The organism is Kaistella treverensis, from assembly GCF_900114045.1.
Taxonomy (GTDB): domain Bacteria; phylum Bacteroidota; class Bacteroidia; order Flavobacteriales; family Weeksellaceae; genus Kaistella; species Kaistella treverensis.
The window spans coordinates 573,728-689,070 of sequence record NZ_FORQ01000001.1 but is presented as its reverse complement, the minus strand read 5'-3'; the positions used below and the strand labels follow the sequence as shown (position 1 = coordinate 689,070).

Here is a 115,343-nt window from a genome sequence, read left to right as displayed (position 1 = left end):
GAATTTTTGCCGGTGTGAAAATCAAGTTTAAGCTTTAAGCTTCTTTGAACTTTAAATTTTAATTGAATTTTTTTCGGGTATTTTGGCAAAAAATGCCTTTTTATCTCGATATTTTTCAACGGTGGCAAAAATACAAAAAATAATGTGCTGATTTTCTGGCAACCGATTAAGCTAAATCCCGATTCTCAAGCTGCATTGAAGATTGCAGTTGCCGGACAAATTCCTGCAGAAAAGGAAAAGTCTGGATATCGTCGTCGATTACAAATCCGTTGTAAGTTGTGACATCAAGGTCGATCGTGCGTGGCGCGTTTTTATTTTCGGTACGGACTCTGCCCAAAAGTGCTTCAATCTGTTTTAAATGCATTTTTAGCGCAGAAAGACTTTTTTTAGTCCGTAGTAGAATGGCGCCATTTAGAAATTCTGGCTGAGATTCAAATTTGAGTGGTTTTGTTTTTAAGAATTCGGTGCGCTGCATGATAAAACCGCAATCCTGAAGCAATTTTAGTGCCTCGGAAAAATTTTGCTCAGCGTTTATATTTGAACCTAAAGCAATTATTGCGGTGTTATAGCGGTCTTTTCCGTCGATTTTTACCATTACAGAATCGGCGAAACGCAAAGCATTTGGTTTTTCAATTTTCACTGAAATATCTTCCAAACCAGCTGCGGAACTTTGAATATGAGTGTAAATTTTTTCGGCTAATGTTTCGAGCAAAAAGTAACTTTTATTTTCGACAAGTTCGATGATTTCTTTTGTAATCGATTTATAATCAACCGCATACTGAATGTCATCAGAGTCAGAAGCTGCGCAGGTGTCATATTTAAATGAAAAAGAAATCACCAAATCCTGCAATTTTTCGGTTTCCCAATCCATGAAGCCGATAAATGCGCGCAGACGCAGATTTTCAACTTTTATGGTAGACAACTTAGTGTTAGAAGTCGCGCTCATATTTTCTAAGTTTAATGGTTTCTGAATTAAATATATTTTGAAAAAATTACCTGTTTAAACGGCAAATTTTTCTAAACCAAATGTTCGCCACCGTCGATGAACAAAGTCTGGCCGGTAAAAAATTCGCTGTCTAATATAAATTGAATCGCCTTGGTTATTTCGCCCAAATTCCCGATTTTTTTCAAAGGAATATTTTGCGCAAGATTTAGCAGATAATTTTCGTCTTTACCTTCGGGCGGTAAAATCAAGCCGGGCGCAATGCCATTTACACGGAAATTCGGCGCTAATTCTACGGCGGAAATTTTGGTGAATTCCTGCAACAATTTCTTGCTTAAAATATAATCGAGGTGTACGGTTTGGTTTTTAGAAACTTTGGTATCTATAAAATTAATAATATTTCCGCTTTCGTAAACCCGCGCAAAAGCTTTAGTCAAAAGGTAGGCATTTTTGAAATTGATATTGAATTCCTTTTCTAAAAGCTGACTTCCAGTCAAGCTAAAATTCGATGGAACGAAGTCTGACGCGCAGTTTACGAGAATATCCAAAATGATATTTTTGTGCTTTAGAGAGCGGAAAATTTCATCAAAATCATTATCCGCTAAAAAGTTAAATTGAAGAAGTTCGGCTTTAACGCCGTTCTGCATTTCTTCGATTTCTTTCTTCAGTTTTTCGGCTTTTTCCGCGGAGGAATTGTAGTGCAAAAGCAGGTTGTAACCTTGCGCTGCGAGGTGGAGCGCAACGGCTTTACCAATACGGTCTGCACTGCCGGTAACTAAAGCATAATTTTTCATTTGGTTTTTTAGAAATATAAATGTACGACATAAATCGAAGCGGAAATATTGGCGCGGTTATTTAAAATCTATGAGGGTGAAAGTTTTGGTGAATTAGAGCTTTAGTATTTTAATGGGAATGTTGCTCGGTTTTGATGTCTAAAAAAAAGTGCCCTTTTAACCCCGAATTTTATCAATTGCTTCTGCTAGCTGATGATCTTTTTCGGTAATTCTATTTCCTGCGTCGTGGGTGACTAAACTGATTTTTACCTGGTTATAAGAATTTGACCAATCCGGATGATGCTGCATACTTTCCGCAACCAAGGCAACTCTGGTCATAAATGCGAATGCTTCTGAAAAATCTTTAAACTTAAAAATTTGCTCCAATTTGCCGTCTTTTTCTGTCCACATGATTTTAGTTTTTTAAATTTCTACATTAAGTTTTTCAATCTTTTTCCGGTTTCCGACTACCCACACAATATCATCAAGTTGTAGAACTTCGGAAGATTCGGGGTTTAAGATGCGCTGTTCTCCGCGTCGAATAGCGATTACTAGACCATCGGTTTTATCACGGATACCGGATTCCTGAATGGTAAGGCCTTTTTTGGCTGAATGATGGTTGATGAGAATTTTCCCGAGTTTGATATGATCGATATTTTCTTCCTCGACAATTTGCTGACTGTCAAATACAGGTTTGAAAACCTGAAACTGATCGTCAGTCGCAATTAAACCAACTTTATCATAAGGCATCAAAACCTGGTGGCGATCAGGTGTATGAATGAGTTTTCCGCCGCGGCGGATGTAGCCAATGTTTATACCATATTTTTCGCGCCATTGAAGTTCTACCAAAGGTTTCCCGATATAATCCGCAAGCGGTTTCACTTCCAGTTCAATAATATGAACGTCCCAAGCACCCAAACTTTCTTTGATATTGGAATTTCCGGCAATAGAGGTTGAAACGCTTGTTTCCACACTTTCACGGTCATTCAGGTTGGTGATAAATCGTTTTTCCAGGCGGTTGTAAAATCTGTTCAGCCTTTTGGAGAAAATTACCATTAAAATAATAGCGAGCGGAATGGTGATAAAAAACGAAAGTGAAGTCGAAGCAAAACGGTTCAGGAAAAAACCAAGAATACCAATTCCGATTGCAAAACGTACAATTTCTATGATTAAAAGCGGACCGCGATTGTATTTTGTTTTCGTCCAAAGTTCACGATACGCTGACGAACTCGGTCGTTTCACCATTAAAGCCCATAAAAAAGGTAAGATAAAAAGTATTGGAAGAGAATTTCCGATGATATTTTTCAGGTTGTTGCTATCCAAATTTTCATTAATAGCCGGGATAATGAACCTTGCAAAAAGCAAAAATATAGCGACGATTACAATTCCATTAATCACGATAATTCGCGCGTAATTCTTCAGAATTGTTTTCCAGCTGTTTTCAGCTTGAATATTTTGAGTGTTCGAAGAATATTGGTTAATTCTGTCTATATATTTCGGCGGCACCACTTTTACAATCCAGTTGTACAAAGGTTCCGAAAACTTAATTAAATATGGTGTGGTGAAAGTCGTGATAGCGGAAACTCCCACAGCAACAGGAAAAAGAAAATCTGATATAACGCCGAGCGAAAGTCCTAATGTTGCCACAATGAAGGCAAATTCACCGATTTGCGCCATACTCATTCCGACCTGTATCGACTGTTTTAACGGCTGTCCTGAAAGCAGCGCGCCCAGTGACGAACTGAAGAGTTTGCCGAACAACGTCAGCAGCGTCACCACGAAAATTGGCCACGCGTACAAAATCATTGCTTCGTAATCGATCATCATTCCGACGGACACGAAAAATACCGCGGCAAACAGGTCTTTTACAGACTTTAAAGTGTGTTCTACTTTTTCTGCTACAGTGGTTTCAGCGATTATTGAACCCATTACAAACGCACCGAGTTCGGCAGAAAAACCAACTTTTACAGCGATTAAAACCATTCCAAGGCATAAACCAATTGATAAAATCAGAAGGATTTCGTCATCAACCAGCGGTTTTATTTTTTTTAATAAAGTCGGAACGAGAAATATCCCAAGTAGAAACCATAAAATAAGGAAAAACAGCAGTTTTACCACGGTAAAAAGAATTTGAGAACCTTCAAATTCCTTCGTAACGGCGATGGTTGAAAGCAAAACCATGAGGAGAATGACCACAATATCTTCAACCACCAAAACGCCAAAAACCGTTCGCGCAAAATTCTTCGTTTTTACACCAAGTTCGTCGAAGGCCCTGATAATAATGGTTGTGGACGAACTGGCGAGCATGCCGCCCAAAAACATACTGTCCATAATGCTCCAGCCGAGCCAGCGCCCGGTAAAATATCCGGCGACGGTGATGAAGAAAATTTCCACAAAAGCCGTGATAGAGGCGGAGCCACCAACGTTCATCAGTTTTTTAAAGCTGAATTCGAGGCCGAGGCTGAAGAGGAGAAAAATCACCCCTATTTCTGCCAAAGTTTTAATGTTTGCGCCATCTACAACTGAAGGGAAAATGTTGAGGTTTGGACTTACAAGAAAACCTGCGATAATGTAACCTAGAACCAGCGGCTGCTTGATTTTCCGGAAAATAATCACGACAAATGCCGCAACAATCAGTATCAATGCTAAGTCTTCAATCAACTTCGGTAAATGTCCCATCTTTCGTAAAAATCTGTATTTTCCCAAAAATACTGAAATGGATCAGCTTTTCAAAGTGTTTTTAATATTTAAAAACAGAAATTCGGTTTGCGAAACTTTCTACCAGCAATTTTTGAATTTAAACTTCGAAAAGCATTAAGCAAAAATTTGGAAAAAAAACGCCTTTTAGCGGCGAATTTTTCAAAAAACGATTTGTGAAGTTTAGTAGAAGCAGAAATTAAAATTCGAAAAAAATGCCATTAGAGCGGCGAATTTTTTTCTTATTCAAATCAGCAAGATTTAATAAAAATCAGCAATTAAAATTTGAAAAAAACATGCCTTTTAGCGGTGAATTTTTTCTTCATTTAAATTAAATAAAAAAAACGCCCCGAAATTCGGGGCGCCTCACCACATGTCAAACTATTTCTAGTAAGATCCTTTTTCAACGAAATGCGCTGCAATTTTTTCGGTAAGTGCAACCACATTTGGGATATTGGTATATTTTGTAAATCTGCGCAGTCCGGAAAGCATCATGCGCTGTTCGTCGCCTTCCGCGAAAGAAACAATTCCTTCTTTTGCCGCAGCGGTAATAGCTTCGACAGCTTTGTAAAGATTTAAGCGCGCCATTGAAGCCTCAACAGAATCGGTGTCGAAATGTTTTTCGGCACGTAAAACTGCTGATTCTGCCATGTAAATCTGGTTCAAAATTTCGGAAGCATTCAACAAAAGATGCTGCTGTTTTTCGATTTCCATCATATATTTCTGAAGAGCGGCACCGGCAACCATCAAAAATACTTTTTTCAGATTGTGGATAATTGCTTTTTCTTCGGACAAATAAGCGGAATAATCCGGAACTTCGAAAGACGGAATCCCCATCAGTTCTTTACCGATTGCCATTGCAGGTTTCAGTAAATCAAGCTCGCCTTTCATGGTTTTTTTGATCAACATTCCTACAGCAAGAAGTCGGTTGATTTCATTAGTTCCTTCGTAAATTCTGCTGATTCTGGAATCTCTCCAAGCTGCTTCCATCGGAGCATCTTCTGAAAAGCCCATTCCACCATAAATCTGAATTCCTTCGTCTGCGATATGTTGTGTCAAATCCGAAACATAAACTTTCAAAATTGAACATTCTACCGCATATTCTGCCAAAGCGCTCAATTCCGCTTCTGCGTGGGACATTCCGCTGGAAATGAATTCTTCAATTTTATCTTCTACATTTTTAGCGGCTCTGTAAGCTCCTGCTTCAGAAACGAAAATTCCTGTGGACATTTCGGCAATCTTCTTACGTATCGCGCCAAATGTGGATATAGAAACGCCGAATTGTTTTCTTTCATTCGCATAGTTGATTGCCAATGATGTGATTCTTCTCTGCCCGTCAATATTTGCTGCTGCTAATTTGATACGGCCTGCGTTCAAGGCATTGATTGCGATTTTGAAACCATTGTTTCTTTCGCCCAATAAATTTCCTACCGGAACTTTCATATCATTAAAGAAAACCTGGCGGGTAGAAGAGGAGCGAATTCCTAACTTATGTTCTTCTTCACCCATTGTCATGCTGTTTGGATCTTCCAGTTCCGAACGGTTAATGACAAATCCGGTAATATTTTTGTCGTCATCAATTTTCGCGAAGAAGGTAAATGTGTCTGCAAAACCTGCATTTGAAATCCACATTTTTTGTCCGTTGATGATGTAATGTTTTCCGTCTTCAGAAAGTTTTGCTCTCGTTTTACCTGAATTGGCATCAGATCCGGCATCGGGTTCTGTTAAACAATACGCGCCAAATTTTTCACCTGTTGCTAAGGCGGGCAGATATTTTTGTTTCAACTCTTCTGTTCCATATAAAAGGATAGGCAGCGTTCCAATTCCGGTGTGCGCGCCATAAGCTGTCGCCAGAGAACCGTTTGCGCCGGAAACCGCATCGCAAACCAACATTGTACTTACGAAACCCATTCCCAGACCGCCATACTCTTCGGGAACTGCAATCCCTAAAGTTCCCATTTCGCCTAATTTGCTCATGGTTTCTTCGGTTAAAGCGTAATCTTTTTTCTCGAAACGCTCTCGATGTGGGATGACGTCTCTTTCTATAAATTCAGTTACCGATTCACGAAGCATTTTTTGCTCTTCGGACAGTTCTTCTAAACTGAATACTTCTTGTGCAGGAATATCTTTGATGATAAATTCACCGCCTTTTAATGTATCGCTCATTATTTGTAATTTTAAATTTTAGATTATAGATTTTAAATTAGATTCGCTGTTATAATTTTTCAGATGTAGTTTTAAAGATTCAGATTGTCTTCTTTATTGCTCATTTCATCTAAAATTTATAATTTAAAATCTAGACTTTTTACAGAAGTTCAAAAATACTCGCTGCTCCCTGGCCTGTACCTACGCACATCGTCACCATTCCGTATTTCATGTTGCCGCGTTTCCTCATCTCGTCTAGAAGCTGAACGGTCAGTTTCGTTCCGGTGCAGCCGAGCGGATGACCCAGAGCGATGGCGCCACCGTTGACATTTAAAATATCCGGATTTAAACCAAGTTCCTTTTTAAGTGCGACAGATTGTGAAGCAAACGCTTCGTTTAGCTCAATCAAGTCGATGTCTTTTAAGTCTAAACCTGCCTGTTTTAATGCCTTTGGAACGGCATATAGAGGTCCCATTCCCATGATGCGTGGTTCTAAACCAGCGGCAGCGTATGCGACTAATCTTGCTTCCGGTTCCAAACCTAGCTCTTTCACCATCTCTTCTGACATCACGATTACGAAAGCCGCACCGTCACTCATTTGCGAAGAATTTCCCGCAGTCACACTTCCGCCGTTTGCGAAAACAGGACGCAGTTTTGCCAATCCTTCTAAACTTGTATCTTTTCTCGGGCCTTCATCAACCGAAAAATCGAATTTCTTGGTCTGCATTTTCTGGTTTTCATCCAGAAAATTGTATTCAACCGGAATTGGGACGATTTGATCTTTAAATCTTCCTGTTTCGTTTGCTTTTAAAGCTTTCTGATGCGACTCAAAAGAAAACTGATCCTGCTCTTCTCTGGTAATTTTATATTGGTTTGCAACTTCTTCGGCAGTGTAACCCATTCCCCAATAATAATCGGGATTGGATTTTGCCATATCGCTTTCCGGAACCGGCTTGTAACCACCCATTGGGATATATGACATGGATTCTGTTCCACCGGCGATAATACAGTCCGCCATTCCGGCCTGGATTTTAGCGGACGCAATTGCAATGGCTTCGGAACCCGAAGCGCAATATCTGTTCACGGTAACGCCGGGAACCTGATCCGTATTTAACCCCATTAAGGAAATTAATCGCGCCACGTTCAGACCTTGTTCGGCTTCCGGCATCGCATTTCCGACGATTAAATCATCAATTCTGTTTTTATCGAGTTGCGGCACGGCAGCCATTAGTTTTTCGATGACCGTTGCCGCCATGACGTCGGGACGTGTGAATCTCAAACTTCCTTTTGGTGCTTTACCAACGGCCGTTCTAAAACCCTTTATTATATATGCTTGTCTTGACATTTCTAAAATTTTTAAAATTAATTTCTCAATGGTTTTCCTTTCGTCAACATAAACTGAATTCTTTCTAAAGTTTTTCTTTCGCCGCAAAGCTGTAAGAAAGTTTCTCGTTCAAGATTCAATAAATATTGTTCGGTGACAACGGTTGGTTCCGAAAGGTTTCCACCTACAAGAACGTTGGCTAATTTATCCGCGATTAGTTTATCGTGTTCCGAAATATATTTTCCGGTTAACATTTGGTCTGTTCCAACCAGGAACATTCCCAGCGCGTCGCGACCTAAAACTTTTACCTTTTGCTCAATCGGTTGCGTGTAGCCATGTTCCGCTAAACTTAAAGCGAGCATTTTTGCCGTTTTTATCTGTCGGTTTTTATTGACTACCACAATATCTTTATGGTCTTCCAAAATTCCCATGTCGTAAGCTTCGTAGGCTGAAGTTGCTACTTTTCCCATCGCGATGTTCATGAACATATCGCGAAGTCTGTTGTTTTTAACATCATCAGAGTGGAATTCTCTTGAAACTCTCAGCGCCATTTCTTTGGTGCCACCGCCGCCGGGAATTACACCAACTCCGGTTTCCACCAAGCCGATATAGGTTTCAGCTGCTGCAACAACGCGATCTGCGTGCATCGTCATTTCGCAACCACCACCAAGCGTCATTCCGTGTGGTGCAACGATGACAGGAACTGAGGAATAACGAACGCGCATCATTGATTTTTGGAAATAAGCAATTGCCATATTCAAATCATCCCAATCCTGATCGATAGCCATCATTAAAATCATGGCTAAATTGGCTCCAACAGAGAAATTTGCGCCTTGATTTCCGATTACCAAACCGTCATAATCTTTTTCGGCGAGGTCGATTGCGCGGTTCAAACCGTCCAAAACTTCACCGCCAAGCGAATTCATTTTCGAGCGGATTTCAAAATTGATAATTCCGTCGCCTAAATCCTGAATTGCAGAACCTGAGTTGCTCCAAAGTGTTTTATTTTTTCTGATATTATCTAAAATGATAAAATCTTCCTGTCCAGGAATATTGCTATAATTTCCGGAATTTTTATCGAAGTAAATGCTCTGTCCTTCTTCATTAATTTTATAGAAAGATTCTACATTTCTTACCCAGTCCGAAACTTCATAACCGGCTTCCTTGGCAAGTTCAATTCCTTTTTGAACGCCAACAGCATCCCAAATTTCGAAAGGACCATTTTCCCAGCCAAAACCCGCGCGCATCGCATCATCGATTTTGTAAACTTCATCAGAAATTTCCGGAACTTTATGCGAAACATACGCGAACAAAGCACCAAGTGATTTTCGGTATAATTCTGCAGCCTTATCTTTTCCGCCGATGAGAACTTTAAATCGGTCGATCGGTTTATCGATATTTTTTGTCAGCTCCAGCGTTGGAAATTCAGACTTTCCCTGAAGTTCGTATTCCATGGTGTCTAAATTCAGCCCATGAATTTCCGATTTACCTTCCGCGTTTTTAATTTTTTTGTAGAAACCTTGTTGAGATTTAGAACCCAGCCATTTGTTTTCTACCATTTGCTGTACGTAATCCGGAAGTTTGAAAACGTCGTAATATTCGGTCGCTTCCATATTGCTTTCACGAACGCCGTTCGCAACCATGACCAAAGTATCCAGTCCAACTACATCTGCAGTTCGGAAAGTTGCAGATTTTGGTCGGCCAATAATTGGTCCGGTAAGTTTATCAATATCAGAAACGCTTAAGCCTAAACCTTTAATTTCATGAAGCAAATTCATCATCGAAAAAACACCGATTCTGTTCGCAATAAATGCCGGCGTGTCTTTCGCTAAAACCGTGGTTTTTCCCAGAAATTTTGCCCCATATTCCATGTAAAATTTAATAATTTCAGGATCAGTTTCGGGCGTTGGAATAACTTCTAAAAGTGGCAAATAACGAACTGGATTAAAGAAATGCGTTCCCGCAAAATATTTTTTGAAATCTTCGCTGCGTCCTTCAATTAAAAAATGAATCGGAATTCCGGAAGTGTTTGAAGAAACCAAAGTTCCCGGTTTTCTGTGCTGTTCAATTTTCTCATAAACCGATTTTTTGATGTCGAGTCTTTCCACCACAACTTCAATAATCCAATCGGTTTTTTTAATTTTTTCCAAATCATCATCGAAATTCCCGACCGTAATTCTCTCCGCAAATTTCGGTGAATACAAAAGCGCCGGACTGGATTTCTGTAATTTCACAAAATTCTCTGTCGCAATTCTGTTTCTTACAATTTTATCATCTTTGGTCAGACCTTTTTTCTGCTCTGCTTCCGTCAGTTCAAAAGGAACGATATCAAGCAAAAGCACTTGAACACCGATGTTGGCGAAGTGCGCTGCGATACCGGAACCCATAATTCCTGAACCGAGAACTGTTACGTGTTTAATTCGTCGTTTCATTGATTTTTATTTTTTGTTATTTAATTCGTTTGCAATTTTCAAGATGTCGTTCATTACGTTTTTAAAAATTTCCAGCTTTTCAGCCGGTATTTTTTCTGCAACTTTTTTATTAAAGGTTACCACCGCGTCTTTTGAAAGATTTCGTGAATTCAAACCTTTTTCAGTGAGTTTTATAATAACTTCACGTTTATCGGTGGTGGTTTTCTCTTTGTAGATGTAGCCGTTGTCTTCCAAAAGCTTAATGATGCGTGTGAGCGAAGTAGGCTCAATCGCCATTTTCGGTCCGAGATTCGTGCTTCTCGTGCCATCTTTCGGATCGATTTTTAAAAGGGTAAGCGCCTGTACGGCGGTCGCGTCGTGATCTTGCGCCAATTCCGAATACATTTTCGAAACGGCAAGCCAAGTAGATTTCAAAATAAGATCTACATTTTCAACTTTATCAGCAGTAGGTTTGTTCATAATATCTTAATACCTGGTTTAATCCAAAGATAGAAAATATTATGCATGCATAGTATATCGCTGAAGTTAATAATTTGTTAAATGTTGATGCTCAGCGTTTTAATCGATATGAATTGCATAGTACTATGCATGCATAATACTTTAAAAATGCTGAAAAAATCAAGTATTAATAACGTTTTGAAAGAAACTGTCCGATTTCGGTAAAAGATGCACAGTTTATTTGTAAATCATCGGTGGAAATTACCCAAATCCTGTTCTGAAATGTAAATTCAAGTTCAGAAAGGTTTTTTGGGAAGTTTTTTTGCAGAAAAGAGTACAGCATTTCTTTGTGTAAATCCGGCGCTGCGATTTTCGGTGGAATGAAACTTTCTGTAAAATCGAAAAGTCCGGGATTTAGCAATTCATCATTTTTAAGCAAAATTTCTTCCGCAATTCCGGCTTCAATTTTTTGGTCGTTTAAAAGCCATATTTTATCCGCAAACTCTTTTGCTAGACGCCAGTCGTGGGAGGAAAAAAGAATCAGCTTATTTTGAACTTTTGCAAGATTGCGAAGCAGTTTTAAAATAATGACTTTGTTTTCTTCATCCAAATGAGTCGTCGGTTCATCAAGAATGACAAAAGGTGAATTTTGTGCCAAAGCACGGCCAATAAATGCTTTTTGAAGATTTCCATCGGAAAGTTGCTGCAAAGGAAAATCGGCGTAGCTGCTTAAATTTAAACTTTTAATAATTTCTTCAACTTCCTGTTTGTCAGTTTGATTTAGTTCAAAGTAATAAGGATAATGAATGTATTTCCCGAATGAAACCAAATCGCGCAGCGTATAGTTCAGCGGGATATCCGATTTCGAGAAAACAACCGCCACACTTTCAGCAATTTCCTGGTTGGAGCTTTCCTTAATATTTTTGCTTTTTATAAAAATTTGCCCTTTTAGCAGCGAATTTTGGTGCAGAATACTTTTAATTAAAGTCGTTTTTCCCACACCGTTATTACCGATTAGCAAACAGATTTCTCCCAAGTCCAGAGAAGTATTCACCTCTTTTATCAAAGGCGTCCGGTAACCGATCGTGGCATTTTTTATTTCTAAAAACATCTTTAATTTTTTCGGCGCTATTTGGCTAAATTTTTCTGCTTTTCAACATCATCATTAAAATGACCGGGATCCCGAAAAGGGACGTAATTACATTCAAAGGAAATTGCGTCGATTCAGAAATGATGGAGAAAAATTCCATAATTAAAATTCCCAAAAGCATATTTAAAATCCACTGTTGCCAAAGTTTTGCCGGGTTGTAAATCATACGCGAAAAGTGCGGAACCACAATCCCTATGAATAAAATTGGACCTAAAAACGCCGTCACCGAAGCTGATAATAGCGACGATGAAATGATAATCAAAAATTTCAGCCTGCTTAAATTCACACCCAAACTTTGTGCATACGCCGAACCTAAAGAATTTCCAATTAATGGTTTAATGCTTTTAAAACTCAGCATCAATCCGAAGAGTACAATCGCAGATAAAATATAGATTTGGCTTGTGGAAACCTGGTTATTCGCGCCAAAACTCCAAAGAATATAATTTTTTAAACTTTGGTTTTCGGCGTAAAACTGCAAAATCGAAACTACCGCGCCCGCCAGAGCAGAAACCAAAAATCCGAAAATGATGAGGAAAGATTTATCCTGAAATTTGCCCGAAAATGCCAGTAAAATTAACATCAAAACCAAACTTCCGGCTATTGCGGAAATGCTGAGAAAACTGTTTTGAAGGAATTCCGGCAGCAGAAAATCATTTGAAAAAAAGATGTAAAACGCTACGCTCAAACTCGCCACCGACGTAATTCCCAAAACCGACGGTCCTGCCAGCGGATTTTGAAAATATTCCTGCAGCAAAAAACCGGAAGTTGGTATTGCCACGCCCGCTAAAAGCATTACGATAACCCGGTTTACGCGCAACAGCGCAATTTGCGAATTTTCAGAACTTGACGAGTAAAAATCAGAAAAATTTAAATTGAGAAATCCGATATTCAAATTCACCAAAAGTGAAATGATAATTCCAATAACCAATAATAAAGTCAGGATTTTAAAATCTTTCGTCATTGCTGAAGATTTCTCAATTTAAAAAATTTGGAGCAAAAACGGTCTTTTTTTTCAAAATGGCTTTACTGTTTTTGGGAAATTAATTAAAAGAATTTAATTTTTCGGTAAGCATTTCTTCGCTCATGGAACCTAAGGTTTCATCGGTTTTATCGCCTTTTCTCATCAGCGTAAACGGGATTGCGCCGCCGTCCCATTGCTTGAAATTTTTTGGAAAAAAATCCGGGGTAATTTTAGAACCGTCCAAAAGCACCACGTTCGGTGAAAGTTGAAATTTTTCTACGAATTTAGGTACCACTTCATCCCAATCCGAACGCTCATCAAGACTTACAAAAGTGAATTTTACTTTTTGGTCTTTCATCTCCGCCATTTTCGCTTTAAAATGCGGAATTTCCTTTACGCAAGGTCCACACCAGGTCGCGAAAAAATTAGTCACATACAAGGTGTCATTATTTTGCTTGCCCAGCATTTTCGAAGCTTCTTCGGGTGTCCATTCCACTTTATTGAAAGGTACTGCGGCTTCTACAACTTCGTTTGCCGGCGCTGTGGTTGAATATCCGGTAGCTGTATCGGTAGTTTCAGCAACTTTCGTTTCTTTGTTACACGACACAATTATGGTGAGAAGCAGTAAGCTGGAAATTAAATTTTTCATTTTATTTTTGTTATTTTTGAGTCATTAAAATCATGGAAAATCTCTCATCTAAGGCCCGACAAATAGAATTTCACAGGCTAAAATTAACGAAAAAGGAACAACTGACCAAAAGCATCTTTTCGCTGGAATTTGAAATTCCTTCGGACTTGAAAGCAAAATACACTTTTGAAGCCGGCCAGTATGTTTCATTAAAATTTTTGTGGAATGGTGAATCGATTCAGAAAGATTTTTCAATGACTTCAGCGCCTTTTGAAAAAAAAATCGCTTTAGGAATAAAAGTCAACAGCGACGAAAGTCCTGTTAATACATTGATTGAAAATATTAAGGTTGGGCGAGACGTTGAAGTTTCAGTGCCGCGCGGGCGTTTTACTTTGGTTTCAAAACCACACGAATTCCGGACAATTGTTGGTTTTGCCGGCGGAATTGGCATCACACCTATTTTAAGCCATTTTAAAAATATCTTGCACAACGAACCACGCACGCGACTTTTTCTGTTTTATGGAAACAAAACCGCGGCAGATGTTGCTTTTGGTGAAGAACTGGAACAATTAAAATTAAAATATCCCGAGCGTTTTGAAGTTTATCATTTCTTCTCCCGTGAAAAAGTCGGCAACGGGATTTATGAAGGCAGACTGGATGAAAAAAAAGTTGCGCTTATCATTAACCAATTTCTTTTGCTGGATGATACCGACGAAGAAAGCACGATTTGGGACGCCGTGGACGAAGTGCTGATTTGTGGTAAAGGTGAAATGATAAAATCTTTGGCAAACGCGTGTTACAAACACGGAATTCCGAAAAAAAATATTCATTTTGAGCTTTTTGAAGAATTTAACGAAGATATTTTTCCGGTTGAAAAAGAATTTCCTTTGCTTGAAAACATCGAAGTTGGATTTAAACTTCTGGGAATTCAGCACGAAACCACTTTAGCAAATAATAAAATGCGGCTTTTGCAGCAGCTTTTAATTCAGGGTTTTCCGGTGCCATATTCCTGTAAATCCGGAATTTGCGGCAGTTGCGAATGTATTTTGGAAGAAGGCGATGTTGAGTTGCTGGAAAATGAATATTTGACAAAAAAGGAGGAATCAGCCGGTAAAATTTTAGCGTGCATGTCGGTGGTTTTAAGTAAAAAAATTAAAGTAAATTTCGATTTGGTTTAAAGTGGTTTGAAGAAAATTTTAGACATAATAAAATCATTTTTCAGTTTGGTAGAAATTGGAATTTTGTTGATGATTCTCGCAAACATTTGGGTTTACGCGGTTACCAACGGACGAACTTATACCAAGATTTCTAAAATTCCGCCTCGCGAGACGGCTTTGGTTTTGGGAACTTCACCAAAAATGCGCTCCGGACTTTCCAATCCGTATTTTACTTCGAGGATGAACGCTACGGCGCTTTTATACCATCACGGAAAAATCCGGAAAGTCATTGTTAGCGGCGAAAAAAGCCGTGGTTACGACGAGCCTGCTGCGATGAAAAATTACCTTGTTTATCAGGAGGGCGTCCCGCCAAATATAATTATTGAAGATCCAAAAGGTTTTAAAACCCAGGCAAGCATAAAAAACTGCATGGAAGTGTATCACGAAAAAAATGTCATCATCGTATCGCAGGGTTTTCACAATTTGCGCGCTTTGTTTTACGCCAGAAATAACGGCATGAATGCGCTGAGCTTTGATGCGCAGGACGTTTTGGCAAATCAAAGTTATTACAGAAATCAGTCACGGGAATTTTTGGCTCGCGTTGTGGCGGTGATTTATTACATTTTCAACATCGAAAAAGATCCGATAAATCAGCTGTAAATTGTGGTGATTTCCGCGGAGATTTGGCGCAAAATCCTATATTTGTAAAAACAAATTTATGCTCGTTATAGGAATTGCTGGCGGAACCGGCTCCGGAAAAACCACTGTAGTCAACAAAATTTTACAGCAACTCAACACCGAAGGTGTAAACGTGCTTTCCCAGGATAATTATTACCATGACAACCAGCATCTTACCTTATCCGAAAGGGAAATGCTGAACTACGATCATCCGAAATCCATAGATTTCGAATTGCTCATAAAACACGTAAAAGCTCTGAAAATGGGCAAAAGTATCGACCAGCCTTTGTATTCTTTTGTAACGCATTCGCGAACCGGTGATCATGTTTCCATTGAACCGAGAAATGTGTTGATTGTCGAAGGAATTTTGGTTTTAACGAATCCTGATCTTTTAAAAGAATATGACTTAAAAGTTTTCGTTCATGCAGATTCTGATGAACGACTTATTCGCAGGATTCGTCGGGATACGCAGGAAAGAGGTCGCGATTTGCAGGAAGTTCTGCACCGTTATCAGACGACTTTGAAACCGATGCATCAGGAATTTATTGAACCATCGAAAAATGAAGCTGACCTTATTGTGCCGAATATGAAGCAAAACACGGTAGCTATTGATTTTCTTTCCACCGTCATCAACAATACGCTGAAAAAAACACATTAAAAAATGGAAGATTTAATTAAAGAAATCAAGCCGAAATCAGCCGGTATGAAATTCTTTCAAAAGTTTGTCATCAATAAATATTTTGTGACCATTTTTTTGTTCTTGGTTTGGATGGTGTTTTTTGACAGCACGTCTTTTTTGGTTATCAATGAACTGAATGGCGAGGTTAATAAATATGAAGAGCAGCTCACTTATTACCAGTCGGAGTACAAAAAAAACGACGATTTTTACAAAAAGCTGATGAATAATAAGGAAGAGAAGGAAAAATTTGCGCGCGAAAATTATTTCATGAAAAAGCCGAACGAAGAAATTTTTATTTTGGTTGTCGACAGCGCGAATGCCGTAAAAAAATAAATTAGAACAATTTTTTGGCTGCAAAATGAAGGTTTTTTTGTGAATTTATAAAGTAAAATATGTTTGAAAAAGTAGCGCTGCAGGATTGGGAAAATCTGGTTAAAAAGCAGCTAAAAACCGACGATATTTACAAGGTTTTGTCCAAAGACAATCTAGAAAATATTACCGTAAAACCATATTACGACACGGTTGAAAATCCGTTACCGAATTTACCAAAAGTTGAAGAATCGACCCATCTAGTTTCGAAATATCATGAAAGTGCGGAAGAAAATGTTTTCGCTTTTCTGCTCGACGAAAACGTGGAAGATTTAACCGAAAAAGTAATTTTCGTAAATAATGCCGATTTAGCTGAACATATTTCGCTGGAAGACAGCAACCGTTATTTTTCGCTGATCGATATTTTTTCCGGTGAAAGTGGTGAAATTAACGAGCAATTGGGCAGAGAACTTTTAGCGAAAAATTTCGAAAGAAATATTGCAATTGATATTTCGCTGCACCAAAATGCTGGCGCTTCAATAGTCCAGCAACTTTCAATTGCTTTGGGAAAAGCTAAAGATGTGGTAGAAATTTTTGGTGCAGAAATTCTATCAAAATTAGTTTTCAAAGTAGCTGTCGGCAGCCATTACTTTTTCGAAATTGCAAAAATTCGGGCTTTAAAGCTGCTTTTTTTTCAGTTTAGCAAAGCGTATAATTTAGAAGAAATTCCGTTTATTTTTGTCGAAACTTCCCTTCGAAATAAATCGAAAGCTGATCCGGAAAATAATTTAATACGTTCGACTTTAGAACTTTCCGCTGCGATGATCGGTGGTGCTGACGCAGTTTTCAGCAACGATTATCAGCTTGAAAAGTCCGATTCGGTTTCCGAGGAAATTTCGTTTAAACAGCAAATCGTTTTGGCGTATGAAAGCATAATTAATGTTTTCGACGACGCGGCAAACAGCAGTTATTTTGTGGAAGATGTCACGCAGCAACTCGCAACAAAATCGTGGCAAGCATTTCTGGAAATGGAAGAAAATGGCGGTTATTGCGCACTTTTGAAAAGCGGAACGCTTCAAAACGCAATTTACGAACACGCGGTAAAAGAACAAAATTGGGTGGAAGAGGGTAGAATAAAAATCGTCGGTGTGAATATGTATCCGAAACTGGAAAAGAAAAAATCTGCGGAAGAAATGTATTCAAACACCGAAATTAAGGCGGTTCGTTTAGCGGAAATGTTTGAATAATTTCTAGCAGAATGTCGCCACGAATGCACGAATATTTTTTGCTACAATGCACGATTCTTTTTGAATAGTCTAAAATTAATGCTTTGAAAGCATATTTTTCTTGGATTAGGTAAAATTTATATGTTGAAAATCTAAAACTTTTTCGATGGGGATTTTTTACAAGGAAGAATCTTACAAAATAATTGGAATCTGCATGGAAATCCATAATTATTTAGGTTTTGGATTTTCTGAAATAGTTTATAAAGATGCAATGCAGATCGAATTTCTTCGTTCAGAGGTTCCGTTTGAAAGAGAAGTGAAATATGAAATTGAGTACAAAGGAATTATTTTGCCGCACGTATTTTATGCCGACTTTGTGGCATATGACAAAATAATTCTGGAAATCAAAGGCAAAAAAGAAATTGCAGATACTGACATTGCGCAAGCTATCAACTATTTGAAGGTTTCTGAAAATAAATTAGCATTAATTATAAATTTTGGCGAAGAAAAACTGAATTATAAAAGGATTGTCTTATAATTTTTACGACCATTATTTTCAACTAAGTAAAATTCGTGCATTCGTGGCAATATGAAAAATATTCTTAAAAAAGAAATACAGGATTATATCAATGCAAATCTCACCAGCGATTTGCATTCTTTATTGCTGAAAAAATCGCCGTTTCCCGAGGTTTCGATGCAGGAAATTGTGCAGCAGATTAAAGGTAAAAAAGTTGCGCAGAAAAAATTTAATTTTTTGCTCAAAGAAGGTGTTATTTTTCCACCGAACTTAAATTTGGAACAGGCGTCTTCACAAGCAACGGCGGAATTTAAAGCTAAAAATCTTTCCGGGAAAAGCTTTGTTGATTTAACTTCAGGTTTTGGAATTGACGCTTACTTTCTTTCCCAACATTTCGATGAAATTATTTTGGTGGAACAAAATTCGGGACTGCTTGAAATCGTGAAGCATAATTGGAAAATTCTGGGCAAAAAGGCCGTTTTTTTTAATAATTCTTTAGAACAGTTTATAGCGGAAAATCAGCGGAAATTCGATTTGATTTATCTGGACCCAGCACGTCGCGATGCGCAGAAAAACAAAAAATTTCTGCTCGAAGATCTTTCGCCGAACCTTTTAGAAATTCAGGAAAATCTGCTCAAAATAGCACCGAAAATTTTGGTGAAACTTTCCCCGTTGATCGATATTTCCTATCTGATTTCAGTGCTTAAAAATATTTCGGAAATTCAGATTATCGCAGTTAGAAATGAAGTGAAGGAACTTTTGGTTGTTTTGGAGCCGGAAAAAAATTTGGTTTCACCGGAAATAATTTGTACTAATTTAGAAAGCGAAGACGCAAATTTTTCATTTAATTATGACGAAGAAAAATCGGCAGTTTCAGCTTTTTCAGAACCATCAAAATATATATACATCCCGAATAACGCGGTTTTAAAATCGGGTGGATTTAATATTTTTTCCGAAAAATTAAATGTGCTGAAACTCGCGCCAAACACGCATTTTTACACATCAGATAATTTGATCGAAAATTTTCCGGGAAGAGTTTTAGAAGTGGAAATCATTGATTCAAAGCAAATAAAAAAAGGTGAAAGTTTCAATATAATTTCTAAAAATCACCCGCTTTCGCCGGAAGAAATTAAAAAGAAATACAAAATTAAAGATGGCGGCAGCCGCTATTTAATTTTCACCCAAACGCAAAAAAATAAAATTATTTTAAAGTCTATTTAGAAAATACTGAAATTTCTTGGGAAAAATGGTAATATTTCATACTTTTGGAGCAGTAAATTTTTAAAGATACATCTTAATCAATTAGATATGAAAAAAGTTATTTTAGGCGTTGCGATTGCGGGTTTGGTGATGAGTTGCCAGAAAATTCAGCCAGGCGGCAACAAGGCAATTTTGCAGATGGAGGAAGGTACGGAGCATTACGGTTACGATATGGTGACCAATACGCCATCTACCGCGGTGAAAAGCACCAAAACCACAGCAGAACTTCCGGCAGGTGATTCTTTGCGAACTGCGACTATCGGCGCAGTGGAAATCTCAAAAGACAGCACACAGCAGACAACGCCCGCAGAACCTGCTGCTACAGAAACGAAATAACCATTATTGGAATATATTAAGGAAATGTCTTGCTTCTGCAGGACATTTTTTTTATTTTTACAAGATTCGTGAAACATTAAAAATTTAATAAAAATATAATGCAGGAAACATTAAATTACATTCAGGAAAATAAGCAGCGTTATGTAGATGAACTTTTCGAGTTATTGCGAATTGCTTCCATCAGCGCCGATCCGGCTTATAAAGATGAAGTGCTGAAATGTGCTGAGGAAGTTGCCACTTTCTTGAAAGAAGCCGGTGCCGATGCCGTGGAAGTTTGTCCTACAATAGGTTACCCGATTGTTTACGGCGCAAAAATCACCGATAAATCTTTGCCTACGGTTCTTGTTTACGGCCATTACGATGTGCAGCCGCCGGATCCGCTGGAACTTTGGAAAAAACCACCTTTCGAGCCTTACATTGAAAAAACCGAACTTCACCCTGAAGGCGCTATTTTTGCACGCGGTTCTGCGGATGACAAAGGCCAGTTTTTCATGCACATTAAAGCTTTTGAAGCGATGATGAAAACCGATACTTTGCCGTGTAACGTGAAATTTGTTTTCGAAGGTGAAGAGGAAGTTGGCTCCAAAAATCTTGAAGGTTTTGTTAAAGAAAATAAAGAGAAATTATCATGTGATGTTATTTTAATTTCCGATACGCACATTTATTCTAATGAGCAACCGACGGTTACCACAGGTTTGCGCGGTTTAAGCTATGTTGAAGTTGAAGTTGAAGGTCCGAACCGCGATCTGCATTCCGGGCTTTATGGTGGTGCGGTTCCGAACCCAATTCATGTGTTGTCTAGAATGATTGCAAATTTAATCGACGAAAACGGTCATATTAAAATCGATGGTTTTTACGATAATGTGGAAGAGGTTTCTACGGACGAGCGCGCGGAAATGAACAAACTAAAAGACAATCCGGAAAGCTTTAAAAAATCAATTGGTTTAAGTGGAGTAGAAGGCGAGACAGGTTTTACCACTTTAGAAAGAACCTCGATTCGTCCCACGTTAGACTGTAACGGAATATGGGGCGGTTATATTGGTGAAGGCGCCAAAACTGTAATTCCGTCCAAAGCATTTGCGAAAATTTCAATGCGTTTGGTTCCTTATCAAACTCCGGACGAAATCACCGAAAAATTCACTGCTTATTTCAACAAAATTGCGCCAGACAACGTGAAAGTAAAAGTTACACCGCATCACGGTGGAATGCCATACGTTTTGCCAAGCGACACTAAAGAATTTGCAGCCGCGAAAAAAGCCATGGAAACTGCTTTTGGTAAAGAAGTTTTACCCTACCGTAGCGGTGGTAGTATTCCGATTACCGCCATGTTCGAACAAGTTTTAGGTTCAAAATCGGTATTGATGGGCTTTGGTTTAGATTCCGACGCGATACATTCGCCAAATGAACATTACGGACTTTACAACTTCTATAAAGGAATTGAAAGCATTCCGCTGTTCTTCGAAAATTATGCGAAAGGATAATTATAAAAAAAACGCCTGAAATGGGCGTTTTTTTTCAATTTAACTTTAAACTAAAATGAAAAAATATGCCGTTAAAAGGGCAAATTTTCAAACTTTAAAAAAAATATTATGGAAAATAAAGTCGCTTATATAACAGGTGGAACAAAAGGAATCGGTTTGGGAATTGCGCAGGTACTGCACGATCACGGAATAACTGTTGCAATTTCAGCACGAAATAATGAAGACGCGCTGAATGTTGCTGCAGAATTGTCATCAGCTGATGCTCCGGTTTTTGGTTTGAGTTCCAACGTTCGAAATTTTGAAGATGAAGAAAAAGCAGTTGCGGAGATCGTCAATAAATTTGGGAGAATCGATTATGTGATCGCCAACGCGGGCGTAGGAATTTTCAAACCGGTTGATGAACTTTCGCTGGACGATTGGTCTGCGATGATAGACACCAACCTGAACGGAATTTTCCACACGCTGAAAGCTTCGGTGGAAGAACTGAAAAAATCTGAAGGATATTTCATTACAATTTCCAGCCTTGCAGGCACAAATTTTTTCGAAAAAGGTGCCGGTTATAACGCTTCGAAATTTGGTGCGGTCGGTTTTACACAAGCTGCGATGATAGATCTTCGAAAATATAATATCAAGGTTTCTACGATTATGCCGGGTTCGGTTGCAACGTATTTTAATGGGCATACCCCATCCGATGCCGACAGCTGGAAAATTCAGCCTGAAGACATCGGTCAGCTGGTTTTAGATATTTTAAAAATGAATCCGCGCACCTTACCGAGCAAGATTGAAATTAGACCTTCAAAACCAAACAGTTAATTATGTAATCAATATTAAATATTAAATGTACTATGCATGCATAATATATTTTTTATTTATCTTAGCAAAACTTAAAACAAAATAATTCGCACATGAAAATATTAGTTTGTATCAGTAGTGTTCCAGATACTACGTCTAAAATTAATTTTACAGCAGATAAAACTGCTTTCGACAAAAACGGCATACAGTGGGTGATTAATCCGTTGGATGAATTTGCGCTTACAAAAGCCATTAAATTACAGGCAAATGGCGCTACAGTAACGGTTTTAAATGTTGGTGAAGCTTCTACCGAAGCAGTTATCAGAAAGGCTTTGGCAATTGGTGCGAATGATGCAATCCGCATAAATACCGAGCCAAAAGACAGTTTTTCTGTAGCTAAAGAAATTGCACGTGTTGCTAAAGACGGCAATTATGACCTTATTCTTTGTGGTAAAGAATCCATCGATTACAACGGCGGTTCAGTTCCGGGAATGGTTGCGCAGTTATTGGATCAGCCTTTTGTTAATGCATGTGTTGGTTTAGAAGTTAACGGTGCTGAAGCAACTGCAATCCGTGAGATTGAGGGTGGTAAAGAAACCATTTCGGTAAAACTTCCGGCGGTTATCGCGGGGCAGAAAGGTATGGTGGATGAAAAAGACCTGATTATTCCTAACATGCGCGGAATTATGTCGGCAAGAACCAAACCTTTGCAGGTTTTGGAGCCCGTAAGCACTGAAGTTCGTGTTGAAGCGGTTTCGTACGATTCAGTTCCGGCAAGAGCTGCGGTGAAAATGATTTCTGCGGACAACCTGGACGAACTGGTAAGATTACTTCACGAAGAAGCGAAAGTAATTTAATTTTAAATTTTTAAAAACACCTAAAATGGCAATATTCGTATACGCTGAAAATATAAACGGTATTTATAAAAAAGCAGCTTTTGAAGCAGTTTCTTACGCAAAATCAATCGCTGAGAAAAACGGCGAGTCTGTAACTGCGGTTTCAATAAACCCAACTGACTCTTCCGAGCTTTTATATAAATATGGCGCGGAAAAAGTTCTTAATATCAAAGATGAAGGTCTGAAAAACTTCAGCGCAAAAGCTTACGCACAGGCGATGAATGAAGTGGCAGAGGGAAACATTATCGTTTTCCCTCATACAACAGACGCCTCTTCGGTAGCACCAATGCTGGCGGTGATGAAAGATTTTTCATTAATCACCAACGCATTGGAAACTCCGGAAAGTCTTTCACCTTTTCAGGTAAAAAGACGTGCGTTTTCCGGTAAAGGCGTGATGCACGCAAAAGCTGATGCTTCCGGTGTAATCGTAACGGTTTCTCAAAACGCTTTCGGCGTGAAAGAAAATCCGGTTGCAGGTTCCGAAGAAGTTAAAGATTTAGCAGTAACTAATGAAGACACCAAAGTCTTGTCGCATGAACAAAGCTCCGGAAAACTGGACTTGAAAGAAGCGGAAGTCGTAGTTTCTGCCGGTCGTGGAATGAAAGGTCCGGAAAACTGGGGAATGATTGAAGATTTAGCAGCAACTTTAGGCGCAGCTACGGCTTGTTCAAAACCTGTTTCGGATATCGGATGGCGTCCTCACTCTGAGCACGTGGGCCAGACCGGAAAAGCAATTTCACCAAATCTTTATATCGCCGTTGGTATTTCAGGTGCAATCCAGCATTTAGCTGGGGTGAACTCTTCAAAAACCATCGTGGTGATAAATAATGATGCGGAAGCACCGTTCTTCAAATCTGCGGATTATGGAGTAGTTGGGGATGCTTTCCAGATTATACCGGAATTAAATGCAAAAATTAAGGCTTTAAAAGGCTAAAATTTTCTATTTTTAATAATGAATAAAACGCTGGAATTGCTCCGGCGTTTTTTGTGCTTAAAAATATCCGGTTAAAAATAGGTTTTTTTTACTATTGCTAAAAAAATAGTACATTTACTAAAGAAGCAAATATATTAACTGATTAAATATAAACAATGGGAATGTTCGTTTGGAATATGGCAATTTCATTCCAGATATTGTTTATTATTTTAAGCAGTGTAATTTTCGCCTATCTGCGCGACAAAACTTTCAGATATTACATGCTTTACAACAGTTTTCTGCTGTTGTATCTGTTAACGCGCGACGATTATACGTACTTCACTTTTGAATATTGGGTGGCAGATTTTCTTGGTTTTAGAAATGCCGAGGTATTTACGCATATTCTGAACTTTTTTATTCAGATTATCTTTTACCATTTTTACTCGCTTTTTGCCCTTCATTTTCTGGATTTAAACCGACTAACGAGGAAATATTTTTTCACGGTGGTGAAAATTTTACGGGCTTTATTGCTGTTTTTTTTCGTTTTCGGCATTATCACGTATTACTTAACAGACTCCGATCTGTATATTTCGCTGTACACTTTCCTGTATTTGCCCGTTATGCTGACGATATTTGTGATTACGGTGATAAAAGCGTCAAAATATTCCGACAAACACAAGCATTTTTTTCTCATTGGGGTTTGCGCGTACGTAACTTTTGCGCTGACTTCTTTCATCGGAAGTTTTGTTCCGTCGCTTAATATTCCTCTTCCGATGGCGTTTTTTTACACCGGAATTGCGATTGAAACCATATTTTTTAGCCTCGGGCTCGCTTATAAAGTGAAACTCATTAATGATGAAAGAAACCGCGTACGGAATCTGGTGACGCGCCATAAACATCAGCAGCATATTACAAAACTACAGGGCTTGCTTGAAGGTGAAGAAACCGAAAGAAAACGTTTGGCACAGGAACTTCACGATGGAATTGCTGGCGATCTGTCGGCAATAAAATATAATTTGAACAATTTGAAAGTCGAAAATAGAATTTCGGAAAAAACCGAACTTTTAGACGATATTTTAGTCACCATCGATAAATCCTGCCGGCAGATCCGCGAAATTTCTCACAATCTTTCGCCGTCTTCAATTGCTAATTTTGGTCTTTTTGGCGCCACAGAAATCCTCTGTAAAAACATTGAACAGCTGTATCACATTAAAATAAATTTTACCTTCCCCGAAGAGAAACTGGAACTTGCTAAAAAGACCGAAATTCATGTTTACCGGATCATTCAGGAATTGCTGAATAACGTTGTAAAACATTCCGAAGCAAAAACCGCCAGCGTCGAAATTTTATATAACGAGCCATACTTGCTGATTACGGTAAAAGACGACGGAAAAGGCTTTGACGTCCATGCCGTTTCCAACGGAATTGGAATCAGCAATATTCTTTCGCGCGTGCGATTTTTAAATGCGAGGCTGAAAAGAGAAAGCAGTCCAGCGGGCACGCAGTTTATGATTACCGTTAATTTAAACCAGTTTCCGGAAGACTCAGAAGCGGAAAATTCCGCCAAAAATGCATTAAAAACCGCGAAAAAAAATTCTTAATCTAAAAAATCAATTATATTTGTACTTATGGATTATAAAAAACTAACCATTCGCGGAATTTCGTACAGCCAGACGCAATCCGGTGCTTATGCACTGCTTCTGGAACACGAAGAAAGCAATGTAAAACTTCCTGTAGTCATAGGTAATTTTGAAGCGCAGGCGATCTCGCTCGGTTTAGAAAAAGATATTCACCCGCCGCGCCCGCTAACGCACGATTTGTTCTCGAAATTTATTTCTTCAGCTAATTACGAAATCACTTCGGTGATCATTTATCAGATTATCGACGGTGTTTTTTTCTCCAACATCAATTTTAAAAATAAAGAATCCAACGAAGAATTAATTATGGATGCGCGCACTTCCGACGCCGTAGCGATGGCGGTCCGTTTTGAAGCACCAATCTACACAACTCAGCAGGTTTTAAGCGAAGCCGGTATTTTGCTGGAACTTGAAGATGTTTCAAAACAGGATACACCTTATGAAGAGGTTTCGGAAGGAAATTTATCGAGTTTAACGCTCGAAGATTTACATAAACTTCTGGAAGATGCCGTAAAAGATGAAGATTTCGATGCTGCACTGGAAATCCAGGAGGAAATTAAGCGTCGCAAAAAGAAAATAGACTAATATCACAACGATTATATGAATTTAAAATTACGTCTTACCGTTCTGTCTTTTCTGCAATTTTTTGTTTGGGGCGCGTGGCTTATCACCATTGGAGTTTATTGGTTCGGTACAAAACAGTGGGGTGGAGAAGAATTTGGGAAGGTTTTTGCTACTTTAGGAATCGCTTCGCTTATTATGCCCGCTATTACCGGAATCATCGCCGACCGTTGGATCAATGCAGAAAAACTCTTCGGAATACTCCATATTTTGTACGGAATCACCTTGTGTTTTTTACCGTCGGTTACTTCACCGGACAATTTCTTTTGGGTGATGCTATTGGCAATGATGTTTTACATGCCGACCATTTCACTTTCGAATTCCATTGCATATTACATTCTGAAAAATAACAATTATGATGTGGTGAAAGTTTTCCCGCCGATTCGGGTTTGGGGAACTATTGGTTTCATCGCCGCGATGTGGATTACCAATTTAACAGGTAATAAAGATTCCGGCTCTCAATTTTATATTGCCGCTGTTGTCGCGATTTTTTTAGGAATTTACGCATTTACTTTACCGAAATGTCCACCGCAAAATTTAATTCCGGAAGATGCACCATTATCTGAAAAGTTAGGCTTAAATGCTTTTTCGCTGTTCAAAGATTACAAAATGGCGCTTTTCTTTTTGTTCTCAATGTTTTTAGGTGCGGCGCTTCAGCTTACCAATATGTACGGCGATACCTATCTGTCGGATTTCGGAAAAATACCGGAATATGCTGACAGTTTTGTGGTAAAAAGATCAACTTTAATCATGTCCATCTCGCAGATTTCAGAAACACTGTTTATTTTGGCAATTCCATTTGCTTTAAAAAGATATGGTATTAAAAACGTAATGTTGATTTCAATGTTTGCCTGGGTTTTACGTTTCGGTTTCTTCGCCTATGGTGGACCGGAAGGTTTTGGTTTAGGTTTGATAATTCTTTCATGCATCGTTTACGGAATGGCGTTCGATTTCTTCAATATTTCAGGTTCACTTTTTGTTGAAACCACTACTGATTATAAAATTCGATCTTCAGCGCAAGGCCTTTTCATGATGATGACCAACGGTTTTGGTGCTATTATGGGAAGTTTGCTTAGCGGCTGGCTTATTCAGGAATTTTTCACCCACGAAAACGGTGATAAAATGTGGCATGAAATCTGGCTGGTTTTTGCGGCGTACGCGTTGGTTATTGCGCTGCTATTTAGTGTAATGTTTAAGCATAAACACGATCCGAAAGCTGTTGCAGATTTAACACATTAATTTATTTCCCCTTATAACACACTTTTTTCAAAGTGTGTTTTTTTTTGTAATTTGGCGAAATCTAAAATTTAAAAATAAATCAAATGAAAGAAGTATTCATCGTATCTGCAGTGCGGACTCCAATGGGAAGTTTCCTTGGAAGTTTAGCTGATGTTCCTGCAACAAAACTAGGTTCAACTGCGATTAAAGGTGCTTTAGATAAAATTAATCTTGATCCGCAACAGGTTCAGGAGGTTTATATGGGAAATGTTTTACAGGCTGGCGAAGGTCAGGCTCCTGCAAGGCAGGCTGCGATGGGCGCAGGTTTGTCTAATGAAACACCAACAACCACTATCAACAAAGTTTGTGCTTCCGGAATGAAAGCGGTAATGATGGCTGCTCAGTCCATTAAAGCTGGTGATCAGGATGTAATCGTAGCCGGCGGAATGGAAAATATGTCTTCAGTTCCGCATTATTTTAACGCGAGAAAATCGACCAAGTTAGGTGATGTAAAAATGGTGGACGGAATGGTCCATGATGGTTTAACAGATGTTTACGGAAAAGTTCACATGGGAGTTTGCGCTGAAAAATGTGCCGCAGAACATGGTTTTTCGCGAGAAGATCAGGATAATTTTGCAATTGAATCTTACAAAAGATCTGCAAAAGCCTGGAGCGAAGGTAAATTTTCTGATGAAGTGGTGCCGGTAGAAATTCCGCAAAGAAAAGGTGATCCGAAAATTTTCAGCGCAGACGAGGAATTTAAAGCTGTTAATTTCGAAAAAATTGGCACTTTAGCAACCGTTTTTCAAAAAGAAAACGGAACTATAACTGCTGCAAACGCTTCAACATTAAACGACGGCGCCTCTGCGTTGGTTTTGATGTCAAAAGAAAAGATGGAGGAGTTAGGTCTAAAACCTCTTGCCAAAATTATCTCTTACGCTGACGCTGCGCACGAACCGGAATGGTTTACCACCGCACCGTCGAAAGCGTTGCCAATTGCTTTAAAGAAAGTAAATATGAAACTTTCCGACATCGATTATTTCGAGTTCAATGAAGCTTTTTCGGTTGTAGGTTTAGCTAATAACAAAATTTTAGGTCTTGATGCTGCGAAAGTAAACGTAAACGGCGGCGCGGTTTCTTTAGGTCACCCGCTTGGAAGTTCTGGTTCCAGAATTATTGTGACTTTAATTAATGTTTTAAAACAAAATAACGGTAAATACGGTGCTGCTGCAATTTGCAACGGTGGAGGCGGCGCTTCAGCTATTGTAATTGAGAATTTATAAACAATAAGCACCTAATAATCAAACCATTAAGAATTACTGTGGATTTTTTCCGCAGAATCTTAATGGTTTTGTTATTTTTGTTACAATAATTTTAAAATAATGCCGGAAAAAGAAGATTTACCTCCTCAAAATATCAAGAACAATCCGAAAATCATGAAAGCCTGGGCACTGTACGACTGGGCAAATTCGGTGTATTCTTTGGTTATTACGTCAACCATTTTTCCAATCTATTATTCCATTCTCACCACCGCTTCTGAAAAAAGCGAGTATGTGGCGGAAACAGGTCAATGGATAAAGGTTCCGGTGCGGCACATGATATCAATTTTTGGTAAAGAATATCAACCCGACGCGATTTATGGTTATTCACTCACCATTTCATTTTTAATCGTGGTTTTACTTTCGCCGTTTCTATCGTCGTTAGCGGATACCATCGGTAATAAAAAATCATTCCTTCAGTTTTTCTGTTATCTCGGTTCAACTTCATGTATGGGACTGGCGATGTTTACCGGCATGGAAAACGTCTTTTTAGGTTTGCTTTTCAGCATTACCGCAAGTGTAGGTTTCTGGGGAAGTTTGGTGTTTTATAATTCCTTTTTACCGGATATTGCAACGCCCGACAAGCAGGATGCGCTGTCGGCCAAAGGTTACGTTTATGGCTATCTGGGGTCCGTGGTGCTTGTAATTATTTGCCTTGTGCTTATTCAGGTTTTTGCGAAAAATGCCGAAGAAGCCAAAACTTATACCCGAATTTCTTTCCTTTTAACCGGCGCGTGGTGGTTTGTTTTTGCACAATATACCTTTAAACATTTACCGCAATTCGGCAATATTAAAGAACAGCTGCCGAAAGATTTGGTTTTGCTGAACTACAAAAACATTTTTAAAAAGCATGAAGAGCAGGGCGGATTTTGGGAGGTTTTAAAGGATAATTTTCATTTTTATCTGGACATTGGCCGTCAGAGTTTCCGCGAACTTTTCAAGGTTGGAAAAACATTATTTGAAGACCGAAATCTAAAGTTTTTCCTGTCCAGCTTTTTCTTTTACAGTGTCGGCATGCAAACCATTTTCCTTATGGCAACGCTTTTCGGTAAAAGCGAAATCAATCTGGAGCAGGACCGGCTTATTATGGTTTTGTTGCTTATTCAAATTGAAGCCATCATTGGAGCGCTTTTTTTCTCCTGGTTATCGCGAAAAATCGGCAACAAAAATGTAATTTCCATCGCAATTGCTTTGTGGATTGTCGCTTGTCTTTCTGCATTTTATCTGAACAAAGAAAACCCGAATGTTGAATATCAGTTTTACGGAATTGCCGCTATTATTGGTTTGGTGATGGGCGGTCTGCAGGCAATGTCACGCTCTACATACTCGAAACTTCTGCCGGAAAACAGCATGGATAACACTACGTATTTCAGTTTCTATGATGTTTTGGAAAAAATCGCAATCATTATCGGAACATTTATTTTTGCCACGATGATTGAGCAATATCACAATATGCGCTTCGCGGCACTGTCAATGACGTTGTTTTTTGCGATCGGACTTATTCTAATTCGCTTTTTAAAATTAAAATCGAATAATAAAGCTGCGGTTTAATAACTGACATTCAACATCTTTGGCTTAAGTATTGTTAGTTGAATAGCAATTTCTAATCAAATTTTTTGTAATTTTGCATCAACACAATTGAGCAGTTTAAATTAATGGCAAATTCTTTATTTTACGCGAAAGTCCTCCTTTTTGGAGAGTACGGTATCATCGAAAATTCTCACGGATTGACGGTGCCTTACAGCTTTTATAAAGGAACACTGAAGTTTTCCCATTTAAGCAGCGATTTCGAAAAAAAATCGAACCTTTCCCTTCAGAAATATTCTGATTATCTCACGAAATTAGACCTGCCAAAATCTTTTCTACTCAATATTTCAGAACTAAAAAAAGACATCGAAAAGGGCCTTTTTTTTGATTCTAACATTCCGCAGGGTTATGGCGTAGGAAGCTCCGGTGCCATGGTTGCAGCAATTTTCGAAAGATATTCTAAAACTGATTTTACACCTGACAATATTTCCAAAGATCAACTGATGAATCTGAAAAGAGTTTTCGGTGAAATGGAAAGTTATTTCCACGGAAAAAGTTCGGGTATCGATCCGCTGATTTGTTACATGAATCTACCGATTCTTATCGAAAGCAAAGAGAACGTAGATAAAGTGTCAATTCCCGCTAGTCAGGAAGGAAAAGGAGCTATTTTCCTTATTGATTCCGGAATGACCGGCGAAACCGGCCCGATGGTGCAGATTTTCTTTGAAAAAATGAAAACCGAAGGTTTCCGCAAAACCATGAAAGAAGAGTTTATTCGCTATAACAACGCCTGTATCGATGCATTTTTGAAAAAAGAAATGACGCCGCTCTTCAAAAACTTAAAAAGTCTTTCGGTGTGGGCTTATGAACACTTCAAACCGATGATTCCCGAAAGCATTTATAAAGCCTGGAAAAACGGTCTGGATACCAACGCATATTATCTAAAACTGTGTGGCAGCGGCGGTGGTGGCTATATTCTTGGTTTTACAAAAGACTATAAGAAAGCCGAAAAGATGCTGGAAGGTTTTCATAAAGAAGTCATTTACAGGTTCTAAAAATTCGAGCCAAAAAAGCCACAAAATATGTATTTACCTAAGTGACTTTCCGGCGCATGAGAAATCCTTTGGTTTACCGCTTATCGCAGTTTATCGCCTTTTTAATGGGCGCTAAAGTATTCGTTACTTTACTTTTAACATTCGCTTTATACGTTTCCACTTTTTTTCTGTTTAACCAGGAAGAAAGCCTGCGCGAATTTGTTTTTGATCTGCGTGTTCACGGGATTATTTTCTGCACTATTTTAAGCGTTTTAGCGGGCGGAATTATCAACCAGTTTTACGACCGCGAAAAAGATCAGATCACAAAACCCTTCCGAACGAAACTGCAGAATTTCCTGAAACAGAAATACTTTCTGTACGCGTACTTGGTTTTAAACATATTTTCACTTACGCTGGCGGTACTTATTTCAGAACTTGTTTTTGTTTTTTTCCTGATTTACCAGTTTTTGATGTGGTTTTACAGCCACAAACTCAGCAAAATTCTGGTGCTGAACAACATCACATTTGTCGGACTCACGCTGTATCCGTTTTTCGGCATGCTCGTTTATTACCGAACGCTGTCGCTGTACATCATTTTGCTTTCGGTTTTTATCTTTTTGATGCTGCTCATCATCGACATTATAAAAGATACACTCACCAAAAACGCGGATAAAATTTTCGGTTACGCCACGATTCCAAATTCGTTCTCTCAAAAAATTACCCGCTATTTGCTCGTTTTTTTGCTGATTTCTGTAATGGTAACCTGCGGTTGTATTATTTATATTAAAGGTTTGGGTTCCATAATGAGCTATTATTTTGCTATCAGTATTTTGGTGCAGATTGTTTCGGTTTTTCTGATTTTAATTAAAGTAAAAAATGGCAAATTCCTCAATTTAAATTTAATGAGGATTTGGATTTTTATTGGAATTCTCGCCATGCTCGCGAACGGTATTAAAAGTTATTTCTTCTAATAATTTCGAAAAATACAGTCTAAAAAGGGCAGAATTTTTGGTTTTAATGAATTTCACTTCTCAAACATTACAACAAATAATTTAAAAAATAACGTATCTTTGCAGATAAAATTTTTCGGAAAAATGAGCAGAGACAGCAACGGTAATAAAAAAGCACGCATTAGCAAAATTTCTAACAAAGGAAGTTCTGCAAAACCGAGTGTGACAAAGTCTGCGCGACCACGTGCTGAAAAACCTGTAGAAAAACAGGAAGCAAAAGAACCGAAAGCGCCAAGAGAACCGCGCCTTTTATCGCAGTCTGAAGCAAAATCTTACGAAAAAACTTTCAACAAACCGGCTTCCCGAAAAATGGGGAAAAGAATCGGGAAATCTTTTGATTCTAGTTCAAAATTGGAAAAAACTGGTGACAAAAAGCCATACAAAAAACCTTTTGTTCCTGTAGATCAAGCTGAAAAAACACGTTCATATGTACAGAAAAGAAGGTTCGATAAATTAGCAAAAGAAATTCCGAAAGAATCCATCCGTTTAAATAAATACATCGCGAATTCCGGCATTTGTTCACGTCGTGAAGCTGATGAACTCATCACGCAGGGACTTGTTCAGGTGAACGGTCAGGTAGTGACTGAAATGGGCTATCAGGTTCAGAAAACCGATAAAGTAATTTTTGACGGTCAGGGGATTACACCGGAAAAACCGGTTTATGTTTTATTGAATAAACCAAAAGGCTACATTTCTACGACCAAAGATGAAAAAGCACGGAAAACCGTAATGGATTTGGTAGCTAACGCTTCGCCGTACCGCTTATTTCCTGTCGGCAGACTGGACCGTTCAACCACGGGCGTAATTTTGCTTACCAATGACGGTCATATGACGAAAAAGCTTACGCATCCGTCATTCCAAATGAAAAAGATTTATCACGTGAGTTTGGACCGGAAACTTGACCGTGCAGACCTTAACGCAATTGCGGAAGGAATCCGTCTGGAAGAAGGCATCGCAGAAGTTGATAATATTTCCTACATCGAAGGAAAACCGAAAAACGAAGTCGGCATCGAGCTTCACATCGGCTGGAATAGAGTAGTACGCCGAATTTTCCAAAAATTGGGTTACGAAGTTGAACTTTTAGACCGCGTAATGTTCGCCGGTTTAACGAAGAAAAATATCAAGCGTGGTCACTGGAGAATCCTCACGGATCTGGAAGTGAACAATTTAAAAATGCTTTAAAAATTCGGAGCTAAAACGACCTTTTTTGTGGATTTGCAAAAAGGGATTTTTGTGCCAATAACACGGAATTTTTTAAAACCATATTTTCATCAAAATAAAAAGAGACTTTTTTCAAAGTCTCTTTTTTAATTTAAAAATTTACGCTGGTACTTTCGGATTTTCCTCACGGTCCCAGAAACGGTGCAGTTTGATATTTTCTACCAGTTCCGCTAAATCTCCGTTCGTAGTAACACCTTTCGCCGGTAGTTTTACTTCCGGAATTGCTTTATTTAAAAAATCAGAAGCGTCTTCAGCTGTTGCTATTGGCTTACAATGTTTATAAGCTTCTGCTACGAAATGCAGCGCATCCGGATTTCCAGCAAGCGTTTCCGTACTGTTTCCACCAGCGACATACACTGCATCAAAAACTACCGAAGCAGCCGTTAGCAAACTTTCATCAATCGGATATTCATCGCCCGAAATTGTTTTTACAAAACCGTGGTGCGGCGCCACGACAAAAACCATCGCACCCAAATCACAAAGCTGTTTTTTAACTTTTGTAAAAGCTTCATCGTTCACCCCATCTGCAGTTAAGATAGCAATTCTTCGCGCAATAATATCCGTTGGCAATTTAGTCGCCATACTTAGTGATGGCGCGTCACTCAACGGAAGTTCATTTTTAAATGAATGATAATGTTCTAGATTTGCACCTGCCGGAATTCCGTCCGTAATCGGCTGCGATAATCTTTCCGGTGTTAGACCTAAATTTTTCCCCACGATTTGTGAAAGTTCTTCATTAACTTCTAACAGCATATTCACCACACGCTGACGGATCGGAACAATTTTCACTTTTCCTAACTCAAACGAAAACGCATTTTGAATGTGTCTTTTTTCAGCATCAGACATGCTTTGGTAAAACAAAGCCGGTTGGCTGAAATGATCGAAGAAACTTTTGCTGCGCTGACGGATTTTTGATGCATCGATGCGTTCTTCAAACGATGAAAATCCACCTTCCGAAATCATTGCCTGGAACGGACAGCCGCCTCCAATCGAATTTGGACTATAAGACACTTTTCCTTTGTTAATCTGCATTCTGTGCATTCCGTCTCGCTGGTTATTTGTAACTTCAGGAATGGATTTATTAATTGGAATTTCATGGAAATTCGGCCCGCCTAATCTGGAAATCTGCGTATCTGTATAAGAAAATAGTCGTCCTTGAAGTAGCGGATCGTTAGTAAAATCGATGCCTGGAACCAAATGTCCGGGGTGGAAAGCAACCTGTTCAGTTTCAGCAAAAAAGTTATCTGGATTTCTGTTTAAAGTCATTTTTCCGATGATTTCTACCGGAACCATTTCTTCCGGAATTAATTTCGTCGGGTCCAGAAGATCGAACGGAAATTTATGCTCGTCTTCCTGCGCCACAATCTGCACCCCGAGTTCCCATTCGGGGTAATGGCCTTCATCAATCGCTTCCCAAAGATCGCGTCGGTGATAATCCGTGTCTTTTCCGGCGATTCTTTGCGCTTCGTCCCAAGCGAGACCTAAAACACCTTGTTTTGGTTTCCAGTGAAATTTTACAAAATGCGACTTTCCTTCATCATTAATAAATCTAAAAGTGTGAATACCAAACCCTTCCATGGTTCGTACACTACGTGGGATACCGCGGTCGCTCATTTTCCAAATTACGTTGTGCATGGTTTCCGGCATCAAAGAGACAAAATCCCAGAAAGTGTCATGTGCTGACGCCGCTTGTGGGATTTCATTGTGTGGTTCGGGCTTTACAGCATGTACCAAATCCGGAAATTTAGTCGCATCCTGAATAAAAAATACCGGCATATTATTTCCTACCAAATCATAATTTCCTTCCTGAGTATAAAATTTCACTGCAAATCCGCGCACATCTCTCGGCATATCTGTAGAACCTCTCGATCCCTGTACGGTGGAAAAACGGGCAAATACCGGTGTTTTAATGGAAGTATCATTCAGAAATTTTGCTTTTGTATATTTTCCCATCGGTTTGAACAGCTCGAAAACGCCATGTGCGCCGGAACCTCGTGCGTGCACAATTCTTTCCGGAATTCTTTCGTGGTCAAAATGCGTAATCTTTTCACGCAGTATAAAATCTTCCAAAAGCGTCGGTCCGCGGTCACCGGCTTTTAAGGAATTCTGGTCGTCATTTATTTTTAATCCCTGGTTGGTGTTTAAAAATTCACCCTGGTTATCAGTCGTATACTTGCCGAGCTGTTCTTTCTTCGGATTAGCTCCGTTTTCAAATGGTTCACTTTCGTTTATTTTCATCTTGTTTTTTTTTAATGTTTGGTGGTTTGCTAAACAGCGTTCAGGTCTTTTGATTGAAGTTTTCCGTCTACAGCTTGAGAATTTAAGTTGGTATCCGCAATGTAGCTCAGTAAAGAGTCAGACTTTTTTTCTTCACCTAAAGTTCGGAGCAGTAAATCCAAAGCAGTTCGTTCATTTAAAGTTTTCGCAAAAGCAGCTAAAGTTCCGTAAGATGCAATTTCGTAATGTTCCACTTTTTGCGCGCTTGCAATAATTCCGGCGTCGCGAACCGGACCTTCCACGGTAGAATTCATCACCTCATTTCCTTCGGTAATAATTCCTTCAATTGCCGGACATTTTTTGCCTTCTGCTTTTTCGCCGAGCGATTCAAAAACCATTTCCAGACGCACAACCTGTTCTTTGGTTTGCGCTAAATGATCTTTAATTGCGGTTTTTAGTTTTTGGTTGGTTGCCTGCTCGAACATTACTGGCAAAGTTTTCACGAGCGCATTTTCTGCATAGTAAATGTCTTTCAGACTGTCGAGAAAAAGTTCCCGAAGTGTGCCTGCTACTTCTGATTTTTGTGCTGGTTTTTTCTTTGTTTCCATTATTTGTGAATTTATTTGGTGTTAAAAAGCTATTTTTTTGCGTTTCTTCCTTTGATTTTAAACAGCTGAAGTTTTCGAATTTCCGAAGAAAGTTTAAGCAAAACACGGAACAATTTTTAAACCAAGTTGGTGCTGTTTCTTTAATTTAGATTACGACTAATTAAAGAACTGCATGTTTGTAAAATCAAAGCAAAAAAAACGCCGCTAAAACAGCAATATTTTTCGATTTGATGAACTTAAACAAAATAGAAAAAAGTGCTCATTTAGCTCCGAAAAAATTTAAATAAATATTTTAAAACGAGTTACGCCGAAAAAATTTTATTTTGTAAACGTAAATTCTTCCCGCTGAACCGGTGTTTTTTCGCAAAGTTCATTAAACTCTTCAATCGAAGAAAACTGCAGCTGTTCGATAATTTTATATTCGTAAAAAGCTTTGAAAGTCTCGTTTTTAAAAATCCACGGTTCTACGCCGATTAAATTCTCGCCTTTATAAAAAGTTTGATTCACCACACCGTCCGGACCTTCAGAAATCTCCATTTTTCGGCCTTCCGGCTGAATTTTATCCATGCAGATCAGCAAAGAAAATGCGTCGCACCATTCCACAAAGCGGTAAAGCCGTTCCGCATATTTTTGGTCTATGCTCAAAGATTTCAAAATATCCCGACGGTTTTTTTCCTGCTCTTTCAGGAAATTTTTCAGGTTTTCATCTTTTTTCCGTTCTTCTTCACCAAAGACAAAATCAATGTGCATCGATGTTAAAAGCGCGTTCAGCTGGCTTTTTGCAGTAGCAAGTTCCATCACGCTTAATTTCTGCTTAATATCGGTTTTTTTCTTGCCGTCGTCTATTGCAAAATGTCGTGGTGCTCCGGCTTCCGTAAGGTTTTTACTTTGCTGTGTTTCTGCGGCGCCGTCGTCGTGTTCCGCAATTGCAATCAGCGTTGGAACCATAATGTCATTCGGTAAATCAATATCATATTGGTACGCCAACATCGCTGCCAGCAAACCGTGCGAACGTTGATTGATGATTTTCCAGCCTTTTTGGTGAGAAGTGACGATCATTTTTAATTATTTAGAAAAGTTCAGACGGTAAAAATATGCCGTTATTCCTCGGTATTTTTTGGTTTTGTCCGAACGATGAAACGCAGCGCCATATCTTTGGTGAAATATGCGGTCGTCCAGTTATACAGCGTGCTGATGCGGTTCCGGTAATTGATAAGCGAAAGCAGGTGAATAAAAAGCCACATTGCCCAGGCGATAAAACCGGAAAAAAACATTTTGGGTTTCGGAAATTCGGCGACTGCTTTATTTTTGCCGATGATCGCCATCGAACCTTTGTCGTGATAGCTGAAAGGTTTTGGCGTTCCCTTTTGAAAACGTTCTAGAAAGTTTTCAGCTAAATTATCAGCCTGTTGAATCGCGACCTGAGCAACCTGCGGATGACCTTCCGGAAAATTCGGATCGACGTTCATTAAACACGTGTCTCCAAGAGCAAAAATATCATCGAAGCCGACGAGTCTGTTGTAAGCATCAACAATTAATCTTTTTCCGCGGCCATAAGCTTCCTGCGGTAAACCTTTGAAAATAATGGCAGTGACACCCGCTGCCCAAATTAAATTTTTTGTCGGAATAGATTCGCCGTTTTTAAATTGAACAGCTTCATCTATAAACTCGGTGACCATGGTATTGAGCTTAATTTTAACGCCCATCTCGGTCAGTTTTTTATAAGTGTATTGCTGCGATTTTTCGCTCATCGGCGTGAGTACAGCGTTTAAACCATCGACAAGATAAATCTCACCGCCGGCACCTTTCAGCTCAGGATAATCTTTGGCAATGATATTTTTTTTCATTTCGGCAAACATTCCGGAAATTTCCACGCCAGTCGGACCGCCGCCCGCAACCACAACGGTTAACAATCTTTTGCACTGTTCCGGATCGGTTTCGCGCGATGCCATTTCCAGCCGTTCCAATAAAGTGTTCCGCATGGAAAGCGCATCCGACACGGTTTTCATTGGTATTGCGTTTTCTTCAATACTTTTGATTCCGAAATAATTCGTGACGCAACCGCTTGCTATAACCAAATAATCATACGAAACTTCGCCGGTGGAAAGCATCACTTTTTTTTCTGCGGGAAAGATTTCTTCAAGCTCACCCAGTCTGTACCGAAAATTTTTCTTTCCGCGGAAAAGTAGTCTGTAAGGATAGCAAATGCTGGACGTTTCCAAATATCCCGTGGCAACCTGATAAATTAAAGGTGGAAAGAAATTGTAATTGTTTTTGTCCACCAGCGTGATTTCAAAACCGGGTTTATCAGCAAGCTTTTCAGCGAGGTTTACGCCAGCAAAACCACCGCCGATAATCAGTATTTTTTTTCGGTCCATACTCATTTTAAATTTTTTTTAAATAAAATTTTTACCTGCTTTAAGGGGAAATTTTTTTAAGAAGTAAAGGTTAAAACGTAGCTTGAAAATATCCGTGTTGTTTAAGGTAATTTTCCTTTTTTAGCTTGAAAACGGTTTTAAAAATCATCATACTTTATGCCATTTCCTGGCGAAATAAAAATAATGTTTTACTATTCAGCACATTATGTTTCGACATTTTAAGAAAATTCAGTCATTTAACAGCCAAAAAATTTCGCTGAAATGCGATTGAAAAAACTGGTTTGGTACAACAAATGATGCAACTTTTAAAACATTAAAAAATTAAAGGTGATGAAAACAAAAATTATGACCGCAGTTTTATTTGGAATGGTGCTCAGCGCCTGTTCCAAAAATGAATCGAATTCCAATACCCAGCCGGCGGATTATGCCGAAACGCGCGATGCTTTAATTCAAAACAGAGCAAGTGACTCTCTCGCGGGTGACAGTATCGATAGCGCAAACGGACCGACCGCAATGCCGCCGCAGGAAAAACGTCCGGACACAGAACCTTAACCCTATCAAAAATATGCTAAAAGTATTCGAAGAATTTTCGGATACTTTTGGTATGCTTTGACCTTATAATAAATGGATCAATTTTAGTTATTAAAAATATCAGGATTTAACACCCAAAAATTTTATATGATAGAAGCCAGCGAATATTCATTTGATTTAAAGCAAATGTTGTGGGGAGATTTCGGATTGCTGATTTATTTGGAAGTCATCCTGAGAATCCTCGTCATTATGGTTTACACCATTTTGATGATCCGCTGGATCGGCAAAAGAGTAGTGGGCGGTCTGGGCAGCTCCGATATTTTGCTGATCGTCGCCATGGGAAGCGCGGTGGGGGATGCTATGCTATACCCAGATATTCCGCTCTCAATCCCACTTACGGTGATTACCTTAATTGCTGCTTTCCAAAAATTGTACGTTTATGTCGGAATTAAATACCAACCCGTGCGGAAAGTCACACACCCGAATGTGATGAAATTGGTGGAACACGGAAAGCTGCTTAAAGAAAATTTCGAAGTAGATGATATTGATAAAAATGAAGTTTTCATGCTTCTGCGGCAGCACGGAATTCAATATTTATCTGAAGTTGAGCACGCATATTATGAGCAGTCGGGTGAACTGAGTGTTTTTAAGTATGAAAATCCTCCGGTACTGGAAAATTCAATTTTACCGGAACATTTATCGGATCAAAATTGATTCATGACAAAAAAAACCGGCTATTTGTGGGTTTTTTTACTTTTTTAAATTTCAAATTATTCAGCAGAGCTAACTGAATACTGAATTGGTTTAAAACTTCCACCATTGCTGTCTTCCGCGGAACACGCCGTTAAGCAGACCAAAAGATCCATTTGAGCTTTAAATTTTACAAAATCTCCGGCTTTTGAAGTTGGTGGTAAAACAGAAATTTTACCTTTTTCATCAAACTGTACATTCATAAAAATATTGAAAGCGGTCGGAATATCATCCTGTTTAATGCCCATTGGCGCGAGATTCTTTGATAAATTTTCTAAACAACTCGGGTGATAACCACCGTAATTGTACATAATTTCGAAAGTTTCCTTGCTGCACGGCGCTAAAAGAAAATCGTTTCTGCCATTGGTATCTTCAATGATTTCCGCCATTTTCCGGGAGCGGTTGCTCCAGAGAAAATTCCCTTTTGTAATTAAAATTGATTCTTCAAAATCCAGCGTTTTTCCCGAAGATAATTTTTCATTAAAATCATTCGCATTAAACAAAACCATGTCGCTTACCTGCATTCCTTTCGGGTCAATAACCGTTAGGATTTCACCTTTTTTCAGGTAAAATGCTTTGCCGCTTTGTTTTTCAATTGTACAAATTTCGCTCATCAATTTTTATTTAAGAATGATGGAAAGGACATTTCCAGCTTTTTTCTACATTTCTGCCGCTATATTGTTTAGCTTCGGAATCCTGACCGAAATCCCGCAAAACCGGATTGATTTCACCCTGTAAATCGGCATCATTCTGACGAATAGTATCCCGAACAGTTTCATAAGTTCCCATTTCGCGTAGTTTTTCAAATTGGTGATGAAGATTGAAAACAAAAGTCGGATACGGCGCCCGACGTGCAAGTCTTGAACTTTTTGAATGCATTCCAATGATGTAAAACGCTCTTCCGCCTAAACTGAAACTGAAATTGGGATTTTCCGGATCGTCACTTACACGCGGATCCCATTCCTGATCGTCCAGCTCGTGAAGTTTTTGCAAAGAATTCCACAAGGCTTTTTCAAAACTAATTTCATCATCGAATGTATTTTTAGGAAAAACCGCTAAAAAAGATTCAAAATTATTTCCTTCGAAATCATAGTTTTCCAGATAGTCTTTTAAATCCGAAAGCAGTTGCTGCAATTCCGACGGATCTTCCATATCGTCATAAACACCGAGTCGGTAATTTTCCATTTTGATAATGGATTTCGCCATGATGCACGGATGTTCTTCGTTCTCTATAAAATTTCTAAAATCTTCTTCTATCTTTTTTAATTTTGGATGGGTTTCTGCAGTTGCATTCATTTTTTTCGTGTTTTTATAATGAAATTGGCAAGATTTAGATAGCATTTCACCAAATCAAAAGGCAGTTATTTTCGAAGAGGTGAAATGGAAAATTTTGCAGTAAATGCCGTGAAAATCTTTCTTGCTTATTCCAAAGAATTCGTTCTGAAACTTCACAAATTATACCAAATGATAATTTTTCGCCGCATTTCAGGCGTTTTTTTAAGATTCAGCAATTCTTTATTTAAAAAAATAAAAAGCGCAAAAGCACTTTTTTTGCGCTTTTAAGGTCTATTTTTTTAAAATTTAATCACCAGTTTCCGAGTGTGCTGAATCTACAGGTTTTGATTGTGAAGAACCTTTTTTTTCATTTCTGTATTTTATGATTTGGTAAAAGCGAAAATTTGCCGCTTTAAGCGGCAAATTTTTAATTAATTTCACTTTTCTTTTTCGGTATATCGATGATTTCCGCCTGGCGTTTGGAATGTTCCCGAACGTAAACTTCTTTTCGCAAATTGGTGCTCGAAAAACGGTGGCGACGCGTGTTGTAGTAGAGTCTGATATTTTGTGATTCGCAATATTCACGGCCCGTAAAGTTTTTATCTTTATATTCATCACCGATAATTCGCACATCAATTTTATAAAGTTTTAAAATATCTTCAAGATCTTTTTCGGTGGTGTACGGAATAATTTCATCCACGTATTTGCATGCGTGAAGCTGAATGTAACGTTCAACTACAGTTTGAGTCGGTTTATTTTTTTCCGGCCTGTCAATGGTCGGATCAGTTTGAAGTCCAACGATCAGATAGTCGCACTGCGATTTTGCTTCCGCCAACATTCTTACGTGACCGGCATGTAGAAGATCGAAGCAGCTAAAAGTGATTCCGACCATATTCCTTGATTTATCATTTGTTTTTTCCATAATAGTGTTTTTTAATTTTTTACGCTGTCGCCAAAAAGTTTAGTTTTTGCTGTTGACGCTCCAGACATTCAATGTAGTCCAGTACAGGAATACGGTTCCCGTTTTCATCCAAATCGAAAAGTCCGCAGTTGCTGTAAACCGAAAGATTGTCCCAATCCGGACGGTCTGTAATCGGGTAAATGCATACGCCATGAAAATCTACACCGCGCTGATGAGCCAATAAAACCTGTGCTGTAATTTCTTCCAGCCACTGTGCACGACCTTCACCGAAATGTCCGGTTTCGGAGAGAAAAATAGGTTTTTCATATCTGGTATAAGCTTGTAACAACAGTTCATTCAGCTCCACCCGTTCGTTATTTTCATCCGGCCAAGCGAGACTTTTATCTTCACCGCGCCATTGGCAGTTCCAGTAATAATTGAAGCCGAGAATTTCGAGAAAACTTTCATCACCGCCTAAATCCGGACACATTCTGCCTGCGATTATGTCCATTGCTTCAAACTGGTATTGATTTCGTCGGTATAAATGATCCGGATCATCACCATCATCATGGATAAGCACAAGCGGCTCTACCAACACTATTTTACAGGTCGGATCTTCTTCTTTTAAAGCTTTTATTCCTTTAATTGCAGCTTTACATAAATGGTATTTGATGTCCCAACCATTATGAGTTGCAAAAGGTACGGTGCCGCGCGCTTCACCCGATAACCAGGATAAAAAACTGATTTCGTTTATTGGAACCACATAAAGGGTTTCGTCAGACATTAAACGGTAAAACTGCACAAAAGCGCGGCAAAGATTTTCAAAACGCTGCGCGAAGTGCGGGTGTGTAGGGAATAAACCGTCCGGATAACCAAAATGAATGAGATCCCAGATCACCTGGATACCAAATTTTTCAGCGGCTTTGATTCGGGTTAAAACTTCAGAAAAATCGTAGTTTCCCGGTGTTTTTTCCAAATTGCTCCAGCATATGCCTTCTCGAACGGTGAAAATTCCCATTTCAGCCAGATTCCGGTAATCTTCATAAGCCCTAACATCGTGCTGTGTTTCCTGTAGCAGATTTACGCGGTCGCCGTGGCGGTTAATGTGGTCTGCACACTCAAAACCACCCATGAAAAAACTTTTAAAAATGTAATTTGATTTCATATCCGCATTTCTAAGGTTTCAAATAGTTCCAAAGCATTTTTAAATGCCTGATCCATATTAAAATATTTATAGTTTGCTAAACGTCCTACGAAATATATGTTTTCCAGTTTATCCGCTTCCTCCTTATATTTATTATAGATTTCCTGATTTTTTTCATTCGGAACAGGATAGTAGGGTTCGCCACTATCCACCGTATATTCCTTTACAATACTGGTCTTGCTGGATTGCTGATGACCGAAATGTTTGTATTCAATAATTCTGGTAAAATCTACCTCTTCACCCGGATAATTTACGACCGAATTTTCCTGGAAATATTCCTGATCCAAGTGCTCGGTTACGAAATTAATGGAACGGTATTCCAGCTTTTCCATCAATTTCTTTTCAAACTCAAAAAAACGGTCAATTGGCCCGGTATAAAATAGTTTTTCATAGTCGCCAACCTGATCTTTAACATCGAAAAAGTCTGTATTTAAAAGCACTGTAATATTCGGATGATCCAGCATTTTTTCGAATAGCTGCGTATATCCACCAACTGGTAAAGCCTGGTGTTTGTCGGAAAAATAACGGTCATCGTAATTATGGCGCACCGGAATTCTCTCTAAAACCGAGGCATGCAGTTCTTCCGGATATTTGTCCCATTGCTTTTTGGTGTAATGCTTGAACATTTTTTCATAAAGCACTTTTCCCACGCTGTTTAAGACAGCTTCTTCACCATTTTTAGCATTTTCAAACGGCGTTCGGTTTTCTTCCAGCCATTGCTGCATTTCCTCCTCAGATTTTATGTTGGTATTGAAGAGGGTATTTACGGTGGTGATATTAACCGGAATAGGAACCGTTTTACCGTCAACACGTGCTATTACACGGTGATGCCAAGGATACCACTCGCTAAACCGGTTTACATATTCCCAAACCTGCTCATCATTGGTGTGAAATAAATGAGCGCCATATTTCGAGACCAATATTCCGTTTTCATCATATTCGTCAAAGCAGTTTCCTGCGATATGATCTCTTTTTTCAATAACCAAAACCTGTTTTCCAATAGACGCATAACGTTCAGCTAATGTGGCACCGGAAATACCGGCGCCAATAATTAAAACATCATAATCGGTCATGCTATTGCTCTTTTTATCATTAGACGCATATTTTCTGCAGTGGAATCCCAGGACGTTTTTTGTAAAATTTCCCGGTATTCGCGCCTAAAATTCTGTTTTGGATTTTTGATTGCGGTGATGAAATCGTCCGAGTCGTTTATTAAAGTTACGCAATTGCTGTAATCGCGCGCTACATCCTTAATTTTGGTAGAAATAATTGGTTTTTCTGCCGCCATATATTCCAAGGTTTTTGTAGGGCTGATGAATTTTGTAGAATCGTTTAAAGCGAAAGGCATCATCGCAACGTCGAAATATTGAAGATAGCTCGGCAATTCGTCGTAAGATTTCATACCTAAATAATAAATGTTTTGCGCGCGTGGCAAGTCGCTTTCTTCAATTTTACAAAGGGGACCAATCATCACGAAAGAAGCATCGGGACTTTTTGCTGCGGTTTCCCGAATTAGGTCCAGATCAATTCTTTCATCAATCACGCCGTAATAGCCAATAATTGGTGCAGCAATTCCTTCTAAATCCGCAGGTTTCGGATTGTTTCTGCTTGAAAAATGAGAGATATCAACCGAACTAGGGAAACAAAAAACGTTGTGGTGTTTTTGCTTTTTGGATTCGTACAGCGATTTTCCACCCGTATAAACAACGTCGGCAGCGGCTAAAAGTTGCTGCTCCTGCTCCAAAAGTTTGCTCGATGCGCCTTTAAATAAAGAAAGCTCGTCCATGCAATCATAAACGACGCTTTCAAAATCTAAAGTCTCTAAGACTGGAACAAAAGCCGCTGAATAAAACCATCCAAGTGCAAAATCGGTTTGTTTAAGATGCTTTTTTAAGTAAGGGCCAATTTCGTCGATGTGATCGACTGCAGGTTGGCAAACATCAATTTGCGAATTTAATCTTCGGACAGAAAAAACCGATTTTTCCTCATTTCTTTTGAGCGGTTCTTCTACGACCAATATTTTATAATCTTTCGCCAGGCGGCTGATGATGTGTTGTGGTCTTTGGTAAACGAAATCCCAGCGAAGATGACAGAAGACAATCATGTCATACTTCTGGAATCCATTTTTTGAATGGTTTTTCATAGCGTATGTGTTTATAGTTTTAATGTAGAGCTGAAAACAACTTAGAACGTTGTTTTGGTAGTTTTGCAGAAACAATTAATATACCAAAATGCGAAATCAATAATGTTTTTGATTATGACTTTATTATATAGCAGTAACTTGCTTATTAGCTATATTATTTATTAATTATAGCTTTTAATATGATTAAATTCTTAATTTAATTTTTTTTGTGAAAAAATTTTTTATTTGCAGTCCTATTTCCATTAATTAGTCATAAGGTCAAAAATATAATTTTGGAAAAAAAGGGTCTTTTAACAGTAAATCTTTAGAAAAATTTTCCTGGTTTGCTTAAAATGTGCTTATAAAAAAGAAAGATTTAAAGCAAAAAAAACGCTCCGTTCGGAGCGTTTGAATTATTAAATTTAAATGTAAAGCAGTTCTCTAATAAATTAAATTCCGTCAATAATTTTATTAAGAGTTTCTGAAGGTCGCATGGCATCATCGGTTTTGTCGGTATCCGGGAAATAATATCCGCCAATATTCTGAGGTTGTCCTTGCGCACCAATCAATTCTTCATTGATTTTTGCTTCATTTTCAAGCATTGCCTTTGCCATAGGTGCAAAAATTCCCGCTATTTCTGGGCTTTTTTCCTGATTTGCCAAAGCTTCTGCCCAATACATTGCAAGATAAAAATGTGAGCCTCTGTTGTCGATGGAACCGATTTTTCTTGAAGGTGATTTATCATTTGCCAGGAATTTTTCATTGGCTACATCCAAGGCATCCGCTAGAATCTGGGCTTTCTCATTATTTTGAGTTTGCGCCAAATGTTCCAAACTTGCCTGCAAAGCCATAAACTCACCGAGTGAATCCCAACGCAAATATCCTTCGCTGATAAACTGCTCAACGTGTTTTGGTGCTGAACCTCCGGCGCCGGTTTCGAAAAGTCCACCGCCGTTCATCAATGGAACTATCGAAAGCATTTTTGCGGAAGTTCCGAGCTCCAGAATAGGGAAGAGGTCGGTAAGATAATCTCTTAGCACGTTTCCGGAAACTGAAATGGTATCTAGACCTTCACGGATTCTTCCCAAGGTGAAAGTCATCGCATCTTCGATATTCATAATTCTGATATCGAGTCCGTTGGTGTCATAATCTTTCAGATATTTTTCCACTTTTTTGATCATTTCGCGGTCGTGCGCACGGTTTTCATCCAACCAGAAAACGGCTGGTGTATCAGATAATCTGGCTCTGTTAACCGCCAATTTTACCCAATCCTGGATCGGCAAATCTTTCACTTGACACATACGGAAAACGTCGGCTTGTTCTACTGGCTGTTCCATAAAGAGATTTCCGTCCGCATCAGAAACTTTTACTGTTCCGGCAGCATTCATCTGGAAAGTTTTGTCATGTGAACCGTATTCTTCAGCTTTTTGTGCCATCAAACCTACGTTTGGAACAGAACCCATTGTTCTTGGATCCAGCGCGCCGTTTTTCTTCATGTCGTCTATCGCTGCCTGGTAAAATCCTGCGTAAGAACGGTCTGGTATCATCGCCACAGTATCTTCTTCATTTCCTTCTTTATTCCACATTTTACCGCCGTTTCTGATCAATGCCGCCATCGATGCATCAACGATAATATCTGAAGAAACATGGAAATTTGTAATCCCTTTATCAGAATTTACCATCGCGATTCTTGGGCCGTTTTCAATAGCTTCAGCGATAGCAGATTTAATTTCATTTTCTTTTGGATACCCGGAAATTTTTTCAAAAAGTGTAGCCAAACCGAAATTTGGATCGATATCTAATTCTGCAAAAACGTCTTTATATTTTTCGAAAATATCTTTGAAATAAGTTTCTACAATAGCACCAAAAATAATTGGATCAGAAACCTTCATCATCGTAGCTTTTAAATGCCCTGAAAGTAAAACATTTGCCGCTTTAGCTTCCGCCATAGCATCAGCAACAAAACCTTTTAGCGCAGAAAGACTCATCACCGCGGTGTCGATGATTTCACCTGCTTTCAAAGGAGAAAGCCCTTTCAATTCTTTTACAGAACCGTCTTCACCAAAAAATTCAATTTTAAATTGCGAATCTTTTTCAACAGTCATCGATTTTTCGGTACCGTAAAAATCACCTGCTTTCATATGAGCAACAATGGTTTTTGAATCTGCAGACCAAGCGCCCATTTTATGTGGATTTGCTTTTGCGTAATTTTTTACAGCTCGCGGTGCACGACGGTCAGAATTTCCTTCTCGTAAAACCGGGTTTACGGCGCTTCCTAAAACTCTTGCGTAAGCACTTTTAATTTTTTCTTCTTCCGGGTTTTTTGGTTCCGCAGGATAATTTGGCACTGCAAAGCCCTTTTTTTGCAATTCAGCAATTGCTTCGGTGAGCTGCGGTACTGAGGCAGAAATATTCGGAAGTTTGATGATATTTGCTTCCGGTGTGGTTGCGAGCTGACCTAATTCTGCAAGCGCATCTTCCACTTTTTGATCTTCACTTAAATAAGAGGAAAAATTTGCCAGAATTCTACCGGCAAGGGAAATATCTTTCGGAACAATTTCGATGTCTGCGCATTTTGCAAACGCTTCTACCATTGGTAAAAAAGAATGCGTTGCCAACATGGGTGCTTCGTCTGTCCAGGTGTAAAAGATTTTAGATTTTTCTGCCATTATAATCGGTTTTATTTATTAAAATTGAGATGAACAAAAATAGGGAATTTTGGTCAATTTTTACCTGCATTTCGGGGCAATTTTCCGGCTTTAGAAATACTGAAAATGGTTAAAGGTTATTTGTTTTTTATTTGTTATTTTTAAATTTCATTTAAAAATATGGTTAAATACGCTTTGTCTTTTTTATTTCTAAGCTTTTCATTTTTACTGAATGCGCAAAACCACAGAATTTTCTACGAATATTCCTTCAAAATGGATTCTTTACACCGGGAAAATGTCGTGAAAGAATTAATGGTTTTAGATATTACCAAAAATGGTTCAAACTATTACAGCCAGGAAAAATTTGTTTATGATTCACTAGTGAACGAACAGTTTTCGCGTGCAAGAGCGACGCAGTCGAGCAATATCAATTTATCGAAAATCCCACGCAAAGCGAAAGTTTCGCACACGGTTACAAAAAAATATCCTGCTTTTGAAGCAGATTTTCATACCAGCATTAATGGTGATAATTTCGTGATTAAAGAAACCGAAAAGCAAAATTGGAAGATTTCACCGGAAACCTCCGAGATTGGTGGAATGAAAGCGCAAAAAGCAACAACAGATTTTGGTGGTAGAAAATGGATTGCGTGGTTTACGAATGAAATTCAGTTTCAGGACGGACCGTACAAATTTCACGGTTTGCCAGGTCTTATTTTAAATCTTGAAGATGAAAAAGGTGATCATATTTTCAGATTTGCAGGAAGCAAAAAAATGCCTCAGAAGGCGGTAATTTTTCCGGAAACGAAAGAAGATGAACTTCTTATTACGAAAGAAAAATTTAAGCAACTTTGGAGAGAATATCTAAAAGATCCGGCAAAAAAAATTCGGCAAATGCTTGCCGATAGTGAAATGCAGATCAAAGTTACCGACCAGAACGGCAAAGAACTTTCTAATAGCGAAATAATACGCTCGCGCGAACAGCGTGCTAAAGAAGCTTTAAAGAAAACTAATAATTTTTTAGAGCTCAGTTTATATCGTTAAAAAATTAGCCGCTAAAAAGGCAAAAAAAAGAGATTTCAATTGAAACCTCTTTTTTATTTTTTAATCGAATAAGTCTCTTACTTTATCGAAAAATGTTTTTTCCTTGCCGGACGGTTCCGCCAGCATTTCACCGTTTGCCAGCTGCTTTTCGAAAAACTCACGCTGCTCTTTGGAAAGATTTTGTGGCGTCCAAACGTTGATATGTACAAACATATCGCCTTTACCATAACTGTCAATACTTGGTAAACCTTTGCCGGATAATCTCAGGATTTTACCGGATTGCGTTCCCGCATCCACTTTAATTTTTACTTTTCCGCCCACGGTCGGAATTTCTTTATGCGTACCCAAAGCTGCTTCCGCAAAAGAAACGTACAGTTCCTGATGAAGATTGTCGCCTTCGCGCTTGATTGAAGCATCTACTTCTTCTTCCACAACAACCAGCAAATCGCCGGGAGTTCCACCAAATGGTGCGTCGTTTCCTTTTCCGCGAACGTTCAGCTGAATGCCTTCACGCGCACCCGCCGGAATATTAATAGTTACTTCTTCGTCTTCTTTAATTAAACCTTGCGCATTGGCACCCGCCGGAATTTTATCGGCAACTTTCCCAATTCCCTGGCAGGTCAAACAGTGAGTTTGCGTCTGCATTTGTCCGAACATCGTGTTCATCACTTTTACCTGAACACCGGATCCACCACAGGTTGGGCAGGTTTTGGAAGTTGCGCCAGCGGCCAACTTCATTTTTTTTACTTTAATGGTTTTCTGGGTGCCATTCACCATTTCTTCCAGATTCAGCTTGATGCGAACGCGCAAATTACTGCCGCGCGACTGTTGTCTTTGCTGACCGCCGCCACCGCCGAAATGCCCACCAAAAATATCCCCGAATTGCGAGAAAATATCGTCCATATTCATTCCGCCGCCGCCGAAACCGCCGCCAAAGCCGCCGTTTCCACCAAGTCCGGCATGACCGTATTGATCGTAGCGCGCTTTTTTGTTACCGTCACTCAGGACTTCGTAGGCTTCGGCCGCTTCTTTAAATTTTTCTTCAGCAGTTTTGTCACCAGGATTTTTATCCGGGTGATATTTAATAGCCATTTTTCTATAAGCCTTTTTTATTTCATCTGCCGAAGCGCTTTTAGTAATTTCTAAAACTTCGTAATAGTCTCTTTTTGACATAATTGTATGAGGTGAATTTCTTCCGGTCAATTACGAACCGATTTTAATTTTAAGGAATAATTGGGTGAAGTTTTCCACCAAAGTTTTTAGTTTCCTGTTACTACTTTTGCAAATCTGATGACGCGGTCGGCAAGCTGATAACCTGTTTCAATAACATCTACCACTTTACCTTTCAACTCTTCTGATGGCGCGGGAATTTGTGTGATTGCTTCGTGAATATCCACATTAAAATCATCACCAGGCTGAACTGAAATGGTTTTTAAACCTTTGTCTTCCAATTTATTTTTCAGTTTGTTGTAGATAAGCTCAACGCCTTTCAAATCAGCTTCATTGCCATTTTTCTGGATTTCCTTCATGGCTCTTTCGAAGTCGTCAAGAACATCAAGCATGGAAACCATTAAATCCTGATTTGCGTACTGAAAGAAGTCCATTTTTTCTTTGGACGTTCTTTTCTTATAATTTTCGAATTCAGCAAAAAGTCGGATATAGCGGTCTTTTTCCTGCGCCAAAAGGTCTTCATTAGAAGGCATAATTTCAGAATTTTCCGGCTTTTCAGCCTGATTTTTTTCATTTAGATTTTCATTTATATCTAAATTTTCGTCCTGCATATCTTTATTTTCTGACATAATATTAATTTTAATATCGTACGCTTCGCAAAGATTTAGCCAAATACAACATTAGGACAATTCGGCAGAAATTTGTTAAAATAAAGTCTTATTTTTCAAAAAATGTCTGAATCAGCAAATAAATATTGAGAATTACAATAATGCCGGAAATTATCCAAACCAAAATTTGCAGCCACGGTTTGTTTACAAATTCGCCCATTTTCAGTTTTGAATTGGTGAACATTACAAGCGGAATTACGGCAAAACTCAGCTGCATTGAAAGAATTACCTGACTCAAAACCAGCAAGTCCATCGTTCCTTTTTCACCATATAAGATGGTTACAATTAGAGCCGGTACTACAGCGATTAACCGTGTAATTAATCGACGAAGCCATGGTTTTAATCTGATATTCAGAAAACCTTCCATGACAATCTGACCCGCTAAAGTTCCGGTTAAAGTTGAATTTTGGCCCGAAGCTAAAAGTGCGACGGCGAAAAAGATACTGGCTAAAGTCGTACCTAAAATCGGCGCTAACATTTCGTGCGCGTCGTGAATATCGGCAATATCTTGGTTTCCGGTGGTATGAAAAGTTGCCGCTGCAACAATCAAAATCGCTGCATTGATGAAAAAGGCCAAAAAAAGCGAAATAGTGCTGTCTAAAGTCGCAAATTTTATGGCTTCTTTTTTTCCGGCGCTGTCGCGCGTATAATCCCGTGTCTGGACGATGCTGCTGTGAAGGTAAAGATTATGTGGCATAACAGTTGCGCCTAAAATACCAATGGCTAAATACAGCATCGACGGATTGGTGACCACTTCTTTTTGCGGAATCAAACCGTGCAAAATCGGGAAGACATCGGGTTTGCTTAAAATAATTTCGTACGCAAAAGCGCCTAAAATTACAATGGTTAAACCCGCCACGATGCTCTCTAAAATCCGGAAACCTTTGGCCTGAAGAAAAAGAATAATAAAAACATCAACAATGGTGATGACAACGCCCCACGTTAACGGAATTCCGAAAAGCAAATTCAGTGCTATCGCGGAACCTATAACTTCTGCTAAATCGCACGCAGCAATCGCGATTTCACAGAAAATCCATAAAATAAAGTTCGTGGTCGGGTTAAAATGATCCCTACAAGCTTGTGCTAAATCGCGCTCGGCAACAATTCCAAGTTTTAAAGATAAATGCTGCAGAACCATTGCAAATAAATTCGAAATCAACACCACCGATAAAAGACTATAACCGAACTGCGCGCCCCCAGCGATGTCTGTTGCCCAGTTTCCGGGATCCATATAACCTACGGCGATCATTAAGCCGGGACCGGCAAAAGCAAAAAATTTCCGCCAAAAACCGGCATTTTTTGGAATTTTTACAGACGAGAAAACTTCCGGTAAAGAATTGGAATGTTTATCCTGTCGCCAAGCTTTTTTAATAGATGTCACAAATGTTAGATTAGTCTAACAAATGTAAATAAAATTTTGGTTTAGAGCACAAAAAAATCCCGATTAAATCGAGATTTTTTAAATATAACCGTTAAAAATTATTTGGTAAAACGAACGGCCATTTTTCTGTCAACAGCTCTTTCAGCATCAGAAGCGTCCGCCGCAACAGTTGCAAACTCACTACCGTAACCTTCTGCACCGGTAATTTGTGCTGCAACGCCCAATCTGGTTAATTCAGATTTAATGAAATCTGCACGTTGTTGAGATAATTTTTTATTTGCTGCAGCATCGCCGGTATTGTCGGTATAGCCGCCAATTTTAATTTTTGCGTCCGGATAAGCTTTTAAAATTTCTGCTAAGTTTTGAATCTGACCTTCCGAACCTGGTTCCAGTTCAGTTGCGGAACCCATTTTGAAGTTTACATTATCGAAGCTATACCATTTATCTTTTAAAGCGGCATCGTCTGCAGCATTCTCATAGCTGTCTGATTTCAGGAAAGTGATCATTGAAGCTTCCATACCGTTTTCATAACCTCTTAACTTTTTACCATTAAGATCGATATCGGACATTGTTCCGGTGGTTCCAACCATTGACGAATCAGTCATTGTGGTATTTGTCATCGCGGTGTCGCTATCAACGTAGGTTGAATCTGTGGTGGTGGTCATGGTTTCATCAGTTGGTTTATCGCATTGTTTCCAAAGGAACCAACCCGCGAGAAGCAACAATAAAAGTGGCAGTAACCATTTCCAGATGGAGCCGCCATCGTCGGTTCTGGTCGGTTCAGTGGTGACGTGGGTTTCGCCAGCTCTGTTTACCTCAACTTTTGGTTCGTCGTAAGTTGTGGTGGTAACTTTCTCCGCACCTGTCGGATTATAAGCGTCTCCAATTCCCAACGAAGCTAAAGATAAACCTGCGGGAAGAAGCGAAGAAACAATTCCTTTTTGATCCTCAAGCAAGTTGGTAATACCATTTTCACCCAAATTATTGTCTGCCGCGTACTTGCTGATTGTCCCAACTGCTGCGGCTACAACCATATTTAAAAGCGAGCTCGAAGTGGTGTTGTTAACACCGGAATAGGTTGAAACGGAATTTACCACACCTGTAATTTTATCGCCAAAAATAGAGGACAAAATATTGGTGATGGTAGAATTTCCTGTTGTGCTTCCTAGAAGATTTCCGAGCAAATCGTTGGACGATGCACCTCGGATTCCGTCAATCACTTCAGGTCGGTTTGCGTTATTTGCCATACCGCCAACAACTGCCGGAAGTAAAGCACTTATTGCTTTTGAAATTCCTGATTCGCTTTCACCATACTGCGTGGAAGCCTGCGAAATTAGCGACGGGCCAAGTTGTCCTTTAATAAGATCAATAATGTTGAGTGCCATAATAGTTTATTTTAAATGTTAATGGCATTTTGCATACAAATCTTAATCCAATCCCGTATTTGAATTGCGATTTATACAAAAATTAACATCTATTATGGAATTCTCGTAAAGTTTAGTATGCTTTGGCAAAAATAACCCGCTGTTTTGAGGTTTTTTTAGAAATTAGCGAAACGCCTTCTTCAAGTTTGTTATCTAAAGGAATACAGCGAATCGTAGCTTTGGTTTCATTTTTAATTTGCTCTTCTTCTTCAGCTGTACCATCCCAGTGCGCGGAAATAAAGCCACCTTTTTCAGCCAATACTTTTTTAAATTCATCGTAGCTGTTAACTTCTGTTATATGAGAATTACGGAAGTCTAAAGCTTTTTGATAAATATCTTTCTGCATGGTTGCAAGCAACTCTTCAATATAGTTTTCTATATTTTCGATCGGCTGCGTTTCTTTGGTTAAATTATCGCGTCGCGCAATTTCAACTGTTTTATTTTCCAGATCTCTGGCACCCATCGCGATTCGAACCGGCACACCTTTCAGCTCATATTCAGCAAATTTCCAGCCCGGTTTATATTCGGTTCTGTTATCATATTTTACCGAAATGCCTTTAGCTTTCAATTTTGCCTGAACTTCAAAAGCAACTTTGTTAATTTGTTCCAGCTGTTCTTCACCTTTGAAAATCGGCACGATTACCACCTGAATTGGTGCAAGTGATGGTGGAAGCACCAAACCTAAATCATCGGAATGTGTCATAATCAAAGCGCCCATCAAGCGCGTAGAAGTTCCCCAGGAAGTCGCCCAGGCATATTCAATTTTACCTTCTTTATTGGTGAATTTTACATCAAAAGCTTTGGCAAAGTTCTGGCCCAAAAAATGCGAAGTTCCCGCTTGCAAAGCTTTTCCGTCCTGCATTAGAGCTTCGATACAATATGTTTCTACCGCACCGGCGAATCTTTCGGATTCGGTTTTAAGACCTTTAATAACCGGAATCGCCATAAAATTTTCTGAAAAATCGGCGTAAACATCAAGCATTTTTTCGCTTTCTTCAATCGCTTCATCCTTTGTTGCGTGCGCTGTATGACCTTCCTGCCACAAAAACTCCGTAGTTCTTAGGAAAAAACGCGTTCTCATTTCCCAACGAACGACGTTCGCCCACTGGTTGATCAGGATTGGTAAATCACGGTAAGACTGAATCCAGTTTTTATAAGTGCTCCAGATTATCGCTTCCGAAGTTGGGCGCACGATAAGTTCTTCTTCAAGCTTCGCTTCAGGATCAACGATGAGTTTTTTTGGATTGTCTGGATCGGTTTTTAGCCGGTAATGAGTTACTACTGCACATTCTTTAGCAAAACCTTCTGCATTCTGTTCCTCGGCTTCGAAATAACTTTTCGGTATAAAAATCGGGAAATAAGCATTTTCGTGTCCGGTTTCTTTGAACTTTTTGTCCATTTCATCCCGCATTTTTTCCCAGATTGCGTATCCGTAAGGTTTAATAACCATACAGCCGCGCACGCCGGAATTTTCTGCCAAATCAGCTTTAACTACCAATTCATTATACCATTTGCTATAGTCCTCAGCTCGGGACGTAAGTTTTGCCATTATATTTTTACCTTTGAATTTAACTTGTAAGCGCTTTTTATATCTAATTTTAAACGCGTATTTTTACGCACTTTTGTGACCAATAACTTGGTACACTTTTGGTGCGGAATGCAAATATAAATCAATTAAAACTTTTTCACATTATCATGAAAAACATTACCTATAAAAATTTGAGATTTTTACTTCCTAAAACCGCTTTAATGGCGATTGCCGGAAGTTTATTTCTTGTCTCCTGTACCACCACTTTGGGCGGTTATACGGAGACCGACGGTGTTTATTATGACCCGTCTACAGATACCTTGCCGGAAGGAATGATGAACACCGAGGGAAACCGAATTGGTGAATATTATGATTATCAGGCAAATGACGATCAAAACAAATATCTGAATGTTGAAAACAGAAACCAGCGCTGGCAAGAGTCCGACGGCTCTGATTGGGGTAATTTCACCGGTACAGATACCTACTATTCCAATGACAGTTGGGGTTATCCATACGGAATGTATCCAGGTTTTGGTTTTGGTTTAGGATATGGTTGGGGATACGGCGGATATTACAGCCCGTGGGGATTTGGTTATAGTCCGTTCAGCAACTACTACGGATACAACAGCCCTTATTATGGTTACTACAATCCTTACTATGGTTATTATAATCCTTACGGTTACGGATATTATGGCGGTTATAACCCATATTATTCACCATACGGATATGGCTACGGCTACAACAGTTATAACGCACCAAGATTAGAGTACAAAAGAAGTGGTGCAACGAACAGTTTCCGCGACGGCAATAATGAAGTAAGAAGAAGTTCTAACCAAACCAACGGTTTTAGAAATAATAATCAGATCTACCAAAACAGCACACAGCAAAGAAATACGCAGCAACCGAGATACAGAACTGCGCCTCGTACAAACGATAATCAGAGCTCACCACGAAGACAAGCTGTTCCACAATCTTATGAACCTTCTTACCGAAACAATTCAAACGACAACTCTTACAGATCATCTGGCCGTTCCGGTAGTTTCGAGTCCGGATCCAGCACCAGATCTTCCAGCAGTTCATCATCACGTAGTGGTGGATTTAGAAGATAATAACTTTAGCAAGTAGAAAAAAATGATAAAAAAATCTTTAATAGTACTCGGAATTTCTGCAGCATATTTTATGAATGCGCAGGATATTTCGACTTTAAGAAATACCGTAGATGTTTATTCCAATTCCGCTTTAAACGGTAGCGCAAAATATAATTCCATGGCAGGTTCCATGGGCGCGCTGGGTGGTGATGTTTCGGTATTAAACTCAAACCCAGCAGGTATCGCTGTAAGTATCGCAAGTGAATTTTCCGGGACTTTGGCAATTGAAAATAATAAAAATAACACCACTTTTGGTGGAAATTCCCTTGATTACAAAATAAATAAAACCGACATCGGAAATATCGGCGGTATCGCAGCTTTCCGAATTGAAGGTGCTACACCATGGAAATTTATTAACATCGGAGTAAATTATTCCAACCAATCTTTAGAAGATTATTCAGAAACTCCGGGCAATTCTGCTATTAATTTCGATATCTACGATAATAACGACCAGCTTATCGACAATATCGCGTTCAACGGTCACGCTTACAACCGCTACGGAAATTTATCAAAAATGAGTTTCGCGGTTGGTGGAAATTATGATAACAGATTTTATGTAGGAGCCGGAGTGAATTTCCACACCGCAACTTTAGATCAGTATGACTCTGCGGCTTTTTCTTCAAATCAAGCTACAACAACGGAAGTTTACAATAATCAGTTTACACCCTTTTCTGAAACTTCAAGCGGCTTTTCAGCAACAGTTGGTGTAATCGGGAAGATAAATCCGATGTTTAGATTAGGTGCCGCTTTAGAAACACCAACCTGGTGGAATATGGCGCGCGTTTATAACGAATACGAAAATCCAACCGACGGAACTTATGGTGAAGACAGAAATCTTACCACACCATTAAAAGCAACTTTAAGTGCGTCGTTTGTTCCGAATAAAAATTTGGCGCTAAACGTCGATTATTCCTTAGGTTTGACAAAAGCTAAATACAAAGTTTATGGTGATGCCGAAACAGAATTAAACAGTTTCATCAACGATAATTCCGCAAATCTTTCCGAAATTAAAGCCGGTGCGGAATATCGCTACGCAGGTTTACGTCTTCGTGCAGGTTACGGTTATGCAACCAGCCCTTACGATTCCAGAAGTATTTTAGCTTATAATGATGGTGGAACGTCTGCAAATTCTTCTTACGATAATTTATTTGTCGGTAAAAGATCCACAATCGGTGCAGGTTTAGGTTATGATTTTAAATCGTTTTATATCGATGCAGCGTACCAAAATGTAAGTTCAGATTACAGAAGTCCCTTTTTAGCCAATACGTATTTTTCAGATAATTATATTGTAGAATCGGATGCAGCAATCGTTTCTGATGTAAAAAACACCAAAGATAATTTCTTTATAACTTTAGGTTGGAAGTTTTAATCAAAATAGAAATTCAAGAAAAAAGGCCCTTTTAGGGTCTTTTTTTTTAATGATGATGGAAAAGATGACCGGTCATTGCCAGCAAAACCCCGAGCATAACAAGACCAATTTTTCGCCAGTCGACGTTGTGGTTTTTGCTGCTTTCGAAAATTATCACCGAAGAAATATGCAGAAAAATACCGCCTACAACAGCCAAAAAATAAATTTCCCAGTTTGGGTTGAAGTATCTGCCAAGAATTAAACCTAACGGCGAAGCCAGCGCAAACAGCGAAATTATCAAAAGCGCCGATGCTGAAAATTTGTGATTTTTTGCCAAAAAAGCGCCCAAAATAAATGAAATCGGTAAGTTGTGAACCAAGATTCCGGTGAGATATGGACTTAAAATTTCCCGTTCATTCGCTAAGGGAATTCCTTCCAAAAACGCGTGGATAAACATGCCGATCATCAGAGCCAGAGGCAAAATATTTTTACCTTCGGTATGATGGTGGAAATGTCCGTGCTCAAAACCTTTTGTTAAATTTTCCAGAAGCATTTGCAGCAAAACGCCGCCAATAACCCACAAACCAATATTGCTGTGTTCTTGCGCATAAACCTGCGGGAAAACCTCGTTCAGGCAGATTGTTATTAAAAATCCGGCGCTGACAATCAGTAAATTTTTAGCAAACTTTTCCCGGTTTCCGAAAAATTTTCCCAGAAAAACACCCACTAAAACGCTTAAAATTAATAAAGCTACAATCATCAATCTTGGTTAAAACCTTTTTTCTTTTTAAAAATATTGATGCAGCGCGGCGACGTATTTTCTTCAAAATCATTTAGATGATAATCACCAAAAACAGCCTGGCGTTCAAAACCAAATTCTGCCGCATATTCACCTATTTTTTCCAAAGTATGAAGTTTCACCTTTTCAAAAAAATGAAATTCTTTGCCGTTTTGGCTGAAAACAATATCCTTGATCACATGTTCGTCTTCAATTTTCTTTTTGATGTGAAAATCAATTCCGCCTTTTGTAAATTTTTCTGTAGGAACCAAAGTATTTTCCACCCATTTCGCGTTCAAGAAATCAAGGACAAAAAATCCGTCATCATTTAAAGACTCGCTGATAGATCTGAAAACTTTTTTGTCGTCTTCGGGATCTTCAAAATATCCAAAACTTGTAAAAAGATTGAAAACGGCATCTACTTTTTCAGCTGAAACCAACGGAATAATAGGATTTCGCATATCGTGAACACCAAACTTCAAAGTTGGATTTTCGAATTCCTTGTTATGAAAAATGCTCTGTTTGGATAAATCAACACCCAAAACTTCAAAGCCCATTTTATTTAAAAATATTGAATGGCGGCCTTTTCCACAAGCTAAATCGATGATTTTCGCGGGTGGCGATAATTGTAACTCTTTGACTAATAGGTTAATGAAGTTTTCAGCTTCTTCGTAATTTCTGTCATTATATAATATGTGATAATAAGGAGTATCAAACCAAGTTTCAAACCATGCCATAGTGCAAAAATAACTAAATTTGCCGAAATAATTCCGCTGCAAAATCATGACACAGCCGAAAGGGTAGCAAAACCAAATTTATGAATACAGAAAACTTAAAAATACAGATTAAAACATTTTTCGGACTCGAAGAAATTTTGGCAGAAGAAATTAAAAAACTAGGTGGAAAAGATGTCGTGGTAAAAAACCGCGCCGTAAACTGCGAAGGCGATTTGGGTTTTCTTTACAAAATAAATTATTCGGCGCGAACCGCTTTAAAAATTTTAGTTCCGGTTCTTACTTTCAAAGCCTGGGACGAAAACCGTTTTTACGACAAACTTTTTGATTTTCCGTGGGACGAATATATGACCGTGGACCAAAGTTTCGCTATTGATACCACCATTTATTCGGAAAGATTTTCGCATTCGCAGTTTATGTCTCAAAAAATGAAAGATGCGATCGTAGATTTCTTCAAATTTAAATACAACAAAAGACCGAATGTCGATACACAGCAGCCCGACATTAAATTGCACCTGCATATCGACCGCGAATTGGTTACTATTTCGCTTGATTCTTCCGGCGAGCCTTTATTTAAAAGAGGTTACCGAAAAGAGCAAGGCGAAGCGCCGTTAAACGAAGTCTTAGCTTCCGGAATGTTGCAACTTGCGGGCTGGGACGGAAAAGGCAATTTTCTGGATCCAATGTGTGGCTCCGGAACTTTGTTGATCGAAGCCGCGATGATCGCGCTGGATTTGCCGGCACAGATTTTCCGTAAAAGATTCGGTTTCCAGAATTGGCTGAATTACGACGCTGAATTATTTACGACAATTAAAGAAGTGCGCATCAACCGCGTAAAAGAGTTTACCGGGAAAATCGTGGGCTACGATATCGATCCGGATATGCTGCATTCTGCGCTCACTAACATTGAATCTGCCGAGCTTGAAGATGTAATTGAAGTTCGTCACCAGGATTTCTTCGAATCCAAAAAAGAATTATTTCCGCTGATGATGGTTTTCAATCCACCGTATGATGAAAGAATCGTCATCAATGATGATGAATTTTACAGCAAAATCGGTGATACTTTCAAGAAAAATTATCCAAATACTTTGGCGTGGTTAATTTCCTCCGACTTGGATTCTTTGAAAAGAGTAGGATTGCGACCTTCGCGAAAAATCAAGCTTTACAACGGAAAATTAGAATGCCGCTTTATGCAGTACGAAATGTACGAAGGCACTAAGAAAATACATAAATTACAAGACGAAAATTAGAAATAATTTGAAAATGAAATTACACGCTCAGATTTTCAAATTCTCAAATTAAATAATTCCATATTAGCACATTCTCAGATTGAATTCCATTTCCCTCATCATCGCCATTTATAACCGGAAAGACGAACTTTTCGAATTGCTGAATTCTTTGTCGCATCAAACCGATAAAGATTTCGAGGTAATTATTGTCGATGACGGTTCGTTGCTTGATTTGCGCCACACAACCGAATTGTTTAAAGATAGTCTGCAGATCGAATTTTTCCGCAAAGAAAATTCCGGTCCCGGACTTTCGCGAAATTTCGGTGCTAAAAGGGCGAAAAATGACTGGCTCGTTTTCGTGGATTCCGATGTGATCGTGGAGACAGATTACATTCAAAACATTAAAAAAAACCTCGCTGAAATTCCTTGCGATGCTTTTGGCGGCGCAGATAAAGCGCACAAAGGTTTTAATCTCATGCAGAAAGCCATTTCATATTCCATGACTTCGGTTTTCACTACGGGCGGAATCCGCGGTAACAAAAAAGCCGTAACCAAGTTCCAGCCACGAAGTTTTAATATGGGCGTGCGAAAAACTGCTTTTGAAAAAGTTGGTGGTTTTTCCGAAATGCGCATCGGCGAAGATCCCGATCTTTCAATGAAACTTTGGGAAAGCGGCTTTACAACAGCGTTTTTTGGTGATATTGGCGTTTACCACAAACGCCGCGTGGACTTTGGAAAGTTCTCGAAACAGGTGTATCAATTTGGTTGCGCGCGGCCGATCCTCAATCAGCGTCACCCGAACTTCGTGAAAATTTCGTTTGCATTTCCGTCACTTTTTCTGCTTGGCTACATTCTGGGTTTCATCCAGTATTTTTTCTTCCGGAACGGTTTAATCCTCGGCTTTTACGGGCTTTACACGTTTATGGTATTTTTCCACGCGCTGTTTGTTACAAGAAATATCAGCATTGCCACGATGGCGATAATTTCCACCTACATCCAAATGTTTTCCTACGGTTACGGCTTTTTAAAATCCTGGATTCTACTCAACATTCTCCGCCAAAAACCGGAAGAAGCTTTTCCTGAACATTTTCACAATTAAATTTCCAAAAAATTTGCCGCTAAAACCGGTAATTTTTTCATTTTACAATTTTTAAAAATTTGCCGCTTGAAGCGGGTATTTTTTCATTTTTAATTTGGTGAAGATTCGTCGTTTAAACCGGTGATTTTTTGATTTTACCATTTTTAAAAATTCGCCGCTACAAAATTCGCCGCTAAAACCGCATTTTTTTTTAGTTTTTCTAAATTCTTTTTTGGGCGCCTTTTCCGGCTTTCACTACTCGCTTTTTTTGGCGGCGGCGCAGCCGCCGCCAAAAAAGAGCTCAAACACGCCGTTCAATCCGGGGCGCAACATCAGCCCAAAATCCCTACTTTTGCAAAAAGAAAAAGCATGCAGAATTACCTGGAATTTAATTTTAAAATACAGCCCCTTCAGCCCTGGAACGAAATCCTCATGGCAGAACTCATAGAAGTCGGTTTCGACAGTTTTACCGAGGAACACGATGGAATTTTAGCCTACATTCAAGCCGATTTATTTCAGGAAGATGCGCTGCATGAGCTCCAACTGCTTCAAAATCCAGAAGTACAGATTTCCTACACTTTCCAGGAAATGCCCAATATCAACTGGAATGAAGAATGGGAAAAAAACTTTTCGCCCATCAATATCGAAAATCAGGTTTCCATCCGCGCGGAATTTCATGAAAACCAAAATCTGCCGCACGAAATCATCATTCAGCCCAAAATGTCTTTCGGCACCGGTCATCACGCCACCACGTATCTCATGATTCAGCAAATGCTCGACATGGATTTTCAGAACAAAACCGTTTTGGATATGGGTTGCGGAACTTCCGTATTGGCAATTTTTGCAAAACTGCGCGGCGCCGGAAAAACCATGGCAATTGATATTGATGAATGGTCGGTTGAAAATTCCAAAGAAAATGCGGAAAGAAACAATGTGGAACTTGAAATTTCACAAGGCACTGCGGAAAATCTCGGCAGTGAGAAATTTGACATTATTTTGGCAAACATCAACCGCAATATTTTGATTTCTGATATTCCGACTTACGTTTCCGTTCTGAATCCGGGCGGACAGCTTTTGCTTTCCGGTTTGTGTTTCTTTGATGTGGACGATATTCTGGAAGTTTGCACGGCGCAAAACTTAAATTTGAAAAAGAAAATCCAGCGCGAAGAATGGGTTTCTCTTCTTTTAGAAAAATAAAAATCCCGCGATAAGCAGGATTTTAGTGACCTCGACAGGATTCAAACCTGTAACCTCCTGAGCCGTAATCAGGTGCGCTATTCAGTTGCGCCACGAGGCCTTTTTTTAGGTCTGCAAATATAACAATTTTTTGCTTTGTTTAGAAATGAAATCAATTTTTTTCGCTTTTTTTTCGCTTTTTCTTCTTTTCTCCTGTAAAAAGCAGGATTCAACTTCCACGAAAGATTGGGAAATCATCTCCAAAAATGTTCAGTTTAAAACTGCTGGAGATATTTTTCATTTGAAGTCTGGTAAATTCTCTTACGGGATAAAAGCCAAAAATTTGCCGTTTCAGCGGGTAATTTTGCTGAATGCAAGTTTGGTCGGCTATTTTACAGAATTGGGTTTGGAAAATAAAATCATCGGAGTTTCCAGTCCGGAATATATTTTTTCGGAGAAAATTCATCAACTGCTGAAAACCGGAAAAATCCAAAATATCGGAAATGAACAGAAATATGACGTCGAAAAAATTATCGCTTTAAAACCCGATGCTATTTTCACCAACTATATTTCGAGTTTCGACAATACCTACGATTTACTTCGAAAAAACGGAATTGAGCTTATTTTTCTTGATGAATATCTGGAGCAGAATCCTTTAGAAAAATCGAAATATTTGCTGCTATTTGGGCAAATTTTTCAAAAACAGCAAGAGGCATTTTTAGCTTTTAATCAAATAAAAACCAGCTACGATTCTTTGAAAATTTTAGCAAAATCAGCTCCCGAAAAACCCCTTGTGCTGGCCAACGAAATGTACGGAAACCAATGGTTTTTGCCTGGTGGAAAATCCGGTCTTGCAAACTTCATTTCAGATGCAAACGCGTCATACATCAATGCTGAGAATAGCGATGCAAACGCGGTTCCGCTGAGTTTTGAAGAAGTTTTTGCTAAAGCAAAAAACGCCGAATATTGGGTGAATGTTGGTAATCATCAAACCAAAAAAGAGTTGCTTCAAATTAACCCAAATTATATGCAGCTTCCGGTTTACAACAGCGGAAAACTCTACACCGTAACCGGCCGCGAGCGTGGAAAAGCCAACGATTATTTCGAAAGCGGAGTAGTGCGCGCCGATTTGGTACTGAAAGATTATATTAAAATTTTTCACCCAGAAGTATTACCGGAATATAATCTTACCTATTTAAAAGAGCTGAAGTAAATAATATTTCTATTTTTGCACGTCGAAAAACTGATGCACCGCCATGTGGAAAAAAATTAAAAAATTCATTTACATTCTCATTTTAGCAAATATTCTCTTCATTGTTTGGGGGAAATTTTTCAATCCGCCAATAACTTTTACCCAAATTGGCGGGCTTGTAGAATTTGGAAAACTGAAAAGAGATTATGTTTCGTACGACGAAATGGGAAGCAATGTGAAGAAAGCTGTTATCGCAGCAGAAGACCAGAGTTTTTTTTCGCACAATGGTTTTGATTACAAAGCCATTCAGAAAGCGATGGAGCACAACGAAAAAGGTAAAAAACTACGTGGTGGAAGTACAATTTCTCAACAAACAGCCAAGAATATTTTCCTTTGGCAAGGCAGAAGTTGGATTCGTAAAGGTTGCGAAGCGGTTTATACTTTCATCATCGAACTGGTCTGGGGAAAAGAGGTGATTCTGGAAAGATACCTGAATTCCATCGAAATGGGACGTGGCGTTTTTGGTGTGGAAGCCGCATCAGAATATTATTTTAATAAATCATCCAAAAATCTGACAAAAAGCGAAGCTGCCTGGATTGCCACCATTCTACCAAACCCGAAAAAATACGACCCGAAAAATCCGTCTGCTTATCTGTCTAAAAAACACCGGTGGATCATGCGCCAAATGAATAATATCGCGCTAAAATAATTATCTTTACCGGAATATTATGGCATTTGAATTTCGACATAAAGAGAGTTTCAGCACGGTTCTCATCAAATATTTCAGTTTCAAAAATGAGACGAAATCTTTTGAGCCGCTTACTGAAATTCTTCGAAGCGTTCGAAAAATCAATTTTCAGGAAGTGCTTGCATTTCTGCATGAAAACGAAGAAATCACCGAAAATTTCTCCTATTATCTCAAAAATTTATTCGACGGAAAACCTTTTAATCTTTCCTTAACCGAAGCCAATATTTTATCGGAAAATGCCTTTTATCCGGAACTCAAAAAGAGAATTCTGGATAAATTATTGCCGAATGTGGAAAACGAAGATACCGTGTGGTATTTGGTTGACAGTGTTTCGGTACGGCCAAAAGCTGATTTGGAATTTTTTAAAAGCCTGGATCAGGATTCTTTCAGCGAGCTTTTCCGACTTTTAAAAATTGATGAGTTAAGCCTGAAAAAAAGCGTAAAAAGAGAACTTCTTTTTTCGCTGAATATTCTTTCCTGGCGGATTATAGGCAACGCGCTCGATGTTCAGGTGGTAAATATGGCGCCGGAATATCGGGATTTCGATAATCCGTTTGTTGCACTTCAAAATGAAATTGATCTGCTGAATGAAAGTTACAAAGAAGATCCCGACTTTTTTCTGACTTCAAAAAGTGTGAACTACAAGCAGATCAGAATCTACATGAAACAATGTTTTGATTTTGTTTCGCTGGCTTTCAAAAACTCTTCAAAATATGGCATTTCAGGCAAGATAAATCAGGCCTTATTGAAAACACGCCAGCAGCTGCAGCGCATGTCCGACATTCTTTCGATGATGGTTTTTGATAGCGAAGAAGATGTCATTAAAAATTCTAAAAAACTGATTTTCAAAATTTTAGAATATAAATCGCATAAAAATAATCTTCGTGAGCTTATTTTAGACAGTACCACGCTAAAATCGCACCTTATTACCAATCACACGGCGGAAACGGGCACCCATTATATCACTTCATCGCGAAAGGAATATCTGAAATTGCTGTGGAAAGCGAGCGCGGGTGGAATTATCATCGGTGCGTGCAGCATTTTGAAAATTTTGTACAGCGACCTGCCGAGCAGCGAATTTGGACACGCCGTAATCTATTCGCTTAACTATGCGATGTGTTTTGTCGTCATTTATCTGATGGGCTACACCATTGCTACCAAACAGCCGGCGATGACGGCGGCAACGATGGCGAAAGTGCTTTCTGACGGTAAAAACACCAAAAAGAACTATGTTGATTTTGCGCATTTTGTTTCGAAACTTTTCCGCAGCCAGTTTATTGCTTTTGTCGGAAATGTTTTGGTAACCTTTGCGACGGCGCTGGCAGTAATTTATGGCCTGGATGTTCTTTTCAATTACAATTATGGTTATGAAAAAGCCGATATGCTGTTTCATAACATCAATATGTTTGAATCGAAAGCGTTACTTCACGCGTCTATTGCCGGGGTTTTTCTGTTCTTTTCGGGCATTATTTCGGGAAATGTGGGAAACAGTTCTGTATTTTATCAGATCCCGAAAAGGATTGCCAAAAATCCACTTCTGAATTATTTTTTAGGTGAAAGAGTTTCCCGGAACCTGTCGGAATATTACGCCAGAAACTGTTCGGGCATTGTTTCTAATTTTTGGTTCGGTGTATTTTTAGGCGTTACTGGTCCTGTTGGAAAATTTTTAGGACTTGATATCGATATTCGCCACATTACTTTCTCAACCGGAAATTTCGCCGCGGCTTTGTATGGAAAGGATTTTAAAATCGATTATTACACGTTCTGGATTTCTCTTGTTACCGTAGGCTTAATCGGGTTTTTTAACTTCGCAGTAAGTTTCGCGCTCTCAATGATTTTGGCCTTCCGTTCGAGACAGATTAACAGTGATGAGTTAAAAGAAATTTACCGTGAAATTGTCCGCTATTTTATGAAAAATCCATTTCGCTTTTTCCTGCCGATCAGTTCTACGCTTGATGGCAGAGGCCGAAAAATGGTGGAAAATATGGTGGTTACAAAACCAGAAGATCGCTAAAATGTTCAGCGCCGAATTTTTCCTGAAATTTGGCTAAATAAAAGCTTTTTCTCAGACGGAAATCATTTTTAAGCAACGGTGAATTTACCCGGATTTCAATTATTTTTCGGTTTAAATTCACAGATTCTATTTCGTTGAAAAGATCATCGTTCAGATATTCGTGAAGCAGATCTTTCACCTCGAAAGCCAGCAGTTTATCTTCAAAACCATAGATTCTCGCAAAAGATTTTACGAGTTCCGAAGACTGATATTCGCGTTTCTTTCTTTTCATTCGATTTCAAAAATTTTGCTTTCCTCGTTAATTCTTTTTACGATATTTTCCGTGCGTTCTTTGCTGGTATCTGTGATGAAAATTTGTCCGAAATGCTCTTTATTCACCAATTCGATAAGTTGTGAAACACGCTGATCATCTAACTTGTCGAAAATGTCATCCAGCAAAAGGATGGGCGTTTTTCCCGTCAGTTCTTTAATTCTGTTCATTTGCGAAAGTTTCAGCGCGATGAGAAACGATTTTTGCTGTCCCTGGCTCGCAGTTTTCCGCATCGGTGAAGCATTCATCTCGAAAAGCAAATCATCTTTATGAACACCTTTTGAAGTGTAGGTTAATACGCGGTCGCGTTCCAGATTTTTATTCAGAATTTCCGAAAAATTTGCCTGAAAAAGGTCGGATTTATATTGAACGGAAACTTCTTCATTATCGTGCGAAATCACGCGGTAATAATTCTGAATAATGGGAATCATCAAATCCGTGAACTGCTTTCTTTTTTCAAAAATGCGCGTCGCGAATCTCGTTAAAGGTTCATTATAAATTTCCAGGCTTTCTGCATCAAAAAACCGGTTTTTAGCAAAATTCTTTAATAAGGAATTTCTTTGCTGAATTGCTTTTTGATATTGAATTAAATTAAAAAGATAATCCGAATCGGTTTGCGAAATCATAGAATCCAGAAATTTCCGGCGACTTTCGCCGGCATCAGAAATTAAATTGGAATCGTAAGGCGAAATAATAACGCTGGGCAAAAAACCAATGTGATCCGCAATTCGATTGTATAACTTGTCGTTTTTCTTCAGGATTTTTTTGGTGTCTTTCGGCTGCTGAATTTGAAGAATATTGTCTTTTTCACCATCAAAAATTTCCCCTTCTAAGGCGAAAAATTTTTCATTTAGCTTAATGTTGTTCAAATCGGTATTTCCCAGAAAACTTTTCGCGACAGACAGATAATGCAAAGCATCTAAAATATTGGTTTTTCCGACACCGTTGTTTCCCACAAAGCAGTTGATTTGCGTGGAAAATTCGAAGTTTTGCGCCGAATGATTTTTAAAATTAATTAATGAAAGTTTGCGGATGATCATTCGTCAAAAATACTTCATTAAAATGATAATTAAAAGCGGCAGGGCGGAACAGCTTTCTACCCAAAAAGAAAAATAAGTGTCTTTGTGCGACTGCTCGGAATAAAAAATGAAAAAAAAGGTGCAAACAGCAGCTAAAAAAAAGGCAAAAGCAAATTTTGGCTCCAAAGAAAATACCGCAATTATTAAGCTTAAAAACACCAAAAAATAAGCAAAATATTTGGTGTTTTGTACACCGATTAAGCGCGGGAAGGTCACCACCGTGTCAGACGCCATATCACGGATGTCGAACGGCAATACCAAAGCGGTGATAAATAACCAGCTGATCCAGAAAATTTCAGCATTGAACTGCGGTAAAATTAACCAGGAATTGATTAAAGCCCAGGTTAAACCCACATAAAAAACTTTAAAAAGCGGGATTTTCCGCACAAAAACAGTGAGAGAAGTGCTGTTGTACAAAAGTCCGATGACCACAATAATCATCCATTTTATGAGGCGGTATTCATTGTGGTTGTACAAAATTAAAAGCGCGGAAACAATGCCACACACCACATTAAAAGCTAAAACACGGTAGAATATTTTGCCTGTATTTTGGTATTTGGTGTACAGATAACCGCTGAAATAGGTGATGAAAATTAATAAAATTGTAGGGACTTTGATGAGATTTTGTTCCAGCATAAAAAAAACAGCCAGAGAAGTTCCCATCACGGAAACATAAATTTGGCTGTCAATCACGTATTTTTTTAGTACTTTTAAAATCTGCATACTATGCAAATTTAACCAATAAAACCTTTGAGAATCCCAAATTGGAATCAAGCAATGATTATATGAAAAAATTTACCAAAATCCTCAGCCTTCTCGTTTTTTTCGCTTTCTGTTCGGGAGTTTTCGGGCAAAAATATTACGACGATCAATGGAAAAAAGTCGCGGAAAATTATAAAACCGGAAAATATAAATCTAATTTACCACTCATTTTAGAAATCCAGCAGAAAGCCATGAAAGAAGCCAACACGATACAGCTGATTCGCTCGCTAAAAGCGGAATTTAGCATTGTAAACCAAACTTCAGACGACGAAAATAATGACGCTGCGAGCCGTTTTTTTTCTAAACTTTCCACATTCGGAAATGAACTCAAAGGTGAGCAGAAGTTGCTTTATACGGTGCTTTTAGGTGAATTTTTCAGTGAATATTATCAAAACGATTCCTGGGAAATCAATCAGCGCACAAACTTTAATAATCAAGATTTTTCACAAATTGAAACGTGGAGCAAACTCGATTTTAAAAATTTCCTGGCAAAACATTACGAGGAGCTTGACACCAAAAAAGCGGAATTAGCTAAAATTCAGCTTTCCAAATACAAGGAAATTTTTGAAGGAACTGAAGATTTGGATTATTTTCCGACACTTTTTGAGTGGACTTCGATGAACGAAATTGAATTTTTGAAAAACGATGATCTTTTTACTCCAAATGAATTAAAGGTAAATCAAACCAAAATTGCGGAATTATATTCGGAATTAATTCAAAAAAATACCGGCAATTCGAAGCTTTTTTTTCAACATAAAAAACTGCAGGACGACTGTGTGTTTACCAACTGTCAAGACAAAAAAGAAAGGCTGCAGGCTTTATTGAATTCATCAACAGCCGGCGATTATAAGGTAATGATTTATGCTGATTTGGTAGATGAATTAATTTCCGAAGAGAATTTCGGCGAGGCTTTAAATTTAATCAAAGAAGCAAAGCAAAAATATTCAAATTCAAAGCTTATTAACAATATTCTGAACCGCGAAAGCAGAATTATTCAGCCTGTTTTGACCATCCATTACGAAACGCACACGCAGGCAAATTTGCCGATTCATTTGGTTGCTGAAGCGAAAAATGTTTCGGAATTTTCTTTGAATATCTACGAGGTAAAAAATGATGAGCAGAATTTCCTGCAATATGTTGCGAATTCTTATGATAAGAGCCGTTTTGCGGCGGTGAAAAAAACTTTGGTTCGGAAAGAAACGTACAGTTTGCCTACGATGAGTGATTTCAAAACGCATAAAACTTCACTTGAAATAAAACCGCTTCCAGCCGGAATTTATTTGGCGGAATATGTGGTGGACGGCGCCATTCACGAAAATTTCTATTTTATTGCTACATCGTCGCGAATTATTTATCAGAAAAAAAATGAAACTAAAATTGCAGCCAACGAAATGAAACTCGTGGATCGGCAAAAAGGAAAAATCTTGCCAAATAGCGGCTTAAAAATCTTTGAAATGGCGGACCGCAAGATCGCTTCCACCTTCGATGTGAAAACTGATGCAGACGCCATTTTTAAATTTCCGATTTCCAAAAACGACAATTATTATCGCTATTATTTGGTGAAACAACCGGCGACGAATGATTATAATTTGATGCAGGTTTACGGCGATAACTACAGTGAACCTCAAAAACAAGTGCAGGAAAATTACGCGCAAATTTTCCTGGATCGCGCGATTTATCGGCCTGGGCAAATTGTGTATTTTAAAGTGATTAACACAAAATTGCTGCAGGAAAAAGAATCTGTAGCGGCAGGAGTTTCCCAAAAAATTAAGTTAATTGATGCCAATGGCGAAGAGGTTTCCTCGCAAAATTTCACGACGAATATATTTGGTTCTTACCACGGAAGTTTTGTCCTACCCAACGGAAAGTTAAACGGCCAGTTTTCGCTTCAGGTTGAGTCCGATGATTTGGATAATGATGCGAGCAAATATTTCCGGGTAGAAGAGTATAAAAGACCAAAATTCGAGATAACCATCGATCCGGTAAAAGACGAATATAAGTACGGTGAAACCATTGAAATTAAAGGTAAAGCCGTGATGTTTTCGGGCGTTCCGCTCACCAACGCGACCGTGAATTACGAAATTAAAAAACGTAATATCCGCTGGATGTATTTCTATTGGTTTCCGCGGGGAAATGACAACCAAAACTCTATTTTAGGTGAAGTAAAAACCAATGAAAAAGGGGAGTTCACTATCAAAGTGGCGCTGGAAAAAGATGAAACCTTGAAGGGAATTCAGATTGATAATTATGAAATAAATGCGTCCGTAACCGATATTAATGGTGAAACGCAATCTGCGACGGAAAATGTAAAAGTTGCATCGGTGTCACATTACATTAAAGCGGATGAAATCAAGGATTCTTTCACTGATGAACCGGTAAAAATTAAAGTTGAAACCAAAAATTACAACGACCAGAATTTAGCGAAATCGTATCATGTAAAACTTTCAAAACTTCAACCTGAAGAAAGGATTTTCCGCTCCAACTTTGAAAGTGAAATTCAGGATTTGCCGAAATATTCAAAAGCAGAATTTATTCAAAAATTTCCGCATGACTATTTTTCTAAAGACGAAAAAGAGCTAAAAGTTGAAAAAGTAATTTTGGAGAAGACTCAAGAACCTAGAACCGAGACTCAAAATAAACGCGAAGAAAATCTTGATTCTCGAATCTTGAATCTTGGCTCTTTAGGGGCCGGAAAATACAAATTGGAACTGTTCAATATTGAAGGAAAAGACACCATCAGAACTGAAAGAACTTTCGAAGTTTTCGATAAACGTTTTTTAACAGATTCGCAGAAACCATTTTTGAAAGTCATTCAGCCAAAACTGGAATATCAACGAAACGAAAAAGCGAAAATTTACGTTTATTCCGCCGTGCCAAATGCATTGGTCAACATCTACCTTCAAAACGGAAATGGCGACACAGTAACAGAGCAAAAAACCTTAAAAAATGGCGTTTTAGAATATTCCGTGGCTTTTCCGAAAGATGAAAGTATTGATCAACTCAATCTTCAATTTCAGCTCGTGGCGTTCAACGACGTGAAAACCGAAAATATCACTTTAGCTATAAGCTCCGACAAAAAGCCACTTCGAATTGAAACCGTTACTTTCCGCGACAAGCTGCAGCCGAATTCGAAAGAAAAATGGACGGTGAAAGTCCTCGGCGAGGAAAAAGAAAAAGTGAATGCTGAAGTTTTGGCAAATATGTACGACAAATCTTTGGATCAGTTTGCCGGCAATTCTTACTCGTGGCAGCAGATTTACCGCAAATATTTCATCATGAATTCTTATGCTGTTCAAAATTATTTAGCGCAGGAAAATTACAGCAAAACAATTCCTTATTTGAAGCAGGAAAATATTAATATTCCAAATTTTAGTTGGTTTGATCAGTATAATGAACTTTACGGAACATTAACGAAAGAGGTAGTCGTAACAGCATATGGAACTCGAGTCCAGTCTGCCGCCAAAATGGAATCCCGAACACCTCCGCCACCTCCGCCTTCAAATGCGGTTGATTCCGCGGTCGTTTCAGCCGTTTCTGGAAAAGTTCCCGGCATTCAAATTGCGGTGAAAGACATGGATAAAATTCCGGTTCGCCAAAACCTAAACGAAACCGCTTTTTTCTTCCCGAATTTAATGACCGATAAAGATGGAAACGTCAATTTTGAATTCACCTCGCCGGAAGCTTTAACACAGTGGAAATTGATGTTTTTAGCACACACCAAAGATGCGCGCGCGGCAATTTTAGAAAAAACGGTCATTACTCAGAAAGAATTTTCCGTTACACCGAATTATCCACGCTTTTTGCGCGAAGGTGATGAACTGAATTTGCAGTCAAAACTTTCAAGTTTGGTCGACAAAAAATTAAACGGAACGGCGCAACTCCAGATCTTGGATGCTTTTACTAATGAAGATATTTCCGGTAAATTCAATTTAAATGACATCCAAAAATCTTTTGAATTAAAAGAAAACGGAAATGGAGTAGTGAGCTGGAAACTGAAAGTTCCAAACAATGTTTCCTCCATAATCCTAAAAATAGTCGCTAAAGCAGGTAATTTTTCTGATGGTGAACAAATGGCAATTGCAGTTTTACCAAACAGAATGTTGGTTACCGACACCGTTCCAATTTTTGTGAAAGAAGGACAAACCAAAACTTTCACTTTAGAAAATTTAGCAAAAAATGCCTCTACAACGGCAAATAATTTTTCAAATACTTTGGAACTGACCACAAATCCAATCTGGGAAATTTTGTTCGCTTTGCCAAGTTTAAAAAATGACCAGAACAATTCTGCCGACGTTATTTTCAATAAATGGTTTGCCGATGTTTTGGCGGCAGAAATCTTCAAAGCCAATCCGAAGCTGAAAACCGTTTTCGAAGAATACCAAAGTAAAGGTTTGCTGACTTCAAACCTCGAAAAAAATCTGGAATTGAAACAGCTGCTTTTGGAAGAAACGCCGTGGGTTTTGGAAAGCCAGAACGAGACCGAGCAAATGCAGAAAATCGCAAGATTATTCGATGCCAACACCATGCGAAATTCCATAAATGAAGATTGGGCAGAACTGCAGAAACTGCAAAATCCCGACGGTGGATTTTCCTGGTATTCCGGTTATCCGAGTTCATATTCAACCTCGCTTTATATTCTGAAAAACCTCGGCAGAATTAATATTTGGCTAAAAGGAAATATCGCAGATTATCAATCTTCAGAGCAAAAAGAACTGGTTGCAAAACTTATTAATTTTGTCGATCAGGAAGTTGCAAAATACGGAGAAATCGACAAAAAATTTGTCGTGAATAATTTCGTCCTCGATTATTTAGACACACGAAATTATTGGGAAAAAGAATTTCCATTAAAGCAAAAAGGCCCAGCGCTGAAAAATGCCGTTATTTCAAAAGCAAAAACCGAAAAAATCACCGATTTTACTTTCTTTGGTTTGCACCGTTTAGCGCTTTTGTTTAATAATTACGGCCAAAAAGATATCGCGAAAAAATTCCTGACGTATCTGAAAGAAACTTCAACAGACACCGAAACTCAGGGAACTTATTGGAAACAAAACCTCAACGACTGGGGCTGGTATTCTTCGAAAACCGTGAATCACGCCGGCGCTTTGGAAGCTTTCGAAAAATTAACCCCTCAAGACGTGAATTTTATTGAAGAGCTGAAAATCTGGCTCATCACGCAGAAAGAAGTCAATTCTTGGAGAAGTTCGCGCGGCACCGCTGAAGTTATTTTCACCATCCTGAACTCCGGAAAATCTTGGACCACGCCAGAAAGTGAAAAAGCCAAAATAATCTGGGGCGGGAAAGAACTTGAAAATCCTGACGCAAAAGCTACCGGTTATGTGAAAAAAACCGTGAAATCCGAAAAAATTGATAAAAATCTCGGTACTGTTACGGTCACAAAACCTGGTCCGGGAATCGTTCAGGGTGGCTTGTTCTGGCAGTATTACGAAGATTTAGACAAAATAAAATCCTCAGAATCTTACCTTTCAATCACCAAAGAACTTTACAAAAAAGTGAAAACCGTAAATGGCGAAGAATTGGTAAAAATCAACACAAATTCACCGCTGAAAGTTGGCGACAAAGTAACGGTGAGAATGATTTTAAACACCGACCGCAACATGGAATACATTCACCTGAAAGACATGCGGGCGGCAGGTTTCGAGCCGCTCAGCGTAATTTCCGGATACGAATGGAAAAACGGCCTCGGCTACTATCAATCCACAAAAGACGCCTCCACGAACTTCTACATCGAGTTCATGCCGAAAGGAAAATACGTCTTCGAGTACGACTACATTTGCAACGCTTCGGGCACTTTCAGCAACGGCATCACAACGCTGCAAAATTACTACGCGCCGCAAATGAACGCGCATACGAAAGGCACGAAAATCACGATTTCCGAGTAAAGTCATTGCGAGGAACGAAGCAATCGCACAACCAAATCCGTTTCATTTTGAAGCGGGTTTTTTTGGGCCATCCCGAAAAATTACCGGCTTTAACCGGCAATTTTCGGGACCGCGCTTTCCATTGCAATCTTTTTTATTTCCCGCCGCTTTTGCCTTTTCCGATAAAAAAGGATTTCCATTTCAATCGCTTGTCCGGCTTGCCGTTTTCAGAAAAAACATCGTTTTAACCTGATATTTTTTAAATATATTTGTTAGAAACAAAAACCAGAAAAATATGCAGGACGTTTTCAATGCGCAGCAGGCACAGAATTACATTGACAGAATTAACAAACTTACACCGTTCGCCGTACCAAACTGGGGAAAAATGTCGGTGGACCAAATGCTGGCGCACTGCAATGTAACGTACGAAATGGTGTACGAACCGCAGAAACACAAAAAACCCGGCGGTATTGCCAAATTTATTTTAAAAAGTTTTGTAAAACCCAAGGTTGTAGGTGAAAAAGCATATACTCAAAACTCACCAACAGCTCCGCAATTTTTGATTAAAGAGCGTCAGGATTTTATCCTGGAAAAAAAGCGCCTTATCGGTTTTATCCAGAAAACACAGCAGTTGGCCCGCGAAGCTTTTGACGGTAAAGAATCTTTCTCTTTCGGAAAACTCAGCGCGCAGGAATGGAATAATATGTTTGCCAAACATTTAAACCATCATCTTGAGCAATTCGGCGTTTAAAATTTAAAAACACAAAAAAATGAAAAAAATCTTCTTTCTTTTAATTTTGATCAGCAGTTTTGTAACTGCGCAAATGCCGAATATTTCCGAAGTTTGGCTCAATAAATCGCAACCTTATTCCGGTACAATCGGCCCGGAAAAAATGCCCATTAAGGTCAAAATAAATCTCTCCCAGCAAAACCGGAAAAATGACCAGCAATATTTTCTGTCCGGAAACACTTTGGTTGAAAATAATTTAAGCAAATTCGAAGGAAAACTCACACTCACCAAATACAAAGACGGCAAAAAGAGAAATATGGTTTTTGGTGAATACGAACTTGCGGAAGAACCGAGCGGTCCGCATTCCGGGATTTTTACCGGCAAAATGATTTACACCTTTTTCTGGAACAAAAAAACGCAGCAAATTGAAAGACAGTTCGTCGAATTTGTCGGCGAGTGGAAAAGCTACGACGGAAAATTAACCTACAAAACCAACTGGACAAACCAGTGATAATGGTTAATTATTAATGGTTAAATATTAATTGTTAACTATCAATTACCAATTATCAACAATTAACAATTAAAAAAGTGGACATAGAAATCATAGATTTTGAACCGCAATACCGCGACGATTTTAAAAACCTTAATGTAGAATGGCTTCAGAAATATTTTGTTGTAGAGGATTTTGATGAACATCAGCTTTCAAATCCCGAAACAGAAATCATCGCTAAAGGCGGCAAAATTTTTCTGGCAAAAGCCGGCGATAAAATTGTTGGAACAGCCGCACTGTTAAAAGAACACGACGGTTACGAACTTGCAAAAATGGCGGTAACTGAAAATTTTCAAGGTCAAGGCATCGGCAAAATTTTAATGGAGCATTCGCTTCGCGAAGCTAAAAAATTAGGGCTCGAAAAGTTGATTTTACTTTCCAACCGCAGCTTAAAACCCGCACTTGCGATGTATGAAAAGTTTGGCTTTGTAGAAGTTCCGCTGGATAAAGAAACTCCTTACGAACGCGCAAACATCAAAATGGAACTGAAAATTAATTATTAATTGTCAACTCTCAACTCTCAACTATCCATTTATCATTAAAAATTAATCACTAATAAAAGCATGGCATCAATTAACGCGTATTTAACCTTCGACGGCAACTGCGAAGAAGCTTTCATTTTCTACAAATCCGTTTTTGGCGGAGAATTTCCGATGGTCGGCAGATTCGGCGATATGCCGCCCGCAGAAGGAATGCCACCACTTTCGGATGACGTGAAAAGCAGAATCATGCACATCACGCTCCCGATTTCCCAAGAAACCATTTTGATGGGCAGCGACACAATGCCGGGCGTGCACGAGCACCAGGTTGGCAACAACATTTCGCTTTCTATAAACACTGATTCCCGCGAAGAAGCAGACCGCGTTTTCCACGGGCTTTCTGTCGGCGGAAATGTTACAATGCCGCTTTCCGACACGTTTTGGGGCGCTTATTTTGGGATGTGGAGGGACAAATTCGGCATCAACTGGATGGTGAATTACGACGATCCTTCAAAAGTTCAGGCACACTAAAATTTTTAGGAGCAACACGGTTTTCGCTTCTTTCAAAATTTCAACGCGCTTTGCGCTGTATCTTTTGCTGCACTTCGTTCCGCAAAAGGATGCCGCTGCAATCGGGGCTAGAAGTCCGGTTATTTTATCTTTCGAAGAAACCAAAAAATCTGCTCCTAAAGCAGGCAAAAAAAGCCGGAAAAATTTTTCCCGGCTTTTTTACTAATTTTTGTGAAATTTTTAAACGTTGGTGTTCTCCAAAATCACCGCGTAGCCCTGTCCCACACCGATACACATTGTAGCTAAGGCGTATTTTTTTCCGGTTTTATTCAATTCCAAAGCAGCGGAGTAGGTGATTCGCGTTCCACTCATTCCCAGTGGGTGACCAAGTGCAATTGCACCACCGTTGATATTCACGCGTGGATCGTCGTGTGCAATTTCTAGCCCTTTCAATACCGCAATGCTTTGAGCAGAAAACGCTTCATTAAGTTCAATAACGTCCATTTGTTCCAGCGTTAAATTTGCTCTTTTCAACGCCAGTTTTGTAGCATCTACGGGACCAATTCCCATAATTCTGGGTTCAGTTCCGGTAACAGCGGATGTAACGATTTTTGCCAAAGGCTTCAGATTATATTTTTCTACAGCTTCATCTGAAGCTACAATTACCGCAGCTGCACCGTCATTAAGTCCTGAGGCATTTCCGGCAGTAACGGTTCCGTTTTCCTTTACAAATGCAGCGCGCAGTTTACCTAAAATCTCCATAGTGGAGTTGGGCTTGATAAATTCGTCCTGATTTACCACGGTTGGTTCACCTTTCCTTTGTGGAATCACGATATCCGAGATTTCTTCGGCTAATCGTCCACTGTCCTGCGCCTTTTTAGCTTTTTGCTGAGAGTTTAAAGCAAATTCATCCTGCTCTTCACGCGAAATATGGAACATTTCAGCCAAATTTTCAGCGGTTTTCCCCATTGCATCGGTGCCGTACATTTTTTCCATTTGCGGGTTGATGAAACGCCAGCCAAAACTCGTGTCGTACATTTTCTGATCCGTTCCAAAAGCATTTTCAGTTTTTGAAATTGCGTATGGTCCACGTGACATTCCTTCCACGCCGCCGGCGATAAAAAGATCTCCTTCACCTGATTTTATTGCGCGCGACGCCTGAACGATTGCGCTCATTCCCGAGGCACAAAGTCTGTTTACGGTTTCACCCGGAACGGTTACCGGAAGTCCTGCCAAAAGCAGCGACATTCTGGCAATATTTCGGTTGTCTTCACCGGCTTGGTTTGCGCAGCCGATAATTACATCATCAATTTTATCAACCGGAACATTCGGATTTTTTTCAATTAAACTTTTAATTACGGACGCCATTAAATCATCGGTTCTTACCGGCGCCAGACTTCCTTTAAAATTCCCAATTGCAGAGCGGGTTCCATCAATAATATATGCGTTTTTGCCTGTCATCTAAATTATTTTTTTAAGTCTTAAAGATACGTTTTTTTAATTTTTTAAGATTCGTCATTGACTCTGTCCCCAATCTTCAAAATGTTTTTATGTAAAAATTTGGCCATAGAGCCGGTAAAAATCACAACCAAAAGTCCGATTGTACACCCAACCAGAACCGAAAGAAAGCGATCTATCGATGCCATAAAACCGTCGTTTGGTTTTTCAATCAGAATGATAATAATGGCAACGACAGCGGTGCGCGAAACGTTCAGCAGATTAAATAAATTACACAGCAAGGCTGCAATCAGAATTCCAACCAAAATTCTGTAAAAAATATCTACGGGCACAGCAATCACCACGAACGCAGATAAAGCACCGATTAAGTTGGCTTTTACACGTTCCATCGTCAGGCGTGGAGAATCTTTGCCTTCCGGCGAGATGACCAGCATAATTGAAAGCAACGCCCAAAAAAGATCGAAATTTGGAAATTGTTTCATGAGCCAAAAACCAATTGTAAATCCCACCCAACACCGGAAAATATAAATGATGATGGGTGAAAAAACAAAGTTTCTAAAGCCGGTAATTGGGCTCATAATTAAAATTTAATTTCGAAAACAGCCGTGCTTTTGCAAAAGTTTACTGCAGTTTTTCTTCGAATTTTGCAGCTGTTTTTTCGCGTATTTCTTCAATGGTTGCACCGGGTAATAATTCGGTTAAAGTTAGTTTACCATTTAAATAGCGGAAAACCGCCAAATCAGTAATCACCATGTCTACCGCACCTTTCGTGGTTAATGGCAAGTCGCAAACGGGAACTATTTTCGAAGTTCCGTCTTTTTCCGTGTGCATCATGGTAATGATGAGTTTTTTCGCACCGGATGCTAAATCCATTGCGCCGCCAACACCCAAAAGCGGTTCTCCCGGGACTGCCCAGTTTGCTAAATTTCCGGCTTCATCTACCTGCAAACCGCCCATTACGGCGGTATCTACGTGACCACCGCGAATCATCGCGAACGATTCCGCGCTGTCAAAATAGCTAGTTCCCGGAAGCGCTGTTACTGGAATTTTGCCCGCATTTACCGGATAATCCATTGCGCCGCCGCCGTCTTGTGGAACGGGACCTACGCCGAGCATTCCGTTTTCGGTGTGTAAAATTATTCCGTGTTCGGGTGTAATTAAATCAGCTACTAAGGTTGGAATTCCAATTCCTAAATTCACGACTTCGCCTTTACGCAGTTCAGCTAAAGCGCGTTTTGCCATATTCATCCGCTTTTCGGAAACTACTTTCGATTTATTTACTGAGCCAGAACTTCCCAATTCTTCCAAAGTGGTGTGCGCCTGTACCAAATAATCAACGTAGCAGCCTTGCGTATGAATATTTTCCGGAGCAATTTCGCCAACTTCTACGATTTCCTCAACTTCAGCTATGACCAAATCTGCGGCGGTCGCAAAAGCTTTATTAAAGTTCTGCTCGGTCATCCGATACTGCAGATTACCGGCGGCATCAGCTTTCCAGGCGCGGACAAAGGCGACATTTCCGCGAATTGCGGGAACAAAAACCATTTCTTTTCCGTTGATTACTTTCGTTTCTTTGCCTTTTGCGATTTCGGTTCCTGCTGCGGTTACGGTATAAAAACCACCAATACCTGCGCCGCCTGCGCGCACCGCTTCAGCTAAAGTTCCCTGCGGAATAAGCTCATATTTAACATCACCATTTTGTGCGGATTTCACCGCTTCGGGATTTGATGTGAAAAACGAACCGATCATTTTTTTTAACTGTCCGTTTCGCAAAAGCCGCCCGCCACCGAGACCGGGTTCGCCAACATTATTTCCTATAAATGTTAAATCTTTGGTTTCCGTTTCCGCAAGCGCGTGCATTAGGTGAACCGGATTTCCTGTCATGCCGAAGCCGCCTTGCAAAAGTGTATCACCACTTTTTACGAGTTTGGCAGCTTCTTTTGGACTTATTTGTGGTACATTTTTCATTACTTGAGTTTTAAATTTTAATCAAATGGTTTACAATAATTTAAAATGATTGCAAAAGACACTTCATATTTTTTTGCCCTTAAAGCGGCAAATTTTTCTTTATTTCAAAAAATTCAGCAGAGCGTCATTAAATTCTTTTGGACATTCAAAAGCCGATAAATGTCTTGCATTTAAAATTATATGCTGTGAATTTTTAATGAGTTTCTGCATCTTATTTCCGTCATCGACGGTAGTTACCGGATCTTCACTTCCGGAAATAATTAAAACCGGTTTTTCGATGTTTTTTATCTCTTCACTAAAATCTGCATCGCGAACCATAGCGCAACATGAAGAATAACCCTGGGCTGAATTTTTTTTGAAATTTTCTAAAATTTGCTGAACTTCTTCAGGTTCGTTTTTAATGAAATCATCGGTAAACCATTTTTCGGCGGTGTTTTCGCCAACAGGTTTCAGTCCTTTAGTTTTAACAATTGAAATTCTCTCATTCCAGCTTTCCTTCGTTCCGATTTTAGGAGAAGTATTGCATAAAATGAGCTTTTCAACGCGCGATCCGCCATTTAGCGCCAGCCATTGTCCGACTAATCCGCCCATCGATAAACCGCAAAAAATAAAGCTTTTAAAGCCTAAAATTTCTGTCAGCTCCAAAATATCATTTCCTAAAAGTTCAGCAGAGTAATCGCCGTCGGTTGTTTCGCTTTCTCCATGACCGCGAGTATCGGAAAATAAAAGGTTGAAATGTTTCGAAAGTTCATTTTCCTGCTTCGCCCACATGGAATAATTCGTCCCGAGGGAATTTGAAAAAACCAAGGTTTCAGCTTTTCCGTTGTCCAGGAATTTGTAATTTAAAACGGCTTTATTGACGGTTATTTTGGGCATTTTTTGTGATATTTATATTGCCAAAACTCCACATCCGAAAATGAAGAGTTTGGCAGATTTGCTATTTTGGTGAGCTACGCGTTTTCGTAGGAAGCTCGTGAACGGTGGTTTTCACCGTCGTCTGGCGCTTTAACTTCTTTAATTATTGAGAAATTAAAAGTTGCGTGCGCATAAGGTTCTTTTTCGTAACCGTTTGCTTCCGCTTCTTCGGCCGTGTGTCTGCTGATATGCGGTACGAGTTCCTCGCGCGTTGCAAAAGCAAAATCGTCGTAGATTAATGGATCGCCTTCAATATTGATTTGCGTGGTGAGTTTGCGGTAATCCGGATGTGTCACAAAAAAGTGAATATGCGCCGGTCTTGCGCCATGTCTGCCAAGCATCGACATTAGTCGTTCAGTTGGGCTTCCCGGAGGACACGCGTATCCTGGCGGAACAATGGTTTTGAATTTATATTTACCATCCGCTCCAACTTTGATCGCGCGTCGTAAATTGAATTCCGATTGCGAAGTATCGAAATAGGAATACATTCCGTTTCCGTTGCAATGCCAGACCTCAAGTAAAGCACCTTCGACAGGATTTCCGTGAACATCTTTAATCTGACCTTCCATATAAAATCTTTCCAAATCCCGGTTTTCTTCCGGATCATTTTCAAGCTCAGCGTACGATTGGGTTTCCGGTGCGCCGGCAACGTAAAGCGGCCCTTCAATGGTTCTTGCGGTAACGCCTTCAATACCGGCTTCTTTGTCTGCCTGATCTTCCATAACGTCGATAAAATGTTCAATTCCGGTTCCGGCGAACACCAGTCCCCATTGGTTGGTTTCGCCAACTTCGCGCAGAAAATCGGCGGCGTGCCACATTTCTTCAGATGTGATATTAAGATCAACCATCGCATAAAATAGATCTTTCAGCAATCGGTTAGTGATTTCTTTCACGCGCGGATTTCCGGCTTCAGCGCTTTCTTTAGAAACTATTTTGTCGTAAACTTCGTCTATCTGTTCTCTTGTCAACATAATTCGTAATTTTTTTATTAATATTCTTTTGATTATAGTAAATTTTCTTTGATGGCATTTGGGTGTTTGCAAATGCTTGTCACTTTTATATTCATGTATGGGAAAAGTGGGAGAGAGCTGATGATTTCATGCAGTTCTTCCGGACTTTCAACATCCAGTATGCTGATATTAGAATATTTTCCTGCCACACGCCAAAGATGTTTCCACTTCCCGGAATTTTGCCATTTTTGAGACGTCTCTTTTTCTCTTTCAAGGAAGCTTTTTAACTTGTCTTCATCCCAGCTTTCAGGGATTTTCACATCCATTTCTACTACGTATACCATGATTTATTTTCTTTTAAAGTGATTGAGTTTATCGGTGTCAATTTCAATTCCGAGACCCGGACTATTCGGGACGGAAAGTTGGCGGTCTTTGAAAACCATCGGGTTGGTTACAATATCGTCCGTCAGGAGCAACGGACCGAAAAGTTCGGTGCCCCATTGCAACTTATTAAAAGTGCTGAAAACGTGCGCCGAAGCAACCGAACCGATGGTGCCTTCGAGCATTGTGCCGCCGTAAAGCGCAATATCTGCAGCATCTGCAATTGCCGCTATTTTCGCGGAATTGTACAAACCTCCGGCTTTCATAATTTTAACAGCGAAAACGCTTCCACCGTGAATTTTTGCAAGTTTCATCGCATCTTCAGTGGTTGCAACAGCTTCATCCGCCATAATCGGAACATGGAAAAATTCGGTTAAGCGTGCTAAACCGTCAAAATTGGTTTTAATAATCGGCTGTTCAATTAAATCCACGCCGTTTTCCTGTAAAACTTTAATCCAGGTTTTTGCGGTAAATTCGTCCCAGGCTTGGTTAATGTCAACCGTAATTTTAATGTTTTCGCCCAGCGCTTTTTTAATTGCGACAACGTGTGCAACATCTTTTTTTGGTTCGTTACTGCCGATTTTGAGTTTAAAAGTGTCATGCCGGTTGATTGAAATTAAATACTGAGCTTCCTCGATATCTTTTTCGGTATTACCGCTGGCTAAAGTCCATAAAACCGGAAGTTCTATGCGAACTGCACCGCCCAAAAGCTGCGAAACGGAAACATTCAGTCTTTTTCCCAAAGCATCAAGCAAGGCGGTTTCTATTCCTGCTTTTGCAAATGTGCTGCCTTTCACATTTTTATTGATATCAAGCATTAAAGCATTGATATTTGAAGCATCTTTCCCGCTCAGTAATGGCGAAATATATCGCTCGATGGTGAGTTTCATCGCCTCCGGAGATTCTGGACCGTAGGTCATTCCACCGATTGTGGTTGCTTCGCCCCAGCCGATAATTCCGTCGTCCGAGGTAATTTTAATGATTACCATTGTTTGGCTCATCATGGTGGTCATCGACAGTTTGTGCGGACGAATGGTCGGCAGTTCAATAATGTCCGCTTCAACGCTTGTAATTCTGGGAAAATCTGCCATTAGTGCTCATATTTTTAAAGTTAAATTGCTGTAACTTAATTGAATACCGAATTTACCACTCTTATTTCCAGAAAAATAGGATTTTTTCAATTATTACTAGGATAAATTGGAAATACCAGAAAAATTGGCGGTTTAAGATGCGATTTTAAAAGAAGATGAATTGCTGGTTAATTATAATTTGCGCGGTATTGTTTCGGCGTTTGTCCGGTTTTCTGCTTGAAAAGCCGCGCAAAGTAGCTCGGATCATCAATATCAAACTGATAGGAAACTTCGGAAATGCTGTATTCCATATTTTTCAAGGTTGATTTGATGTTCAAAATCAGGAAATCCAGGATGACTTCTTTCGGCGTTTTACCGGAAATCGTTTTGCAGATTTGGCTGAGCGACGCTACAGAAATTCCGAGCTCGGAAGCGTAATCTTCGATTTTTTTCTTAATGGAATTATTTTCCTGAACCAGTTTTTTAAATTTTCGGAAAACCTTTCTTTCGTTCTGATTCAGCGTGTGAATCTGCGTTTGGTGCGCCTGGCTGATGCGGTAAAGCCGCAGCAAAAGCATACCGACCAAATATTGCAGCGCCAAATCTTTGCCCGGAAGCTGGTTTTGATATTCGAAAATACATTTTTTAATTGTTGTATAGGCGTCCTGAACGAGCTGGTTTTCCTGATTGATTTCGGTAATGCTGATGGTGTCGAGTTCGTAAATTACTGCCACATCAAACTTCAGCATTTGGTCCACAGCGTTTGCGGAAAGTGAAATCAAATAACCTTTGGAGCCCGGCTCAAACTCCAAACCATGAAGTACAGATTGCGGAATCGTGAGAACGGAAGGCTTTGAGACGGAATATTTTTCGTTGTTCGCCAAAAGCTTAATTTTGCCCTTTTCAAGCACGAAAATTTGGAACAAATTGCGGTGCGCGTGCGATTTTATGGAATATCCGGATTTGCTGAAAACATCGTCCAACGGAATAATATTGATGATTTCACGTACCAACTTTATCGATTGCTCGCCATAAACACCATTATAGTAAACCTTTTGACCCATTTTTTAAAATTACAAAAAATCCGGCACAAAAAAATTTGCCGTTAAAAGGGCAAATTTTCCATTTTCTAAATGCTTATTTGATAAATTCCAGCAGCGGTTTTATAAATCGGTCAAAAACTTCGATGTGCGGCGAATGTCCTACATTTTCCAGCTCTACAAGTTTAGAACCTTTAATTTTTTTCTGGGTTTCTTTGCCTAAATTTTGGTAAAGTCCCATCAGCGGCTGCAATTCTTTCGGTGCATTTCCTTTGCCAATCGCGGTTCTGTCCCGCGTACCGATGATTAAAAGCGTTGGCGCTGTAATTTTTTCAAAATCGTCAACCACAGGTTGCGTGTAAATCATATCGGTGGTCAGCGCGGCGTTCCAGGCAGTTATCGGGAAATCTTTTGAAATCGTCCAGCCAGCTAAAAGATTCAGCCACGGGTCGTATTCAGGTTTCCATTTTCCGTCGTAGTAAAATTTCAGCTGATAATCTTTGTAGGAATGGTAGGTGTTTTTAAGCTCGGAAGCGTACAATTGATCGATGTTTTGGTATGGTGAAAAGTTCCGGTAATCTTCCAGACCAATCGAATTTTCCAGGATGAGTTTTTCCACGCTTTCGGGATACATCACTGCGATTTTCGTGGCCAACATTCCGCCCATTGAATGGCCTAAAAGGATAAATTTTTCGATTTTTATATCATCTAAAATAATTTTGGTATTTTCTGCAAGTTGCTGAAAACTGAATTGATACTGTTTCGGTTTCGACGATTTCCCGAAACCAATCTGATCCGGCATTATGACGCGAAAACCTTCTTTTAAAAGCGCTTTCGCGGTTTGTTCGAAATAATATCCGTTGAAATTTTTACCGTGAAGTAGAACAATGGTTTTACCGTTTGGTTTTTCAGGTTTTGCATCCATGAAAGCCATTTTCAAGTTTTGTCCTTGGTTTTTCACTTCTTTAAAATGAACCGGAAACGGATATTTTACAGTAGTCAGCTCCGCATCCAAAGGTTGAAGTTTAGAAAGATTCTGTGCATTGCAGGAAATGAAAAACAGAAAGAACACGGAAAAAATTAGCTGCTTAAATGACATTTTTTTGAATTTCCTCAAATTTACGAAACTATTTTTTTAGCCTTAAAGACACTAAAGATTTTAAAATTAAGGTTGGGCGGTGGCAGTTTTAAATTTAAATAAATGGATAACGCTGCTGATTACTAAAACAACCGCTGCAATAATCGCGTAAGTGTTAACGACAGAATTGGTGTCGCTGTTTGACTGCGCAATTGCGACAAAAGCCCAAGCTCCGACAAATGCGAAAAACGGAGCATTTTTTCTCCACGTCATCAATAGATGAATAACAGTAGCAATGCTGATTAGAATAATGGTCCAGGCCGCTTCCGGAATGCCGAAACCGTTCCAGCCAATTTTTTGCAGCCAAGAAGCGGTGGCAACAATCAGCGCAACACTCATCCAACCGGCGTAAATCTGAAATGGAAAGCTTATTAACCACTTTTTTAAGCCGCTTTTAGCAAAATCTAAAGCTGGTATTAAAATCATTAGCAAAGAAACCAGCGCGACAATTAAAATTAAAACTGAAAAACCTGCGTAACCATACAACCAAACGACGATCCAGGAACAGTTTGCAACACAGGAAAGAACGAACCACCAACCTATTTTTTCTACAAATTTGTCAGTGTCGTTTTTTTCGGGTTTAAATAAACTTCGGCCGGTATAAATTACGAAAGCCAGCATGAAAAGGTAGATTAAACCCCAAATCGAAAAAGCATAACCTGGGGGTGTAATTAAAGTTTTGTATTGGTCGGAAACATCACCGATCGTTTTACCGTCGAAAATGCCCGTGTTGCTTAAATAATTGAAGATAATGGTGAAAACTAAAGCGAAGCCGTTGGCAATCTGTAATGTTTTTTTCATGGTTTTTAGTTTTAGTTTTAGTTTTTCGCCGTTTTGCAAAAATCAGGCGTTTTAACGGCGAATTTTTAATTCAGAAAAATTCGTTCCAAACGGTTAATCATAAGCTTCCCACCAATTTTCGTAAGTTTTGGTGTCATCCTGCCAATGAACAATTTCACCAATTTTGGGCGTTATAAGCGGTAATTTTTCGATTTTGTTTAGCGCGGTAATTTTCTCCAGAGGTTCTTTCCAGCTGTGCAGTGAAAGCTCAAATTTCGAATTGTGAACCGGAATGATGTGCTTCGCGTTTAGGTTTTTCGCTGCAACCAGAAATTCTTCGGGCAACATATGAATATAGCGCCAGTCTTTATTATACTGCCCAAGTTCTAAAATTGCAAGTTCAAAACCGCCGTGTTTTTTACCGATTTTTTCAAAGTGGTCATCAAAACCGGAATCGCCGCCGAGATAAATTTTTCGCTGTGGTGTTTCGAAAACAAAACTTGCCCAAATTGCCTGATTTCTTTTGAATGTTCTGCCGGAAAAATGCCGCGCTGTTTCGGCATAAACTTTAAAACCGTTTCCTAAATCTGCGCTTTCGCCCCAATCCAGTTCGATAATTTTTTCAGGCTTATAACCCCAATATTCCAGATGTTCGCCTGTTCCCAAACCGGTGATTACCTGCTTGACTTTCGGCAGCAGTTTTGTCACGGTTTCGTAATCGAGGTGATCCCAATGATCGTGCGAAATTATAAGATAATCAAGCTCCGGAATGTCGTCTGTCGTGTATACATCTGAACCTCCAAATGCTTTCGTGGTGAATGAAAATGGTGAGGCATTTCCGCTGAAAACCGGATCAACCAGAATTTTTTTGCCGTCAATCTGCAGAAAATAGGAAGAATGTCCCATCCAAACGTAGACGTTTTCATTCGGATTTAAATTTTTTAGATTGCTTTTGGTGAAATTGAATTTCTGCTGCGGTTTGGCATTTCCATTTTTACCAAACAAAAAGCGGTACATCACTTTCGGCATCGAAGTATCTTCCGCGAGTTGCGGCGTAAAATTCAGATTGTCAAAACTATTATTTTTATAATGCGGCGACTTTTTAATTCTTTCCAAGCGCTTTCCCGACGGCGCTTTCCCGAATTTGGGGTGCTGCAAAATAAAATAGCCGGAAACCACCAAAACTGAAATTAATATTAAAACTGCTATCATAATTTTCTTCAGAACTTTCATTGACTTTGGTTAATTTCGTTCACTTTTAAAAAATAAAATGAATTAAAATTTTACATTTAAATGCGCACAAATGTAATTTAAAATTAAAGAATGAATTAAATCAGGCGAATACTTTTATCTATGTTTGAAATTTGTGGTAACTTTATTAGCATCAACAAAAAATTACTGTTATGCACGAAAATGTTGTCGTAAAAAAGGAGATCAATGCGCCGGTAGAAAAGGTTTGGCAAGCTTTGACTGATAAAGCACTGATGAAAAAATGGTATTTCGATATTCCAGATTTTGAGCTTGAAACTCATAAAGAATTCAATTTTTATGAGCCGGGCGAGGCTAAAAAATATCACCACCGCTGTGAAATCTTAGAAATAATTCCGGAGCGCAAGCTAAAGCATACCTGGACTTACCCCGAACTTTCGAAAGACAAGAGCATTGTGAAATGGGAGCTTGAGGAAGACGGCGACAAAACTTTGGTAAAAATCACGCATAAAGGCCTCGAAAATTTTAAGCACCTCGGCACCGACTTTCAAAAGGAAAGCTTTAACAACGGCTGGACTGAAATTTTAGGTAAAAATTTAAAAGAATTTGTAGAACAGTAAAACAAAAAAAACGGTCAAATAGGCCGTTTTTTTATTTTTTATTTTTGAAGTTCCGTGCTTTCCAGATTTCTTTTCTGCACTTTTTTGAAGGTGTAAGCACACATCAAAATGCTGAATTCGTATAGCAAAAGCAGCGGTAAAGCGGCCATCATCATGCTTAAAACATCGGCAGGTGTGATAATCGCTGCTACAACCATAATTAAAACAATCGCGTGCCGGCGGTATTTCCGCATGAATTGCGGCGTAAGAATTCCGATCGAAGTAAGGAAATAAACAATCACCGGAAAAAGGAAAACCATTCCCATTCCTAAAACAATCTGCATAAATAAAGTGGTGTAATCTGTCAAATCAAAAAGCTGCGTGATGCTGTCTGAAACTTTGAAAAGCAAACCAAAATTTATAGCGAAAGGCAAGATTAAAAAGTAGCCGCAAAGAATTCCAACCGCAAATAAAATCCAGACAAAATTGATTAAGAAAACCGAATTTTTTCTTTCTTTCGGATGTAAAGCCGGCGAGATAAAGCGCCATAACTCCCAGATTAAATAAGGAAAAGCTGCAACCATTCCACCAAAAATGGAAACTGCCATCATCACGTTGAACTGCTCGAAAAGTTTTTTCTGCTGAACAGCAAAATTTCCGGGAAGCGTGATGCTGTTTTCACCGATGAGTTCGCGCGAAAAATGATTCACCACACGAAAAGTTAAAAAATCATTGCGTGTAGGCCCGAAAAAAATATGGTCCATAATCCAGTTTACATTGAAACCGATAACGATGGCACAAACCACTATCGCAATGAGAGAACGGACTAAATGTGCTCTTAATTCACCTATATGCCCGAGAAAGGACATTTCTTTTTTTTCGGTCACGAAAATTTATTTTAATTATGTACGAGTCCGCCGGTAAAGCGGTTTTTTTCTGCAGTTGCGAAATTATAAATTAATTGCTGAATAAATTTAATATGTTCCAAATATTCTATTTCTAAAAATTCCGTGCTTTTTGACCGTTTTTTTTTGAAATGGCTAGAAATCGGCAAGTGCTAATTAATTCCTTCATCCAAAAGCCGGTGAATATCAATAATACCGAAATATTTTCCGTTATCCGTCACGATAAGCTGACCGATATTTTTATCTTTTAAAATCTGCATCGCTTCTTTTGCTAAAGAATTTTTATCCACGCTTTTCGGATTTTTGCTCATAATATCGTCAGCTTTAAGCTCCGTAAGATCGCGGTCGCTGAGGAGCATCCGCCGCAAATCACCGTCGGTAATTACACCGGTAATTTTTTCAGCATCCGTAACCACCGTAATACCGTGCTTAGAACTGCTTACGGAAATAATAATGTCCCGCACCGAAGAATCCGGTGAAACCTGAGGTTTTTGCGGTGATAAAAACTGTTCAACCTTGGCCGTAAGATTTTTACCTAAACTTCCGCCTGGATGAAATTTAGCAAAATCGTTTTCTTTAAAACCATTGAGTTCCATTAAGCAAACCGCCAAAGCATCTCCCAAAGCCATTTGAACTGTGGTGGAACTTGTGGGCGCGAGCTTAATCGGGCAAGCTTCCTTTTCCACAAAAGTGTCTAAAATAACGTCAGAAAATTCCGCTAGTTTACTTTTTGAGTTTCCGGTCATGCCGATAAGCGCCGCGGAATATTCCTTCAAAAATGGTAAAAGCGTCACAATCTCCGGCGAATTTCCGGAGTTGGAAATACAAAGTACAACATCGGATTTTTGAATAACACCCAAATCACCGTGAATTGCTTCCGAAGCGTGTAAAAATTGCGCTGGTGTTCCTGTAGAGTTTAGCGTGGCAACCATTTTATTGCCGACGTGCGCGGATTTGCCAATTCCTACGACAATTAATTTTCCGGAGCTTTTATTGATGATTTCTACCGCGCGCACGAATTCGGAATCAAGACGGTTTTTTAGGGCTTCAAGCTCGGCGATTTCAACGGAAAGTGCGTGTTGAGCGAGGTTTAGAATGTTCTGAGTATTCATTAAATTTGGTAAAAATTTGCCATTTTAGGTCCTATTTTTTTTGGTAATAAATTCTAAGCTCGCGTTTTTTCGCGAAACAGCACAAATGCTTCGGTCGTGATAAAATCGCAAAGTAGGACTAAATTGTAATTTTAATTTTTTAACTTTGGTTACAATGCAAATTTAGGAAACAATATCTATCTTCTTAGATTAATTCTAAATTTTTGAGCGGCGATGTTTTAGACGAGGAAAGAGGAGCCGTTATATAAATATGAAATTGAAAATGAAAACATCCAATACCGATCTATCCAAAGAGCTCAAGAAATATTTCGGTTTTTCCACATTTAAAGGTCAACAGGAAACCATTATAAACACGCTGCTGGAAGGTAAAGACGTATTCGTGCTGATGCCCACCGGTGGCGGAAAATCACTTTGCTATCAATTACCCGCCCTGATGTCGGACGGAACAGCGATCGTAGTTTCACCGCTTATCGCGTTGATGAAAAACCAGGTGGACGCTATCAATGGACTTTCATCTGTGGAAGGTGTCGCACACGTTCTGAATTCTTCTTTAAATAAAACCCAGACGAAACAGGTTTTTGATGATATCCGTTCTGGTGTTACAAAACTTTTATATGTTGCGCCGGAATCTTTAATTAAAGAAGAATATCAGGAATTTTTAAAAGAAGTTGAAATTTCTTTCGTCGCCATCGATGAAGCGCACTGTATTTCCGAATGGGGACACGATTTCCGCCCGGAATACCGGAATTTGAAATCGATAATTGATAAAATTGCGGATGTTCCCGTAATTGCTTTAACCGCGACGGCTACTCCGAAAGTTCAGGATGACATTCAGAAAACTCTGGGAATGAACAATGCCGTGGTTTTCAAAGAAAGTTTTAACCGCCCGAATCTTTTTTACGAAGTAAGACCAAAGGTAAATATCGACCGCGAAATCGTAAAATTCATCAATGCACGAAAAGGTAAATCCGGAATTGTGTACTGTTTAAGCCGGAGAAAAGTGGAAGAATTTGCGCAGGTTCTTCAGGTGAACGGAATTAATGCTTTGCCATACCACGCCGGTCTCGACCAAAAAACGCGCGTCATGAATCAGGATAAATTTCTGATGGAAGATGCCGACGTCATTGTTGCCACCATCGCTTTCGGAATGGGAATCGATAAACCCGATGTGCGTTTTGTGATTCATTACGATATCCCGAAATCGCTTGAAAGTTATTACCAGGAAACCGGCCGCGCCGGAAGAGACGGCGGCGAAGGTTATTGTCTGGCTTTTTACGATCCGAAAGACATTGAAAAACTTGAGAAATTTTTAGCACAAAAACCAGTTTCGGAACGTGAGATCGGTTTGCAGCTTTTAAATGAAGTCGTGGGTTATGTGGAAACTTCGATGAGTCGCCGCCAATATATCCTGTACTATTTTGGTGAACAGTTCGACCCGAAAAACGGTCAGGGCGCAGGAATGTGCGACAATGCTGTAAATCCGCCGGTGCTGAAAGATGCGTCGAAGGAACTGATTACGCTATTGCAATTGGTGAAAGATTTAGAGGAAAAATTTAAAACCAAAGATTTAATCTCGGTAATTGTCGGTAAAGAAAATCCGGTCACAAAATCCTATAAATTAGAGACCACGAAACATTTTGGTATCGGAAAAAAAGAAAACGAAAACTTTTGGAAAACGATTATCCGTCAGGCGACGGTGCAGAATTTCCTTCAAAAAGATATTGAAACCTATGGCGTTTTAAAACTTACCGAAAAAGGACAGAAAGCACTTGCAGAAAAGAAGGAAAACATATTTTTCATTGCCGAAGACCGAGAATATAACCTGGAACAAACGAAAGCAAATGCCGATAAGGGACAGTCCCAAGCGAGCGGCGGCTTAGACGAAGTTTTATTTTCACAGCTGAAAGAATTGAGGAAAACCGTGGCGAAAAAGCTCGGAAAACCGCCGTACACCATTTTTATGGATCCAAGCCTTGAAGATATGACGGTGCAATATCCGATTACGGTGGAGGAAATCGGGAATATTTACGGTGTTGGCGACGGCAAAGCTAAAAAATACGGAAAGGATTTTGCGGATTTTATCAGGAAATATGTCGAAGAAAATAATATCGAGCGGACGCAGGATATGGTGATGAAAACCGTGGCGAACAAATCCAGCCACAAAGTTTTTATTATCCAGAGCACCGACAAAAAAATTGATCTTGAAGACATTGCGAAAGCGAAAAATCTCTCCATGGACGATCTTTTGAAAGAAATGGAACGCATTGTTTATCAGGGAACTAAACTGAATATTGATTATTATATTGACGAAAATTTTGACGAAGATATTGTGGAAGATTTTATGTCTTTTATGGGCGAAAGTGAAAGCGACAGCATGAAAATTTTGCTCGCAGAATTTGGTGATGATCTTAGCGACGAAGAAGTCCGGATGTTGCGTATTAAATTTATTTCAGACGTAGCAAATTAAAAAAATGAAAAATTCATTGTTTGAAGCCCGAAAAAATCTCATCGGCTGGATTGAAAGTTTGGATGATGCTGAGGTTTTGCAAAAACTAATTGACATTAAAAATTCGGCAAGTTTAGAGAAATGTGCCACAAACATCAATTCAGAAAAAGTTGAAGAACAGGATTTCGACCAGCAATTTGCAGCAGGAATGACACCAGATGAACTTTTAGAAAATATAGCTTCGCATATCGAGTCGATTGATTCCGAAGAAAACATTTAGCTGTTTAGCAAAAAATGCCCGTTTTAACCGCCAATTTTTATTGATAAACCTTTAGCGAAATATTGTAAATTCGCATTTAGCCTTGTCACTGTTCCAAAAAACTGACAAGGTTTTTTCTAAAAAACATGAAGAAGACCGTCATTTTATTTATACTTCCGGATTTGGAAATGGGCGGCGCAGAGCGTATTGTCACGACAATTGCGAACCATCTGTCACGCGAAACCTTCGATCCGAAAATCCTTCTACTTCGCAAAGAAGGCGGTTATCTGGAAATTTTGAAAGATGATGTAGAAATTATTGACATTAAAACACCCAGAATTCGGAATTCATTATTTTCTATTCTAAATGTTTTAAAGAGCCGAAAACCGGATATTGTCTTCAGCGGCTTTGGGGAAATTAACGCTTATTTGGCATTATTTATTAAGATTTTTCCGAAAATAAAATTTGTAGCGCGCGAGACAAATGTCGTGTCGAAACACGTTACCCGAAAAGAAATTCGGTTTTTTTACCGTTTTTACAATAATTACGATAAAATCATTTGCCAGAGTGACGATATGAAAAATGATCTTATTGAAAATTTCAACCTTAAACCGGAAAAATTAATTAAAATCAATAATCCGGTGGATTTTGATTTCATTAATGAAAAACTGGAATTTGCAGAAAAACCCGAAGGTTTTAAAAACAATTTTAAAAATGTAGTCGCCATAGGAAATCTATCCGCGAGAAAAGGTTTTGATAATCTGCTGAAAGTTTTTAGCCATTTAAAAGAGGAGAAAATTCTGCTGCATATTTTGGGCGATGGACGCGACAAAGATTTACTTCTTCAGATGAAAAAAGATTTAAATTTAAAAAATGTAATCTTTCACGGACAGCAAAAAAATCCGTATCAATACCTAAAATTTGCAGATCTTTTTATTCTTTCTTCGCGTTACGAAGGTTTTCCGAATGTTTTACTTGAAGCCGGCGCTTGTGGAACGTATTCTCTCGCAAACTGTTGCCCGGGCGGAATTTCCGAAATCATTCAACCCGGCATTAACGGTGAAATATTTAGTATTGAAAAAAATGCCGATTTTGCGGCTAAAATTTCTACCATTCTAAATCAAAAGCATAATTCTGCTGAAATTAAAAATTCAATTTCTTCACGTTTTTCAAAAGATTTGATTTTAAAAAAATACGAAGAGGTTTTCCAAAATTTATGACCGCTGTCATAAGCAAAATTTAAAAATTTGCTCACTTTCGTGGCAAATAAAAAAATTATTGATTTAATAATCAGTTTCTTAGATTAAATTTTTTGTAAACTTTTCGCTATGTCATATAACTTCTATATATTTATTTCTTCAAACAAATACATATATGGAAGCAACTCTATCTTCAAAAAAAATTATGACTTTTACGTACGATGAAGCTTTTCAGGCTTCTTTAGAATATTTCGGCGACGACGATTTAGCAGCTAAAGTTTGGGTCAGCAAATATGCACTGAAAGATTCGGACGGCAATATTTATGAGCAAAATCCGGACGATATGCACCGCAGAATTGCTTCGGAAATCGCCCGAATTGAAGAAAAATATCCAAATGCGCTTTCTGAAGATAAAGTTTTCGACCTGATCAAAAATTTCAAATACATCATTCCGCAGGGAAGTCCGATGACGGGAATTGGCAACAATTTCCAGATCGCGTCGCTTTCGAACTGTTTTGTAATCGGTAGCGGCACGCAAAGCGATTCTTACGGAAGCATCATGAAAATTGATGAAGAGCAGGTTCAGCTGATGAAACGCCGCGGTGGAGTAGGTCACGACCTTTCCAACATCCGACCGAAAGGTTCCGCGGTGAAAAATTCTGCGCTGACTTCCACAGGTTTGGTTCCGTTTATGGAAAGATATTCGAACTCTACACGCGAAGTGGCTCAGGACGGCCGCCGTGGCGCGCTCATGCTTTCGGTTTCTGTGAATCATCCCGATTCTGAAGATTTCGTGAATGCAAAGCTGGAGCAAGGAAAAATTACCGGCGCGAATATTTCCGTAAGAATTGATGATGATTTTATGAAAGCCGTTGTCAATAAAGAAAATTACATCCAAAAATATCCGATTCACAGCAAAAATCCGAAATTTCAAAAGGAAATTAAAGCTGTTGATCTGTGGAATAAAATCATCCACAATGCCTGGAAATCTGCTGAACCGGGAATTCTTTTCTGGGACACCATTATCAATGAATCTTTGCCGGATTGTTACGCGGACCTCGGTTATGAAACGGTTTCTACGAATCCGTGTGGTGAAATTCCTTTGTGTCCGTACGATTCTTGTCGACTTTTGGCGGTAAATTTATTTTCTTATGTTGAAAATCCGTTCACGAAGCAGGCAAAATTTAATTTTGAGCTTTTCAAAGAACATGTCGGTTATGCGCAAAGAATGATGGACGATATTATCGATCTTGAAATTGAAAAAATTGACGCTATTTTGGCCAAAATTTCAGCAGATCCTGAAGGCGAAGAAATAAAAGCGACTGAGAAGAATCTTTGGTTAAAAATTCGTCAGAAAACAATTGAAGGCCGAAGAACCGGTGTTGGAATTACCGCAGAAGGAGATATGTTGGCAGCGTTAAATATTCAATACGGAAGCAAAGAAGGAAATGAATTTTCGACTTTGGTGCACAAAACTTTAGCGTTGGCGGCGTACCGTTCGTCTGTTGAAATGGCGAAAGAACGCGGCGCTTTTGCAATTTATGATGCTAAAAGAGAGGAAAAAAATCCTTTTATATTAAGAATTAAAGAAGCAGATCCGAAACTGTATGAAGATTTAAAAAAATACGGCAGAAGAAATATTGCTTTACTGACAATTGCGCCGACCGGCAGTACGTCGTTGATGTCGCAAACGACTTCCGGTATTGAGCCTGTATTTTTACCGGTTTATAAAAGACGCCGAAAAGTAAATCCAAACGATCAGGATATCCGCGTGGATTTTGTGGATGAAGTTGGGGATTCTTGGGAAGAATACTTGGTTTTTCACCACCGTTTTAAAGAGTGGATGGAAGTTCAGGGAATAGACACCGAAAAAAATTATTCTCAGGAAGAATTGAATAAAATTATTGAGCAATCACCTTACTATAAAGCAACTTCAAATGATGTGGATTGGTTAAGCAAAGTGGAGATGCAGGGCGCGATTCAAAAATGGGTGGACCATTCGATTTCAGTGACGATCAATGTACCGAATGATGCGACGGAAGAATTGGTAAATCAGCTTTACATCAAAGCGTGGGAAGTGGGCTGTAAAGGCGTGACAGTTTACCGTGACGGTTCGCGCTCCGGCGTTTTGATTTCCGCAGAGGATAAAAATGAGGAAAAAGCAGAAATGATCACTCCAGTTTTTCCTACCAAAAGACCGCATATTTTAGAAGCTGATGTTGTTCGTTTTCAAAATAATAAAGAAAAATGGATTGCTTTTGTCGGTTTAATTGAAGGGAAACCTTATGAAATTTTTACAGGTCTTGCTGAAGATGAAGAAGGAATTGCCGTTCCGCGCTGGGTGAATGAAGGCGTGATTATTAAAAACCAGGACGAGAACGGAAAATCGCGCTATGATTTCCAGTTTAAAAATCTGCGTGGTTATAAAACTACCATCGAAGGTCTTTCGCATAAATTTAAACCTGAATTCTGGAATTACGCTAAACTGATTTCCGGGACTTTAAGACACGGAATGCCGATTGAAAACGCAGTGGAATTGATTAATCGTTTGGAGCTCGATTCAGAGTCTATTAACAACTGGAAAGCCGGTGTTGCGCGAGCTTTGAAGCGCTACATTCCTGATGGAACGGAAGCTACAGGGAAATGCTCGAGCTGTGGCTCTGATCAGGTGGTTTATCAGGAAGGCTGTTTGACGTGTAAAAATTGCGGGAATAGTAAGTGTGGGTAATGTTGGTGCAACGAGTGAACAAAGTGAAACGACGAAGAACTCTCCTGAATATATTAAAAAAAAAGGCGCTAAATACGCCTTTTTTTTGTTTTTGTCTAACTTGACTTTTTCAGATTATTTGGTTTGTAAGCTGGAAATTTTTAGCCCTGATTGAACGGCATGTTTGAGCTCTCCCAATCGCCGGGAAAGCGCGGGCGGGAAGCGAGTAGTGAAAGTAGGTTCCCGGCTCTTGAAAAAATGCCTACATAACCCCGAAAATTCTCCGGAAATCCACGCCGCGGAACGGGAAAATATTTTGTAAATTTGCTACACTTTTAATAAAATCATAAAAAGATAAATATGAGTCAATTTGATGTGACCGTTATCGGTTCCGGTCCTGGTGGGTATGTTGCGGCGATTAGATGTGCGCAGCTGGGTATGAAAACAGCAATTATCGAAAAATATCCGGTTCTTGGCGGTACTTGTCTGAACGTAGGTTGTATCCCGAGTAAAGCGCTGCTGGACAGTTCCGAGCATTTCGAAAACGCGAAACACAATTTTGCCAACCACGGAATCATTATCAACGATCCTGTCGCAGATCTTTCCCGAATGATTGAACGCAAGCGCGAAGTGGTGGACCAAACTACAAAAGGAATCCAGTTTTTGATGGATAAAAACAAGATCACCGTTTTCGAAGGCGTGGGAAGTTTTGAATCGCCGACTCAGGTTAAAATAACAAAAAATGATGGTGCTACAGAAACCATCGAATCGAAATATACCATTATCGCGACGGGTTCTAAGCCGAGCACGCTGCCTTTCATTACTTTGGATAAAGAAAGAATCATCACTTCTACGGAAGCTTTGGAGCTGAAAGAAATTCCGAAACACCTCATCGTTATCGGTGGAGGTGTTATCGGATTGGAGCTGGGTTCTGTTTACAAAAGATTAGGATCTGAAGTCACTGTGGTGGAATTTATGGATAAAATTATCCCGACCATGGACGGTGCTTTATCGAAAGAACTGAATAAAGTGCTCAGAAAGCAGGGAATGAAATTCAACCTTTCTACCGGTGTACAGTCTGTGGAAAGAAACGGCGATACCGTAAAAGTTACCGCGAAAGATAAGAAAGGTGAAGAAGTAATTTTCGAAGGTGATTATGTTTTGGTTGCTGTGGGTAGAAAACCATACACAGACGGACTTGCCATAGAAAAAGCGGGTGTTGATCTCGACGAAAGAGGCAGAGTAAAAGTAAACGAACATTTGCAAACCAATGTTTCCAATATTTACGCGATCGGTGATGTGGTTGTAGGCGCAATGCTGGCGCACAAAGCTTCCGAAGAAGGAACTTTGGTTGCAGAACTTATTGCCGGACAAAAACCGCATATCAATTATAATTTAATTCCGGGCGTGGTGTATACCTGGCCGGAAGTTGCCGCAGTTGGTAAAACTGAAGAGCAATTGAAAGCGGAAGGTGTTGCCATCAAAATCGGTAATTTCCCCATGCGCGCTTTGGGCCGAAGCCGTGCTTCCGGTGATGTTGATGGTTTCATCAAAGTAATTGCTGATGAGCAAACCGATGAAATTTTAGGCGTTCACATAATCGGCGCGAGAGCTGCAGACTTAATTGCCGAAGCTGTTGTAGCGATGGAATACCGCGCAAGTGCTGAAGATATTTCCAGAATGTCACACGCTCACCCGACGTACGCTGAAGCCATGAAAGAAGCTGCGCTGGACGCAACCGGAAAAAGAGCTTTACATTTCTAAATATTAAATTGCTATAAAAATTAAAAGAGAAGTTTCGCCTTCTCTTTTTTTTGGTGGTTATTCAGGTCTTTTTTTCGTATTTAAAGTTGGGTTTGATTTTCTTATTTAAAAAAGTGCCTTTTGAAAAAGCGGCGCGAAAATCATCGAAAATTTCCTGCGGAACATCAAGATAATCATAAACTGCGCCCGAAACATACACAATCGTAAGAATTTGCTGTTCCGGTTTGTAGAAATATTTTTTAATTACAGAAGACGGCATTGCTTTGTTTTTAAAAAATCAAATATTTACCTTTATTTAGGCATTTTTTTCCGATTTAACTCGTTGCGCGTATGAATCGATGCTTCATAAACTTTCTTCCGGAGTTGCTGAATTTTTCCGACCGGCTGCAAGATTTCAGGATTTTCAAATGGATTAAAATTAAGATTTTCAACTGCTGGATCATCGGAATTTAAAAAGGCAGCTTTTGGAATTTTAATTTTTCCAAGGCAAAATTTTGGCGACTTTTTCCACTCTTTTTTTAAATTATTGATGGGTTGATTTTCCAGATTTTCACACATTTCAATCATTAAATTAAATGAAGTTTCGTGTGAGGCTAAAAACCAGTTAATTGAATCTTTCTGCGGTTCGCCGCGCCCGATTTTTGAGCTGATGTTTTCCGGTTCCACACTTAATTTCATCATAAAATCTCCGAGGCGATAACATCCAATTCCGGAATATTTAAAAGAGAAGAAAAAATCTTTTGAATGTTTTAAAAACTGAAAAGTCCGTTTTGCTAAATCAGCGGAAAACATATCGCTCGCGAGCGAAAAACCATTCCTCAGCAAATGCGGCAGGTCTAAAGCTGAAACCAGAAAATTGTCCTGTTTAGTGACCAAAAAAGTATTCACCGAGGTGAAAAATTTCAGAAAAACCGATGGCGAATTGGTCGGAAAAAGTGGAAAATTCACCAGCGGAAAATTTGCTTCTTTTTGCCTGAAATTTTTAAATTTTACTGAAAATCCGTAAACAGGAATTTCCCGTCCTTTTTTATTGATAACAAGATTTGCATTTGAAAATCTCAGCAAAAGTTTATAATCTTTTTGATCAAAAATTTTGGCGATGAAATCGGGAAAATTTTCCGAAATTTCTAATTTCGCTTTTACCGTGGCGTAAGTTTTTGAGTGCGCATCGCGTGTGGCATAATTTAGCTCGCTAATCGCCGCAGAACTTTCGATAAATTTCTGAACCGAAATTAAAGCTTTATCCAAATCAGCATTTTCCTGCGGTGAAAGTCGGTTAAATTCCGGTGAAAATTTTTGGAGCGAATTCATGCTTTTTTTTCGAAAAACGCAGCAACAACCATTCCCGAAAATTCCTCGGAAAATACCTTATCTTTGCGTTTTATCATTAATCACATTTATCTACGCCTTTATGAACCTCGGAAAAACTCAAATTTTAAAAATCGCTGAAAAAAATTATTCCGGACTTTTTCTTGAAGATGAATCAGGCGAGCGCGCATTTTTACCAAAAATATTTGCTTCTGAAGATGCTGAAATTGGCGACGAAATGGAGGTTTTTGTTTATCAGGACGATGATAAATTAAAAGCTACCACCGAAAAACCTAATGCGGAAATCGGTGAATACGCCGTGATGACTTGTGTGCAGAGCTTACCAAGCGGCGCTTTTATGGATTGGGGAATTATTAAAGATCTTTTTGTTCCGTACAAGCAGCAACGCGCGAAAATCGTAGAAGGAAAGCGCTATTTGGTGCATGTTTACATTGATGAATTTTTAGGTTTAATTACGGGAACCACGCGTTTTAAGAAAAATCCGAGTTACGAAAATCTGCCTTTTGAAAAAGGTGAAAAGGTGAATTTAATTATTGCCGGTGAAAGCGAACTGGGCTGGAATGTGGTCATCAACAAAAAATACATTGGTTTAATTTACACTTCCGATGTTTACAAAAAATTATTTCCGCTTTCGGAAGAAACTGGTTTTATAAAAAGCATCCGCGAAGATGGAAAAATTGACGTAACGCTTCAGCCGGAAGGTTACGATAATATTGATGAATTCCAGAAAATAATTTTGGATAAACTCGAAGTGAATTATGGTCTGATTTACCTTTCCGACAAATCTACGCCTGAAGAAATAAAAGACGAACTGCAGATGAGCAAGAAAAATTTCAAAAAAGCTATCGGTGGTTTGTACCGCGATAAAAAAATTGAAATTTTAGAAGATAAAATCCGCCTCTTAGAAGACGGCGAATAGAAAATTTCAGAAAAAAGGTAAAAAAGGAGCGGAATATTTTCCGTTCTTTTTGGTTATTGTAGCGTAAAATTCATTCCTTCCTCACCAGTAAAATCCAGTCGTCTTCAAGCAATTTATAACCCATATCATAAATGAAACGGTATTCCGCGCCGTTTTTATAAACTATTAAAGATGTAAAATACTCAAAATCAAAACCTTCCGCCAGCAGTTTATTGCGCGTGGTTTTAGCTTTTCCTTCTTTGTACGGTTGCTCGCTTAAAATTCGGTGGTTTTTGCGCAGTTTATTATTGATGTTGCGCATCAGGTTTGATGAATCTTTATTGTGCTTATTATTGTAGGCATTCCGGCACCCATCGTTGCAGAATTTTTTATCGCTTCTGCCGATTATTTTTTCGCCACATTCCAGACAGTTCTGCATAAAAATCTATTGATAATCAAATATATAAAAAATATCCGCTTACAAACGGATATTTTTTTGACGGTTAAAACGGCAAATTTTTGTAAAATTTTAAAGTGAATGAGAAGCGCTTTTCTGCAAATATTTTCTCCCGCTAAAACAGCACATTTTTTTGATTTTGCTTAAAGTTGCATAAATAAGTGCTTAAAGTGCTTAAAATTGCTTAATGCGTTTTAGTGTTTTCCATTTCATCCATTGCAATTGTCGCATGCGCATAAGCCGCACCGGCGCGCATTTCCGCGGCAACCCAAATTGCTTCCATTACTTCTTCTTTGGTGGCACCTTTCCGCAAAGCGGTTTTAGAATGCGACCTGATACAGTACGGACATTGCGTTACATGTGCCACGGCAACAGCAATTAGCTGTTTTGTTTTTTCGTCTAAAGCGCCGGCTTCAAAAACGGTTTTGCTGAAATTCCGCCAGGCCTCAATATTTTTCGGTGCTAAAGCAGCCTTTTTTTCTGATATTTCATTTGTTGTTTCCGGATATAAATCGTGGTTTTCCATTTGATATTTTTTTGGTTGTTTAACGCCTTATTTTTCTAAAAACTGGCGAAGCACATATTGTAAAATTCCGCCGTTACGGTAATATTCTATTTCAATCAGTGAATCCAAACGTGCGATGACATTAAATTTAATTTCGTCGCCATTCATGCTTTTTGCGGTTATCTCAATTTCTTTCAAAGGTTTAATGTCCTCTGCAATACCGGTAATTGAAAATATTTCTTTTCCGGTAAGTCCGTAACTTTCTGCGGTGTCGCCGTTTTTATATTGAAGCGGTAAAACACCCAATCCAACTAAATTACTTCGGTGAATCCGCTCATAACTTTCAGCCAAAACAGCTTTAATTCCAAGCAAAAAAGTTCCTTTTGCCGCCCAGTCACGCGAAGAGCCGCTGCCGTATTCTTTTCCGGTCAAAACGATTAATGGCGTTTGCGCTTCTTTATATTTAACCGAAGCTTCGTAAACGGTCATTTCTTCGCCGGTAGGTAAAAATGTGGTGTAACCGCCTTCTTTTTCCGCCAGTTTATTTTTAATTCTCACATTTGCAAAAGTTCCGCGAACCATCACTTCATCATTTCCTCGGCGCGAACCGTACGAATTGAAATCTTCTTTCGGAACACCGCGGTTCAAAAGATATTTTCCGGCAGCAGAATTTTCACTGAAAGCTCCGGCTGGTGAAATATGATCCGTCGTTACACTGTCTCCCAAAACCAGCAGAGCGCGCGCATTTTCAATGTCCTGCAAAGGTTCGGTTTCCGAAGGTAAATCGTGGAAAAACGGAATTTCTTTAATATATGTTGAGTCGTCATCCCATTCATATAATTTTCCGCCCGGAATTTCCAGATTCCTCCAGATTTCGTTACCATCAAAAATTTCATCATAATTTTTAGCAAAATCATTTGGTGATAAAACTTTGCTTAAAATTTCATTGATTTCTTCATCCGAAGGCCAGATGTCTTTCAGATAAACGGGCTCCTGATTGGAATCGAAACTAATCGGTTCGGTGGTTAAATCAATATCCACGCGGCCTGCGAGCGCATAAGCGACGACCAACATCGGCGACATTAAAAAATTCATTTTAACCTGCGGATGAATCCTGGCTTCAAAATTCCGGTTTCCGGAAAGTACCGAGGTTACAATTAAATTATATTCGTCAACTGCTTTTGCAATTTTCGGTGCTAAAGGCCCGGAATTTCCGATACACGACGTACAGCCATAACCGACCAAATGGAAATGCAAAGCTTCCAAATCTTTCAATAGATCTGCTTTTTCAAGGTAATCGGTCACTACTTTAGAGCCTGGCGCCAGCGAAGTTTTTACCCAAGGTTTCACATCAATGCCGCGTTCACGCGCTTTTCGTGCTACCAAACCCGCGCCGATCATCACAAACGGATTTGAAGTATTTGTACACGAAGTAATCGCTGCTATTGCAACAGCTCCGTCCGACAGCATGAATTTTTCATCACCTCGCGTAATCCAGACATTTTGCAAACCCTGTTTGCTGTTGGTTTCAATTTCTTCGTTTCTCGCGAGCGCTTTAGATTCCGGCACCGGTAAATCGCCACCTTCGTTATCAAACCGCGTAATAGATTTTTCGATTTCGCGGTCTTCCCAAGTGATGTAATGTCTGTTGAATGAACTGTGTAAAAGCTCGATGAATGTGTTTTTAAAATCTTTTAAAAGTATTTTGTCTTGCGGTCTTTTTGGTCCTGCAACGGACGGTTCAATGGTGGAAAGATCGAGTTCTACCACGCTCGTGTACGTGATTTCGTCTTCGTTTTCCCGCCAAAGCATATTGTTTTTGCAGTATTTTTCAACCAAGTCGATTTGGTTTTCGGAACGGTTGCTTTTCCGCATATATTCCAAGGTTTTGTCGTCGATAGGGAAGTAGGTGATGGTGCAGCCAAATTCCGGCGACATATTTCCGATGGTTGCGCGGTCAGGTACCGAAAGATTAGCTAAACCGGGACCGAAAACTTCAACAAATTTTCCGACCACACCGAATTTTCGGAGCAAGTTGGCAATCGTTAAAACCAAATCTGTCGCGGTAGAACCCAGCGGAAGCTTGCCCGTAAGTTTCAATCCTATAACTTCCGGCATAATAAAATAAAGCGGCTGACCGAGAATTGCGGCTTCGGCTTCAATACCACCAACGCCCCAGGCAACTACGCCAATACCATTCACCATCGGCGTGTGACTGTCGGTTCCCACCAAAGTATCGGGAAAAACTTCACCATTTCTTTCAATGACGCCTTTCGACAAATATTCAAGGTTTATTTGGTGACAAATTCCCATTCCAGGCGGCACGACACTGAAATTGTCAAATGAGTTTTGCGCCCATTTCAAAAACTGGTAGCGTTCTTTATTTCGCTTGTATTCCTCTTCAATATTTCTGGCGTAAGCGCCTTCAGTTCCGAAATAATCAACTTGAACGGAGTGGTCAATAATCAAATCAACAGGAACCAGCGGATTAATCGTGTCTGGATCTTTACCTTTTCTTGCGACTTCCGCGCGAAGCGCCGCAATATCTACAACCGCCGGAACTCCGGTGAAATCCTGCATTAGCACGCGCGCGGGCTTGAACGGAATATCTTTATCTGAAGCTTTTGGCGACCAAAAAAGTAAAGTCTCAATATTTTCTTTGGTAATGGAAAAACCGTCGTAATTACGAATCGCATTTTCCAGAAGAATCCGGATGGAAAAGGGTAGTTTGTCGATCGGAAATCCCTGTTTTTGAAGTTCCGGAAGGCTAAAGTAGCTGAAATTTCCGTCTGCTGTTTGTAAACTTCTTTTGATTTGAAAAATATCTCGCTCCATAATTTTGAATTTTTAATGAGATTCGGAAATGGTGAAATGGTCGAATAAGGAAGATTTTTCTCTGTTTAGAAAAAGCAAAAATCACCTGTTTTAGCCGGTAAAATTTCGGGCTTAAACGGCTAAAATTTCACGCTATTCTCAAAGATAAGAAATTAAGGAAAGCAAAAGTAAAATTTAGCAGACTTTAGCAATTGAGGTTCAGGATTTTAAATCTAAAAACTTGGCAGTTCTTAAATAAAAAAAAAGCCGCTTAAACAAGCAATTTTTTCAAATTGACACGTCACTTTTAAAAACCGAGTTAATTTAGAACAAAAAAATATCCGCCTAAAAGCGGATATTTTACAAAAATAGATTTGATGTAAATTTATTCGGTATGACCGTACATTTCGTTGTACAGTTTGTTGTATTTTTCTTTCACGGCTTTTCTTTTCAGCTTCAGCGTTGGAGTCAGCAAACCAAGTTCGATTGACCAGATATCGGGCGTCAGTTCAAATCTTTTGATCTGTTCCCAATTACCTAATTTGGTGTTTAGATAATCGATTTCTTTTTTAATTCTTTCTTTCAGCTCTGGGCTTTTTACGATTTCTGCAGGTGTATCACCAATTTTTAGCTCTTTTCTCTCTGCCCAGTTTTTTATGAAATTGAAATCCGGCTGAACAAGCGCGCACGGCATTTTTTCACCGTCACCAACAACCATAATTTGCTCAATGAATTTCGAAGCTTTCGCTAAATTTTCAATAACCTGCGGCGCAATATATTTTCCGCCCGAAGTTTTAAACATTTCTTTTTTGCGGTCGGTAATGTGCAGATAACCTTCGTCATCAATATGTCCGATGTCACCGGTTTTGAAATAACCTTCTTCGTTAAAAGCTTCTTTGGTCATTTCTTCATTTTTAAAATAACCTTTAAACACCGAAGGACCCTTCACTGTAATTTCACCGTCTTCCTGGATTTTCACATCCAAGTTATCCAAAACATGACCAACGGTGCCGATTTTAATTTTCCCGAAACTGTTCACCGAAATCACTGGTGAAGTTTCTGTCAGGCCATAACCTTCCAAAATCGGGATTCCGGCATTTTGAAACATTTTATTGAGTCTCGCAGAAAGTGCGGCAGAACCGGAAACCAGCGTGATAATGTTTCCACCTAAACCTTCGCGCCATTTAGAAAATACGAGTTTATCAGCGATAATCTCTTTCAAACCGGAAGGTTTTCCGATTTTTTCTTTCGCTTTGTTTACGCCTAACGCCCAAAGGAAAATTTTTGATTTTAAACCACCGGCGCTGGTGCCTTTGTCATAAATTTTATCGTACACTTTTTCGATAAGCCGCGGTACCACAGACATAATGTGCGGCTGAACTTCTTTAATATTTTCGCCCATTTTATCAATGCTTTCCGCGAAATAAATCGCGTAACCATTATATTGATAAAGATAAAAAAGCATGCGCTCGAAAATGTGGCAAATCGGCAGGAAACTCAGGATTTTAATGTCGCTGTATTCCAAACCTTTTACGCGTGGAATTCTCGGGTTTGATGCCAAAACGTTCGACACGATATTTTGGTGCGTCAGCATTACGCCTTTTGGTCTGCCTGTCGTTCCGGAAGTATAAATTAATGTGGCTAAATCCTCTGAATTTATTGATTTTGCTAAATCGTCAACTTCATTTTGCGTGGTATCGTCTTTACCCAAATCGATAATCTCTTGCCAGTTGGCAGCGCCGTCAACCTGTTCGAAGGTGAAAATACCTTGCAGACTCGCCACATTTCCTTTAATTTTCTGAACTTTATCGTAAAGCTCTTTATCAGAAACAAAACAATATTTCACTTCTGCATTATTAAAGATAAAATCATAATCTTCCGAGGAAATACTAGGGTAAACCGGTACGGAAATCGCGCCGATCTGTGAAATTCCCAAGTCCATAACCGCCCATTCTGTCCTTGTTGCCGTAGTAATAAGCGCAATTTTATCGCCGGGTTGGATGCCGAGTTTTAATAAACCGCGAGAAACTTTATTTCCCTGGTTAATAAATTCGGCTGTTGATATTTTTTCCCACTTTCCATTGTATTTTGTTACAAACATGTCATCCCGGGAATAATTTTCCAGAGCGTGATGTGCGAAATCAAAAATTCTTTTTATTGACATATCAGATATTTTATAGAGGATAAATTATGAAATTTGTAAACCTTCATGGTTTTATGTAAAAATATCAAATTTATTTAAACCTGCAACAAGTATTGTGAGGTAAATTTTAAATAAGTTTTTTACTTTTTAGAAATATTGTAAATTTACGGTCTAACAATTTTTTATTTTATGGATTTTAATTTATCTGAAGAACAGTTGATGATTCAGCAAGCCGCCAGAGATTTTGCACAAACCGAACTTTTACCCGGCGTTATCGAGCGAGACAACCAACAGAAGTTTCCCTACGAACAGGTAAAAAAAATGGGCGAATTGGGACTGCTCGGAATGATGGTAGACCCGAAATACGGCGGCGCCGGAATGGACAGCGTTTCTTATGTGCTCGCAATGGAAGAAATCGCGAAAGTTGATGCGTCTGCAGCCGTGGTAATGTCTGTAAACAACTCTTTAGTTTGTGCAGGATTGGAAAAATTCTGCAACGAAGAGCAAAAAATGAAATACCTGAAACCACTTGCCAGTGGTGAAGTGATCGGTGCTTTTGCTTTATCCGAGCCGGAAGCGGGTTCAGATGCCACTTCGCAGCAAACTACAGCGATTGACAAAGGAGATCACTATATCTTAAACGGAACCAAAAACTGGATTACCAACGGAGGAAACGCCACTTATTATATTGTAATTGCGCAAACTGATCCGGAAAAAAAACATAAAGGAATTAACGCTTTTATCGTGGAGAGAAGTTGGAAAGGTTTTGAAATCGGTCCGAAAGAAGACAAATTAGGAATTCGCGGAAGCGACACGCACTCATTGCTTTTCACGGATGTGGTGGTACCGAAAGAAAACAGAATTGGTGAGGACGGTTTCGGCTTCAACTTCGCGATGGCTGTGCTTAATGGCGGCCGTATCGGAATCGCATCTCAGGCCTTGGGAATTGCTTCCGGAGCTTATGAACTTGCTTTAAAGTATGCGAAAACCAGAAAAGCTTTTAAAACGGAAATTATCAACCACCAGGCAATCGCTTTCAAACTTGCAGATATGGCAACATCCATTATGGCTGCCAGAATGTTGTGCTATAAAGCAGCGGTAGAAAAAGATGAAGGAAAAGATATTTCGGAAATCGGTGCGATGGCGAAATTATACGCTTCACAGGTTGCAATGGACACTACAATTGAAGCAGTGCAAATTCACGGTGGCTACGGTTATGTAAAAGAATACCACGTAGAAAGAATGATGCGCGATGCGAAAATCACTCAAATCTACGAAGGAACTTCCGAAATCCAGAAAATCGTAATTTCACGAAGTATTGCTAAAAACAGCTAAAAACCTTTTCTTATGAAAAAAATCTGGATTGTTATCATTGCCGTGCTTCTCTTTTTGGGAATTTTCGTTTGGTATAAATACTATTTCGTTTTTGCTGAAGGCGTGAAATCTGGATATTTAAATTATGCGAACAAAAAAGGCTATATTTTCAAAACCTACGAAGGCAAGCTTATTCAGGAAGGTTTCGGCCGCGGAAAAACCGGCGCGCTGACCAGCTATGAATTTGAATTCTCTGTGGAAAATGAAGCAATTTTTAAGCAACTTGAAGAAAACAGCGGCAAGCAGTTCGATTTACATTATAAGGAATACAACGGCGCTATACCGTGGCGCGGAAATACGAAATATATTGTCGACCGAATCGTGAATATGAAATAAAAAGAAAATCCTTTCAGCAATCTGAAAGGATTTCTTATTTTTAAAAAATGAAAGAATATATACTGCAGAAAGAACGCATTTTCCATTTCCTTTCTTTGGCGCTTATCGCTGGCTCGCTGTTTCTGCCGGATCCCATCCACAAAATTGTCGTGCTGGAAACAGGAATTTTAGGACTTCTGATTTTATCCTCCTTAAAACGGCAAAAAATCCTGGTCCTCATTTATCTGTTTTTATTTTTCGCGGCGGGAATTTTCTATTATTTAATCACGGAAGGCAAACTTCATTTTTAAATTTTTGAAGATGAAATACTTTTTACCTTTTACCATTTTAATGAGTGTAGCTTTCCAAAGTCAGGTTTTGCCGAAGCTGACGGATGAAATTGCCCTAAAATTAGCAGAAAAACCCTTGAAGTGTATCAATCAGGAATTTCCAAACAAAACCGCGCATATCATTAATAATTCTAATGAAGTTTCTTTGTCGCCAAGCCAACTGCATCCCAGTTTTTACGGCTGTTTTGATTGGCATTCTTCGGTTCACGGTCATTGGATGCTTGTACGTTTGCTGAAAACCAAACCGCATTTAGAAAATTCCGATGAGATTTTAAAAATTCTGGAAAATTCATTTCTGAAAAAAAATGTGCTTGAAGAGGCAAATTATTTCACTAAATATGAAATCGCAGCAAATTTCGAAAGAACTTACGGTTGGGCGTGGTTGCTGAAATTAGATGAAGAACTAGCGACATGGGATCATCCAAAAGCTAAAATTTGGCACCAAAATCTGAAACCTTTAACCGGGGAAATTCTGCGTCTGTGGAAAGCTTATTTACCAAAACAAACGTATCCAAACAGAACCGGCGTTCACCCGAATTCGGCATTTGCTATGGCTTTTGCGATTGACTGGGCACGCGCTTCGAATGACAAAGTTTTCGAAAATCAGTTGATAGAAAAGTCAAAAAACTTCTATTTAAACGACCAGAAAACTCCGGCATATCTGGAACCCGACGGCAGCGATTTTTTCTCACCAAGTTTAGAAATCGCCGACTTAATGCGAAGGATTCTTCCGCAGAAAGACTTTGTAAAATGGCTCAACAAATTTTACGATAAAAAAAGTGTGGAAAACATTTCGCAGATTCCGGTCATCAGCGATATTAATGATTTCCAAACCGTTCATTTGGTTGGACTTTCCTTTAGCAGAGCCTGGTGTATGAAAGGTATTGCGAAATCTTTACCGAAAAATCACCCGCTAAAACGGCATTTTTCTAAAACTTCCGAGCGTTTTTTAGCCAATGCTTTGCCGCTGCTTTTTCAGGGAAATTACGGCGGTGATCACTGGCTCGCGAGTTTTGCGGTGTACGCACTGGAAGATTAAAAATTTGCCGCTAAAAGGCTATTTTTTTGGTAAATACCTCGAATAATCCGGTTCTGAATCTTCCGATTTGGCATTGCTATTTTTCGGCTTTTCAATTAGATTTTCTGCCGGCTTTTCCTCGAGATTTTCTATATTTTCAGTAGTCGGAATGGGTGGCGATTTTTGTTGATTTTTCGTTTTAAAATAAATGAGAAAAATAATTCCACCAAACACAAACACTGGCCAGAAGGGCAAAAGTGCTAAAAATATTTTTTTTAAAACATCGGAACCACTTTTAAAAGCATCAGAAGATTTGCTGCCAAAAGTTTCATTTCCTGCGGTTTTTTCCGGCTCCTCGACAGTAGAATTTGGCATTCCGCTCGCAAAATTATTATTTTTCTGAATAAGCGTAATTTCCACGGAACCGCTTGTATTGCTCATTAAATCAGAACCGCGTGAAGTTGTATTTTTCAGCGTGACATCACCCAATTGCGCCGAAATACTCTGTACAAAATAATCGAAATCGCGCATCGGAATTCGCATTTCCAGATTTTCTTTTTTAATTCCTTCGGAAGTGGTGAAATTTTCGGAAACCAAATTTCCGTTGCTGTCGCGAAGTTGCTGACGTAAAAGTGCTTTTGCATCTGAAAGGTTTTCAACTTCAATTTCAAGAAAAGTTTTCTTAATCAACGGATCTTTTTGAGCAGGTGCCATCGAATTTTCTTCATCACGTTGAACTTCCGGAGCCGGATTTGCGGGCTCCGCTTCTTTTTTTTCCTGCGTTTGCTTTAAAATTCGGTCTGCAGTTTTGGATAAAACCGCGATGGCATTTTCACCATTTTTCAAAAGTTGGCTCGCAGAATCTAAAGTTTTTGCGACATCGGTTCCGGTTTTTACGTGCTTCGTAATTTTCGTGATTTCTTTGTTCAGCGAATCGATTCGCCAGCTGCCGGATTTCAGCGTGCTGTCAATTCTTTTCGTCTGTTTTTCAATTTTCGGAATAATTATTTTTTTCGCTATTCCGTTGGAATCGCTGATGTTTTTAGAAATGGAGTCTAAAGTTTTCAGACCGTCATTCGCCTTGGTAAAAAGGCTGTCGGCACGTTTAATCGTATCGGTTGTTTGTGTAAATTCTTGTTTCGAGCAGGAAAAAATTAAAAAAAACAGCAAAACAACCGGAAATATTTTTTTCATCTTATTTTAAATTTGGGTCGCCGAAAGTTAATCAAATTGTATTCCTTTAAAAATGAAAAAAGACTCTTGAAATTATCAAGAGTCTGTTAATGAGTATTTTAAAAATTAATTTTACAAGAACTTTACAAAATTATGAATTCTCAAATTCGCTGATGAAATGCAGTTTCACGTTCGGGAATTTTTCCTGAGTCATATGAATCGTAAACGACGAATCCGCAAGGAAAACACGTTGTCCATATTTGTCGCGCGCCATAAACCGTTGTTTCAACCGCGCAAATTCCTGGAATTCTTCAGATTTTTCATCCGCTTCAATCCAACACGCTTTATGGATGGAAAGTGGTTCGTAGGTACATTTTGCGCCATATTCATGCTCCAAACGGTATTGAATAACTTCGTACTGTAAAGCACCGACAGTTCCGATGACTTTTCGGTTGTTCATTTCCAGAATAAAAAGTTGCGCCACACCTTCGTCCATCAGTTGGTCAATGCCTTTTGCAAGCTGTTTCGCTTTCAACGGATCATCATTGTTTATGTATCGGAAATGTTCCGGCGAGAAATTCGGGATTCCTTTAAAGCTTAATTTTTCACCGCCGGTTAGGGTGTCACCAATCCGGAAATTTCCGGTATCGTGAAGTCCGACGATGTCGCCTGGAAAACTTTCATCAACAACTTCCTTTTTGTCCGCGAAAAAAGCGTTCGGCGAAGAAAATTTCATTTTTTTATTTTCGCGGACGAGTAGGTAATTTTCATTTCTTTTAAAAGTTCCGGACACGATTTTTACGAAAGCCAGACGATCGCGGTGTTTTGGGTCCATATTGGCATGAATTTTAAAAATAAAGCCGGTAAAATCTTTTTCTTCAGGTTTTACGAGTCTCGAATCGCTTTCTTTCGGCTGCGGATTTGGCGCGATTTCGATAAACGCGTCTAACAATTCGCGGACACCGAAATTATTCAAAGCTGAACCGAAAAAAACCGGCTGCAAATCGCCGTTCATATAATCTTCGCGGTTGAATTTCGGGTAAACTTCCTGGATGAGTTCCAGTTCTTCGCGCAAAGTTGCGGCAGCTATTTCACCAATCGCTTCATCAACCTTCGGATCGTTGATGTCATCAAATTTTACAGCAGTTCCAATGCGTTGTTTTTTTTCTTCTAAAAAGAGCTGAATATTATTTTCCCAAATATTATAAATTCCCTGAAATTGACTTCCCATTCCAATCGGCAACGAAAGTGGCACGACAGACAACCCGAGTTTCTGTTCCACCTCATCCAATAAATCAAATGCGTCTTTTCCCTCGCGGTCGAGTTTATTAATGAAAACAATCATCGGAATATTGCGCATTCTGCAGACCTGAACGAGCTTTTCAGTTTGTTCTTCCACACCTTTTGCCACGTCGACCACGACGATAACTGAATCAACAGCAGTTAAAGTTCGATAGGTATCTTCAGCGAAATCTTTGTGTCCGGGCGTATCTAAAATATTGATTTTGTGATTTTTATACTCAAATGCCAGAACCGAAGTCGCCACAGAGATTCCTCTCTGGCGCTCAATTTCCATAAAATCGGAAGTTGCACCTTTTTTAATCTTATTGGATTTTACAGCGCCCGCTTCCTGAATCGCGCCTCCAAAAAGCAACAGTTTTTCGGTAAGTGTGGTTTTTCCGGCATCCGGGTGCGCAATAATTCCAAAGGTTTTTCTTTTTCCTATCTCTTTAAGTAAATCTGACATAATTATATTTGAGACTGCAAAAATCGCTTTTTTTTACCGAAAATGAAAACGTAAAAATTCGGCCTTAAAGCAGCAAATTTTTCATATTTAAAAGCAATTTTCCGCATCATCCGATGAATACAATTATCTTTGCCTAAAATATTTTTTGATGGAAGTAAAATCCCGCGCTCCAAAATACACTTTCGGTTTTAAAGGTGCTGTGGCGCTTGTGGCCGGTGCCATTGCCGGAGTTACCCTGATTTCCTTGATGAATGTGGTGAGTGTTTTTGGCTTTAACGTCAATTTTCAGTATGAGGATTTTTACTTGCTGATTTCCAATGCGGCATTATTTGTGGGCGCTATTTTCTTTTTTGATTATTTTATTTGCCGTCCCAGCACCGGTAAAAAATTGAATTTCAATTTTGCGCCCACCAATTTCATGACCTACGTTTTGATTTTTCCGATGATGTTGGGAATGATGTTTATCGCAGAATTTATTACTTCACAAATTCCTATTACTGGTCCCTTTTTCGGTAAATATTATGATTACTTCAGTAGATTGATGGAACAGATGACGTCAAATCCAGCTACACTTATTGTGCTTGCCGTTTTTATGGCGCCGCTATTTGAGGAAATTGTTTTCCGTGGAATCATCATGAAAGGTTTGCTGAACAAAGGCATGCGGCCGTTTTATGCCATTTTGATTTCTTCGGTAACTTTCGGCTTGGTGCACGGAAATCCCTGGCAGTTCGTAGGTGCAGTGTTGCTCGGTAGCGTTTTGGGTTTGGTGTATTACAAAACAAAATCTTTGCTTTTACCAATTTTACTGCACGCTTTCAATAATTTATGTTCCAGCATTTTGCTTTTTTATACCAAAAGTGAAAGTTTTGCGGACGCCGCAAAAATGTCCGAATGGCTTTTTCTCGGCATCGGCATCGTTCTGTTTACCACATTTTATATTTTATTTACCCGAAAATACCGGGTTCATTATCAGGACCAATAGTCATTAATTAAACTGAATTTATGAAGAAAGAAATTCTTGTCGCCACACACAATCAACATAAAAAAGAAGAAATTCAGCAGATTTTAGGGGAAAAATTTACAGTGACTTCGCTCACCGATTATGACATTCACGATGAGATTGTGGAAGACGGAAATACCTTTCGCGAGAACGCGTGCATCAAAGCTGAATATTGTTTTAAAACCACCGGAAAAGCCAGTCTTGGTGATGATTCCGGCTTGGTTGTAGATGCGTTGGACGGCCGTCCCGGGATTTACTCTGCGCGGTATGCCGGCAAACACGATTTTGCAAAAAATATGGCCAAAGTACTGGGAGAAATGGAGCACGAGGAAAACCGAAAAGCTTATTTTGTCACGGTAATGTGCTTAATGGATGAGAACGGAGTTCATTATTTTGAAGGAAGAATTTACGGACAGATTCGCAGAGAACTGAGCGGTTCTGAAGGTTTTGGTTATGATCCCATTTTTCAGCCGGACAATTACGAAATTACTTTTGCAGAAATGCCCATGGAGGAGAAAAACAAAATCAGTCACCGCCGGAAAGCCATCGATCAGTTGCTGGATTTTATGGCGGAAGAAGTTTAGAAATTCTGAAAAATTTGCCCAAAAAGCGGCCAGTTTTTTTGATCTAAAAACCGTATTTTTGCACTCACTATATTTAAGAAGATGTTAGAAAAAATAGATGAACTGTTGGTGGAAGTGGGAAATTTCCAGTCTGCAAACAAAGATGAAATTGAACAGTTCCGAATAAAATTCAGCGGAAAAAAGGGCATTTTAAATGATATTTTTTCTATGTTTAAAGATGTCCCGAGCGAGCAGAAAAAAGAATTTGGTCAGAAAATAAACACGCTTAAACAGGCGGTAGAAACCAAACTCGTGGAGCTGAAAAATTCTTCGACATCGCAGATTATTCTGGAAAAAGATGACCTTACAAAACCCGGTTATCCATCGGAATTAGGTACGCGGCATCCGATTAATTTAGTGAAAAACCAAATCATCGAAATCTTTCGTTCTATTGGTTTTGCGGTAGCAGACGGCCCGGAAATCGAAGATGACTGGCACAATTTTACCGCGCTCAATTTGCCCGAATATCACCCGGCGCGCGATATGCAGGACACTTTTTTCATTGAAACCGATCCTGATATTTTGCTGAGAACGCACACTTCATCGGTGCAGATACGCTATATGGAAAATAATGAGCCGCCGATGCGTATCTTGTCGCCGGGCCGCGTTTTCCGGAATGAAGCAATTTCAAGCAGATCTCACTGTATCTTTCATCAGATCGAAGGTCTTTACATCGATCAGAACGTAAGTTTCGCGGATTTGAAACAAACCATTCAATATTTCACCACCGAGCTTTTTGGTAAATCAAAAATCAGGTTGCGTCCGTCTTATTTCCCGTTTACAGA

Annotated in this window: 103 protein-coding genes and 1 tRNA gene (1 of these 104 cut by a window edge); 50 read left to right on the top strand and 54 right to left on the bottom strand. The window is 39.2% G+C overall.

Annotated features, from left to right (window positions below; translation table 11 throughout):
* Positions 1-166: 166 nt before the first annotated feature.
* The 11 genes from folB to BMZ55_RS03240 all read right to left on the bottom strand — a co-directional run bounded on the left by folB (position 167) and on the right by BMZ55_RS03240 (position 13,512).
* On the bottom strand, positions 167-946 hold the full coding sequence (folB, locus tag BMZ55_RS03290) for a dihydroneopterin aldolase (RefSeq protein WP_089818603.1): 780 nt from the start codon (positions 944-946) through the stop codon (positions 167-169).
* A gap of 71 nt (positions 947-1,017) precedes the next feature.
* Positions 1,018-1,737 (bottom strand): SDR family oxidoreductase, encoded by a 720-nt coding sequence (locus tag BMZ55_RS03285; protein ID WP_089818602.1) that lies wholly within the window; start codon positions 1,735-1,737, stop codon positions 1,018-1,020.
* A 156-nt stretch (positions 1,738-1,893) separates the two neighbouring features.
* A complete protein-coding gene (locus BMZ55_RS03280) occupies positions 1,894-2,127 on the bottom strand; it encodes a 4a-hydroxytetrahydrobiopterin dehydratase (protein WP_089818601.1) in 234 nt (77 codons plus the stop codon).
* A 12-nt stretch (positions 2,128-2,139) separates the two neighbouring features.
* Positions 2,140-4,395 carry a monovalent cation:proton antiporter family protein gene (locus tag BMZ55_RS03275; RefSeq protein ID WP_039344190.1) on the bottom strand — a complete coding sequence of 752 codons (2,256 nt, stop codon included), beginning with the start codon at positions 4,393-4,395 and terminating at the stop codon, positions 2,140-2,142.
* 405 nt (positions 4,396-4,800) lie between these two features.
* Positions 4,801-6,579: an acyl-CoA dehydrogenase family protein gene (locus tag BMZ55_RS03270; protein WP_089818600.1), complete on the bottom strand. Its 1,779-nt coding sequence runs from the start codon at positions 6,577-6,579 to the stop codon at positions 4,801-4,803.
* Positions 6,580-6,718: 139 nt separating this feature from the next.
* Complete coding sequence (locus tag BMZ55_RS03265; protein ID WP_089819406.1) at positions 6,719-7,903, bottom strand: acetyl-CoA C-acyltransferase; 1,185 nt, start codon at positions 7,901-7,903, stop codon at positions 6,719-6,721.
* Between the two features lie 17 nt (positions 7,904-7,920).
* Entirely contained in the window at positions 7,921-10,314 is a 2,394-nt protein-coding gene (locus BMZ55_RS03260) for a 3-hydroxyacyl-CoA dehydrogenase/enoyl-CoA hydratase family protein (protein ID WP_089818599.1), read from the bottom strand.
* Positions 10,315-10,320: 6 nt separating this feature from the next.
* The gene (locus tag BMZ55_RS03255; protein ID WP_039344197.1) at positions 10,321-10,773 is read right to left on the bottom strand and encodes a MarR family winged helix-turn-helix transcriptional regulator; all 453 of its coding nucleotides are present in this window, start codon (positions 10,771-10,773) and stop codon (positions 10,321-10,323) included.
* Positions 10,774-10,939: 166 nt separating this feature from the next.
* Positions 10,940-11,863, bottom strand: coding sequence for an ABC transporter ATP-binding protein (locus BMZ55_RS03250; protein ID WP_089818598.1), 924 nt, complete (start codon positions 11,861-11,863; stop codon positions 10,940-10,942).
* 25 nt (positions 11,864-11,888) lie between these two features.
* Positions 11,889-12,863 carry an iron ABC transporter permease gene (locus BMZ55_RS03245; RefSeq protein ID WP_089818597.1) on the bottom strand — a complete coding sequence of 325 codons (975 nt, stop codon included), beginning with the start codon at positions 12,861-12,863 and terminating at the stop codon, positions 11,889-11,891.
* Positions 12,864-12,942: 79 nt separating this feature from the next.
* Positions 12,943-13,512, bottom strand: coding sequence for a TlpA family protein disulfide reductase (locus tag BMZ55_RS03240; protein WP_089818596.1), 570 nt, complete (start codon positions 13,510-13,512; stop codon positions 12,943-12,945).
* Between the two features lie 32 nt (positions 13,513-13,544).
* Between BMZ55_RS03240 and BMZ55_RS03235 the strand changes: the two genes are divergently transcribed.
* The 20 genes from BMZ55_RS03235 (at position 13,545) to BMZ55_RS03140 (ending at position 33,283) form a co-directional block, all read left to right on the top strand.
* Entirely contained in the window at positions 13,545-14,669 is a 1,125-nt protein-coding gene (locus tag BMZ55_RS03235; RefSeq protein ID WP_089818595.1) for a 2Fe-2S iron-sulfur cluster-binding protein, read from the top strand.
* Between the two features lie 69 nt (positions 14,670-14,738).
* A complete protein-coding gene (locus BMZ55_RS03230) occupies positions 14,739-15,308 on the top strand; it encodes a SanA/YdcF family protein (protein WP_089818594.1) in 570 nt (189 codons plus the stop codon).
* 40 nt (positions 15,309-15,348) lie between these two features.
* Positions 15,349-15,984, top strand: a complete 636-nt coding sequence (udk, locus tag BMZ55_RS03225; protein WP_394332626.1) for a uridine kinase — start codon at positions 15,349-15,351, stop codon at positions 15,982-15,984.
* Positions 15,985-15,987: 3 nt separating this feature from the next.
* On the top strand, positions 15,988-16,338 hold the full coding sequence (locus BMZ55_RS03220; RefSeq protein ID WP_089818592.1) for an FtsB family cell division protein: 351 nt from the start codon (positions 15,988-15,990) through the stop codon (positions 16,336-16,338).
* Positions 16,339-16,397: 59 nt separating this feature from the next.
* Entirely contained in the window at positions 16,398-17,561 is a 1,164-nt protein-coding gene (locus BMZ55_RS03215) for a methylmalonyl-CoA mutase family protein (protein WP_089818591.1), read from the top strand.
* Positions 17,562-17,706: 145 nt separating this feature from the next.
* Positions 17,707-18,078 (top strand): GxxExxY protein, encoded by a 372-nt coding sequence (locus BMZ55_RS03210; protein ID WP_089818590.1) that lies wholly within the window; start codon positions 17,707-17,709, stop codon positions 18,076-18,078.
* A 51-nt stretch (positions 18,079-18,129) separates the two neighbouring features.
* The gene (locus tag BMZ55_RS03205) at positions 18,130-19,278 is read left to right on the top strand and encodes a THUMP-like domain-containing protein (protein WP_089818589.1); all 1,149 of its coding nucleotides are present in this window, start codon (positions 18,130-18,132) and stop codon (positions 19,276-19,278) included.
* 87 nt (positions 19,279-19,365) lie between these two features.
* Complete coding sequence (locus BMZ55_RS03200) at positions 19,366-19,653, top strand: hypothetical protein (protein WP_089818588.1); 288 nt, start codon at positions 19,366-19,368, stop codon at positions 19,651-19,653.
* Between the two features lie 98 nt (positions 19,654-19,751).
* Positions 19,752-21,134, top strand: coding sequence for a dipeptidase (locus tag BMZ55_RS03195; RefSeq protein ID WP_089818587.1), 1,383 nt, complete (start codon positions 19,752-19,754; stop codon positions 21,132-21,134).
* Between the two features lie 108 nt (positions 21,135-21,242).
* Positions 21,243-21,947, top strand: coding sequence for an SDR family oxidoreductase (locus tag BMZ55_RS03190; protein WP_089818586.1), 705 nt, complete (start codon positions 21,243-21,245; stop codon positions 21,945-21,947).
* A gap of 92 nt (positions 21,948-22,039) precedes the next feature.
* The gene (locus BMZ55_RS03185) at positions 22,040-22,783 is read left to right on the top strand and encodes an electron transfer flavoprotein subunit beta/FixA family protein (protein ID WP_089818585.1); all 744 of its coding nucleotides are present in this window, start codon (positions 22,040-22,042) and stop codon (positions 22,781-22,783) included.
* Positions 22,784-22,808: 25 nt separating this feature from the next.
* Positions 22,809-23,756 carry an electron transfer flavoprotein subunit alpha/FixB family protein gene (locus BMZ55_RS03180; protein ID WP_089818584.1) on the top strand — a complete coding sequence of 316 codons (948 nt, stop codon included), beginning with the start codon at positions 22,809-22,811 and terminating at the stop codon, positions 23,754-23,756.
* 155 nt (positions 23,757-23,911) lie between these two features.
* Positions 23,912-25,336: a sensor histidine kinase gene (locus BMZ55_RS03175; protein ID WP_089818582.1), complete on the top strand. Its 1,425-nt coding sequence runs from the start codon at positions 23,912-23,914 to the stop codon at positions 25,334-25,336.
* A 27-nt stretch (positions 25,337-25,363) separates the two neighbouring features.
* A complete protein-coding gene (locus BMZ55_RS03170) occupies positions 25,364-25,957 on the top strand; it encodes a bifunctional nuclease family protein (RefSeq protein WP_039344216.1) in 594 nt (197 codons plus the stop codon).
* A 15-nt stretch (positions 25,958-25,972) separates the two neighbouring features.
* The gene (locus tag BMZ55_RS03165; RefSeq protein WP_089818580.1) at positions 25,973-27,232 is read left to right on the top strand and encodes a nucleoside permease; all 1,260 of its coding nucleotides are present in this window, start codon (positions 25,973-25,975) and stop codon (positions 27,230-27,232) included.
* A gap of 83 nt (positions 27,233-27,315) precedes the next feature.
* Positions 27,316-28,494 carry an acetyl-CoA C-acyltransferase gene (locus BMZ55_RS03160; RefSeq protein ID WP_089818578.1) on the top strand — a complete coding sequence of 393 codons (1,179 nt, stop codon included), beginning with the start codon at positions 27,316-27,318 and terminating at the stop codon, positions 28,492-28,494.
* A gap of 99 nt (positions 28,495-28,593) precedes the next feature.
* Positions 28,594-30,081, top strand: a complete 1,488-nt coding sequence (locus BMZ55_RS03155; protein WP_089818577.1) for an MFS transporter — start codon at positions 28,594-28,596, stop codon at positions 30,079-30,081.
* Between the two features lie 104 nt (positions 30,082-30,185).
* A complete protein-coding gene (locus tag BMZ55_RS03150; protein ID WP_089818574.1) occupies positions 30,186-31,112 on the top strand; it encodes a mevalonate kinase family protein in 927 nt (308 codons plus the stop codon).
* A gap of 56 nt (positions 31,113-31,168) precedes the next feature.
* A complete protein-coding gene (locus BMZ55_RS03145; RefSeq protein WP_089818572.1) occupies positions 31,169-32,062 on the top strand; it encodes a UbiA family prenyltransferase in 894 nt (297 codons plus the stop codon).
* Positions 32,063-32,185: 123 nt separating this feature from the next.
* Positions 32,186-33,283, top strand: a complete 1,098-nt coding sequence (locus BMZ55_RS03140; protein WP_233701876.1) for a pseudouridine synthase — start codon at positions 32,186-32,188, stop codon at positions 33,281-33,283.
* A 138-nt stretch (positions 33,284-33,421) separates the two neighbouring features.
* Here BMZ55_RS03140 and BMZ55_RS03135 read toward each other — a convergent pair whose 3' ends face one another.
* The 4 genes from BMZ55_RS03135 to BMZ55_RS03120 all read right to left on the bottom strand — a co-directional run bounded on the left by BMZ55_RS03135 (position 33,422) and on the right by BMZ55_RS03120 (position 38,531).
* The gene (locus tag BMZ55_RS03135) at positions 33,422-35,560 is read right to left on the bottom strand and encodes a catalase (protein WP_089818570.1); all 2,139 of its coding nucleotides are present in this window, start codon (positions 35,558-35,560) and stop codon (positions 33,422-33,424) included.
* A gap of 29 nt (positions 35,561-35,589) precedes the next feature.
* Positions 35,590-36,147 carry a YciE/YciF ferroxidase family protein gene (locus tag BMZ55_RS03130; RefSeq protein WP_089818568.1) on the bottom strand — a complete coding sequence of 186 codons (558 nt, stop codon included), beginning with the start codon at positions 36,145-36,147 and terminating at the stop codon, positions 35,590-35,592.
* A 318-nt stretch (positions 36,148-36,465) separates the two neighbouring features.
* Positions 36,466-37,206 carry a DUF3891 family protein gene (locus BMZ55_RS03125; protein ID WP_089818566.1) on the bottom strand — a complete coding sequence of 247 codons (741 nt, stop codon included), beginning with the start codon at positions 37,204-37,206 and terminating at the stop codon, positions 36,466-36,468.
* Positions 37,207-37,247: 41 nt separating this feature from the next.
* Complete coding sequence (locus tag BMZ55_RS03120) at positions 37,248-38,531, bottom strand: NAD(P)/FAD-dependent oxidoreductase (RefSeq protein ID WP_233701875.1); 1,284 nt, start codon at positions 38,529-38,531, stop codon at positions 37,248-37,250.
* A gap of 324 nt (positions 38,532-38,855) precedes the next feature.
* Between BMZ55_RS03120 and BMZ55_RS03115 the strand changes: the two genes are divergently transcribed.
* Positions 38,856-39,077 carry a hypothetical protein gene (locus tag BMZ55_RS03115; RefSeq protein ID WP_089818562.1) on the top strand — a complete coding sequence of 74 codons (222 nt, stop codon included), beginning with the start codon at positions 38,856-38,858 and terminating at the stop codon, positions 39,075-39,077.
* A 126-nt stretch (positions 39,078-39,203) separates the two neighbouring features.
* Entirely contained in the window at positions 39,204-39,770 is a 567-nt protein-coding gene (locus tag BMZ55_RS03110) for a DUF421 domain-containing protein (protein WP_089818559.1), read from the top strand.
* 56 nt (positions 39,771-39,826) lie between these two features.
* On the opposite strand, the gene BMZ55_RS03105 is transcribed toward BMZ55_RS03110, so the two are convergent.
* The 7 genes from BMZ55_RS03105 to BMZ55_RS03070 all read right to left on the bottom strand — a co-directional run bounded on the left by BMZ55_RS03105 (position 39,827) and on the right by BMZ55_RS03070 (position 47,977).
* Positions 39,827-40,420, bottom strand: coding sequence for a DUF1989 domain-containing protein (locus BMZ55_RS03105; protein WP_089818557.1), 594 nt, complete (start codon positions 40,418-40,420; stop codon positions 39,827-39,829).
* Between the two features lie 10 nt (positions 40,421-40,430).
* A complete protein-coding gene (gene gntA, locus BMZ55_RS03100) occupies positions 40,431-41,102 on the bottom strand; it encodes a guanitoxin biosynthesis heme-dependent pre-guanitoxin N-hydroxylase GntA (protein ID WP_089818555.1) in 672 nt (223 codons plus the stop codon).
* Between the two features lie 406 nt (positions 41,103-41,508).
* Complete coding sequence (locus BMZ55_RS03090; protein ID WP_233701874.1) at positions 41,509-42,003, bottom strand: adenylyltransferase/cytidyltransferase family protein; 495 nt, start codon at positions 42,001-42,003, stop codon at positions 41,509-41,511.
* A 19-nt stretch (positions 42,004-42,022) separates the two neighbouring features.
* Positions 42,023-43,147, bottom strand: a complete 1,125-nt coding sequence (locus BMZ55_RS03085) for a hypothetical protein (RefSeq protein WP_089818551.1) — start codon at positions 43,145-43,147, stop codon at positions 42,023-42,025.
* On the bottom strand, positions 43,144-44,310 hold the full coding sequence (gene glf, locus BMZ55_RS03080) for a UDP-galactopyranose mutase (protein ID WP_394332625.1): 1,167 nt from the start codon (positions 44,308-44,310) through the stop codon (positions 43,144-43,146). The genes BMZ55_RS03085 and glf overlap by 4 nt, the downstream gene beginning before the upstream one ends.
* On the bottom strand, positions 44,256-45,329 hold the full coding sequence (locus BMZ55_RS03075; RefSeq protein WP_089818548.1) for a glycosyltransferase: 1,074 nt from the start codon (positions 45,327-45,329) through the stop codon (positions 44,256-44,258). The genes glf and BMZ55_RS03075 overlap by 55 nt, the downstream gene beginning before the upstream one ends.
* Positions 45,330-45,757: 428 nt before the next feature.
* Positions 45,758-47,977 carry an NADP-dependent isocitrate dehydrogenase gene (locus BMZ55_RS03070; protein WP_089818546.1) on the bottom strand — a complete coding sequence of 740 codons (2,220 nt, stop codon included), beginning with the start codon at positions 47,975-47,977 and terminating at the stop codon, positions 45,758-45,760.
* 159 nt (positions 47,978-48,136) lie between these two features.
* Here BMZ55_RS03070 and BMZ55_RS03065 point away from each other — a divergent pair, with 159 nt between their 5' ends.
* Entirely contained in the window at positions 48,137-48,997 is an 861-nt protein-coding gene (locus tag BMZ55_RS03065) for a GLPGLI family protein (RefSeq protein ID WP_089818544.1), read from the top strand.
* A 60-nt stretch (positions 48,998-49,057) separates the two neighbouring features.
* On the opposite strand, the gene dnaJ is transcribed toward BMZ55_RS03065, so the two are convergent.
* The 5 genes from dnaJ to proS form a co-directional block, all read right to left on the bottom strand.
* Positions 49,058-50,170 carry a molecular chaperone DnaJ gene (gene dnaJ, locus BMZ55_RS03060; protein ID WP_089818542.1) on the bottom strand — a complete coding sequence of 371 codons (1,113 nt, stop codon included), beginning with the start codon at positions 50,168-50,170 and terminating at the stop codon, positions 49,058-49,060.
* Positions 50,171-50,256: 86 nt separating this feature from the next.
* Positions 50,257-50,796 carry a nucleotide exchange factor GrpE gene (locus BMZ55_RS03055; RefSeq protein WP_089818540.1) on the bottom strand — a complete coding sequence of 180 codons (540 nt, stop codon included), beginning with the start codon at positions 50,794-50,796 and terminating at the stop codon, positions 50,257-50,259.
* Between the two features lie 88 nt (positions 50,797-50,884).
* Complete coding sequence (locus BMZ55_RS03050; RefSeq protein ID WP_089818538.1) at positions 50,885-52,216, bottom strand: Nramp family divalent metal transporter; 1,332 nt, start codon at positions 52,214-52,216, stop codon at positions 50,885-50,887.
* Positions 52,217-52,314: 98 nt separating this feature from the next.
* On the bottom strand, positions 52,315-53,601 hold the full coding sequence (locus BMZ55_RS03045; RefSeq protein WP_089818536.1) for an OmpA family protein: 1,287 nt from the start codon (positions 53,599-53,601) through the stop codon (positions 52,315-52,317).
* A gap of 112 nt (positions 53,602-53,713) precedes the next feature.
* Positions 53,714-55,189: a proline--tRNA ligase gene (gene proS, locus BMZ55_RS03040; protein WP_089818534.1), complete on the bottom strand. Its 1,476-nt coding sequence runs from the start codon at positions 55,187-55,189 to the stop codon at positions 53,714-53,716.
* A 146-nt stretch (positions 55,190-55,335) separates the two neighbouring features.
* Here proS and BMZ55_RS03035 point away from each other — a divergent pair, with 146 nt between their 5' ends.
* Together BMZ55_RS03035 and BMZ55_RS03030 are read left to right on the top strand one after the other, a co-directional pair.
* Positions 55,336-56,277, top strand: a complete 942-nt coding sequence (locus tag BMZ55_RS03035; protein WP_143068738.1) for a prolyl-tRNA synthetase — start codon at positions 55,336-55,338, stop codon at positions 56,275-56,277.
* A 22-nt stretch (positions 56,278-56,299) separates the two neighbouring features.
* Positions 56,300-57,685: an OmpP1/FadL family transporter gene (locus tag BMZ55_RS03030; RefSeq protein ID WP_089818530.1), complete on the top strand. Its 1,386-nt coding sequence runs from the start codon at positions 56,300-56,302 to the stop codon at positions 57,683-57,685.
* A gap of 46 nt (positions 57,686-57,731) precedes the next feature.
* Here BMZ55_RS03030 and BMZ55_RS03025 read toward each other — a convergent pair whose 3' ends face one another.
* Positions 57,732-58,424 (bottom strand): ZIP family metal transporter, encoded by a 693-nt coding sequence (locus tag BMZ55_RS03025; protein ID WP_089818528.1) that lies wholly within the window; start codon positions 58,422-58,424, stop codon positions 57,732-57,734.
* Positions 58,424-59,179, bottom strand: coding sequence for a class I SAM-dependent DNA methyltransferase (locus tag BMZ55_RS03020; RefSeq protein WP_089819399.1), 756 nt, complete (start codon positions 59,177-59,179; stop codon positions 58,424-58,426). Before BMZ55_RS03020 ends, BMZ55_RS03025 begins: the two co-directional genes overlap by 1 nt.
* A gap of 80 nt (positions 59,180-59,259) precedes the next feature.
* Here BMZ55_RS03020 and BMZ55_RS03015 point away from each other — a divergent pair, with 80 nt between their 5' ends.
* The 3 genes from BMZ55_RS03015 to prmA all read left to right on the top strand — a co-directional run bounded on the left by BMZ55_RS03015 (position 59,260) and on the right by prmA (position 62,680).
* Positions 59,260-60,426 carry a THUMP domain-containing class I SAM-dependent RNA methyltransferase gene (locus tag BMZ55_RS03015; protein ID WP_089818526.1) on the top strand — a complete coding sequence of 389 codons (1,167 nt, stop codon included), beginning with the start codon at positions 59,260-59,262 and terminating at the stop codon, positions 60,424-60,426.
* 79 nt (positions 60,427-60,505) lie between these two features.
* Positions 60,506-61,504: a glycosyltransferase family 2 protein gene (locus tag BMZ55_RS03010; RefSeq protein ID WP_089818524.1), complete on the top strand. Its 999-nt coding sequence runs from the start codon at positions 60,506-60,508 to the stop codon at positions 61,502-61,504.
* Positions 61,505-61,852: 348 nt separating this feature from the next.
* Positions 61,853-62,680: a 50S ribosomal protein L11 methyltransferase gene (gene prmA / locus BMZ55_RS03005; RefSeq protein WP_089818522.1), complete on the top strand. Its 828-nt coding sequence runs from the start codon at positions 61,853-61,855 to the stop codon at positions 62,678-62,680.
* A gap of 26 nt (positions 62,681-62,706) precedes the next feature.
* Here the strand turns inward: prmA and BMZ55_RS03000 are convergent.
* A tRNA-Arg gene (locus BMZ55_RS03000) sits at positions 62,707-62,780 on the bottom strand.
* 45 nt (positions 62,781-62,825) lie between these two features.
* Here BMZ55_RS03000 and BMZ55_RS02995 point away from each other — a divergent pair.
* From BMZ55_RS02995 to BMZ55_RS02985, 3 genes are read left to right on the top strand one after another with little or no spacing between them, the layout of a single operon-like run.
* A complete protein-coding gene (locus tag BMZ55_RS02995; protein ID WP_089818520.1) occupies positions 62,826-63,872 on the top strand; it encodes an ABC transporter substrate-binding protein in 1,047 nt (348 codons plus the stop codon).
* A gap of 43 nt (positions 63,873-63,915) precedes the next feature.
* The gene (mtgA, locus tag BMZ55_RS02990; protein ID WP_089818518.1) at positions 63,916-64,560 is read left to right on the top strand and encodes a monofunctional biosynthetic peptidoglycan transglycosylase; all 645 of its coding nucleotides are present in this window, start codon (positions 63,916-63,918) and stop codon (positions 64,558-64,560) included.
* Between the two features lie 19 nt (positions 64,561-64,579).
* Positions 64,580-66,613: a recombinase gene (locus BMZ55_RS02985; protein WP_089818515.1), complete on the top strand. Its 2,034-nt coding sequence runs from the start codon at positions 64,580-64,582 to the stop codon at positions 66,611-66,613.
* Here BMZ55_RS02985 and BMZ55_RS02980 read toward each other — a convergent pair.
* Genes BMZ55_RS02980 through BMZ55_RS02970 form a run of 3 tightly spaced genes read right to left on the bottom strand, consistent with a single transcriptional unit; the run spans position 66,591 to position 68,725 of the window.
* Positions 66,591-66,884, bottom strand: a complete 294-nt coding sequence (locus tag BMZ55_RS02980) for a hypothetical protein (RefSeq protein WP_089818513.1) — start codon at positions 66,882-66,884, stop codon at positions 66,591-66,593. The genes BMZ55_RS02985 and BMZ55_RS02980 overlap by 23 nt on opposite strands.
* A complete protein-coding gene (gene recF, locus BMZ55_RS02975; protein WP_089818511.1) occupies positions 66,881-67,963 on the bottom strand; it encodes a DNA replication/repair protein RecF in 1,083 nt (360 codons plus the stop codon). The genes BMZ55_RS02980 and recF overlap by 4 nt, the downstream gene beginning before the upstream one ends.
* 3 nt (positions 67,964-67,966) lie before the next feature.
* Complete coding sequence (locus tag BMZ55_RS02970) at positions 67,967-68,725, bottom strand: UbiA prenyltransferase family protein (protein WP_089818509.1); 759 nt, start codon at positions 68,723-68,725, stop codon at positions 67,967-67,969.
* A gap of 62 nt (positions 68,726-68,787) precedes the next feature.
* Between BMZ55_RS02970 and BMZ55_RS02965 the strand changes: the two genes are divergently transcribed.
* From BMZ55_RS02965 to BMZ55_RS02940, 5 genes are all read left to right on the top strand, one after another.
* Complete coding sequence (locus BMZ55_RS02965) at positions 68,788-74,664, top strand: alpha-2-macroglobulin family protein (RefSeq protein ID WP_089818507.1); 5,877 nt, start codon at positions 68,788-68,790, stop codon at positions 74,662-74,664.
* 274 nt (positions 74,665-74,938) lie between these two features.
* Positions 74,939-75,394 (top strand): DinB family protein, encoded by a 456-nt coding sequence (locus BMZ55_RS02955; RefSeq protein WP_089818503.1) that lies wholly within the window; start codon positions 74,939-74,941, stop codon positions 75,392-75,394.
* A 19-nt stretch (positions 75,395-75,413) separates the two neighbouring features.
* Positions 75,414-75,884 carry a hypothetical protein gene (locus tag BMZ55_RS02950; RefSeq protein ID WP_089818501.1) on the top strand — a complete coding sequence of 157 codons (471 nt, stop codon included), beginning with the start codon at positions 75,414-75,416 and terminating at the stop codon, positions 75,882-75,884.
* Between the two features lie 77 nt (positions 75,885-75,961).
* Positions 75,962-76,426, top strand: a complete 465-nt coding sequence (locus BMZ55_RS02945; protein ID WP_089818499.1) for a GNAT family N-acetyltransferase — start codon at positions 75,962-75,964, stop codon at positions 76,424-76,426.
* Between the two features lie 60 nt (positions 76,427-76,486).
* The gene (locus tag BMZ55_RS02940) at positions 76,487-76,933 is read left to right on the top strand and encodes a VOC family protein (RefSeq protein WP_089818497.1); all 447 of its coding nucleotides are present in this window, start codon (positions 76,487-76,489) and stop codon (positions 76,931-76,933) included.
* Positions 76,934-77,152: 219 nt separating this feature from the next.
* Here the strand turns inward: BMZ55_RS02940 and BMZ55_RS02935 are convergent, their stop codons facing one another.
* From BMZ55_RS02935 to BMZ55_RS02885, 11 genes are all read right to left on the bottom strand, one after another.
* Positions 77,153-78,373, bottom strand: a complete 1,221-nt coding sequence (locus BMZ55_RS02935; protein WP_089818495.1) for an acetyl-CoA C-acyltransferase — start codon at positions 78,371-78,373, stop codon at positions 77,153-77,155.
* 44 nt (positions 78,374-78,417) lie between these two features.
* Positions 78,418-78,948, bottom strand: coding sequence for an FUSC family protein (locus BMZ55_RS02930; protein WP_089818494.1), 531 nt, complete (start codon positions 78,946-78,948; stop codon positions 78,418-78,420).
* Between the two features lie 43 nt (positions 78,949-78,991).
* Positions 78,992-80,338, bottom strand: coding sequence for a 3-oxoacid CoA-transferase (locus BMZ55_RS11525; protein ID WP_089818492.1), 1,347 nt, complete (start codon positions 80,336-80,338; stop codon positions 78,992-78,994).
* Between the two features lie 99 nt (positions 80,339-80,437).
* Entirely contained in the window at positions 80,438-81,214 is a 777-nt protein-coding gene (gene pcaD, locus BMZ55_RS02920; RefSeq protein WP_089818490.1) for a 3-oxoadipate enol-lactonase, read from the bottom strand.
* A gap of 74 nt (positions 81,215-81,288) precedes the next feature.
* Entirely contained in the window at positions 81,289-82,224 is a 936-nt protein-coding gene (locus BMZ55_RS02915) for a dioxygenase family protein (RefSeq protein WP_221404020.1), read from the bottom strand.
* 32 nt (positions 82,225-82,256) lie between these two features.
* Positions 82,257-82,547 carry a muconolactone Delta-isomerase gene (catC, locus tag BMZ55_RS02910; protein ID WP_039344317.1) on the bottom strand — a complete coding sequence of 97 codons (291 nt, stop codon included), beginning with the start codon at positions 82,545-82,547 and terminating at the stop codon, positions 82,257-82,259.
* Between the two features lie 3 nt (positions 82,548-82,550).
* Complete coding sequence (locus BMZ55_RS02905) at positions 82,551-83,675, bottom strand: muconate/chloromuconate family cycloisomerase (protein ID WP_089818488.1); 1,125 nt, start codon at positions 83,673-83,675, stop codon at positions 82,551-82,553.
* Positions 83,676-83,842: 167 nt separating this feature from the next.
* Positions 83,843-84,718, bottom strand: coding sequence for an AraC family transcriptional regulator (locus tag BMZ55_RS02900; protein ID WP_089818486.1), 876 nt, complete (start codon positions 84,716-84,718; stop codon positions 83,843-83,845).
* 73 nt (positions 84,719-84,791) lie between these two features.
* Complete coding sequence (locus BMZ55_RS02895; RefSeq protein WP_089818484.1) at positions 84,792-85,793, bottom strand: alpha/beta fold hydrolase; 1,002 nt, start codon at positions 85,791-85,793, stop codon at positions 84,792-84,794.
* A gap of 66 nt (positions 85,794-85,859) precedes the next feature.
* A complete protein-coding gene (locus BMZ55_RS02890) occupies positions 85,860-86,633 on the bottom strand; it encodes a hypothetical protein (protein WP_089819394.1) in 774 nt (257 codons plus the stop codon).
* A gap of 93 nt (positions 86,634-86,726) precedes the next feature.
* Positions 86,727-87,824, bottom strand: coding sequence for an MBL fold metallo-hydrolase (locus tag BMZ55_RS02885; RefSeq protein WP_233701873.1), 1,098 nt, complete (start codon positions 87,822-87,824; stop codon positions 86,727-86,729).
* Positions 87,825-88,015: 191 nt separating this feature from the next.
* Here BMZ55_RS02885 and BMZ55_RS02880 point away from each other — a divergent pair, with 191 nt between their 5' ends.
* A complete protein-coding gene (locus BMZ55_RS02880) occupies positions 88,016-88,441 on the top strand; it encodes an SRPBCC family protein (RefSeq protein WP_089818480.1) in 426 nt (141 codons plus the stop codon).
* A gap of 38 nt (positions 88,442-88,479) precedes the next feature.
* Here BMZ55_RS02880 and tatC read toward each other — a convergent pair whose 3' ends face one another.
* Together tatC and BMZ55_RS02870 are read right to left on the bottom strand one after the other, a co-directional pair.
* On the bottom strand, positions 88,480-89,307 hold the full coding sequence (tatC, locus tag BMZ55_RS02875) for a twin-arginine translocase subunit TatC (protein WP_177179774.1): 828 nt from the start codon (positions 89,305-89,307) through the stop codon (positions 88,480-88,482).
* Between the two features lie 170 nt (positions 89,308-89,477).
* A complete protein-coding gene (locus BMZ55_RS02870; RefSeq protein WP_089818478.1) occupies positions 89,478-90,437 on the bottom strand; it encodes a KpsF/GutQ family sugar-phosphate isomerase in 960 nt (319 codons plus the stop codon).
* A 262-nt stretch (positions 90,438-90,699) separates the two neighbouring features.
* Between BMZ55_RS02870 and recQ the strand changes: the two genes are divergently transcribed.
* The 5 genes from recQ to lpdA all read left to right on the top strand — a co-directional run bounded on the left by recQ (position 90,700) and on the right by lpdA (position 98,812).
* Entirely contained in the window at positions 90,700-92,904 is a 2,205-nt protein-coding gene (gene recQ, locus BMZ55_RS02865) for a DNA helicase RecQ (protein WP_089819390.1), read from the top strand.
* Between the two features lie 4 nt (positions 92,905-92,908).
* Positions 92,909-93,163 (top strand): hypothetical protein, encoded by a 255-nt coding sequence (locus BMZ55_RS02860; RefSeq protein ID WP_089818476.1) that lies wholly within the window; start codon positions 92,909-92,911, stop codon positions 93,161-93,163.
* Between the two features lie 125 nt (positions 93,164-93,288).
* Positions 93,289-94,362, top strand: a complete 1,074-nt coding sequence (locus tag BMZ55_RS02855) for a glycosyltransferase (RefSeq protein WP_089818474.1) — start codon at positions 93,289-93,291, stop codon at positions 94,360-94,362.
* 154 nt (positions 94,363-94,516) lie between these two features.
* Complete coding sequence (locus BMZ55_RS02850; protein WP_089818472.1) at positions 94,517-97,069, top strand: adenosylcobalamin-dependent ribonucleoside-diphosphate reductase; 2,553 nt, start codon at positions 94,517-94,519, stop codon at positions 97,067-97,069.
* A 339-nt stretch (positions 97,070-97,408) separates the two neighbouring features.
* Positions 97,409-98,812 (top strand): dihydrolipoyl dehydrogenase, encoded by a 1,404-nt coding sequence (lpdA, locus tag BMZ55_RS02845; protein ID WP_089818470.1) that lies wholly within the window; start codon positions 97,409-97,411, stop codon positions 98,810-98,812.
* Positions 98,813-98,873: 61 nt separating this feature from the next.
* Here the strand turns inward: lpdA and BMZ55_RS02840 are convergent, their stop codons facing one another.
* A complete protein-coding gene (locus tag BMZ55_RS02840; RefSeq protein ID WP_089818468.1) occupies positions 98,874-99,071 on the bottom strand; it encodes a KTSC domain-containing protein in 198 nt (65 codons plus the stop codon).
* A 32-nt stretch (positions 99,072-99,103) separates the two neighbouring features.
* Entirely contained in the window at positions 99,104-100,123 is a 1,020-nt protein-coding gene (locus tag BMZ55_RS02835; protein WP_089818466.1) for a catalase family protein, read from the bottom strand.
* Between the two features lie 100 nt (positions 100,124-100,223).
* Here BMZ55_RS02835 and BMZ55_RS02830 point away from each other — a divergent pair, with 100 nt between their 5' ends.
* Positions 100,224-101,060, top strand: coding sequence for a CvfB family protein (locus BMZ55_RS02830; RefSeq protein WP_089818464.1), 837 nt, complete (start codon positions 100,224-100,226; stop codon positions 101,058-101,060).
* Positions 101,061-101,130: 70 nt separating this feature from the next.
* Here BMZ55_RS02830 and BMZ55_RS02825 read toward each other — a convergent pair whose 3' ends face one another.
* The 4 genes from BMZ55_RS02825 to BMZ55_RS02810 all read right to left on the bottom strand — a co-directional run bounded on the left by BMZ55_RS02825 (position 101,131) and on the right by BMZ55_RS02810 (position 106,979).
* On the bottom strand, positions 101,131-101,478 hold the full coding sequence (locus BMZ55_RS02825) for a hypothetical protein (RefSeq protein ID WP_089818461.1): 348 nt from the start codon (positions 101,476-101,478) through the stop codon (positions 101,131-101,133).
* Between the two features lie 202 nt (positions 101,479-101,680).
* Entirely contained in the window at positions 101,681-102,022 is a 342-nt protein-coding gene (locus tag BMZ55_RS02820) for a carboxymuconolactone decarboxylase family protein (RefSeq protein ID WP_089818458.1), read from the bottom strand.
* 27 nt (positions 102,023-102,049) lie between these two features.
* On the bottom strand, positions 102,050-104,836 hold the full coding sequence (acnA, locus tag BMZ55_RS02815; RefSeq protein ID WP_089818456.1) for an aconitate hydratase AcnA: 2,787 nt from the start codon (positions 104,834-104,836) through the stop codon (positions 102,050-102,052).
* A gap of 364 nt (positions 104,837-105,200) precedes the next feature.
* Positions 105,201-106,979, bottom strand: coding sequence for an AMP-dependent synthetase/ligase (locus BMZ55_RS02810; RefSeq protein WP_089818454.1), 1,779 nt, complete (start codon positions 106,977-106,979; stop codon positions 105,201-105,203).
* 168 nt (positions 106,980-107,147) lie between these two features.
* Between BMZ55_RS02810 and BMZ55_RS02805 the strand changes: the two genes are divergently transcribed.
* The 4 genes from BMZ55_RS02805 to BMZ55_RS02790 are packed head-to-tail and all read left to right on the top strand — an operon-like array spanning position 107,148 to position 110,036.
* Positions 107,148-108,293, top strand: coding sequence for an acyl-CoA dehydrogenase (locus BMZ55_RS02805; protein WP_089818452.1), 1,146 nt, complete (start codon positions 107,148-107,150; stop codon positions 108,291-108,293).
* Between the two features lie 12 nt (positions 108,294-108,305).
* Positions 108,306-108,668, top strand: a complete 363-nt coding sequence (locus BMZ55_RS02800) for a hypothetical protein (protein WP_089818450.1) — start codon at positions 108,306-108,308, stop codon at positions 108,666-108,668.
* A 47-nt stretch (positions 108,669-108,715) separates the two neighbouring features.
* Positions 108,716-108,958: a hypothetical protein gene (locus BMZ55_RS02795; RefSeq protein WP_039344377.1), complete on the top strand. Its 243-nt coding sequence runs from the start codon at positions 108,716-108,718 to the stop codon at positions 108,956-108,958.
* 10 nt (positions 108,959-108,968) lie between these two features.
* Positions 108,969-110,036 (top strand): DUF2891 domain-containing protein, encoded by a 1,068-nt coding sequence (locus BMZ55_RS02790; RefSeq protein WP_089818448.1) that lies wholly within the window; start codon positions 108,969-108,971, stop codon positions 110,034-110,036.
* 18 nt (positions 110,037-110,054) lie between these two features.
* Here the strand turns inward: BMZ55_RS02790 and BMZ55_RS02785 are convergent, their stop codons facing one another.
* Positions 110,055-111,209 (bottom strand): DUF4349 domain-containing protein, encoded by a 1,155-nt coding sequence (locus BMZ55_RS02785; protein WP_089818446.1) that lies wholly within the window; start codon positions 111,207-111,209, stop codon positions 110,055-110,057.
* A 130-nt stretch (positions 111,210-111,339) separates the two neighbouring features.
* On the bottom strand, positions 111,340-112,935 hold the full coding sequence (locus tag BMZ55_RS02780; protein WP_089818444.1) for a peptide chain release factor 3: 1,596 nt from the start codon (positions 112,933-112,935) through the stop codon (positions 111,340-111,342).
* A 148-nt stretch (positions 112,936-113,083) separates the two neighbouring features.
* Here BMZ55_RS02780 and BMZ55_RS02775 point away from each other — a divergent pair, with 148 nt between their 5' ends.
* From BMZ55_RS02775 to pheS, 3 genes are all read left to right on the top strand, one after another.
* On the top strand, positions 113,084-113,917 hold the full coding sequence (locus BMZ55_RS02775; protein WP_089818441.1) for a CPBP family intramembrane glutamic endopeptidase: 834 nt from the start codon (positions 113,084-113,086) through the stop codon (positions 113,915-113,917).
* A 20-nt stretch (positions 113,918-113,937) separates the two neighbouring features.
* Positions 113,938-114,519, top strand: coding sequence for an RdgB/HAM1 family non-canonical purine NTP pyrophosphatase (rdgB, locus tag BMZ55_RS02770; RefSeq protein ID WP_089818439.1), 582 nt, complete (start codon positions 113,938-113,940; stop codon positions 114,517-114,519).
* 81 nt (positions 114,520-114,600) lie between these two features.
* Positions 114,601-115,343 carry the 5' portion of a phenylalanine--tRNA ligase subunit alpha gene (pheS, locus tag BMZ55_RS02765; RefSeq protein WP_089818437.1) on the top strand. Its footprint extends 268 nt past the window's final position, so 743 of the gene's 1,011 nt are visible here — the first part of the coding sequence; it begins with the start codon at positions 114,601-114,603; the stop codon falls past the right edge of the window.

What these genes read in the sequence shown, in the direction of transcription:
- BMZ55_RS02795 (WP_039344377.1), top strand. Translation starts at nt 108,716, where the DNA reads ATGAAAGAATATATACTGCAGAAAGAACGCATTTTCCATTTCCTTTCT.
- BMZ55_RS03065 (WP_089818544.1), top strand. Translation starts at nt 48,137, where the DNA reads ATGGTTAAATACGCTTTGTCTTTTTTATTTCTAAGCTTTTCATTTTTA.
- BMZ55_RS02855 (WP_089818474.1), top strand. Translation starts at nt 93,289, where the DNA reads ATGAAGAAGACCGTCATTTTATTTATACTTCCGGATTTGGAAATGGGC.
- BMZ55_RS03190 (WP_089818586.1), top strand. Translation starts at nt 21,243, where the DNA reads ATGGAAAATAAAGTCGCTTATATAACAGGTGGAACAAAAGGAATCGGT.
- dnaJ (WP_089818542.1), bottom strand. Translation starts at nt 50,170, where the DNA reads ATGTCAAAAAGAGACTATTACGAAGTTTTAGAAATTACTAAAAGCGCT.
- BMZ55_RS03115 (WP_089818562.1), top strand. Translation starts at nt 38,856, where the DNA reads ATGAAAACAAAAATTATGACCGCAGTTTTATTTGGAATGGTGCTCAGC.
- BMZ55_RS03025 (WP_089818528.1), bottom strand. Translation starts at nt 58,424, where the DNA reads ATGATTGTAGCTTTATTAATTTTAAGCGTTTTAGTGGGTGTTTTTCTG.
- BMZ55_RS03245 (WP_089818597.1), bottom strand. Translation starts at nt 12,863, where the DNA reads ATGACGAAAGATTTTAAAATCCTGACTTTATTATTGGTTATTGGAATT.
- BMZ55_RS03180 (WP_089818584.1), top strand. Translation starts at nt 22,809, where the DNA reads ATGGCAATATTCGTATACGCTGAAAATATAAACGGTATTTATAAAAAA.
- gntA (WP_089818555.1), bottom strand. Translation starts at nt 41,102, where the DNA reads ATGAATGCAACTGCAGAAACCCATCCAAAATTAAAAAAGATAGAAGAA.
- BMZ55_RS03120 (WP_233701875.1), bottom strand. Translation starts at nt 38,531, where the DNA reads ATGAGTATGGACCGAAAAAAAATACTGATTATCGGCGGTGGTTTTGCT.
- acnA (WP_089818456.1), bottom strand. Translation starts at nt 104,836, where the DNA reads ATGGAGCGAGATATTTTTCAAATCAAAAGAAGTTTACAAACAGCAGAC.
- BMZ55_RS03165 (WP_089818580.1), top strand. Translation starts at nt 25,973, where the DNA reads ATGAATTTAAAATTACGTCTTACCGTTCTGTCTTTTCTGCAATTTTTT.
- BMZ55_RS02820 (WP_089818458.1), bottom strand. Translation starts at nt 102,022, where the DNA reads ATGGAAAACCACGATTTATATCCGGAAACAACAAATGAAATATCAGAA.
- BMZ55_RS02780 (WP_089818444.1), bottom strand. Translation starts at nt 112,935, where the DNA reads ATGTCAGATTTACTTAAAGAGATAGGAAAAAGAAAAACCTTTGGAATT.
- BMZ55_RS03075 (WP_089818548.1), bottom strand. Translation starts at nt 45,329, where the DNA reads ATGAAAAACCATTCAAAAAATGGATTCCAGAAGTATGACATGATTGTC.
- BMZ55_RS03240 (WP_089818596.1), bottom strand. Translation starts at nt 13,512, where the DNA reads ATGAAAAATTTAATTTCCAGCTTACTGCTTCTCACCATAATTGTGTCG.
- BMZ55_RS03135 (WP_089818570.1), bottom strand. Translation starts at nt 35,560, where the DNA reads ATGAAAATAAACGAAAGTGAACCATTTGAAAACGGAGCTAATCCGAAG.
- BMZ55_RS03265 (WP_089819406.1), bottom strand. Translation starts at nt 7,903, where the DNA reads ATGTCAAGACAAGCATATATAATAAAGGGTTTTAGAACGGCCGTTGGT.
- BMZ55_RS03045 (WP_089818536.1), bottom strand. Translation starts at nt 53,601, where the DNA reads ATGGCACTCAACATTATTGATCTTATTAAAGGACAACTTGGCCCGTCG.
- BMZ55_RS03195 (WP_089818587.1), top strand. Translation starts at nt 19,752, where the DNA reads ATGCAGGAAACATTAAATTACATTCAGGAAAATAAGCAGCGTTATGTA.
- BMZ55_RS03030 (WP_089818530.1), top strand. Translation starts at nt 56,300, where the DNA reads ATGATAAAAAAATCTTTAATAGTACTCGGAATTTCTGCAGCATATTTT.
- BMZ55_RS03205 (WP_089818589.1), top strand. Translation starts at nt 18,130, where the DNA reads ATGAAAAATATTCTTAAAAAAGAAATACAGGATTATATCAATGCAAAT.
- BMZ55_RS02880 (WP_089818480.1), top strand. Translation starts at nt 88,016, where the DNA reads ATGCACGAAAATGTTGTCGTAAAAAAGGAGATCAATGCGCCGGTAGAA.
- BMZ55_RS03110 (WP_089818559.1), top strand. Translation starts at nt 39,204, where the DNA reads ATGATAGAAGCCAGCGAATATTCATTTGATTTAAAGCAAATGTTGTGG.
- BMZ55_RS02905 (WP_089818488.1), bottom strand. Translation starts at nt 83,675, where the DNA reads ATGGCAGATTTTCCCAGAATTACAAGCGTTGAAGCGGACATTATTGAA.
- BMZ55_RS03160 (WP_089818578.1), top strand. Translation starts at nt 27,316, where the DNA reads ATGAAAGAAGTATTCATCGTATCTGCAGTGCGGACTCCAATGGGAAGT.
- BMZ55_RS03285 (WP_089818602.1), bottom strand. Translation starts at nt 1,737, where the DNA reads ATGAAAAATTATGCTTTAGTTACCGGCAGTGCAGACCGTATTGGTAAA.
- BMZ55_RS03280 (WP_089818601.1), bottom strand. Translation starts at nt 2,127, where the DNA reads ATGTGGACAGAAAAAGACGGCAAATTGGAGCAAATTTTTAAGTTTAAA.
- BMZ55_RS02810 (WP_089818454.1), bottom strand. Translation starts at nt 106,979, where the DNA reads ATGTCAATAAAAAGAATTTTTGATTTCGCACATCACGCTCTGGAAAAT.
- BMZ55_RS02775 (WP_089818441.1), top strand. Translation starts at nt 113,084, where the DNA reads ATGGAAGTAAAATCCCGCGCTCCAAAATACACTTTCGGTTTTAAAGGT.
- BMZ55_RS02985 (WP_089818515.1), top strand. Translation starts at nt 64,580, where the DNA reads ATGGCATTTGAATTTCGACATAAAGAGAGTTTCAGCACGGTTCTCATC.
- BMZ55_RS03270 (WP_089818600.1), bottom strand. Translation starts at nt 6,579, where the DNA reads ATGAGCGATACATTAAAAGGCGGTGAATTTATCATCAAAGATATTCCT.
- BMZ55_RS03250 (WP_089818598.1), bottom strand. Translation starts at nt 11,863, where the DNA reads ATGTTTTTAGAAATAAAAAATGCCACGATCGGTTACCGGACGCCTTTG.
- BMZ55_RS03125 (WP_089818566.1), bottom strand. Translation starts at nt 37,206, where the DNA reads ATGATCGTCACTTCTCACCAAAAAGGCTGGAAAATCATCAATCAACGT.
- BMZ55_RS02930 (WP_089818494.1), bottom strand. Translation starts at nt 78,948, where the DNA reads ATGAGCCCAATTACCGGCTTTAGAAACTTTGTTTTTTCACCCATCATC.
- mtgA (WP_089818518.1), top strand. Translation starts at nt 63,916, where the DNA reads ATGTGGAAAAAAATTAAAAAATTCATTTACATTCTCATTTTAGCAAAT.
- BMZ55_RS03085 (WP_089818551.1), bottom strand. Translation starts at nt 43,147, where the DNA reads ATGAAATCAAATTACATTTTTAAAAGTTTTTTCATGGGTGGTTTTGAG.
- BMZ55_RS03015 (WP_089818526.1), top strand. Translation starts at nt 59,260, where the DNA reads ATGAATACAGAAAACTTAAAAATACAGATTAAAACATTTTTCGGACTC.
- BMZ55_RS03275 (WP_039344190.1), bottom strand. Translation starts at nt 4,395, where the DNA reads ATGGGACATTTACCGAAGTTGATTGAAGACTTAGCATTGATACTGATT.
- BMZ55_RS02840 (WP_089818468.1), bottom strand. Translation starts at nt 99,071, where the DNA reads ATGCCGTCTTCTGTAATTAAAAAATATTTCTACAAACCGGAACAGCAA.
- prmA (WP_089818522.1), top strand. Translation starts at nt 61,853, where the DNA reads ATGCAGAATTACCTGGAATTTAATTTTAAAATACAGCCCCTTCAGCCC.
- BMZ55_RS03070 (WP_089818546.1), bottom strand. Translation starts at nt 47,977, where the DNA reads ATGGCAGAAAAATCTAAAATCTTTTACACCTGGACAGACGAAGCACCC.
- BMZ55_RS03090 (WP_233701874.1), bottom strand. Translation starts at nt 42,003, where the DNA reads ATGGAAAAAACAAATGATAAATCAAGGAATATGGTCGGAATCACTTTT.
- BMZ55_RS02915 (WP_221404020.1), bottom strand. Translation starts at nt 82,224, where the DNA reads ATGTTGACAAGAGAACAGATAGACGAAGTTTACGACAAAATAGTTTCT.
- BMZ55_RS11525 (WP_089818492.1), bottom strand. Translation starts at nt 80,338, where the DNA reads ATGAAAAATGTACCACAAATAAGTCCAAAAGAAGCTGCCAAACTCGTA.
- BMZ55_RS03175 (WP_089818582.1), top strand. Translation starts at nt 23,912, where the DNA reads ATGGGAATGTTCGTTTGGAATATGGCAATTTCATTCCAGATATTGTTT.
- BMZ55_RS02890 (WP_089819394.1), bottom strand. Translation starts at nt 86,633, where the DNA reads ATGAAAAAAACATTACAGATTGCCAACGGCTTCGCTTTAGTTTTCACC.
- BMZ55_RS03140 (WP_233701876.1), top strand. Translation starts at nt 32,186, where the DNA reads ATGAGCAGAGACAGCAACGGTAATAAAAAAGCACGCATTAGCAAAATT.
- BMZ55_RS02870 (WP_089818478.1), bottom strand. Translation starts at nt 90,437, where the DNA reads ATGAATACTCAGAACATTCTAAACCTCGCTCAACACGCACTTTCCGTT.
- BMZ55_RS03020 (WP_089819399.1), bottom strand. Translation starts at nt 59,179, where the DNA reads ATGGCATGGTTTGAAACTTGGTTTGATACTCCTTATTATCACATATTA.
- proS (WP_089818534.1), bottom strand. Translation starts at nt 55,189, where the DNA reads ATGGCAAAACTTACGTCCCGAGCTGAGGACTATAGCAAATGGTATAAT.
- BMZ55_RS02805 (WP_089818452.1), top strand. Translation starts at nt 107,148, where the DNA reads ATGGATTTTAATTTATCTGAAGAACAGTTGATGATTCAGCAAGCCGCC.
- BMZ55_RS03130 (WP_089818568.1), bottom strand. Translation starts at nt 36,147, where the DNA reads ATGGAAACAAAGAAAAAACCAGCACAAAAATCAGAAGTAGCAGGCACA.
- recQ (WP_089819390.1), top strand. Translation starts at nt 90,700, where the DNA reads ATGAAAACATCCAATACCGATCTATCCAAAGAGCTCAAGAAATATTTC.
- BMZ55_RS02940 (WP_089818497.1), top strand. Translation starts at nt 76,487, where the DNA reads ATGGCATCAATTAACGCGTATTTAACCTTCGACGGCAACTGCGAAGAA.
- BMZ55_RS02790 (WP_089818448.1), top strand. Translation starts at nt 108,969, where the DNA reads ATGAAATACTTTTTACCTTTTACCATTTTAATGAGTGTAGCTTTCCAA.
- BMZ55_RS02980 (WP_089818513.1), bottom strand. Translation starts at nt 66,884, where the DNA reads ATGAAAAGAAAGAAACGCGAATATCAGTCTTCGGAACTCGTAAAATCT.
- BMZ55_RS02900 (WP_089818486.1), bottom strand. Translation starts at nt 84,718, where the DNA reads ATGGGTCAAAAGGTTTACTATAATGGTGTTTATGGCGAGCAATCGATA.
- BMZ55_RS03255 (WP_039344197.1), bottom strand. Translation starts at nt 10,773, where the DNA reads ATGAACAAACCTACTGCTGATAAAGTTGAAAATGTAGATCTTATTTTG.
- BMZ55_RS02800 (WP_089818450.1), top strand. Translation starts at nt 108,306, where the DNA reads ATGAAAAAAATCTGGATTGTTATCATTGCCGTGCTTCTCTTTTTGGGA.
- BMZ55_RS03185 (WP_089818585.1), top strand. Translation starts at nt 22,040, where the DNA reads ATGAAAATATTAGTTTGTATCAGTAGTGTTCCAGATACTACGTCTAAA.
- pcaD (WP_089818490.1), bottom strand. Translation starts at nt 81,214, where the DNA reads ATGCCCAAAATAACCGTCAATAAAGCCGTTTTAAATTACAAATTCCTG.
- BMZ55_RS03230 (WP_089818594.1), top strand. Translation starts at nt 14,739, where the DNA reads ATGATTCTCGCAAACATTTGGGTTTACGCGGTTACCAACGGACGAACT.
- BMZ55_RS03105 (WP_089818557.1), bottom strand. Translation starts at nt 40,420, where the DNA reads ATGAGCGAAATTTGTACAATTGAAAAACAAAGCGGCAAAGCATTTTAC.
- BMZ55_RS03215 (WP_089818591.1), top strand. Translation starts at nt 16,398, where the DNA reads ATGTTTGAAAAAGTAGCGCTGCAGGATTGGGAAAATCTGGTTAAAAAG.
- lpdA (WP_089818470.1), top strand. Translation starts at nt 97,409, where the DNA reads ATGAGTCAATTTGATGTGACCGTTATCGGTTCCGGTCCTGGTGGGTAT.
- BMZ55_RS02860 (WP_089818476.1), top strand. Translation starts at nt 92,909, where the DNA reads ATGAAAAATTCATTGTTTGAAGCCCGAAAAAATCTCATCGGCTGGATT.
- BMZ55_RS03150 (WP_089818574.1), top strand. Translation starts at nt 30,186, where the DNA reads ATGGCAAATTCTTTATTTTACGCGAAAGTCCTCCTTTTTGGAGAGTAC.
- BMZ55_RS02935 (WP_089818495.1), bottom strand. Translation starts at nt 78,373, where the DNA reads ATGACAGGCAAAAACGCATATATTATTGATGGAACCCGCTCTGCAATT.
- BMZ55_RS03200 (WP_089818588.1), top strand. Translation starts at nt 19,366, where the DNA reads ATGAAAAAAGTTATTTTAGGCGTTGCGATTGCGGGTTTGGTGATGAGT.
- BMZ55_RS03145 (WP_089818572.1), top strand. Translation starts at nt 31,169, where the DNA reads ATGAGAAATCCTTTGGTTTACCGCTTATCGCAGTTTATCGCCTTTTTA.
- folB (WP_089818603.1), bottom strand. Translation starts at nt 946, where the DNA reads ATGAGCGCGACTTCTAACACTAAGTTGTCTACCATAAAAGTTGAAAAT.
- catC (WP_039344317.1), bottom strand. Translation starts at nt 82,547, where the DNA reads ATGGTATACGTAGTAGAAATGGATGTGAAAATCCCTGAAAGCTGGGAT.
- BMZ55_RS02785 (WP_089818446.1), bottom strand. Translation starts at nt 111,209, where the DNA reads ATGAAAAAAATATTTCCGGTTGTTTTGCTGTTTTTTTTAATTTTTTCC.
- BMZ55_RS02950 (WP_089818501.1), top strand. Translation starts at nt 75,414, where the DNA reads ATGAAAAAAATCTTCTTTCTTTTAATTTTGATCAGCAGTTTTGTAACT.
- BMZ55_RS03260 (WP_089818599.1), bottom strand. Translation starts at nt 10,314, where the DNA reads ATGAAACGACGAATTAAACACGTAACAGTTCTCGGTTCAGGAATTATG.
- BMZ55_RS02825 (WP_089818461.1), bottom strand. Translation starts at nt 101,478, where the DNA reads ATGCAGAACTGTCTGGAATGTGGCGAAAAAATAATCGGCAGAAGCGAT.
- BMZ55_RS03170 (WP_039344216.1), top strand. Translation starts at nt 25,364, where the DNA reads ATGGATTATAAAAAACTAACCATTCGCGGAATTTCGTACAGCCAGACG.
- BMZ55_RS02850 (WP_089818472.1), top strand. Translation starts at nt 94,517, where the DNA reads ATGGAAGCAACTCTATCTTCAAAAAAAATTATGACTTTTACGTACGAT.
- BMZ55_RS02885 (WP_233701873.1), bottom strand. Translation starts at nt 87,824, where the DNA reads ATGATAGCAGTTTTAATATTAATTTCAGTTTTGGTGGTTTCCGGCTAT.
- BMZ55_RS03210 (WP_089818590.1), top strand. Translation starts at nt 17,707, where the DNA reads ATGGGGATTTTTTACAAGGAAGAATCTTACAAAATAATTGGAATCTGC.
- BMZ55_RS02835 (WP_089818466.1), bottom strand. Translation starts at nt 100,123, where the DNA reads ATGAATTCGCTCCAAAAATTTTCACCGGAATTTAACCGACTTTCACCG.
- BMZ55_RS03035 (WP_143068738.1), top strand. Translation starts at nt 55,336, where the DNA reads ATGAAAAACATTACCTATAAAAATTTGAGATTTTTACTTCCTAAAACC.
- BMZ55_RS03220 (WP_089818592.1), top strand. Translation starts at nt 15,988, where the DNA reads ATGGAAGATTTAATTAAAGAAATCAAGCCGAAATCAGCCGGTATGAAA.
- BMZ55_RS03155 (WP_089818577.1), top strand. Translation starts at nt 28,594, where the DNA reads ATGCCGGAAAAAGAAGATTTACCTCCTCAAAATATCAAGAACAATCCG.
- BMZ55_RS03055 (WP_089818540.1), bottom strand. Translation starts at nt 50,796, where the DNA reads ATGTCAGAAAATAAAGATATGCAGGACGAAAATTTAGATATAAATGAA.
- BMZ55_RS02995 (WP_089818520.1), top strand. Translation starts at nt 62,826, where the DNA reads ATGAAATCAATTTTTTTCGCTTTTTTTTCGCTTTTTCTTCTTTTCTCC.
- BMZ55_RS03235 (WP_089818595.1), top strand. Translation starts at nt 13,545, where the DNA reads ATGGAAAATCTCTCATCTAAGGCCCGACAAATAGAATTTCACAGGCTA.
- BMZ55_RS02955 (WP_089818503.1), top strand. Translation starts at nt 74,939, where the DNA reads ATGCAGGACGTTTTCAATGCGCAGCAGGCACAGAATTACATTGACAGA.
- BMZ55_RS02895 (WP_089818484.1), bottom strand. Translation starts at nt 85,793, where the DNA reads ATGTCATTTAAGCAGCTAATTTTTTCCGTGTTCTTTCTGTTTTTCATT.
- BMZ55_RS02965 (WP_089818507.1), top strand. Translation starts at nt 68,788, where the DNA reads ATGAAAAAATTTACCAAAATCCTCAGCCTTCTCGTTTTTTTCGCTTTC.
- BMZ55_RS02970 (WP_089818509.1), bottom strand. Translation starts at nt 68,725, where the DNA reads ATGCAGATTTTAAAAGTACTAAAAAAATACGTGATTGACAGCCAAATT.
- recF (WP_089818511.1), bottom strand. Translation starts at nt 67,963, where the DNA reads ATGATCATCCGCAAACTTTCATTAATTAATTTTAAAAATCATTCGGCG.
- rdgB (WP_089818439.1), top strand. Translation starts at nt 113,938, where the DNA reads ATGAAGAAAGAAATTCTTGTCGCCACACACAATCAACATAAAAAAGAA.
- BMZ55_RS02830 (WP_089818464.1), top strand. Translation starts at nt 100,224, where the DNA reads ATGAACCTCGGAAAAACTCAAATTTTAAAAATCGCTGAAAAAAATTAT.